118 protein-coding genes and 1 tRNA gene (2 of these 119 only partly in view) are annotated in these 110,958 nt (G+C 66.4%); 52 read left to right on the forward strand and 67 right to left on the reverse strand.

What is annotated here, in order from left to right; translation table 11 throughout:
• Window positions 1–1,212, reverse strand: the 5' portion of a protein-coding gene (mrdA, locus tag F623_RS0107845) for a penicillin-binding protein 2 (RefSeq protein ID WP_018861970.1). The gene continues 669 nt to the left of window position 1, outside the view; only the first 1,212 of its 1,881 coding nucleotides appear in the window; it begins with the start codon at window positions 1,210–1,212; the stop codon falls past the left edge of the window.
• Between the two features lie 101 nt (window positions 1,213–1,313).
• On the reverse strand, window positions 1,314–1,850 hold the full coding sequence (ppa, locus tag F623_RS0107850; protein WP_018861971.1) for an inorganic diphosphatase: 537 nt from the start codon (window positions 1,848–1,850) through the stop codon (window positions 1,314–1,316).
• A 262-nt stretch (window positions 1,851–2,112) separates the two neighbouring features.
• Here ppa and F623_RS0107855 point away from each other — a divergent pair, with 262 nt between their 5' ends.
• The 8 genes from F623_RS0107855 to F623_RS0107890 are packed head-to-tail and all read left to right on the forward strand — an operon-like array spanning window position 2,113 to window position 10,559.
• Entirely contained in the window at window positions 2,113–2,760 is a 648-nt protein-coding gene (locus tag F623_RS0107855; RefSeq protein WP_018861972.1) for an adenylate kinase, read from the forward strand.
• Between the two features lie 36 nt (window positions 2,761–2,796).
• Entirely contained in the window at window positions 2,797–5,052 is a 2,256-nt protein-coding gene (locus F623_RS0107860; protein WP_026278724.1) for an LPS-assembly protein LptD, read from the forward strand.
• Window positions 5,036–6,463, forward strand: a complete 1,428-nt coding sequence (locus tag F623_RS0107865) for a peptidylprolyl isomerase (RefSeq protein ID WP_018868418.1) — start codon at window positions 5,036–5,038, stop codon at window positions 6,461–6,463. Before F623_RS0107860 ends, F623_RS0107865 begins: the two co-directional genes overlap by 17 nt.
• Complete coding sequence (gene pdxA, locus F623_RS0107870) at window positions 6,429–7,493, forward strand: 4-hydroxythreonine-4-phosphate dehydrogenase PdxA (protein WP_018861975.1); 1,065 nt, start codon at window positions 6,429–6,431, stop codon at window positions 7,491–7,493. The genes F623_RS0107865 and pdxA overlap by 35 nt, the downstream gene beginning before the upstream one ends.
• Window positions 7,486–8,277, forward strand: coding sequence for a 16S rRNA (adenine(1518)-N(6)/adenine(1519)-N(6))-dimethyltransferase RsmA (gene rsmA, locus F623_RS0107875; protein WP_018861976.1), 792 nt, complete (start codon window positions 7,486–7,488; stop codon window positions 8,275–8,277). The genes pdxA and rsmA overlap by 8 nt, the downstream gene beginning before the upstream one ends.
• 40 nt (window positions 8,278–8,317) lie before the next feature.
• Entirely contained in the window at window positions 8,318–9,295 is a 978-nt protein-coding gene (locus tag F623_RS0107880) for an ROK family protein (RefSeq protein ID WP_018861977.1), read from the forward strand.
• A 34-nt stretch (window positions 9,296–9,329) separates the two neighbouring features.
• Window positions 9,330–9,722, forward strand: a complete 393-nt coding sequence (gene apaG, locus F623_RS0107885; protein WP_018861978.1) for a Co2+/Mg2+ efflux protein ApaG — start codon at window positions 9,330–9,332, stop codon at window positions 9,720–9,722.
• Between the two features lie 9 nt (window positions 9,723–9,731).
• Entirely contained in the window at window positions 9,732–10,559 is an 828-nt protein-coding gene (locus tag F623_RS0107890) for a symmetrical bis(5'-nucleosyl)-tetraphosphatase (protein WP_018861979.1), read from the forward strand.
• A 4-nt stretch (window positions 10,560–10,563) separates the two neighbouring features.
• Here F623_RS0107890 and pmbA read toward each other — a convergent pair whose 3' ends face one another.
• From pmbA to F623_RS0107940, 10 genes are all read right to left on the reverse strand, one after another.
• On the reverse strand, window positions 10,564–11,937 hold the full coding sequence (gene pmbA, locus F623_RS0107895; protein ID WP_018861980.1) for a metalloprotease PmbA: 1,374 nt from the start codon (window positions 11,935–11,937) through the stop codon (window positions 10,564–10,566).
• Window positions 11,938–12,023: 86 nt separating this feature from the next.
• Window positions 12,024–12,287: a hypothetical protein gene (locus F623_RS0107900; protein ID WP_018861981.1), complete on the reverse strand. Its 264-nt coding sequence runs from the start codon at window positions 12,285–12,287 to the stop codon at window positions 12,024–12,026.
• Window positions 12,288–12,322: 35 nt separating this feature from the next.
• Entirely contained in the window at window positions 12,323–13,765 is a 1,443-nt protein-coding gene (gene tldD, locus F623_RS0107905; RefSeq protein WP_018861982.1) for a metalloprotease TldD, read from the reverse strand.
• A gap of 115 nt (window positions 13,766–13,880) precedes the next feature.
• A complete protein-coding gene (locus F623_RS0107910; RefSeq protein ID WP_026278725.1) occupies window positions 13,881–14,711 on the reverse strand; it encodes a carbon-nitrogen hydrolase family protein in 831 nt (276 codons plus the stop codon).
• Between the two features lie 11 nt (window positions 14,712–14,722).
• Window positions 14,723–18,625: a YhdP family protein gene (locus F623_RS0107915; protein WP_026278726.1), complete on the reverse strand. Its 3,903-nt coding sequence runs from the start codon at window positions 18,623–18,625 to the stop codon at window positions 14,723–14,725.
• A gap of 138 nt (window positions 18,626–18,763) precedes the next feature.
• Window positions 18,764–20,266, reverse strand: coding sequence for a ribonuclease G (rng, locus tag F623_RS0107920; RefSeq protein WP_018861985.1), 1,503 nt, complete (start codon window positions 20,264–20,266; stop codon window positions 18,764–18,766).
• A gap of 81 nt (window positions 20,267–20,347) precedes the next feature.
• Window positions 20,348–21,466, reverse strand: a complete 1,119-nt coding sequence (locus F623_RS0107925; protein ID WP_018861986.1) for an AI-2E family transporter — start codon at window positions 21,464–21,466, stop codon at window positions 20,348–20,350.
• Window positions 21,463–21,939: a hypothetical protein gene (locus tag F623_RS0107930; protein ID WP_026279368.1), complete on the reverse strand. Its 477-nt coding sequence runs from the start codon at window positions 21,937–21,939 to the stop codon at window positions 21,463–21,465. Before F623_RS0107930 ends, F623_RS0107925 begins: the two co-directional genes overlap by 4 nt.
• Window positions 21,940–21,953: 14 nt before the next feature.
• Window positions 21,954–22,697: a type 1 glutamine amidotransferase gene (locus F623_RS0107935; RefSeq protein WP_018861988.1), complete on the reverse strand. Its 744-nt coding sequence runs from the start codon at window positions 22,695–22,697 to the stop codon at window positions 21,954–21,956.
• The gene (locus tag F623_RS0107940; protein WP_019572168.1) at window positions 22,694–23,653 is read right to left on the reverse strand and encodes a LysR family transcriptional regulator; all 960 of its coding nucleotides are present in this window, start codon (window positions 23,651–23,653) and stop codon (window positions 22,694–22,696) included. Before F623_RS0107940 ends, F623_RS0107935 begins: the two co-directional genes overlap by 4 nt.
• 227 nt (window positions 23,654–23,880) lie before the next feature.
• Between F623_RS0107940 and F623_RS0107945 the strand changes: the two genes are divergently transcribed.
• From F623_RS0107945 to rpmG, 3 genes are all read left to right on the forward strand, one after another.
• Window positions 23,881–25,617, forward strand: coding sequence for a bifunctional diguanylate cyclase/phosphodiesterase (locus tag F623_RS0107945; protein ID WP_018861990.1), 1,737 nt, complete (start codon window positions 23,881–23,883; stop codon window positions 25,615–25,617).
• Window positions 25,618–25,691: 74 nt separating this feature from the next.
• Window positions 25,692–25,928 carry a 50S ribosomal protein L28 gene (rpmB, locus tag F623_RS0107950; protein WP_012983361.1) on the forward strand — a complete coding sequence of 79 codons (237 nt, stop codon included), beginning with the start codon at window positions 25,692–25,694 and terminating at the stop codon, window positions 25,926–25,928.
• Window positions 25,929–25,938: 10 nt separating this feature from the next.
• Window positions 25,939–26,109 carry a 50S ribosomal protein L33 gene (gene rpmG, locus F623_RS0107955; protein ID WP_012983362.1) on the forward strand — a complete coding sequence of 57 codons (171 nt, stop codon included), beginning with the start codon at window positions 25,939–25,941 and terminating at the stop codon, window positions 26,107–26,109.
• Window positions 26,110–26,198: 89 nt separating this feature from the next.
• On the opposite strand, the gene F623_RS0107960 is transcribed toward rpmG, so the two are convergent.
• Entirely contained in the window at window positions 26,199–26,432 is a 234-nt protein-coding gene (locus tag F623_RS0107960) for a hypothetical protein (protein WP_018861991.1), read from the reverse strand.
• 74 nt (window positions 26,433–26,506) lie between these two features.
• Between F623_RS0107960 and F623_RS0107965 the strand changes: the two genes are divergently transcribed.
• Genes F623_RS0107965 through mutM form a run of 3 tightly spaced genes read left to right on the forward strand, consistent with a single transcriptional unit; the run spans window position 26,507 to window position 29,477 of the window.
• A complete protein-coding gene (locus F623_RS0107965) occupies window positions 26,507–27,721 on the forward strand; it encodes an EAL and HDOD domain-containing protein (RefSeq protein ID WP_018868415.1) in 1,215 nt (404 codons plus the stop codon).
• 3 nt (window positions 27,722–27,724) lie between these two features.
• Window positions 27,725–28,669 (forward strand): hypothetical protein, encoded by a 945-nt coding sequence (locus F623_RS0107970; RefSeq protein WP_026278728.1) that lies wholly within the window; start codon window positions 27,725–27,727, stop codon window positions 28,667–28,669.
• Window positions 28,662–29,477 carry a bifunctional DNA-formamidopyrimidine glycosylase/DNA-(apurinic or apyrimidinic site) lyase gene (gene mutM, locus F623_RS0107975; RefSeq protein WP_018861994.1) on the forward strand — a complete coding sequence of 272 codons (816 nt, stop codon included), beginning with the start codon at window positions 28,662–28,664 and terminating at the stop codon, window positions 29,475–29,477. Before F623_RS0107970 ends, mutM begins: the two co-directional genes overlap by 8 nt.
• A gap of 11 nt (window positions 29,478–29,488) precedes the next feature.
• Here the strand turns inward: mutM and spoT are convergent, their stop codons facing one another.
• The 5 genes from spoT to ispB all read right to left on the reverse strand — a co-directional run bounded on the left by spoT (window position 29,489) and on the right by ispB (window position 33,848).
• Window positions 29,489–31,660: a bifunctional GTP diphosphokinase/guanosine-3',5'-bis pyrophosphate 3'-pyrophosphohydrolase gene (gene spoT / locus F623_RS0107980; protein WP_018861995.1), complete on the reverse strand. Its 2,172-nt coding sequence runs from the start codon at window positions 31,658–31,660 to the stop codon at window positions 29,489–29,491.
• A 13-nt stretch (window positions 31,661–31,673) separates the two neighbouring features.
• Window positions 31,674–31,949, reverse strand: coding sequence for a DNA-directed RNA polymerase subunit omega (gene rpoZ, locus F623_RS0107985; protein ID WP_018861996.1), 276 nt, complete (start codon window positions 31,947–31,949; stop codon window positions 31,674–31,676).
• A gap of 34 nt (window positions 31,950–31,983) precedes the next feature.
• On the reverse strand, window positions 31,984–32,634 hold the full coding sequence (gene gmk, locus F623_RS0107990) for a guanylate kinase (protein ID WP_012983369.1): 651 nt from the start codon (window positions 32,632–32,634) through the stop codon (window positions 31,984–31,986).
• 85 nt (window positions 32,635–32,719) lie between these two features.
• Window positions 32,720–32,796, reverse strand: a tRNA-Pro gene (locus F623_RS0107995).
• 83 nt (window positions 32,797–32,879) lie between these two features.
• A complete protein-coding gene (gene ispB / locus F623_RS0108000; RefSeq protein WP_018861997.1) occupies window positions 32,880–33,848 on the reverse strand; it encodes an octaprenyl diphosphate synthase in 969 nt (322 codons plus the stop codon).
• 187 nt (window positions 33,849–34,035) lie between these two features.
• Here ispB and rplU point away from each other — a divergent pair, with 187 nt between their 5' ends.
• The 8 genes from rplU to F623_RS0108040 all read left to right on the forward strand — a co-directional run bounded on the left by rplU (window position 34,036) and on the right by F623_RS0108040 (window position 40,017).
• Window positions 34,036–34,347 carry a 50S ribosomal protein L21 gene (gene rplU, locus F623_RS0108005; protein ID WP_012983371.1) on the forward strand — a complete coding sequence of 104 codons (312 nt, stop codon included), beginning with the start codon at window positions 34,036–34,038 and terminating at the stop codon, window positions 34,345–34,347.
• A 33-nt stretch (window positions 34,348–34,380) separates the two neighbouring features.
• Window positions 34,381–34,641 carry a 50S ribosomal protein L27 gene (gene rpmA, locus F623_RS0108010; protein WP_017925741.1) on the forward strand — a complete coding sequence of 87 codons (261 nt, stop codon included), beginning with the start codon at window positions 34,381–34,383 and terminating at the stop codon, window positions 34,639–34,641.
• An 88-nt stretch (window positions 34,642–34,729) separates the two neighbouring features.
• A complete protein-coding gene (gene cgtA, locus F623_RS0108015; RefSeq protein ID WP_018868414.1) occupies window positions 34,730–35,797 on the forward strand; it encodes an Obg family GTPase CgtA in 1,068 nt (355 codons plus the stop codon).
• Window positions 35,794–36,924 carry a glutamate 5-kinase gene (proB, locus tag F623_RS0108020; RefSeq protein ID WP_018868413.1) on the forward strand — a complete coding sequence of 377 codons (1,131 nt, stop codon included), beginning with the start codon at window positions 35,794–35,796 and terminating at the stop codon, window positions 36,922–36,924. The genes cgtA and proB overlap by 4 nt, the downstream gene beginning before the upstream one ends.
• Window positions 36,925–37,010: 86 nt before the next feature.
• Complete coding sequence (locus F623_RS0108025; protein WP_018862000.1) at window positions 37,011–37,400, forward strand: RidA family protein; 390 nt, start codon at window positions 37,011–37,013, stop codon at window positions 37,398–37,400.
• Window position 37,401: 1 nt separating this feature from the next.
• On the forward strand, window positions 37,402–39,483 hold the full coding sequence (gene recG, locus F623_RS0108030; RefSeq protein WP_255349350.1) for an ATP-dependent DNA helicase RecG: 2,082 nt from the start codon (window positions 37,402–37,404) through the stop codon (window positions 39,481–39,483).
• Window positions 39,484–39,546: 63 nt separating this feature from the next.
• Window positions 39,547–39,804 carry a GlsB/YeaQ/YmgE family stress response membrane protein gene (locus F623_RS0108035; protein WP_018862002.1) on the forward strand — a complete coding sequence of 86 codons (258 nt, stop codon included), beginning with the start codon at window positions 39,547–39,549 and terminating at the stop codon, window positions 39,802–39,804.
• A gap of 24 nt (window positions 39,805–39,828) precedes the next feature.
• The gene (locus tag F623_RS0108040) at window positions 39,829–40,017 is read left to right on the forward strand and encodes a DUF3185 family protein (protein WP_018862003.1); all 189 of its coding nucleotides are present in this window, start codon (window positions 39,829–39,831) and stop codon (window positions 40,015–40,017) included.
• Window positions 40,018–40,066: 49 nt separating this feature from the next.
• Here the strand turns inward: F623_RS0108040 and F623_RS0108045 are convergent, their stop codons facing one another.
• Window positions 40,067–41,026, reverse strand: a complete 960-nt coding sequence (locus F623_RS0108045) for a matrixin family metalloprotease (protein WP_018868410.1) — start codon at window positions 41,024–41,026, stop codon at window positions 40,067–40,069.
• 118 nt (window positions 41,027–41,144) lie between these two features.
• On the opposite strand from F623_RS0108045, the gene F623_RS0108050 reads away from it, so the two are divergent.
• On the forward strand, window positions 41,145–41,585 hold the full coding sequence (locus tag F623_RS0108050) for a DUF3617 family protein (protein ID WP_018862005.1): 441 nt from the start codon (window positions 41,145–41,147) through the stop codon (window positions 41,583–41,585).
• A gap of 44 nt (window positions 41,586–41,629) precedes the next feature.
• Here F623_RS0108050 and ruvA read toward each other — a convergent pair whose 3' ends face one another.
• The 6 genes from ruvA to F623_RS0108080 all read right to left on the reverse strand — a co-directional run bounded on the left by ruvA (window position 41,630) and on the right by F623_RS0108080 (window position 46,846).
• Window positions 41,630–42,235 (reverse strand): Holliday junction branch migration protein RuvA, encoded by a 606-nt coding sequence (gene ruvA / locus F623_RS0108055; RefSeq protein WP_018868409.1) that lies wholly within the window; start codon window positions 42,233–42,235, stop codon window positions 41,630–41,632.
• Entirely contained in the window at window positions 42,232–42,747 is a 516-nt protein-coding gene (gene ruvC / locus F623_RS0108060; protein WP_018862007.1) for a crossover junction endodeoxyribonuclease RuvC, read from the reverse strand. The genes ruvA and ruvC overlap by 4 nt, the downstream gene beginning before the upstream one ends.
• Before the next feature lie 20 nt (window positions 42,748–42,767).
• Window positions 42,768–43,505, reverse strand: a complete 738-nt coding sequence (locus F623_RS0108065; RefSeq protein WP_018862008.1) for a YebC/PmpR family DNA-binding transcriptional regulator — start codon at window positions 43,503–43,505, stop codon at window positions 42,768–42,770.
• 146 nt (window positions 43,506–43,651) lie between these two features.
• Window positions 43,652–44,206, reverse strand: a complete 555-nt coding sequence (locus F623_RS0108070) for a DJ-1 family glyoxalase III (protein WP_018868408.1) — start codon at window positions 44,204–44,206, stop codon at window positions 43,652–43,654.
• Between the two features lie 12 nt (window positions 44,207–44,218).
• Window positions 44,219–45,505, reverse strand: coding sequence for a S41 family peptidase (locus tag F623_RS0108075; protein ID WP_018862010.1), 1,287 nt, complete (start codon window positions 45,503–45,505; stop codon window positions 44,219–44,221).
• Window positions 45,506–45,646: 141 nt separating this feature from the next.
• The gene (locus F623_RS0108080; RefSeq protein WP_038040426.1) at window positions 45,647–46,846 is read right to left on the reverse strand and encodes a murein hydrolase activator EnvC; all 1,200 of its coding nucleotides are present in this window, start codon (window positions 46,844–46,846) and stop codon (window positions 45,647–45,649) included.
• Window positions 46,847–46,923: 77 nt separating this feature from the next.
• Between F623_RS0108080 and F623_RS0108085 the strand changes: the two genes are divergently transcribed.
• From F623_RS0108085 to F623_RS0108110, 6 genes are all read left to right on the forward strand, one after another.
• Window positions 46,924–47,259 carry a helix-turn-helix transcriptional regulator gene (locus tag F623_RS0108085; protein ID WP_018862012.1) on the forward strand — a complete coding sequence of 112 codons (336 nt, stop codon included), beginning with the start codon at window positions 46,924–46,926 and terminating at the stop codon, window positions 47,257–47,259.
• Between the two features lie 17 nt (window positions 47,260–47,276).
• Window positions 47,277–47,705, forward strand: a complete 429-nt coding sequence (locus F623_RS0108090) for a rhodanese-like domain-containing protein (RefSeq protein WP_018862013.1) — start codon at window positions 47,277–47,279, stop codon at window positions 47,703–47,705.
• Entirely contained in the window at window positions 47,705–47,983 is a 279-nt protein-coding gene (locus F623_RS0108095; protein ID WP_018862014.1) for a glutaredoxin domain-containing protein, read from the forward strand. Before F623_RS0108090 ends, F623_RS0108095 begins: the two co-directional genes overlap by 1 nt.
• Before the next feature lie 101 nt (window positions 47,984–48,084).
• Window positions 48,085–48,621 carry a protein-export chaperone SecB gene (gene secB / locus F623_RS0108100; RefSeq protein ID WP_018862015.1) on the forward strand — a complete coding sequence of 179 codons (537 nt, stop codon included), beginning with the start codon at window positions 48,085–48,087 and terminating at the stop codon, window positions 48,619–48,621.
• A 16-nt stretch (window positions 48,622–48,637) separates the two neighbouring features.
• Complete coding sequence (locus tag F623_RS0108105) at window positions 48,638–49,636, forward strand: NAD(P)H-dependent glycerol-3-phosphate dehydrogenase (protein ID WP_018862016.1); 999 nt, start codon at window positions 48,638–48,640, stop codon at window positions 49,634–49,636.
• 106 nt (window positions 49,637–49,742) lie between these two features.
• Window positions 49,743–50,321, forward strand: a complete 579-nt coding sequence (locus F623_RS0108110; protein ID WP_018868407.1) for a TM2 domain-containing protein — start codon at window positions 49,743–49,745, stop codon at window positions 50,319–50,321.
• A 40-nt stretch (window positions 50,322–50,361) separates the two neighbouring features.
• On the opposite strand, the gene F623_RS0108115 is transcribed toward F623_RS0108110, so the two are convergent.
• The 7 genes from F623_RS0108115 to rluD all read right to left on the reverse strand — a co-directional run bounded on the left by F623_RS0108115 (window position 50,362) and on the right by rluD (window position 59,897).
• Window positions 50,362–50,652, reverse strand: a complete 291-nt coding sequence (locus F623_RS0108115) for a hypothetical protein (RefSeq protein ID WP_018862018.1) — start codon at window positions 50,650–50,652, stop codon at window positions 50,362–50,364.
• Window positions 50,653–50,765: 113 nt separating this feature from the next.
• Window positions 50,766–52,439 (reverse strand): BCCT family transporter, encoded by a 1,674-nt coding sequence (locus tag F623_RS0108120; protein ID WP_018862019.1) that lies wholly within the window; start codon window positions 52,437–52,439, stop codon window positions 50,766–50,768.
• 27 nt (window positions 52,440–52,466) lie between these two features.
• Complete coding sequence (locus tag F623_RS0108125; RefSeq protein ID WP_018862020.1) at window positions 52,467–53,630, reverse strand: putative zinc-binding metallopeptidase; 1,164 nt, start codon at window positions 53,628–53,630, stop codon at window positions 52,467–52,469.
• A gap of 102 nt (window positions 53,631–53,732) precedes the next feature.
• A complete protein-coding gene (locus F623_RS0108130) occupies window positions 53,733–55,001 on the reverse strand; it encodes a triacylglycerol lipase (RefSeq protein WP_026279367.1) in 1,269 nt (422 codons plus the stop codon).
• Between the two features lie 184 nt (window positions 55,002–55,185).
• Window positions 55,186–57,768 (reverse strand): ATP-dependent chaperone ClpB, encoded by a 2,583-nt coding sequence (gene clpB / locus F623_RS0108135; protein ID WP_018862022.1) that lies wholly within the window; start codon window positions 57,766–57,768, stop codon window positions 55,186–55,188.
• A 394-nt stretch (window positions 57,769–58,162) separates the two neighbouring features.
• On the reverse strand, window positions 58,163–58,948 hold the full coding sequence (gene pgeF, locus F623_RS0108140) for a peptidoglycan editing factor PgeF (RefSeq protein WP_018862023.1): 786 nt from the start codon (window positions 58,946–58,948) through the stop codon (window positions 58,163–58,165).
• Window positions 58,938–59,897, reverse strand: a complete 960-nt coding sequence (gene rluD, locus F623_RS0108145) for a 23S rRNA pseudouridine(1911/1915/1917) synthase RluD (RefSeq protein ID WP_018862024.1) — start codon at window positions 59,895–59,897, stop codon at window positions 58,938–58,940. Before rluD ends, pgeF begins: the two co-directional genes overlap by 11 nt.
• Window positions 59,898–59,995: 98 nt before the next feature.
• Here rluD and F623_RS0108150 point away from each other — a divergent pair, with 98 nt between their 5' ends.
• Window positions 59,996–60,835 (forward strand): outer membrane protein assembly factor BamD, encoded by an 840-nt coding sequence (locus F623_RS0108150; RefSeq protein ID WP_018868405.1) that lies wholly within the window; start codon window positions 59,996–59,998, stop codon window positions 60,833–60,835.
• A gap of 157 nt (window positions 60,836–60,992) precedes the next feature.
• On the opposite strand, the gene F623_RS0108155 is transcribed toward F623_RS0108150, so the two are convergent.
• From F623_RS0108155 to F623_RS0108210, 12 genes are all read right to left on the reverse strand, one after another.
• Entirely contained in the window at window positions 60,993–61,331 is a 339-nt protein-coding gene (locus F623_RS0108155; RefSeq protein ID WP_018862026.1) for a P-II family nitrogen regulator, read from the reverse strand.
• Between the two features lie 134 nt (window positions 61,332–61,465).
• Window positions 61,466–63,160, reverse strand: a complete 1,695-nt coding sequence (locus F623_RS0108160) for an NAD+ synthase (RefSeq protein ID WP_018868404.1) — start codon at window positions 63,158–63,160, stop codon at window positions 61,466–61,468.
• Window positions 63,161–63,169: 9 nt separating this feature from the next.
• Complete coding sequence (sucD, locus tag F623_RS0108165) at window positions 63,170–64,045, reverse strand: succinate--CoA ligase subunit alpha (protein WP_018862028.1); 876 nt, start codon at window positions 64,043–64,045, stop codon at window positions 63,170–63,172.
• Window positions 64,042–65,202, reverse strand: coding sequence for an ADP-forming succinate--CoA ligase subunit beta (gene sucC / locus F623_RS0108170; RefSeq protein ID WP_018868403.1), 1,161 nt, complete (start codon window positions 65,200–65,202; stop codon window positions 64,042–64,044). Before sucC ends, sucD begins: the two co-directional genes overlap by 4 nt.
• Before the next feature lie 259 nt (window positions 65,203–65,461).
• Window positions 65,462–65,842 carry an aspartate 1-decarboxylase gene (gene panD, locus F623_RS0108175; protein WP_018862030.1) on the reverse strand — a complete coding sequence of 127 codons (381 nt, stop codon included), beginning with the start codon at window positions 65,840–65,842 and terminating at the stop codon, window positions 65,462–65,464.
• 92 nt (window positions 65,843–65,934) lie between these two features.
• Complete coding sequence (panC, locus tag F623_RS0108180) at window positions 65,935–66,816, reverse strand: pantoate--beta-alanine ligase (protein WP_018862031.1); 882 nt, start codon at window positions 66,814–66,816, stop codon at window positions 65,935–65,937.
• Between the two features lie 39 nt (window positions 66,817–66,855).
• Window positions 66,856–67,650 (reverse strand): 3-methyl-2-oxobutanoate hydroxymethyltransferase, encoded by a 795-nt coding sequence (gene panB, locus F623_RS0108185; RefSeq protein ID WP_018862032.1) that lies wholly within the window; start codon window positions 67,648–67,650, stop codon window positions 66,856–66,858.
• A gap of 36 nt (window positions 67,651–67,686) precedes the next feature.
• Window positions 67,687–68,337: a deoxynucleoside kinase gene (locus tag F623_RS0108190; RefSeq protein ID WP_026278731.1), complete on the reverse strand. Its 651-nt coding sequence runs from the start codon at window positions 68,335–68,337 to the stop codon at window positions 67,687–67,689.
• The gene (gene folK / locus F623_RS0108195) at window positions 68,334–68,864 is read right to left on the reverse strand and encodes a 2-amino-4-hydroxy-6-hydroxymethyldihydropteridine diphosphokinase (protein ID WP_018862034.1); all 531 of its coding nucleotides are present in this window, start codon (window positions 68,862–68,864) and stop codon (window positions 68,334–68,336) included. Before folK ends, F623_RS0108190 begins: the two co-directional genes overlap by 4 nt.
• Window positions 68,861–70,246 (reverse strand): polynucleotide adenylyltransferase PcnB, encoded by a 1,386-nt coding sequence (gene pcnB, locus F623_RS0108200; protein ID WP_018862035.1) that lies wholly within the window; start codon window positions 70,244–70,246, stop codon window positions 68,861–68,863. The genes folK and pcnB overlap by 4 nt, the downstream gene beginning before the upstream one ends.
• A gap of 76 nt (window positions 70,247–70,322) precedes the next feature.
• A complete protein-coding gene (locus F623_RS0108205) occupies window positions 70,323–70,757 on the reverse strand; it encodes an NUDIX hydrolase (RefSeq protein WP_018862036.1) in 435 nt (144 codons plus the stop codon).
• A gap of 20 nt (window positions 70,758–70,777) precedes the next feature.
• Window positions 70,778–71,203: an RNA-binding S4 domain-containing protein gene (locus F623_RS0108210; protein ID WP_018862037.1), complete on the reverse strand. Its 426-nt coding sequence runs from the start codon at window positions 71,201–71,203 to the stop codon at window positions 70,778–70,780.
• Between the two features lie 109 nt (window positions 71,204–71,312).
• Between F623_RS0108210 and F623_RS0108215 the strand changes: the two genes are divergently transcribed.
• Complete coding sequence (locus F623_RS0108215) at window positions 71,313–72,002, forward strand: glutathione S-transferase family protein (protein WP_018868402.1); 690 nt, start codon at window positions 71,313–71,315, stop codon at window positions 72,000–72,002.
• Between the two features lie 21 nt (window positions 72,003–72,023).
• Here the strand turns inward: F623_RS0108215 and F623_RS0108220 are convergent, their stop codons facing one another.
• From F623_RS0108220 to F623_RS13495, 6 genes are all read right to left on the reverse strand, one after another.
• Window positions 72,024–72,245 carry a hypothetical protein gene (locus F623_RS0108220; RefSeq protein WP_018862039.1) on the reverse strand — a complete coding sequence of 74 codons (222 nt, stop codon included), beginning with the start codon at window positions 72,243–72,245 and terminating at the stop codon, window positions 72,024–72,026.
• A 100-nt stretch (window positions 72,246–72,345) separates the two neighbouring features.
• Window positions 72,346–74,871, reverse strand: a complete 2,526-nt coding sequence (gene hrpB, locus F623_RS0108225) for an ATP-dependent helicase HrpB (protein WP_018868401.1) — start codon at window positions 74,869–74,871, stop codon at window positions 72,346–72,348.
• A gap of 9 nt (window positions 74,872–74,880) precedes the next feature.
• Complete coding sequence (locus F623_RS0108230; RefSeq protein ID WP_018868400.1) at window positions 74,881–76,074, reverse strand: efflux RND transporter periplasmic adaptor subunit; 1,194 nt, start codon at window positions 76,072–76,074, stop codon at window positions 74,881–74,883.
• A gap of 849 nt (window positions 76,075–76,923) precedes the next feature.
• Entirely contained in the window at window positions 76,924–79,284 is a 2,361-nt protein-coding gene (locus F623_RS0108235; RefSeq protein ID WP_018862042.1) for an ABC transporter permease, read from the reverse strand.
• A 15-nt stretch (window positions 79,285–79,299) separates the two neighbouring features.
• A complete protein-coding gene (locus F623_RS0108240; protein ID WP_026278732.1) occupies window positions 79,300–80,034 on the reverse strand; it encodes an ABC transporter ATP-binding protein in 735 nt (244 codons plus the stop codon).
• The gene (locus F623_RS13495) at window positions 80,031–80,189 is read right to left on the reverse strand and encodes a hypothetical protein (protein WP_018862044.1); all 159 of its coding nucleotides are present in this window, start codon (window positions 80,187–80,189) and stop codon (window positions 80,031–80,033) included. The genes F623_RS0108240 and F623_RS13495 overlap by 4 nt, the downstream gene beginning before the upstream one ends.
• A 282-nt stretch (window positions 80,190–80,471) precedes the next feature.
• Between F623_RS13495 and F623_RS0108250 the strand changes: the two genes are divergently transcribed.
• A complete protein-coding gene (locus F623_RS0108250) occupies window positions 80,472–81,404 on the forward strand; it encodes a carbohydrate kinase family protein (RefSeq protein ID WP_018862045.1) in 933 nt (310 codons plus the stop codon).
• Window positions 81,405–81,583: 179 nt separating this feature from the next.
• Here the strand turns inward: F623_RS0108250 and F623_RS0108255 are convergent, their stop codons facing one another.
• Complete coding sequence (locus tag F623_RS0108255) at window positions 81,584–82,060, reverse strand: YbhB/YbcL family Raf kinase inhibitor-like protein (protein ID WP_018862046.1); 477 nt, start codon at window positions 82,058–82,060, stop codon at window positions 81,584–81,586.
• Between the two features lie 100 nt (window positions 82,061–82,160).
• On the opposite strand from F623_RS0108255, the gene F623_RS0108260 reads away from it, so the two are divergent.
• Together F623_RS0108260 and F623_RS0108265 are read left to right on the forward strand one after the other, a co-directional pair.
• Window positions 82,161–82,592 (forward strand): hypothetical protein, encoded by a 432-nt coding sequence (locus F623_RS0108260; RefSeq protein ID WP_018862047.1) that lies wholly within the window; start codon window positions 82,161–82,163, stop codon window positions 82,590–82,592.
• A gap of 10 nt (window positions 82,593–82,602) precedes the next feature.
• On the forward strand, window positions 82,603–83,565 hold the full coding sequence (locus tag F623_RS0108265) for a patatin-like phospholipase family protein (RefSeq protein ID WP_018862048.1): 963 nt from the start codon (window positions 82,603–82,605) through the stop codon (window positions 83,563–83,565).
• Window positions 83,566–83,676: 111 nt separating this feature from the next.
• Here the strand turns inward: F623_RS0108265 and F623_RS0108270 are convergent, their stop codons facing one another.
• Window positions 83,677–83,931 carry a Smr/MutS family protein gene (locus tag F623_RS0108270; RefSeq protein WP_018138049.1) on the reverse strand — a complete coding sequence of 85 codons (255 nt, stop codon included), beginning with the start codon at window positions 83,929–83,931 and terminating at the stop codon, window positions 83,677–83,679.
• Window positions 83,932–84,053: 122 nt separating this feature from the next.
• Between F623_RS0108270 and corA the strand changes: the two genes are divergently transcribed.
• On the forward strand, window positions 84,054–85,127 hold the full coding sequence (gene corA, locus F623_RS0108275; protein ID WP_018862049.1) for a magnesium/cobalt transporter CorA: 1,074 nt from the start codon (window positions 84,054–84,056) through the stop codon (window positions 85,125–85,127).
• A 105-nt stretch (window positions 85,128–85,232) separates the two neighbouring features.
• Here the strand turns inward: corA and F623_RS0108280 are convergent, their stop codons facing one another.
• Entirely contained in the window at window positions 85,233–85,577 is a 345-nt protein-coding gene (locus tag F623_RS0108280; RefSeq protein WP_018862050.1) for a PilZ domain-containing protein, read from the reverse strand.
• Window positions 85,578–85,794: 217 nt separating this feature from the next.
• On the opposite strand from F623_RS0108280, the gene F623_RS0108285 reads away from it, so the two are divergent.
• From F623_RS0108285 to F623_RS0108305, 5 genes are all read left to right on the forward strand, one after another.
• The gene (locus F623_RS0108285; RefSeq protein WP_018862051.1) at window positions 85,795–86,127 is read left to right on the forward strand and encodes a DUF3634 family protein; all 333 of its coding nucleotides are present in this window, start codon (window positions 85,795–85,797) and stop codon (window positions 86,125–86,127) included.
• 137 nt (window positions 86,128–86,264) lie between these two features.
• Window positions 86,265–87,464: an NnrS family protein gene (locus F623_RS0108290; RefSeq protein WP_026279366.1), complete on the forward strand. Its 1,200-nt coding sequence runs from the start codon at window positions 86,265–86,267 to the stop codon at window positions 87,462–87,464.
• A gap of 160 nt (window positions 87,465–87,624) precedes the next feature.
• Window positions 87,625–88,254 (forward strand): MarC family protein, encoded by a 630-nt coding sequence (locus F623_RS0108295; protein ID WP_018862053.1) that lies wholly within the window; start codon window positions 87,625–87,627, stop codon window positions 88,252–88,254.
• A 174-nt stretch (window positions 88,255–88,428) separates the two neighbouring features.
• The gene (locus F623_RS0108300; RefSeq protein ID WP_018862054.1) at window positions 88,429–89,370 is read left to right on the forward strand and encodes a DUF5996 family protein; all 942 of its coding nucleotides are present in this window, start codon (window positions 88,429–88,431) and stop codon (window positions 89,368–89,370) included.
• Between the two features lie 206 nt (window positions 89,371–89,576).
• Window positions 89,577–90,242 (forward strand): DUF3012 domain-containing protein, encoded by a 666-nt coding sequence (locus tag F623_RS0108305; RefSeq protein WP_018862055.1) that lies wholly within the window; start codon window positions 89,577–89,579, stop codon window positions 90,240–90,242.
• A gap of 133 nt (window positions 90,243–90,375) precedes the next feature.
• On the opposite strand, the gene F623_RS0108310 is transcribed toward F623_RS0108305, so the two are convergent.
• From F623_RS0108310 to F623_RS0108320, 3 genes are all read right to left on the reverse strand, one after another.
• A complete protein-coding gene (locus tag F623_RS0108310) occupies window positions 90,376–91,140 on the reverse strand; it encodes an SDR family NAD(P)-dependent oxidoreductase (protein ID WP_018862056.1) in 765 nt (254 codons plus the stop codon).
• 143 nt (window positions 91,141–91,283) lie between these two features.
• The gene (locus tag F623_RS0108315; RefSeq protein WP_019024870.1) at window positions 91,284–91,646 is read right to left on the reverse strand and encodes a nucleotide pyrophosphohydrolase; all 363 of its coding nucleotides are present in this window, start codon (window positions 91,644–91,646) and stop codon (window positions 91,284–91,286) included.
• A gap of 190 nt (window positions 91,647–91,836) precedes the next feature.
• A complete protein-coding gene (locus F623_RS0108320; RefSeq protein WP_018868398.1) occupies window positions 91,837–92,742 on the reverse strand; it encodes a LysR family transcriptional regulator in 906 nt (301 codons plus the stop codon).
• A 121-nt stretch (window positions 92,743–92,863) separates the two neighbouring features.
• Here F623_RS0108320 and F623_RS0108325 point away from each other — a divergent pair, with 121 nt between their 5' ends.
• From F623_RS0108325 to F623_RS0108345, 5 genes are all read left to right on the forward strand, one after another.
• The gene (locus tag F623_RS0108325) at window positions 92,864–93,313 is read left to right on the forward strand and encodes a DoxX family protein (protein WP_018862059.1); all 450 of its coding nucleotides are present in this window, start codon (window positions 92,864–92,866) and stop codon (window positions 93,311–93,313) included.
• A 73-nt stretch (window positions 93,314–93,386) separates the two neighbouring features.
• Window positions 93,387–93,605: a pirin family protein gene (locus F623_RS0108330; protein WP_369771999.1), complete on the forward strand. Its 219-nt coding sequence runs from the start codon at window positions 93,387–93,389 to the stop codon at window positions 93,603–93,605.
• 49 nt (window positions 93,606–93,654) lie between these two features.
• The gene (locus F623_RS13500; protein WP_018862061.1) at window positions 93,655–93,756 is read left to right on the forward strand and encodes a hypothetical protein; all 102 of its coding nucleotides are present in this window, start codon (window positions 93,655–93,657) and stop codon (window positions 93,754–93,756) included.
• 26 nt (window positions 93,757–93,782) lie between these two features.
• Window positions 93,783–94,367 carry an NADPH-dependent FMN reductase gene (locus F623_RS0108340; protein WP_018862062.1) on the forward strand — a complete coding sequence of 195 codons (585 nt, stop codon included), beginning with the start codon at window positions 93,783–93,785 and terminating at the stop codon, window positions 94,365–94,367.
• Window positions 94,367–95,281: a pirin family protein gene (locus F623_RS0108345; protein WP_018862063.1), complete on the forward strand. Its 915-nt coding sequence runs from the start codon at window positions 94,367–94,369 to the stop codon at window positions 95,279–95,281. The genes F623_RS0108340 and F623_RS0108345 overlap by 1 nt, the downstream gene beginning before the upstream one ends.
• A gap of 48 nt (window positions 95,282–95,329) precedes the next feature.
• Here F623_RS0108345 and F623_RS0108350 read toward each other — a convergent pair whose 3' ends face one another.
• Window positions 95,330–96,085, reverse strand: a complete 756-nt coding sequence (locus tag F623_RS0108350; protein WP_038040435.1) for an RES family NAD+ phosphorylase — start codon at window positions 96,083–96,085, stop codon at window positions 95,330–95,332.
• Window positions 96,086–96,090: 5 nt separating this feature from the next.
• On the reverse strand, window positions 96,091–96,450 hold the full coding sequence (locus F623_RS0108355) for an MbcA/ParS/Xre antitoxin family protein (protein ID WP_018862065.1): 360 nt from the start codon (window positions 96,448–96,450) through the stop codon (window positions 96,091–96,093).
• Window positions 96,451–96,682: 232 nt separating this feature from the next.
• Between F623_RS0108355 and F623_RS0108360 the strand changes: the two genes are divergently transcribed.
• Window positions 96,683–97,525, forward strand: a complete 843-nt coding sequence (locus F623_RS0108360) for a M48 family metallopeptidase (protein WP_051074684.1) — start codon at window positions 96,683–96,685, stop codon at window positions 97,523–97,525.
• Between the two features lie 12 nt (window positions 97,526–97,537).
• Window positions 97,538–97,864, forward strand: coding sequence for a DUF3634 family protein (locus F623_RS0108365; protein ID WP_026278733.1), 327 nt, complete (start codon window positions 97,538–97,540; stop codon window positions 97,862–97,864).
• A 50-nt stretch (window positions 97,865–97,914) separates the two neighbouring features.
• Here F623_RS0108365 and parE read toward each other — a convergent pair whose 3' ends face one another.
• Window positions 97,915–99,801, reverse strand: a complete 1,887-nt coding sequence (parE, locus tag F623_RS0108370) for a DNA topoisomerase IV subunit B (protein ID WP_018868397.1) — start codon at window positions 99,799–99,801, stop codon at window positions 97,915–97,917.
• A gap of 131 nt (window positions 99,802–99,932) precedes the next feature.
• Here parE and trxA point away from each other — a divergent pair, with 131 nt between their 5' ends.
• Complete coding sequence (gene trxA, locus F623_RS0108375; RefSeq protein ID WP_018868396.1) at window positions 99,933–100,808, forward strand: thioredoxin; 876 nt, start codon at window positions 99,933–99,935, stop codon at window positions 100,806–100,808.
• Between the two features lie 110 nt (window positions 100,809–100,918).
• On the opposite strand, the gene F623_RS0108380 is transcribed toward trxA, so the two are convergent.
• The 4 genes from F623_RS0108380 to F623_RS0108395 form a co-directional block, all read right to left on the reverse strand.
• Window positions 100,919–101,632 carry a DsbC family protein gene (locus F623_RS0108380; RefSeq protein ID WP_018862070.1) on the reverse strand — a complete coding sequence of 238 codons (714 nt, stop codon included), beginning with the start codon at window positions 101,630–101,632 and terminating at the stop codon, window positions 100,919–100,921.
• Window positions 101,633–101,724: 92 nt separating this feature from the next.
• Window positions 101,725–102,630 (reverse strand): site-specific tyrosine recombinase XerD, encoded by a 906-nt coding sequence (gene xerD / locus F623_RS0108385; protein ID WP_018862071.1) that lies wholly within the window; start codon window positions 102,628–102,630, stop codon window positions 101,725–101,727.
• 14 nt (window positions 102,631–102,644) lie between these two features.
• Window positions 102,645–103,460 (reverse strand): slipin family protein, encoded by an 816-nt coding sequence (locus F623_RS0108390; RefSeq protein WP_018868395.1) that lies wholly within the window; start codon window positions 103,458–103,460, stop codon window positions 102,645–102,647.
• A gap of 319 nt (window positions 103,461–103,779) precedes the next feature.
• Entirely contained in the window at window positions 103,780–105,312 is a 1,533-nt protein-coding gene (locus F623_RS0108395; RefSeq protein ID WP_018868394.1) for a nodulation protein NfeD, read from the reverse strand.
• 110 nt (window positions 105,313–105,422) lie between these two features.
• Between F623_RS0108395 and mobA the strand changes: the two genes are divergently transcribed.
• The 3 genes from mobA (at window position 105,423) to glp (ending at window position 107,893) form a co-directional block, all read left to right on the forward strand.
• Complete coding sequence (mobA, locus tag F623_RS0108400; RefSeq protein ID WP_051079730.1) at window positions 105,423–106,016, forward strand: molybdenum cofactor guanylyltransferase MobA; 594 nt, start codon at window positions 105,423–105,425, stop codon at window positions 106,014–106,016.
• A gap of 76 nt (window positions 106,017–106,092) precedes the next feature.
• A complete protein-coding gene (gene mobB, locus F623_RS0108405) occupies window positions 106,093–106,629 on the forward strand; it encodes a molybdopterin-guanine dinucleotide biosynthesis protein B (RefSeq protein WP_018868392.1) in 537 nt (178 codons plus the stop codon).
• Between the two features lie 13 nt (window positions 106,630–106,642).
• A complete protein-coding gene (gene glp / locus F623_RS0108410) occupies window positions 106,643–107,893 on the forward strand; it encodes a gephyrin-like molybdotransferase Glp (protein WP_018862076.1) in 1,251 nt (416 codons plus the stop codon).
• Window positions 107,894–107,938: 45 nt separating this feature from the next.
• On the opposite strand, the gene F623_RS0108415 is transcribed toward glp, so the two are convergent.
• On the reverse strand, window positions 107,939–108,304 hold the full coding sequence (locus tag F623_RS0108415) for a PilZ domain-containing protein (RefSeq protein ID WP_018862077.1): 366 nt from the start codon (window positions 108,302–108,304) through the stop codon (window positions 107,939–107,941).
• 62 nt (window positions 108,305–108,366) lie between these two features.
• Between F623_RS0108415 and F623_RS0108420 the strand changes: the two genes are divergently transcribed.
• Window positions 108,367–108,903 carry an RDD family protein gene (locus F623_RS0108420; RefSeq protein ID WP_018862078.1) on the forward strand — a complete coding sequence of 179 codons (537 nt, stop codon included), beginning with the start codon at window positions 108,367–108,369 and terminating at the stop codon, window positions 108,901–108,903.
• A gap of 49 nt (window positions 108,904–108,952) precedes the next feature.
• On the opposite strand, the gene F623_RS0108425 is transcribed toward F623_RS0108420, so the two are convergent.
• The 3 genes in view from F623_RS0108425 to lptF are tightly spaced (each overlapping or abutting the next) and all read right to left on the reverse strand, a layout consistent with a single transcriptional unit that may run on beyond the window.
• Entirely contained in the window at window positions 108,953–109,609 is a 657-nt protein-coding gene (locus F623_RS0108425) for a GDSL-type esterase/lipase family protein (protein WP_018862079.1), read from the reverse strand.
• On the reverse strand, window positions 109,606–110,679 hold the full coding sequence (gene lptG, locus F623_RS0108430) for an LPS export ABC transporter permease LptG (protein ID WP_018862080.1): 1,074 nt from the start codon (window positions 110,677–110,679) through the stop codon (window positions 109,606–109,608). Before lptG ends, F623_RS0108425 begins: the two co-directional genes overlap by 4 nt.
• Window positions 110,676–110,958, reverse strand: the final stretch of a protein-coding gene (lptF, locus tag F623_RS0108435; RefSeq protein ID WP_018862081.1) for an LPS export ABC transporter permease LptF. 833 nt of this gene lie beyond the right edge of the window; the window shows 283 of its 1,116 coding nt (coding positions 834–1,116); its start codon lies beyond the right edge, outside the window; its stop codon occupies window positions 110,676–110,678. The genes lptG and lptF overlap by 4 nt, the downstream gene beginning before the upstream one ends.

Below are 110,958 nucleotides of genomic sequence, written 5' to 3' on the forward strand. Positions count from 1 at the left end.
CAGCATCGGCACCATCCGGTCGATCCCCATCGTATGCGCAAGATCGTAAAAATACACGTCGGAGGAGACCGCGATGGCGCGCGACATGTCGACCCAGCCATGCCCTTCCCTGCGCCAGTCGCGGTAGCGGCGCTCGTGGCCGGGGATCTGAAAGTATCCGCGCGCGAACATACGCCGATCAGCGGTGGTGATTCCTTCGTCCAGCGCCGCCAGCCCCACGAGGGGCTTGATCGTGGAGCCCGGCGGGTACTGCCCCGTCAGGGCGCGGTTGAACAACGGGCGCGAAGGATCGGATTGCAGATCGGAAAAATCGGCCTGGGAGATCCCGCGCACGAACATCTCGGGATCGAACCCCGGAGCACTGACCAGCGCCAGGACCTCTCCGTTATTGGGATCCAGCGCGACGATCGCCCCCTCGCGCCCGGCCAGGGAACGATACGCGGCTCGCTGCAGATCCGCGTCGATGGTCAGGGTGAGGTCGGTCCCTGGCTCCGGTGGCGTTACCGACAGCTCGCGGATGACCCGGCCCTGGGCATTGACCTCCACCTGGCGGTACCCCGGACGACCGTGCAGCAGGTCCTCGTAGTAACGCTCGATGCCGATCTTGCCAATGTGCGAGCTGCCGGCGTAGGCACGCGGATCGACCCGTGCCAGATCCTGCTGGTTGATGCGCCCCACATAGCCGACCACATGAGAAAATTCCTTGCCGAGCGGATAGAAGCGCATCGGGCGGGCCTCAATCTCCACGCCCGGCAACTCGTGTCGCGATACCGCGATCCTGGCCACCGTGGTGTCATCGAGACCAGCCTTGAGCAGGACCGGCTGAAAGGGGCGACGCTGACGAACACCGCGACGGAAGCGTTCGACGTCCGCCTCCGACAGCTCGACAAAATCGTGCAGCCGCTCCAGGAGTTCGTCCAGGTCACCGGCCTGCTCGACCGTCACTTCCAGCTGGTAGGAGGCGCGGTTGCCCGCCAGCAACTGACCATTGCGATCCCGGATCACGCCACGGCTGGGCGCAATCGGCTCCACCCGCAGGCGGTTGTTTTCCGACAGCGTGGTGAAATGAGAATGCGCGCCGACCTGGAGCCCCGACAGGCGCCAGCCGATCAGCAGCAGGACTGCGGCAAGCAGAACCAGCGCCAGCAGGATCCGTACGACAAACCGCTGCTGGTCCTGTTGTTCCTGCCCGTAATCATCGCGCCTGGCCATATTAGAGAACCGCCGCCACCCGCGACGCAGACACGGCCGCTGGGCATACCGACAAAAAAGGGGCCATCCGCGCCACGCGCCGCAGCCGGGCCGCTACCGCGTCAAATCTTGCTCTTCTGGTAACGCTTGTAGCTGGCAACAATCTCCGCCTTGGCGGCCTCGGCGTCCGCCCAGCCTTCCACCTTGACCCATTTGCCCTTCTCCAGCTCCTTGTAACGCTCGAAGAAGTGCTTGATCGAATCCAGCAATTCCTTTGGCACATCTTCCGGGCCCTGGAATCGTTCGGATTGCGAGCACAGCTTGCTCACCGGAACCGCCAGGATCTTCGCGTCCACCCCAGCCTCGTCGGTCATCTTCAGCATACCAATCGGGCGCGAGCGCACGACCGATCCCGGCAGCAGCGGCACCGGGGTAATCACCAGCACGTCCACCGGATCGTTGTCTTCCGACTCCGTGTTCGGGATGAATCCGTAGTTGCACGGATAGAACATCGCGACCGCCATGAAGCGATCGACCACCAGAGCCCCGCTGTCCTTGTCCATCTCGTACTTGACGGGCTGGCCCTGGGTGGGGATCTCGATCACCACGTTGATGTCGTGGGGGAGATCCTTGCCGGCTTCGATCTGGTTGAGGTCCATACTTGATTATATTCCGGTTGTTTTGAAGAGCGGGGGATTATACAGGGGAGAGCGCCCGCATTGGCACCCGTCACCGGCAGGCCAGGGACCCACGGGCTGTATCGCGCGGTTGCGGCCGATTACCCTCAGGCGGTATAAGACCGCGCTCGGGAAACGGTTTGTGCAGGGTCTGCGCAAATCTTCTTCGATGGCCATTCACCGTGCCGTCCCGCAACCGGCTTGTGCTGCGGTTCGGCGATGCACCGGGGAGCAGGAGTCAGTCATGCGTATCGTCCTGATGGGCGCGCCGGGGTGCGGCAAGGGTACCCAGGCCAAGAAGATGGTCGCCACCTTCGGCATCCCCCAGATCTCCACCGGCGACCTGCTGCGCGCCGCGATCGCCGCCCGGACCGAGCTGGGCAGGCAGGTCGAAAGCGCGATGGACGCTGGCCAGCTGGTACCAGACGATCTGGTCCTGGGGCTGATCCACGACCGGCTGCAAGAACCCGACGCGCAAGAGGGCTTCATCCTCGACGGCTTCCCGCGCAACGTGGCCCAGGCCGAGGCGCTGGACACCATGCTCGAGGATCTCGGCGCGCCGCTGGACCAGGCCATCCAGATCGACGTGCCCTTCGAGGAGTTGAAACAGCGCCTGACGGGCCGTGTCTCCTGCGGCGACTGCGGGGCCGTGTTCAACACCCGTACCTTTCCCCCCAAGCAGGAAGGCGTGTGCGATCTATGCGGCGGCGAACTCGTACACCGTGCCGATGACACCGAGAAAACGGTCGTCAACCGCCTGAAGGTCTACGAGGAACAGACTCAGCCGCTGATCGAATACTACTCGCGTCGCGATCTGCTCAGGCACGTGAATGGCACCCGCGACATCGCGTTGATCTTTGACGAAATCCGCCAGTTGCTGGGTAAACACTGATCCAGAATGATCAGTGTTTACCCAGGCTGAATCCACATCATGCCCCCGCCTGCCGGCCCTGCAAACCCGCTGTACCGCCGGGCAACCGCGCGGGCCGTGATTGTGTTGGCGATTGGTGCCATCGCCATGACAGCACAGGCCGAATTCGAACGGCTGGAACGTCCTCCTGGCTGCGAGTTCGCGCCCGACATGGAGTGGCCCGAGCGCCGCGAGCTCGCGGCCGAGATCACCGAGATCGACGCCGATCATGTTCGACGCGACGGCGAACATATCAGCGCGTGGGGCAACGTCCAGCTCTATGAAAAAGGCCGGCGCCTGGATACCGAGTTCCTGGAGTATGACCGCGCGACGGGACTGGCCCGCACCGAGGGTGACACCCGCATGTTCGACGGTGACCTGCTGCTGCACACCGACGGCGGCGAATACCGGCTGGACGAGGAAACCGGCGAATTCCGGCGCATCGACTATCTGGTGCAGTCCGTGCCCGCGCGCGGCAGCGCCGGGGTGGGCATCCAGCTCGCGCCGCACCTGCACGAATTCGAGGACGCCGAATACACCACCTGCCCGATCGACAACGACAGCTGGTGGCTGCGCACGCGTGATCTGGAGCTGGACCGCGAACGCGGGATCGGCGTTGCCCGCAACGCACGCATCGATTTCAAGGGCGTGCCCATCGCCTACACGCCGTATATCCACTTCCCGCTGGACGACCGCCGCCAGAGCGGCTTCCTGCTGCCCAGCGCCGGGGTCAGCTCACGCCACGGGGTCGATATCAGCACACCCTGGTACTGGAACATTGCGCCGAACTACGACGCCACCTTCACGCCGCGGGTGATGTCGGATCGCGGGGTCAAGCTCGGCACCGAGTTTCGCTACCTGCAGCCCCGCCACGAGGGCGTAGCCGATATTCGATACCTGCCGAGCGACCGTGAGTTCGGCGACGACCGGCACTACGTACAGTGGTTTCACCAGAGCCGGCTGACCTCGGACCTGCGCTTTCGGCTGGACGCCGCCGATGCCTCCGACAGCGAGTATTTCCGCGACTTCGGTGGCGCGGACCGCTACTCCGGTAGCACCCCCTATCTGCGCCGCCGAGCCGATCTGACCTATAGCCAACCGGCCTACCGTCTGCGCACCCGGATCGAGGACTACCAGATCGTCGATCCCGAATTGCGCGCCCAGCGCGAACCCTACCAGCGACTGCCGCAGATCACCCTGGAGGCAGGCGAGTATCTGGGCCGCGGGCTGGCCTGGGACCTGGACACCGAGCTGGTACGCTTCGAGCGCAGCGAGGGGGACTCGCTGGAGCCCCTGGGGACACGTTTCGACCTGAACCCTACGGCCTCCTGGCGCTACGATACCGGCGGCTTCTTCTTCGAGCCCCGCGCCGGCGTGCGCTATACGCACTACGAGCTGGACCGCCGGGGCGAACCTGGTCCCGAATCGATCAGCCGCACCGTCCCCCGGGCCTCGATCGACACCGGGCTGGTCTTCGAGCGTCCAATCCAGAACGGACGTCGTTTGCAGACCCTGGAGCCCCGCATCTTCTATGGCTATGTCCCGTTCGTCGACCAGACCGATATCCCGGTCTTCGACACCGGCGAGGCGGACTTCAGCTTCGACAACCTGTTCAGTCTGGACCGCTTCGTCGGCGCCGACCGGGTCGGGGATACCCACCAGCTGACCACCGCGCTGACCACCCGCATCTTCGACGAGCAGACCGGCCAGGAACGGATGAGTCTGTCGGCGGGCCAGATCCGTTACTTCGAGGACCGCGAGGTCCGCCGCGACCCGCAGGGCGACCCGTTGACCGAGTCCCGCTCCGATCTCGCCGTGGAGGGCCGCGTACACATCGGCGATGCCTGGAGCGGTCGTGGCTCCATCCTGTACAACCAGGACGAAGGCGAGACCACCCTCACAGCGCTGTCGGTCAGCTACAGCCCGGGCGCGCGCGCCCGCATCAACCTGGGATATCGTCAGCGCGAGGCTGGCGACCGTTCCATCGACCAAACTGATGTCTCGGTGCTTTGGCCGGTCACCCCTCGTATTGATGCGATCGGGCGCTGGAATTACAGCCTGCAGGAGGAGCGTGATCTCGAACTTCTGGCCGGCCTTCAGTATCGTAGTTGCTGCTATGGCATCCGAGTGGTCGCCCGCCGCGCCTACGACTTCGACGAGACCTACGACAACTCGATTTATTTCCAACTCACGCTGGACGGACTCGGACGCTTCGACTCCGGCGTGGATTCGCTTTTGAGCGAGGGTATAGCCGGATATGACGCACTCCCCTGACCAACACCGCCGAGCCTTCTGGCTCCCGCTACTGGGCGCCGTGCTCATGGGCCTCGGCCTGTCTGCGCAGGCGCAGGTCCCCGGCGGCGAACAGCCCGAGGACGCCGTCGAGGCCCCGGTGACCCCGGGTGCCGCCTCCGAGGCCGGCGCGCCCGCCGCGCCCATCACGCCACCGGAGGGGGATCAGTTCACCGACCGCATCCTGGTGGTGGTCGGCGACGACGTGGTGACCCAGCGCGAACTGGTCGAGCGCATGAACCTGGTCGCCCAGCAGATGATGGAGCGCGGAACCCGCCCGCCGGATCGCGACACCCTCGCCCGGCAGGTCATGGAGCGCCTGATCGTCGAACGCGTTCAACTGCAGGAGGCCGAGCGGGTCGGTATCAACATCGACGAGATGACCCTGAACCGGGCGATGGAGAACATCGCGCGCGAGAACCGCATGACCCTGCCGCAGCTGCGCCAGGCCCTGCTGCAGGACGGTGTCGACTTCAACGCCTTCCGTGAGCAGATCCGCAACGAGCTGACGGTCAACCAGTTGCAGCGCCGCCAGGTCGACAACCAGATTCGCGTCAGCGATCAGGAAATCGCGGATCTGATCGCCTCGGAAAGCGGCGCCATTGACCGCGGCGTGCGCTATCGTATCGCGCACATCCAGGTCTCGCTGCCGCGCGGTGCGGACTCCAGCCAGATCGCCACCGCCCGCGAAAAGGCCCGCGAACTGCGCCAGCGGGTCCGCGAGGGCGACGATTTCGCCAGCGTGGCAATCGCCGAATCCGACGCGCCGGATGCCCTGGAGGGCGGCGACCTCGGCTGGCGTACGGCCGGCGAGATCCCCTCCGTATTTGCCCGTGAAATCGCGCTGATGCGGACCGGCGAGATCAGCGACGTGCTGCGCTCGCCAAACGGCTTCCACATCATGAAGCTCGTCGACCGCGAAGGGGGTGACCAGACCCGCGTCCGTCAGACGCAGGTACGCCATATCCTGATCAGCCCGGACCAGGTCCGTACCGCAGAAGAGGCCCGCCGCCAGGCTGAATCGCTGTACAACCGCATCCGCGAGGGCAGTGACTTCGAGGCACTGGCACGCGCGAACTCCGACGACCCCGGCTCCGCCGCCCAGGGCGGCCAGCTCGGCTGGATCAGCCCCGGCGAGCTGGTGCCCGAGTTCGAGGAGGCGATGAACGCCCTGCAACCGGGCGAGATCAGCGAGCCGGTGGAGAGCCAGTTTGGCTGGCACATCATCGAGGTCCTCGACCACCGCGAGGTCGATACCTCGCGCGAGCAGATCCGTGCCCGTGCCCGCGAGATCCTGCAAAACCGCAAGCGCGAGGAAGAGATCGAGCTGTGGATGCGGCGTCTGCGCGACGAGGCCTATGTCGAGTACCGCGTTGACGGCTTCGACTCCTGACGCCCGGGCGCCGGATGTAATCCCGCGTCTGGCACTGACCGCCGGCGAGCCGGCCGGGATCGGGCCGGATCTGCTGATTGCCCTGGCCCACGAGCCTGGCGGTGGCGCCCAGCGCGTTGCCATTGGCGACCCGGATCTGCTCGAGCAACGGGCGCAGCAACTGGGCCAGCCGATCCACTTGACCCCCTTCGACCCCGAACGACCGCGCTCTGCCACGGCGCGCGGCACCCTGGAAATCGTCGCGGTCCCGGCAGGCGGCCCGGTGCAGACCGGCATCCTCGACCCCCGGCACGCCGAGGGCGTGCTGGCGATGCTTGCCGCCGCCGCCGATGGCTGTCTCGATGGCACCTTCGATGCGATGGTCACCGGTCCGGTGCACAAAGGCGTGATCAACCGCGCGGGCATCCCCTTCAGTGGGCATACCGAGTGGCTGGCCGAACGCGCCGGCGCGCCAATGCCCGTGATGATGCTGGCCACCGAATCCCTGAGGGTCGCGCTGGTAACCACGCACCTGTCCCTGCGCGATGTCCCCGATGCGATCACGCCGGAGCGGATCGAGGCGGTCACCCAGGTACTCCACCACGACCTGGTCGAGGATTTCGGGATCGAGCAGCCGCGCATTGGCGTGTGCGGGCTGAACCCCCACGCCGGCGAAGACGGTGTGTTGGGTCACGAGGAGATCGAGGTCATCACCCCGACGCTTGACCGTCTGCGGGGCGAAGGCCTGGACCTGCGCGGGCCACTGCCCGCCGACACTGCATTCACACCGCGCGCACTTGCCGAGGTCGACGCGGTACTGGCGATGTATCACGACCAGGGGCTCCCGGTGCTCAAACATGCGGGTTTCGGACATGCCGTCAACGTGACCCTCGGGCTGCCCTTTGTCCGCACCTCGGTCGATCACGGCACGGCCCTCGACCTGGCCGGCAGTGGTCGCGCCGAGGTTGGCAGCTTCCTCGCGGCCGAGAGCCTGGCGCGCGAACTCGCCCGCCATCGATTGCAGGAACAGGCCGCACACGCCCATGGGTAGCGCGCTGCCGCCGATCCGCAAGCGGTTCGGCCAGAACTTCCTGCATGACCAGGCCGTGCTCGCGCGCATCGTCGGAGCGATCGCCCCGCACCCCGACGACCCGGTGCTCGAGATCGGCCCCGGCCGTGGGGCCCTGACAGGGGCCCTGCTGGAGCGTTTGGACCGTCTGGTCGCGGTGGAGATCGACCGTGACCTGGCGGCCGGCCTGCAGGCCGCATTTGCCCCGGAGCGCCTGGATCTCCATGTGGGCGATGCCCTGGATCTGGACCTGCAAAGCCTCGGCCCGACACCACAGGGTGGCTGGCGCGTCGTGGGCAACCTGCCCTACAACATCTCGACCCCCCTGCTGTTCCATCTGCTCGATCAGATGGATGCCATCCGCGACATGCATTTCCTGCTGCAGCGCGAGGTGGTCGAACGCATGACCGCCGCTCCTGGCAGCAAGACCTATGGCCGACTGACGGTCATGCTCGCAGCACGCGCCCAGGCCCAGTCCCTGTTTGGAGTCCCTCCCGGCGCCTTCCACCCGCCGCCGAAGGTCCACTCCGCGATCGTACGCATCACGCCACTGGAGGCGCCGCTGGTGGACAACGCGCTATACCCGGTGTTTGCAAAGGTCGTCAACCAGGCCTTCTCCAACCGCCGCAAGACGCTTCGACGAGGACTGTCCGGGCTGGCAGACACCTCCACCATCGAGGCCGCACAACTCGACCCGGGTGCCCGCCCGGAAACCGTGGATGTCCACGGCTTCGCGGGCCTGGCGCGACTGATCGCTCCAAACTGATCTGCCACGCCAGCGGACCGTGATCCGCTATGATGGGCCCATGGACTTCATCGTGGCCGACATCGGAGGGACCCGCACCCGGGTCGCACGCGCCCGCCACAACGGCACGCACTGGTCGCTGCATGATATCCACCGCTATCCCAGCCGTGACTTTCCGGACCTTGGTCACATCCTCGAGGCCTGGCGAGCCGAGGTCGCTCCGCGCGAGCCTCTGGCGGCCGCCGGCCTGGCCCTCGCCGGCCCCGTGCAGGGGAGTCGGGCCCGCGCGACCAACCTCGACTGGCCCGAACTGGATGCGCGTGCCCTCGAACAGACCCTGGACATACCCGTAGCCCTGATCAACGATTTCGCCGCGGTCGGCGCCTGCCTGGATGCCCTGGAACCGGGAGACCGAATCACCCTCCAGAACGCGACAGCCGATGCAGACGGAATGCGCCTGGTGGTGGGGGCCGGCACGGGTCTAGGGACCTGCCTGGTCGGCCCGCCCCGGCAGCCTGCCATTCATCCCGGAGAAGGAGGTCACGCGCGCTTTTCACCCGCCGATGCAGAAGAGGCGGCGCTCGCGGCGTTCGTTAGCGCCGAGGAAGGGCTTTGCACCCGCGAACACCTGCTCAGCGGCCGCGGCATTGCGCGCATCGCACGCTTCGAGCTGACACGCCGGGACGATGGCGCGCTGGCACGGGCCTTGACCGCGGCCGACCCGGCCGCCGCAATCAGTGATCTGGCCGATGACGGCCGCGCGGCGGCCCTCGCCGTCGTCCAGCGTTTCGTGACGATCTATGCGGGACAACTGGCCGATATGGCCCTTACCGCGCTGCCCACCGGCGGGTTGTACCTGGCCGGCGGAATCGCCCCGCGCTGGGCCGATTACTTCCAGGACACGACGTTTCTGCGGGCCCTGCATAATCGCCCACCGATGACCCACTTGCTTGAGCGTCTGCCTGTGTCCCTTATCATGCACCCTGAACCCGGCCTGCTGGGCGCTGCCGTCAGCGCCTGGCGGCAGGGGAAACACTGATCTCAGTGTTTCCCCCACAAGGAGCCGCAAACGAATGAATTCGCCCCACACAACCGAAGAGCACGCAATCGAGATCGAGGTCGCCACGGCCTACGTCGAGGACCAGTCGGAACCCGATGACGACCGCTACGTGTTCGCCTATCACATCACGATCCGCAACTCCGGCGCGCTGACCGTGCAACTGCTGAACCGCCACTGGATCATCCGCGATGGCCGCGACCAGACGCAGGAAGTGCGCGGCGAAGGCGTGGTGGGCGAACAGCCGCGCATCGAGCCCGGCGACAGCTTCGAATACACCAGCGGCACGGTGATCGAGACACCCGTCGGCACCATGGAGGGCAGCTACGGCATGCAGGACGAACGCGGCAACACCTTCGAGGCTCCGATCCCGCCCTTCACGCTCTCCGTACCCCGCACGCTTCACTAGGCCGGCCCCATGGCCCTTTACGCCGTCGGTGACCTCCAGGGCTGCCTGGATCCGCTGGAACGCCTGCTGGAGCAGGTTCGTTTTGACCCCGCCACGGATCACCTGTGGCTGGTGGGCGACCTGGTCAACCGGGGACCGGACTCGCTTGGCTGCCTGCACTACGTACGCGCCCTGGGCGATGCTGCAACGGCCGTGCTCGGCAATCACGACCTGCACCTGCTGGCCACTGCCGAGGGCGTGCGCACGCCCGGGAACAAGGACACCCTGCAACCCGTGCTGGATGCCCCGGATGCCGCCGAACTCCTGGAGTGGCTGACACAGCGCCCCCTGCTGCACACGGATTCCGACACTGGCTGGACCCTGGTGCACGCCGGCATCCCGCCGGGCTGGGATCTCGAGACCGCGCAGACCGAGGCCCGGCGGGTGGAGGCCGAACTGCGCGATGACGCGCGACGCCACGCCCTGTTCGAAGTGATGTATGGCGACGAGCCCGCCCATTGGGACCCGGAGCTAGCCGGGTATGATCGCCTTCGTTACACGATCAACTCCTTTACCCGCATGCGCTATCTGATGCCCGATGGCGGTCTGGAATTCGCGGGCAACGGGCCACCGGAAGACGCCCCGGAGACACTGATACCGTGGTTTGCCTGGCCGCGACGCCCGAGTCACGGTTCGCCCCTTGTGTTCGGTCACTGGGCCGCCCTCGGCCACCGCCGGGGAGCCGACTGGCTGTCACTGGACAGTGGCTGCGTCTGGGGCAGGACGATGACGATCGCGCGCCTTGACCAGACCCGCGACCCCTATCAGGTACCAATCTGGCAGGCGGCTTGCGGTTAGGGAGTCAGTCGCCGGCGACGGTCATCGACTCGACCAGGATAGAACCGGTGTGGATGTTGCCCCGGCGGTCCACATCGGTCCCCACCGCGACGATGCGCTGGTAGATGTCTTTCAGATTGCCGGCGATGGTGATCTCTTCCACCGGGTACTGAATCTCGCCATTCTCCACCCAGAAGCCGGCGGCGCCGCGCGAGTAGTCACCAGTTACCGCGTTTACGCCCTGGCCGATCAGTTCGGTCACCAGAAAGCCCGTGTCCATCTTGGCCAGCAAGGCGGCAAAGTCCCGCTCGCCCGGCTTGACGGTCACGTTACGCGCGCCGCCTGCGTTACCGGTGCTCTCCAGCCCCAGGCGCCGGGCGGCATAGCTGTCCAGGGTATAGCTCTGCAGTACGCCATCGGCCACCAGGGGGCGGTTGCGCGTACGCACGCCCTCGCCGTCGAACGGAGCGCTGCCAAGCGCGCGCGGCGTCAGCGGGCGTTCCTCGATCTGCATCCAGTCGGGGAATACGGGCTCCCCGACCGCATTCAGCAGGAACGAGCTGTGGCGATACTGTGCGGGGCCGGAGATCGCGCGGGTAAAGCTGCCGATCAGCGTGCGCGCCATCTCCGGGACAAACAGCACCGGGCAGCTGCGCGTGGAGAGCTTGCGCCCGCCCAGACGCCGGACGGTACGCTCGGCGGCCTGACGCCCGATGGCCTCGCAGGCGTCGAGGTCCGCCGAGTGGCGGGCCACGGTGTAGGCATAGTCACGCTGCATGCCGGCGTCGTCGCGCGCCACCAGGGCACAGGACATCGCGTGACGCGTGCTGCGATACCCGCTCATGAAGCCCTGCGAGTCGCCGAGAAAGGCGATCGCCCGGCGGGTACTGACACTCGCACCCTCGGAGTTCTCGATCCGCGAATCGGCGGCAAAGCCCGCGGCCTCGATCGCGCGCGCGAGTTCGGTCGCCTGCTCCGCATCGCAGTCCCAGGGGTGATCGAGGTCCAGGTCATCCCACTCCCCGGCCTTGAGCGCGGGATCGGGCATCCCGGCATGGGGGTCCGGCTCGGTGTAGCGCGCGATGCGGCAGGCGGCCTCGACCGTATCCAGCAAGGCCTGCTCGCTGAAATCAGTGGTCGAGGCGGCCCCCTTCGACTGGCCGAAGTAGGCAATCAGCGACAGGCTCTGATCGCGTTCGTACTCCAGCGTCTCGATCTCGCCCTTGCGCACGGAGAGCTCCAGCCCGACGCTGTGGCTGACCACCGCCTGCACACCCGAAGCCCCCTGCGCGCGGGCCGCGTCCAGAGTCCGCTGGACGCGATCCTGCAGGGAGTCGGCGGAATGGGACAGGGCCTGGATCTCGCGATCCGGCGCCATGCGTTCGGGGGATGTGCTCATACAGACGTCCGTTTGCAATCAGATCAACAGTATCGGCGAGCCGGGTGCATCCCGGCCCGCCGTGGTGCGTAAAGCCCCGCGGGGCTTCAGGAGGGGCGGCCCGTGTGCTTGTGTACGGCGCCAACGTTACCCCAGCGTTCCAGGTCCTCGACGTGCACGCCGACCCAGTAGAGCTTGCCAACGCTGTCACGGGTCCAGCCACCGACCAGTTCCTGGCCCGCACCCAGCTCGACGTGATCGGCGAAATGCTCGGCCCGTTCGCGGTCGCGGAAGACATGCCACTGCACGATCTTGTCGTGGCCATGTCCCTCGGGCAGGGAATGTTCCTGATCCAGAAAATCCAGCTTCATCTAAGCCTCCTTGTCGCTGCTCGGGCACCCGGCCTTCAGGCGGCCTGGGTGCCACCCACGGTCATGCCGTCGATACGCAGGGTGGGCTGCCCCACTCCCACCGGCACGCCTTGTCCTTCCTTGCCACAGGTCCCCACTCCGGGGTCCAGGCGCATGTCGTTGCCCACCATCGAGACGCGGGTCAGCACGTCCGGGCCGTTGCCGATCAGGGTCGCGCCCTTGACCGGGTAGGTCACCTTGCCCTTCTCGACGCGATAGGCCTCGGAAGCGGAGAAGACAAACTTGCCGGAGGTGATATCCACCTGCCCGCCGCCGAAGTTGACCGCATACAGGCCGTCCTCCACCGAGGCGAGGATCTCCTCCGGGTCGGCCTCGCCGCCCAGCATGTAGGTGTTGGTCATGCGCGGCATCGGCAGGTGGGCGTAGGACTCGCGCCGGCCGTTGCCGGTCGACTGGACGCCCGTCAGCCGTGCGTTCATTTCGTCCTGCATGTAGCCGCGCAGGGTGCCGTCCTCGATCAGTACGGTCTGCTGCGTCGCGGTGCCCTCGTCGTCCACGTTCAGCGAACCGCGGCGCCCTTCCAGGGTGCCGTCGTCGACGATGGTGATGCCCTTTGCAGCCACCTGCTCGCCGATGCGCCCAGAGAAGGCCGAGGTCCCCTTGCGGTTGAAATCGCCCTCCAGGCCGTGGCCAATCGCCTCGTGCAGCAGCACACCGGGCCAGCCGGGGCCCAGCACAACCTTCATCGTACCGGCCGGTGCGTCACGCGCCTCCAGATTCACCAGGGCCTGACGCACCGCCTCGCGGGCATAGCCGGCCGCGCGGTCGTTCTCGAGGAAGTAGCGGTAACCGAAGCGGCCGCCGCCCCCGGAGGTGCCGGACTCGCGGCGATCGCCCTGCTGGGCGATCACCTGAACGCTCAGGCGGACCAGCGGGCGCACATCGGTAGTCAGTTCGCCGCGGGCATTCAGCACAAGGACCACCTCGTGTACCCCGGACAGGGAACACATCACCTGGGTCACGCGCGGGTCGGCAGCGCGCGCCGCGGCGTCCACTTCCTTTAGCAGATCGATCTTGGACTGCTCGTCCAGCGAGTCCATCGGATTCTCCGGGGCGTACAGCGCCGGACGCGAGGGCGCGCGGCTCGCGACCGCGATCCGTCCGCTCTGGCCCGCATCGGCGATGCTGCGCGCGGTCCGGGCCGCATCCAGCAGTGCCGGCATCGCGATGTCGTCGGAATAGGCGAAACCCGTCTGTTCGCCGCGCACCACGCGAATGCCCACCCCGCGCTCGATGTTGAAGCTGGCCGACTTGACGATGCCGTCCTCCAGCGACCAGCCCTCCTGGCAGGCAAACTGGAAGTAGCAGTCGCCCCCGTCCACACCGCGGCCGAAGGTGGTACCGAGCAGGGTGGTCAGCTCGTGGTCACCCAGGCCGGCCGGGTCGAGCAGGGTTTGTTGGGCAAGGCTGTCGATCATGGAATCCTCGTGGTTCGGGAAGACGTTCAGTATGGAGCTTGGGGTCCACGCCGGGCTTTCAAGCCCGTGCGCCACGCGGTTATGCCAGGCAGTCGTGCCTGCCCGGACAGACGTACTAAACGGTCCCCGGGCAAGCCAGACGCCGGTGATCGATGGTCGGAAATACCGTGCGGATACGTTCGACCTGGGCATGATCCAGATCGGCCAGCAGCACACCCGGGTTGCGCTGTAGCTGATTCACAACCCGCCCCCAGGGGTCGACCAGTGCGCTGTGCCCATGGGTCTCGCGACCATTCACGTGAAACCCGCCCTGGGCCGCCGAGAGCATGTAATACTGGTTTTCGATTGCGCGTGCACGCAGCAGGACATCCCAGTGGGCCTGGCCGGTCTGCGCGGTAAACGCCGCCGGCAGCGCAACCCAGTCAGCGCCCTGATCGAGCAGGGCCCGAAACAGCTCCGGGAAGCGCAGGTCATAGCAAATCGCGAGCCCCATACGCCCCACCGGGGTATCCACGACGACCACCTGTTCGCCACGCTCGAACACCTTCGATTCGGTGTAGGCCTCGCTGCTGTCTGGCAGTTGCACATCAAACAGGTGAATCTTGTCGTAGCGCGTCACCTGCTGACCCTGGTCGTCGAACACCAGGCAGGCGGAACGTACGCGCTGGCCTCCTTCGGTTTGCAGAGGCACGGTCCCGCCGACAATCCACAATCCCAGGCGGCGCGCCTGCTCGGCGAGAAAGGCTTGCAGGGGCCCTGCCCCGTCCGCCACCTCGGCGATGCCCAGGATGTCCGGCTCCTGCATCCCCATGAACGCGAAATTCTCCGGCAGCACCGCCAGGCACGCCCCCTTGTCCGCGGCCTCCTGCAGCAGACGCTTGGCCTCCAGCAGATTTGCCTGGGGCTGGGGCCCGGAGGCCATCTGTATTGCCGCTACCTGTGTCATCGGTACATCCGCTAGTCGTCGTTGTCAGTGGCGGGCTGAACCAGGGTCTGCACCTCCGGGTCGTCCCACGGACCGGTCACGCGATATTCCACGCGAGCCGCCTCTTCGATTTGATCCCCAATTCCCAGCACTCGTTCCGCCAACAGTACCACCACCCCGGTTACCGGACCGCCGACCAGGGCTCCGACGATCGGCAATGCCGTACGCAGGCTCGGGACGACCACGATATGGTGGTCATAATCCCGTGCGATCAAACCGGTGCGGCCACTCAGACGCACGCGCGCGGACGGGCCCCGCATCTCCATGTCGGGGACGTGCAGATTGCCATCTTGCAGCGTCGCCGTCGCGTCCAGCCGGTCGAACGAAAGCCCTTCCGTGAACACGTCACGGAAATCGAGACGCAGACGCCGGGGCAGCACATCCAGACTCACCAGCCCCAGCAGGCGCCCCGCTCCCGGCTCCACATCCGCCAGACGGCCATCTTCCAGTTCCAGTTCCATCGTGCCGGCCAGTAACGCCAGGCGCGGTGCATACAGCGGGCCAGCCCAGGACAGGTCCAGTCGACCCTCGCCCTCGCCACCCACCAGTGCGCGGGAAAACCGGGCCGACTCCAGGGCCCCGCCCCAGTCACCCCCCGACAAGCGGACATCCAGACGCGTATCGGGGCGTCCGTCGGCAAGCACATGCCAATGGCCGCTGGCTGTCGCCTGCAGATCTCCATCCGGCCCACGGGCCCGCAGGCTGTCCACCCGCAGGCCCTGGTCCACCGGTTCCAGCGCCAGGTGCACATCGGCCAGGCGGTACTCCCCCACTTGCAGCCGGTCGAGGATCAGGTCCACCCCCGGCCACTCCCGCGGATCGTCCAGCCCCCCTTCCTCTACGGCCTGCACGGTGGTGTCCGTCTGCGGCTCGCCGTCGAAATCCATGTCTTCGAGCACCAGGTGACGCAGACGCGCCTGCCAGCGGTCACGCCCATCAGCCGACGACCGCCAGGCAGCACTGCCCGCCAGCCAGGAAGACCGGGCCTCCAGGTCCCAGCCATCATCACGACGCTGCCCCTGAAGACGCGTCCCCGGGATCTCCCACTCGCCCCAGCGGATACGATCGCGCACGTCCAGCTCGATTCGTTGCAGGCCGAGCCCGCCATTGCCATCCGCGGCTTCCACATCGCCCAGGTCCACGTCTCGCGCCCAGGGTGCCTCGGCCAGAGCCTCCAGCCAGGGCTGAACCTCCAGCTCCGGCAACCGCGCCCGCACCGACAGTCCCTCGCCGGGGAGCGGGAGCAGCGTTGCCTCCGGGATCCCGATCTCCAGCGCCATGGCCTGCACCGCCATGCCCGCAGCGGCGGTGTGCGGATCCACTCCCCTCGCGGCCGGATCGTCCGGCGCCTGGGTTGGGCTCAGGCGCAGGTGGGCCCGCAATGTCTCGCCCAGCCGGACATGCCCGATGCCCGCTCGGCTGTGACCGAACGGGAGCGTCACCTCCAGCGGACGCCGCTCATCAGGGGATTTGCCGATGGGACTGGGCCAGTCGATCCCGACTCCGACCAGATCCGAACTCAAATCAAGGCGCACACCATCGATCGCATCCCCCAGCCGCAGGGTCACGTCCCAGGTCGCGTGCCCGTCCAGGTAGGGCTGCAGAGTGGGTATTTCCTCCAGCCACGGTTCCAGCGGCTGGGGACCATACGCCCGGATACTGGCCTCCTCGCCATTCAACGGCCAGTCGGCACTGAGGTTGATCCACTCCCCATGGACGCGCGCCTGCACGTCGTCAGCCCATACCCGGTCGTGGGTATCAAAATGCACCGAACCTTCCACGGCCTCGAACCCGGTCGGCCAGTCGGCCACCTCGGCCCGCGTGCTCAACAAATCCAGCCGTCCCTGTACACGGACGTCCTGCAGGCGGTCCTCGTCAAGCGGCAGGGTAATACCCAAGGCCAGGCGCGTAGCCCCCTCCAGTGTGGCGGCATCGCGAATCTCGGCGGCATCCTCCATCAGCCCGGCCTGACGCAGATACAGCATGAGGTCCTGTGCGGTGCCGTCGGCCGTGCCTTCGATCTCCAGGACCGGGTTGTCCATCATGTCGTCGATCCGCACTTCCGTCCCGTGGACAGCCGTGTCGAGGATGCGTCCGGAGACATCGGTCGCACGGAAACTTGCATTGTGGAACAGCAACCTCCCACGCAAATCCTCCGCCACCGGCCAGCCGGGCTCATAGTCAAGCAGACCTTCCTCGATGTCCGCCCACAGATCGAACACCCCCTCCTGATCGGTAAACGGAAAGTCACGGCCTCGGCCCCGATAGACCATGCCGCCCCCGCTGGAGACCCCGGTCTGGATGCTCTCGGCCAGCCACTGGTAGGTATTGGACGGTAACAGGTGGACCGGCAGATAACGCTGGGTGTAGTCACCATCGGCACGCAGGATATCCAGCGCCAGGTCCACACGCGGACCCGACTCGTGCCCGTCAAACAACAACCGCATGCGGCCCCGCGCCGCTGCGTGTTCGTTGGCGACATCGAGGCCCTCTCCAGCAATACGCCAGTCACCGGCCTCGTTGCGCTCGGCACGCAGCCGTCCGCGCACCGTCTCGATCCACAGAGGGTCGTCGAACAACGCCGGCATTTCGAAGCGCACATTGCGGCTGTCGAGATCGAGCTCCAGCCCCCCTTCGCGCCAGGCCAGCTCCCCGTCGACCCCCTGCACACCGGGTCCGTAGTTACCCGAATGCCATTGCATATCGCGCAATTCCGCCCGCCCCTCATCCGGCTCCAGGCGCTCCCCGTCGTGACGTGCCCGCACCCAGGCATCAGCGAGCCGACCCCGCGGCCGCACCTCGCGCAGCGGGTCAGCCAGTTCGGGGGCCCGCTGTTCCACCAGGAACAGCAGGGGTGCATACGGTTCCACTTCCAGATCTCGCGCCGCGAGTTCCAGTTCGTCGACAATCAGGGCGTCGGGTTCCCCCTTGAGGGTGTAGCGCAGACGCACGTCACCCGAACCCGGACGGGTGGCGGTCCAGTTGGATTCGTGGGCGGCGCCGCGCACCCGCCAGTCGAAACGATGACCAAAGGCGCCCCCCGGCTCGCCCCCGGCTCCGTCCAGCTGGGTGTCGTGTTCGCCGCGCAGCGCGACCACACGGCCATCGTCAATCTCGCCCCAAAGACGCAGCGCAGTCGTGCCGGGAGGCGGCTCCCAGCCCAGGCGCACCAGCCAGGGAGACCAGGCCCCCAGTGCCACCGGTTCGGTGTCGAGGAAGAAACGCCCGTCGCGCATGGTCGCATCGGGAACCTCCACCCCCAGGATGAAGTCCCCATCGGCCGCGCCCTGCATAGCGCCATCGAGGAACAGTCGCAGCCGACCCCGGGCATCCGACCGTACGGCCAGACGCCGCACATCCAGGACTGACTCCAGGCCCGCCCCGCGGTCCTCCCATGTGATACGCACCTCACTGGCCTCGAGATCCGGCCAGCGCTCCACCGGGATCTCCAGCAAGGCACCATCGCCCAGGCCAACCTCGTACCCGTGTACGTGAATCGCACCATCGGCCTCGCGGACGACCCGGACCTCGGTGCCGGCGACCTCGACCTGCATTGAAGGATAGCGGCTGCGAAGTGATGCGCCGGCACTCAGTGACAGACGCAGGCGTTCGAGGTGTAGCGGCTCCTCGCCAGACAGGTCGACGCTCACCCCCCGCGCGACCAGCGCCGGGGACCAGCCGGACCAGCCCAGATCGATCTCGTCCGTGCGTACGGGATAGCCCAGTTGCTCGCTGGCCGTTGACTCCACCCAATAATCAAGCCCGTCCCAGTGGGCCACGGTCAGGCGCAGGGCCAGCACAGCGAGCGCGGCCAGTGCGACCAGCAGCAGGAGCACGCCTAGAACAATCCGGACTGAGTGTGACAGAACTCTCATTTCAGCCCCGGCCAGTCGCAACCCTGCCGGCCCGGTGTGCCGGGACCCCCGCGTTGTCTGGGCCCGCGCATCGATGTCACGCCGTCCGTATCCTCCTCCGTACCTGGCTGGGCGATCGTTTACCCAGCGTTTCCCTGACTAGACGAAAACCACGTCGAACTGCTCCTGGGTATATAGCGTCTCCACCTGGAAACGGATCGGGATACCGACAAAGCTCTGCAGCTCCGCCAGACTGGCCGATTCCTCGTCCAGTAGCAGGTCGATCACGTTCTGCGAGGCGAGCACGCGCAGTTCGCGCGCGTCGTACTGTCGTACTTCGCGCAGGATCTCGCGAAACAGCTCGTAGCAAACGGTCTCGGCCGACTTCAGATAGCCGCGCCCCGCACAAGTTGGACACGGCTCGCACAGCTGGTGTTCCAGGCTCTCGCGTGTGCGCTTGCGCGTCATCTCGACCAGCCCCAGCGGCGAGACATCGCAGATCTGCGTCTTTACGTGATCGCGCTCCAGCGCCTTCTCCAGCGCACGGATCACCTGACGCTTGTGCTCGTCGTCCTGCATGTCGATGAAATCGATGATGATGATCCCGCCGAGATTGCGCAGACGCAGCTGGCGCCCGATCGACTGGGCCGCCTCGAGATTGGTCTTGAAGATCGTCTCTTCGAGCTTGCGATGGCCAACGAAGCCGCCAGTGTTGATATCCACCGTGGTCATCGCCTCGGTCTGATCGAAGATCAGGTAGCCCCCGGACTTCAGTTCGACCTTGCGCTCCAGAGCCCGCTGGATCTCTTCCTCGACATTGAACAAATCGAAGATCGGACGCTCGCCGGGGTAGTGCTCGATCCGCCCAACCAGCTCCGGCAGGTACTGTGCGACGAACTCGCACACCTTCTGGTAGGTCTCGCGCGAGTCGATGCGGATGCGCTCGATCTCCACCCCGACCATGTCGCGCAGGATGCGCAGCACCAGCGGCAGGTCAGCGTAAACCTCCTCTCCGGCGCCAGCCTCGGAAGCCGCGATCTGGATGCTGTCCCAGACCTTCTTGAGAAAGGCGGTGTCGTTTTCCAGCGCCTCGTCATCCACCAGCTCCGCCGCGGTGCGCACGATAAACCCGTGCTGCGGGGCGATCTCGTCGCGCAGGGCCTCCACCTTCTCGCGCAGGCGGCTGCGCGAACCGTCATCTTCGATACGCGTGGACACACCCACATTGCTCTGATTCGGCATCAGCACGAGGTGGCGCGACGGCACGGTGATGTAGGTCGTCAGCCGGGCGCCCTTGGAGCCCAGCGGGTCCTTGATCACCTGAACCAGCACATCCTGGCCCTCGCGCAGCAGCTCGCGGATGGTCTCCGCACGGCCGGACCCGTTTCCGTTCCCGTTGCCCTGTCCATTGCCATCGAGCTCTTCGCGCTCCACCGGGGCCACGTCCGAGGCGTGCAGAAAGGCCGTACGCTCAAGGCCAATGTCCACGAACGCCGCGTCCATACCCGGCAGCACGCGCACAACACGGCCCTTGTAGATGTTGCCGACGATCCCGCGCCGACGGGCTCGTTCCAGATGCAGTTCGGTCAGAACGCCATTCTCGACCAGGGCCACGCGGCTTTCCTGGGGGGTCACGTTCATCAGGATTTCGGTACCGGTCATGCTGGGTTTTTCTTCTTGTTGTTGTGAATGTGCAAGCCGAGCCAGACTCCCGCGCGAACGCGGAACGCCGGGCTGGCAGGGCTACTTCGGTGCGGCTTCGGTGGGTTCGGCCGTCGCAGTCGGTGGCTCGGCCTCGGGCCTCGTATCGAGCTTGTCGGTGCGCGGCCAGGACTTGATCACCGCGTGCACCAGGGTCGCCAGCGGGATCGCAAAGAACACGCCCCAAAGCCCCCAGATACCCCCGAACACGAACACTGCCGCGATGATTGCGACCGGATGCAGATTGACCACCTCAGAGAACAGCAGTGGCACGAGTACATTGCCGTCCAGGAACTGGATCACCCCGTAGGCGATCAGCAGCCATGCAAACTCGCTGGACAGCCCGAATTGGAAGTAGGCCACCGCGGCGACCGGAATGGTCACCACGGCCGCACCGATGTACGGGATGATCACCGAGATGCCAACCATGAACGACAGCAGCACGGCGTATTCCAGGCCGAACCAGTTGAAGGTCAGAAAGCTCACGGCCCAGACAATCAGGATCTCGATGAACTTGCCGCGCACATAGCTGGCGATCTTCACGTTGACCTCGCGCCACACCTGGCTGGCCAGGTGCGAGTCGCGCGGCATGAAGCTGCGCACCCAGTCGAGAATCAGGTCGCGGTCCTTCAGCATGAAGAACACCATCAGCGGCACCACGATCAGGTAGATCACGACATCCACCAGATGCCGGGCACCGGCCAGCGAGAACGAGACCACGCGTTGTCCGAGCATGGTGGCCTCGGCCTGAATGGCGCCCATCAGGTCGCGCACCTGCTCGTCGGTGATCAGCTGCGGATAGCGCTCGGGCAACTGCAGGAGCAGGGCCTGACCCTCGCGGATCATGCCCGGCAGTTCGCGTACCAGTTGCGTCACCTGGGCCGACATCAACGGCACGACGCTGAACAGCGCGGCCACCGTCAGCGCCAGGAACGCGATCAGCACGATCGTCACGGCCAGCAGGCGCGGAATATGCAGACGTATCAGCTTCTGCACCGCCCCCTCCAGCAGGTAGGCGATGATCAGTGAGGCCAGAAGCGGGGCGAGAATGCGCCCGGCAAAGATAATGATCAGGAACCCCGCCAGCAGCAGGAAGGCCAGGATCACCACCTGGGGATCGGTGAAGTGTCGGCGATACCACTCGCGCAGGACGTCGATCATCGAGGCCCGTCCCCCTCCGCGTCCGTGCTCGCCTCGGCGGACCCGCCCTGGCGCGTCGGGTCTTCGGCCACCACCTTTTCGTAGTGGGCCTGGAACACGACCTCCAGCTCGTCAATCACCTCCACCGCGGGACGCCCCTGCATTACATGCTGGGCCATCAGCGCCGAGGTCTCGTTGAGCAGCCTGGAACGATCCAGCATGTGGTAGGTCGCCGACAGCCGCCGCATGGCCTTGATCACCGATTCGCTCTCCGGGCGCGGGATCGGCGCAGGATCGGGCACCGGTTCCGGCGTCGGGGCCGGCGACTGCTGCTCAAGAAAGCGCGCGAATTTCAGCAGGCTGTCCTGATCCTCGGGCGACAGGCGCGCCGCGATCTCGGCCAACTCCCGCGCCGGGTCGTCCTTTTTCTTCTTGCCACGGGCGGCCAGGGCAGAGGCGACATCGCCCCCGCCCAGTCCACCCGGATTGCCCATCGGCGGGAGCATCGCTAGTCGTTCTCGATGTTCAGGCTGAACACGGGCATCTTGCGACGCTCCTGCATCAAGCCAAGTTCCTTGACCAGGGCGACGATCACGTCCTCGGTGACCTTCTGCATTTCGCCCCACTCCATGCGCGCCTCGCCCAGCAACTCGCCCATGTTCGGCGGCGGGTTGTGCTTGGCCTCCATGATGATGTCTTCCAGCATGCCCGGCTTCATTTCCGGCCGGAACAGCAACCCATAGGTCAGCTTGTCCGGCCGGATCGCCAGCCAGTCACCATCGTCGTCCACCAGAACCGGTTCCACCCCCTCCGGGAGATCCACGCGGCCGTTGACCAGCTGCAGCACACGGCGTCCGTCCAGGGCCTCGGCCAGATCGTCGCCCTCGCCGGCCGCGGTCTTGTGCGCGGTCACGAAACGGGCTCGGTACATCGGGTCCTCATACGCGGTCCCGCCGGCCTGCTCGGCCACCAGCAATCCGCCCATGCCCAGCCCGACGACCGGGCGCTGCGAACGGCGGAAGATATCGATCAGGGCCAGCTCGTCGGGGACCTGCGGGTTCTCCTCGTGGTCCGCGGTCGGCCAGGCGCCCCCCAGCAACCACAGGCCATCAAACTGGGCCGCCGACCCGGGGAGGTCCTGGCCGACAAAGGGCCGGTAGTAGGAAAAGCCGATATCGCGCTTCTCGAGCTGTGACTCGATCAGGCCGAGAAACTCGGAGTAACTGTGCTGCACTACGCAGTAATTCTTCATGTCGCGTCTTCTATTCGCTTGGGTTTGGTATTCGCGGTTTCACCCTCGGCCACGCCGGGCCCCAGGCCCGTGCAGTAGCCGCGCAGGAACTGCATCAACACCTCCAGCGTCGGTACGCGGAACTGCTGGCGTGCATGCACCAGCGAGATTGGGCGCTCCAGCGGCGGGTCCAGCGGGATGGCCGCCAGCTCGCCCAGCGCCAGTTCCTTGGCAACCGCGGCCTCGGACAGCACCGACACGCCCATGCCCGCCGCCACGGCGCCCTTGATGGCCTCCGGGCTGCCCAGTTCCATGCACCCGCGCAGGGTGTTGCGGTCGTAACCGGACCGCCCAAGGTACTCCATGATAACCTCGCGGGTCCCGGAACCCTCCTCGCGGCATATGAATGGCTGCTCGACGAACTCCGCGACCCGCACGCTCTTGCGCCCGGCCAGCGCATGTTCCGGGGGCACGATCAGCCGCAACTGATCCACCGTGCAGGGCTGCACCAGCAGGGTCCGATGGCTCACCGGCGCCTCGACAATGCCCAGATCGACACTGCCCTCCTCGACCATCGCGACGACATTTTCGGTGTTCCCGACACGCAGGCGGATGCCGATATCCGGGTGCGCGCGCCGGAAGGCCCCGAGCAGAGCCGGCAGCATGTATTCGGCCACCGTCATGCTCGCGCCGATCACGATCGCCCCGCCGTCCGCGCCCTTGAGTTCGCGCAGTGCGGCCTCCAGCTCGCCATAGGTATCGAAGATACGCTCGGCATAACGCTGCACCAGGCGCCCGGCCTCGGTCAGGGTCACCCGGTTGTGGTTGCGGTCGAACAGCCGCGTCTCCAGCTGTTCCTCCAGCTGGCGCACCTGGAAGGTGACCGCCGGCTGGGTCATGTGCAGGACCTCGGCCGCCCGCGTGAAGGACAGCAAACGCGCTACCGTTAGAAAGACCTGCAAACGTCGATCGGCCATGCACCACTCCGCAACCCCGTACCCCCTGGCATGCTACCAAGCCGCCAGCAAGCGTGACAGCCGGGCGAAGGCCGGACCCAACCGCTCGGTGACGCTTGACGGACGCACTTTCCGCTCAAGGCTGGCAGCAAAACGGCAGGTGCTGGTAGCAAGAATGCGTAAAGCTACTAGAATGAGTCTATAGACAAGGAAGAACCACGGAACTCATGCCATAAAAAGGAACGCACATGGAGCGGCTATCGGAGTTCGATCGACCGTGGCGTCCCGAATCCTGGCTGGGAGTGACCGGTGCCTGGTGCCTGGCCGGTGTGGGGCTGATCCTGATCCTGATGGCCGGCGTCACGCTGCTGGTCTATCAGACTGGCGGAACCAGTACCTCCTATCTCAACTTCATACTGATCCCGGTACTGCTGGGCGCCGCACTGATGGGCCTGTGGGGCGGGCTGGCGTTCGGGCTGCTGGCCGGATTGCTGCTGGGGCCGTTCATGCCCCTGAATGTCGACGAAGGCATCGCGCAACCGGCCGCCAACTGGATGACTCGAGCGGGAATCTATCTGGTGCTTGGCGGGTTCAGCGGCTGGCTGTTTTCCCAGCTGCGCCGGCACGCGAACCGCCTGATTGACCAAGCCTATCTCAATCCTGTTACGGCACTGCCCAATCGCGAATCGCTGGAACAGAAAATCCACCAGTTGATGGCCCAAGCCCAGAGCGCAGACCAGCCCGCTACCCGGGTATTCGTCGTCAGCCTGCAGATGGACAGCTATCCGGACACGATCGGTGTCCTGGGCTTTGCCGCGGAACGACCGTTGCTGAAGAGTATCGCCGAACGACTGCAGGCGGTTGCCGGGCCTGCGAATGCCCTCGTTTATCACATCCACGACGATCACTTCGCCCTGATGCTGCCTCACAGCAGCCGGCCGGAATGCCTGGCCACCACGCAAAAGGCCGTGGAGGCACTGCAGTCCCCGTTCGAGGTGCTGGGGCTGCAGGTGTACCTGGGGGCGCACGCCGGGGTGTCGTCGTTTCCATTCCACGAACAGGACGACCCGCAACGGCTGCTGACCAAGGCGTGGATCGCCATGCACGAGGCCAGCCAGTCCGGGCGTCGCTACCGCACCTACGACCGACGCAGCAACGATGCCAGCCGCCATAGCGTGGAATTGCTGGGCGAGTTGCAGGACGCCCTGGAGCGGGATCAGCTCCGGCTGCATTACCAGCCCAAGATCAACCTTCTGCGCGGCGAAGTGTGCGGCTTCGAGGCCCTGCTGCGCTGGGAACACCCGCAGCGAGGTCAGGTCCCGCCCGGTCAGTTCATCGCGCAGACCGAACGCACGGGCCTCATCCATCCCGTGACGCTCCAGGTACTGGATCTGGCGATCGCCGACCTTCTTGCCTTTCGCGCGCAGGGAATCCTGGCGCCCGTCAGCATCAATGTCTCGGCACGCAACTTCCTCAATCCCGACTTTGCACAAACCATCATCGATCGGATGGAGACCGCCGGCCTGCCGGCCAGCTCGCTGGAGATCGAGTTTACCGAGACGGCCCTTATGGCCGACCCCGACGAGGTGATCGGTGCATTGCGGCGCCTGAACGGACAGGGGTTGGCGCTTTCCATCGATGATTTCGGCACCGGATATTCGTCCCTTTCCTATCTGAAAAGCCTGCCGGTCACGACCCTGAAGATTGATCAAACCTTCGTGTCCCAAATGGCCACACAGCGAGTGGACGAGCAGATTACCCGCGCGGCAACCGGTCTCGCTCACGACCTCGGTCTGAAGGTGGTGGCCGAGGGCGTGGAGGACGAGCAGACCCTCGCAATGCTGCGCGAGCTGGGCTGCGACGACGCCCAGGGCTTCGGGATCGCCCGCCCCATGCCCTTCGACGAGGCACTGTCCTGGGCGCGCCAGTACTCCCCTGCGCCTGCCCAGGACAGCCCGGTCGCCACAGGCCACCGCGATCGCTGACGATCTTGCACCCGGCGGGCGACTGGGCTATGATCCGCCGTCTTTTGCTAGACCCAATTTCCGGAGTCCCCGAGATGGCCCGAGTATGTCAGGTGACCGGCAAGCGCCCGGCGACCGGTAACAACGTGTCCCACGCCCACCGCAAGACGCGGCGGCGTTTCCTGCCCAATCTGCACACCCACCGCTTCTGGGTGGAGAGCGAGAACCGCTTCGTGCGGCTGCGTGTGAGCAGCAAGGGCATGCGGATCATCGACAAGCTGGGCATCGATGCAGTGCTCGCGGACTGCCGCGCCCGCGGCGAAAAGGTGTAAGGAGCTCTCCATGGCAGCGAAAAGCGCACGCGACAAGATCCGCCTGGTGTCCTCCGCCGGCACCGGCCATTTCTACACTACGTCGAAAAACAAGCGGAACATGCCCGAAAAGATGGAGATCAAGAAGTTCGATCCCGTCATCCGCAAGCACGTGATGTACAAGGAAGCCAAGATCAAGTAGCCATTGCCCGGCGCGAGATCGTCTGAATACAGACAAGAAAAGCCCGGCATTGCCGGGCTTTTTGTTACTGGAAACAACCTGTTGCCCCGTCACGGCCCGGAATCACCCTGGTCCCGTCGCCCCTCCACATCGCCGCTTTCAGCCACGGACTCGGCCCAGCGAACCATCATCCGTCCCCAGCTATGGGCAGTTGACGGGTCCAAGTCAAGCTTGGTATAGCGACCTCCATCACGGATAATAATCCTCAGGAGAGGGATTCCCGAGTCGTGCAGTATCTGCCGCAGCTCCACGACCTCGCCGAACGGCGCCTCAATCGACTCCATGATGTGTTCGCTCTCTCCCGGGCCAGCCACGTGCAGATCATGGCTGCCTACCCCCTCTACTGGCAAACGCAAGCATGCACCCAATTTTTGTCGGTCGGCAACCCATCTTCGACGCCCACGAACAGCTGGTGGGTTTCGAGCTCCTTTTTCGCGCGGGAAACTATAACGAGGCCACCATCACCGATGGCGACCAGGCCACATCAGACCTGCTGCGCAGCGCGTTCGTGGATATCGGGCTTCCCCACCTGGTGGGCCAGCACCTGGCCTTCGTCAACCTGACGCGCTCCTTTCTGGACAACGAGGTCATCACCGCACTCCCCCCCGATCAGGTCGTACTGGAACTCCTGGAGGACATCGAGATCGACGACGAGGTCGTAGCGGCCGTTCAGCGGCTTAAGAGCGCGGGATTTCGCATCGCGCTCGACGACTACCAGTTCCAGGACCACCATTCCGACCTTGTTGAACTGGTCGACATCGTAAAGCTGGATATCCTGACGATGACCCACGAGGCACTGGCCCGGGAGGTCCATGGCCTGAGGCAGTTCGGTGTCGAGCTGCTGGCGGAGAAGGTGGAAACGGCCGAACAGTACCAGTACTGCCAGACGCTGGGCTTTCGCTACTACCAGGGCTACCACCTGTCACACCCGCATGTGATCGAAGGCCAGCGCCTGGAGAGCCTGGAACTGGCGCTATTGCGCCTGTTGCAGACCTTGCAGCAGGTCGACCCGGAACCCCGTGAGCTGGAGCGTCTGATCAGCGCTGAACCCGGCCTCATGGTTCAGATTCTGCGCATTGCCAACAGCCCCAGCTATCGCGGTGCACAGCCCACCGAAGACCTGTATCAGGCGATCCTCCGCCTCGGCCAGGGGCGCATCCGGCGCATGGCCATGTTGATGATCCTCCACGGTGCGACCGGCCCTTCGACCGGAGTTGAACAGGTAATGATCCGTGCCCGCATGGGCATGCTCCTGGCGCGGACCCAGGGCCTGCCCGAGGCGGAGTGCGAACGTTATTTCACCTTGGGGATGCTTTCGGGCCTGGATCGAGTGCTGGGCGTCCCCCTGCGCCGCATCCTGAACGACCTGCACCTGTCACCGGAGATGGAGCAGGCCCTGCTCGAACAGCGCGGACCACTGGCGCCCTGGCTCCAGACGATCGAGGCCTCCGAAGGACCGGCCGCACCCCCGCCCGCGGAACAATCCCCGGTCGCACCACAGGTTGCCAGCCGACTCTATCTGGAAGCGGTACGCTGGACGGAGGACCTACTCGATTCGCTGTCCAGGACGTAATTGATGGCACCCCACCTCCATAGCCGGCTCGGTTCCCCCGTGACGACGCCTCAGGATGGCCTGCATGTACGGCTGGAGGGGCCCGCCAGCGTTTCTGCCGAGGGCGGCCAGCTACGGATCGTTCCGGGGCTCGAGCCCCTCGCCCCGGACCTCTACGTCGAGCGCTGGTGGGGAGAGGGCCCGGCTCGGTCCATGGACGCCAGCCCCCTGCATCTGCTGGAATTTGACGATGTCCTGTTTGCCGCCTGGCAGGGACCGGACCAGCCCCTGCGGGACCAAACGCAGCAGGCCTACGATCAGTTGCTGCGGGCCTGCCGGGAACGCGGCTTCGAACATCCAGCGCGCATCTGGAATTACTTTTCCGACATCCACGGCGACGAGCAGGACCGGGAGCGTTACCAGGCCTTCTGCGTCGGCCGCGCCGAGGCCCTGGAAGCACTTGAGGTCCCGCTGGGCAGCATGCCCGCAGCCACCGCCATCGGAACCCGCAAGTCGGGACTTTTCGTCTATCTCATTGCCACGCGGAGTCCGGCACAAGCGATCGAGAATCCACGCCAGGTCAGCGCCTATCACTACCCCAAGCGCTACAGCCCGAAGAGCCCGACCTTTGCCCGCGCCACTTTGCTGCAGGCCGAGCAGGGGCCCATGCTGATGGTCTCCGGGACGGCCAGCATCGTCGGCCACGAGAGCCGCCACGCGGAGGACGTGGTCGCACAGGCGCGCGAGACGGTACGCAACCTGCATGCCCTGCATGACGCGGCGGGGCGCGAACTACCCGGCCCTGCCTGGTTGCGGGTCTACCTGCGGCATCCGGAGGACCGCGCCGCAGTTGCGGCCGTAATTGCCGAGCAATACAAGGCAATGAATCCAGGCCCTGTCGTTCAATGGGTTCGGGGCGACATCTGCCGGCCGGAACTCCTGCTCGAGATCGAGGGCGTGCATGCCTGAGTTGCCCGAGGTCGAGACCACCCGACGCGGCCTGTCACCCCTTCTTGAAGGACAAACCATCAGCCGGCTCGAGGTACGCGATGGACGCCTGCGCTGGCCGGTGCCACAGGCGCTGCCGGCACAACTGGCCGGCGCCCGCATCATTGAACTGACACGACGCGCCAAGTATCTGCTACTGCGCACCGATCGTGGCGGGATGCTCCTCCATCTCGGGATGTCCGGCTCGCTGCGCCACTGCACCCCCGACGTCCCGCTGCGTGCACACGACCACCTGGTCCTGCACCTGGCGAACGGATCGCAGGTGCGCTTTCATGATCCACGCCGCTTCGGGTGCTGCCTGCCGCTGCCGGAGACCGGCGAGGCACACTCCCTGCTGGCCGGCCTGGGGCCGGAACCCCTGGATGCCAAATTTGACGGCGACTACCTGTTCCGCCGCAGCCGCGGGCGCCGGGGTCCGGTCAAAGCCTTCATCATGGATCAGGATATCGTGGTCGGCGTGGGCAACATCTATGCGACCGAGGCGCTGTTCCTGGCCGGGATCCGTCCGGGGCGGGCCGCCGGGCGCGTGACCCGGGCGGAATATGGACGACTGGCCGGATTCATCCGCACGGTGCTGGGAGCGGCGATCGAACAAGGCGGCACGACCCTGCGCGACTTCCTGCGCGAGGACGGGACCCACGGGTATTTTCGCCAGTCACTGCGGGTCTACGGACGCGCCGGAGAGCCGTGCCTGGAGTGTGCGACGCCGCTGCGCAACCGACGTATCGGGCAGCGAGCCTCGGCGTACTGCCCAACCTGCCAGCGTTAGAGAGGCGCTGGCTAGCCGCGCTGACGCGCGATACGCAGCACATCCGGCAGGCGCCGCAGGCCGCGCATGATCTGGGCCAGGTGCTGGCGATCGCTGACAGTCAGCAGGAAGGTCATCGCGGTGGAGTGGCCGTCCTGCTCGTTGAACGAGATGTGCTCGATATTCGAGCCGTGATCGGCGATCACGGCCGCCATGTCGGCCAGCGCACCGCGCCGGTTGGCGGTGCGAGTGCGCACCGCCGCAGTGAACTGGAGCTCCGGCTCGTGCGACCACTCCAGCGCAATCGTCTTGTCAGCACGATCCCGGCTCTCGTGCAGCACGTTGCGGCAGCTCTCCCGGTGCACGACCAACCCGCGACCCGCACTCAACTGGCCGAGGATCGGGTCACCCGGGATCGGGTGGCAGCAGCGTGCGTAGTTCAGCACCAGTCCCTCGGTGCCCTTGACCGCCAGGGTGGTCTGGGAGGTGCTGTCAGCGTCCGCGTTCTCCTTGCCCACCATCTGACGGGCCACGAGCGAGGCCATGCGGTTGCCCAGGCCAATATCCGCCAGCAGGCCGTCCACATCCTGTAACTGCATCGCGTCGAGTAGCTGATCCAGGCGGGCCGGCGAGATCTGCTTGAGCGAGGTATCCAGCGCGCTCAGGGCCTTCTCCAGCAGTCGCTCGCCGAGGGCGCGGGCCTCGTCCGCCTGCATCGACTTCAGGCAATGGCGGATGCCCGAACGGGCCTTTCCGGTGACGACGAAAGACAGCCAGGCGGGGTTGGGGCGCGCACCGGGGGCGGTGACGATTTCCACCGTCTGGCCGCTTTGCAGACGCACCGAAAGCGGCGCCAGCTGGCGATCGATCTTCGCAGCCACACAGCGGTTGCCGACATCGGAGTGCACCGCGTAGGCAAAGTCGATCGGGGTCGCATCGCGCGGCAGTACCAGGATGTCGCCCTCGGGGGTGAAGGTGTAGACTTCGTCCGGGAACAGATCGACCTTCACGTTCTCCAGGAACTCGATGGAGTTACCGACGCTGTTCTGGATCTCCAGCACATCCTTCAGCCACTCGCGGGCCCGGCTCTGCGCGGTACGCGCGGACTCACCCCCGGCCTTGTACTGCCAGTGCGCGGCGATCCCGCTCTCGGCCACGCGATCCATCTCGGTGGAGCGAATCTGGATCTCGATCGGGATGGCCTGCGGCCCGAACAGGATGGTGTGCAGCGACTGGTAGCCGTTCGACTTGGGAATCGCAATGTAGTCCTTGAAGCGCCCCGGCACCGGCTTGTAGAGATTGTGCACCACGCCCAGCGAACGATAGCAGGTATCGACATCGTCGACGATGATGCGGATGGCGAAGACGTCGAACACCTCCTCGAACGAGTGGTGCTTGTCGCGCATCTTGCGATAGATGCTGTACAGGCTCTTTTCGCGCCCGGAGATGCGTCCGACGATCCCGGCCGCCTCCATGCGCGAGCAGATCGCCTGCTCGATGTTCTTCATCGGCTCGCGCCGGTTGCCCCCGGCCCGCTGCACGGCGCGCTCCAGGACCGCGGCGCGCCAGGGGTGCTTGGCGGAAAACCCGAGCTGCTCCAGCTCGCGGCGGATCGCGTTCATCCCCAGGCGCTGGGCGATCGGCGCATAGATCTCCAGGGTTTCCTTGGCGATGCGGCGGCGCTTGTCCGGGCGCATCACGCCCAGGGTGCGCATGTTGTGCAGGCGGTCGGCTAGCTTGATCAGGATCACCCGGATATCGCGGGTGATCGCCAGCATCATTTTGCGGAAGTTCTCCGCCTGTGCCTCGGCCTTGGACTGGAACTGCAGGTGGGTGAGCTTGGAGACGCCGTCGACCAGCTCGGCCACCTCCTCGCCGAACTCGGCGTGAATACGGTCCTTGCTGGTGGCGGTGTCCTCCATGACATCGTGGAGGATCGCGGCGCAGATGGCCTTGTGGTCCATCCGCATCTCGGCCATGGTCCGGGCCACGGCCAGGGGATGGTAGATGTACGGCTCGCCGGTCTTGCGGGTCTGGCCTTCGTGGGCCTCCGCGCCCAGAAGATAGGCGCGATAGACCTCCTCGACTTCGTCCGGCTCGAGGTAGGCCTCAAGCTCGGAACACAGATCGCTGATCAGGAATCGGGTCGAGTCACCGGGAACCGGCGTTGCGGCCCCGGGCGCGGCTGGCTGCCCAGCGGCCATGAGTTATCGACTCCTAGCGTTCGTCGGCTTCCAGCTGCTCCAGATGGCGGATCGTGCTGAAGTCCAGCATCTGGTTCTGGGGCCGTTCATCGTGCTCGTCGAACACCTCGGTGCCGACCAGCCCGTCGGCAATCTCGCGCAGGGCGATGACCGTGGGCTTGTCGTTGTCCTCGGATACGCGAGGCTCCTTGCCGTGTGCGATATGACGGGCCCGGCGGGCCGCCATCAGCACCAGTTCGAAGCGATTGTCCACTTTTTCGAGGCAGTCCTCGACGGTGACGCGTGCCATGGGTACTCCGGTTATGAGTCGTTAATACTGCATGTTACGCCGTGCCCGGCGTACTCGCCAACAGATTCCGTATTGTTGATGCGGAACGAATCTCCTGCTCGACCGTACGCAGACGGTTGGAGCGGAAGATGCTGGCCAGATCACTGACCGCCCGCTCGAAGTCCGAATTGACGACCGTGTAGTCGTATTCGCGAAAATGCGTGCAATCGGACTCCGCGTCGCGCAGGCGCCGCTGGATGACCTCTTCGCTGTCCTGCCCGCGCCCGCGCAGGCGGCGTTCCAGCTCGTCGCGCGACGGCGGCAGGATGAAGATTGAATGCGCATCCGGCACCGCCGCGCGCACCTGGCGCGCACCCTGCCAGTCAATCTCCAGGATCACGTCCATGCCGGCATCCAGGCGCTCTTCGACGCTGGCGCGTGCGGTGCCATAGAAGTTGTCGAACACCTTCGCGTGTTCCAGCAGCTGGCCGTCCTCGATCATGCCGAGGAATTCCTCGGCCGAGACGAAGTGATAGTGCTCGCCGTTCACCTCGCCGGCGCGCGGCTTGCGCGTCGTATGCGAGACGGAGACCTCGACCTGCTCCACGCGCTCGAGCAAAGCGGCGACCAGGCTGGTCTTGCCTGCGCCCGATGGCGCGGAAACGATATAGAGGGTGCCGCGAACGGCCTGGGAAGTGGCGGTCATGAACGCGTCCGCAGGAGCAGAACAGGAATGGAATCATCGGCTGGCTGCCGGCCAGAAACGACCCGGCATACCAGGGAAATAGAGTTGGTCGGAGTGAAAGGATTCGAACCTTCGACCCCTGCCTCCCGAAGGCAGTGCTCTACCAAGCTGAGCTACACTCCGAACCAAGCCCGCTATTATGCCGAGCCGCCCCGGGCGTGTCCATGCCCCCGAGCGGCCGCGAATGCGCAGACCACCAGACCCGGTCAGTGATCGCGACCCACAGCGAAGCGCGCGAGGTCGATCAGGGCCTGGCGGTGTGGCGACTCCGGGAGCACGGAAACCGCTGCAATCGCCGCTTCGGTCTCCGCGCCTGCGCGCTCGCGGGCATAATCCAGGGCCCCGGTGGCGTAAACGATCTCGAGTACCGCATCCACCTGCTCGCGCCCGCCGTCCTCGATCGCCTGGCGCACCACGGTCTGCTGCGCCGGCGTACCGACCCGGATCGCCTGGATCAGCGGCAGTGTCGGCTTGCCCTCGGCCAGGTCATCACCCATGCGTTTGCCGGTCACCGCATCATCCGACGAATAGTCCAGCACGTCGTCGATCAACTGGAACGCCGTACCGAGATGCATGCCGTAACGCGCGAGGGCCTCCTCTTCGGCCTGCGACCGCTCGCCAAGGACTGCACCCAGCTGGCAGGCGGCCTCGAACAGCTTGGCCGTCTTCGACTGGATCACGTTCATGTAGCGGGCCTCGTCGACATCGGCGTCGTGGCAGTTCATCAACTGCATCACCTCGCCCTCGGCGATCACGTTGGTCGCATGGGCCAGGATCTCCATCACCCGCATCGAGCCAACCTCGACCATCATCTCGAACGCGCGCGAGTAGAGAAAATCGCCGACCAGCACCGCGGCCTCGTTGCCGAAGATGTGGTTTGCGGTCTCGTTGCCCCGACGCATCTCGGAAGCATCCACCACGTCGTCATGCAGCAGGGTTGCGGTATGGATAAACTCCACCACCGCGGCCAGCACCACCGGCTCCTCGCCCTCAACCGCGCAGGCGCGCGCCGACAGGGTCGCCAGCAAGGGCCGCAGGCGTTTGCCCCCGGAGTGGATAATGTAGTGGCCCAGCTGGTTGATCAGCACCACCGGCGAACTGAGCCGGTCACGAATGCACTGGTCAACCGCCTGCATGTCGTCTGCAGCCAGCTCTCGGATTGCGTTGATGGACATGCGGGTAGGCGCGCCGGTATGAGGAAGTTGGTAGGCGCTGGCATGCTAGGAAGGCCCCGGTGGGGTGTCAAGCGCACACCACCGCCGGGCATTGACCCGAAGGCGACTCACTGCTAGCATTTCCGCCCTTTCGCGAGACCGGCTTTGCGCTCGGTCCACACAGGTATCGCAACGGAGTCCCAGGGAAATGTACGCGATCATCGCAACAGGTGGTAAACAGTACCGCGTCGCCGAAGGTGACGTGATCCGCATCGAAAAGCTTGAGGCCGAAGCCGGCTCCGAGGTCGAGTTCGACCAGGTGCTGATGGTCGGTTCGGGCGACGATGTCCGCGTCGGGGCCCCGCTGGTCGACGGCGGCAAGGTGACCGCCAAGGTCGAGGACCATGGGCGCGCCAAGAAGGTCCATATCATGAAATTCCGGCGCCGCAAGCATTCGCAGAAGCAGATGGGGCACCGCCAGCACTACACCACCGTGCGCATCACCGGCATCGCCGGCTGACGCGCAGGCGCACTTTTTCAGGAGAACAAATCCATGGCACATAAAAAGGCAGGCGGGAGTACCCGCAACGGGCGCGATTCCGAGAGCAAACGCCTGGGCGTGAAGCGCTTTGGCGGCCAGGTCGTGCGCGCCGGCAACATCCTCGTCCGTCAGCGCGGGACGCAGTATCATCCCGGCGAGAACGTGGGTTGTGGCAAGGACCACACGCTGTTCGCGAAGGTCGACGGCGAAGTCGTGTTCAAGGTCGGTGGCCCGAACAACCGGCGCTTCGTGAGCGTGCAGCCGCAGCAGTAAGCGGACACGCCACCGGTAGCGCCAAAAGCCCCGTTCCGCGGGGCTTTTTTATTGCGCAAATCACAGACGGGAACCAGGAAGAAGCGGCATGAAGTTCATCGACGAGGCAACCATTACCGTGAAGGCCGGCGACGGCGGGAACGGCTGCGTGAGCTTTCGCCGCGAGAAGTTCATCCCGTTTGGCGGGCCGGACGGCGGTGACGGGGGCGATGGCGGCTCTGTGTGGTTGATCGGCGACGAGGGTCTCAACACCCTGGCCGACTTCCGCTACCAGCACCGCTTTGACGCCCAGCGTGGCGAGAACGGCATGGGGCGCCAGCGCACCGGCGCCTCCGGCGAGGATCTGGAGATTCCCGTCCCGGTTGGCACCCAGGTACGGGACGCCGACACCGACGAGGTCCTGGGCGACATTACCCGCGACGGCGAACGCCTGCTGGTCGCCCAGGGCGGCTTTCACGGGCTCGGCAATACCCGCTACAAGTCCTCCACCAACCAGGCCCCGCGCCAGAGCAAACCCGGCACGCCGGGCGAGCTGCGGAAGCTGGCGCTGGAGCTGATGGTACTGGCCGATGTGGGACTCCTGGGCCTGCCCAATGCCGGCAAGTCCACCCTGCTCGCACGCGCCTCGGCCGCGCGCCCGAAGATCGCGGACTACCCGTTCACCACCCTGATCCCGCAACTGGGCGTGGTGCGCATCGGGCCGACTCAAAGCTTTGTGATGGCCGACATCCCCGGCCTGATTGAGGGCGCGGCCGAGGGCGCCGGGCTGGGCACCCGCTTTCTCAAGCACCTGGCGCGCACCCGTCTGCTCCTGCACGTGGTCGATGTGGCTCCGCCCGACCCCGAGGCCGACCCGATCGCGGACATGCAAACCGCGCTGAACGAGCTCGAACGCCACAGCGACGAACTGGCCAGCCGTACCCGCTGGATCGTACTGAACAAGAAGGAACTGCTGGACGCGGATGCCCTCGAGGCCCTGATCGCGAGGGTGCGCGAGGTGACGGGCGACGAGCGCCCGGTATTCACCATCTCCGCCGCCACCGGCGACGGGGTCGACGCGCTGATGCAGGCCGTCATGCGCCACATCGAAGCGGCGAACCAGGAGCCCGCGACGGCCCCCACGGCGACCGGCGAGGCCGGGGAGGATCGCGCGTGAACACCCGCGCCCTGCGCGAACTCCCGGCCATCCGCCGCGTGGTGGTCAAGATCGGCTCCGCGCTGATCACCGCCGATGGCGCGGGCCTGGATCGCCCGGCGCTCGAGTCCTGGGCCCACCAGATCGCCGCGCTGCGGCGCAAGGGGCTGGAGGTCATTCTGGTCTCCAGTGGCGCCGTGGCCGAGGGCATGCGCCGGCTCGGGATGAGCGAACGCCCGCACCAGCTGCATCGCCTGCAGGCTGCCGCGGCCGTGGGGCAGATGGGTCTGGTGCAGGCCTACGAGCGGGAATTCGCAAGCCACGGCCTGCACGCGGCACAGGTCCTGCTGACGCATGACGACCTCGCCGACCGCTCGCGCTATCTGAACGCCCGCTCGACCATGCAGGCCCTGCTGGAGATGGGGACCATCCCCGTGGTCAACGAGAACGACACGGTCGCCTACGAGGAGATCCGACTGGGGGACAACGATACCCTGGCGGCCCTGGTCGCCAATCTCGTGGTCGCCGACCTGCTGCTGATCCTGACCGACCAGGACGGCCTGTTCGACCGTGACCCGCGCCAGCACGCCGACGCGGAGCTGATCCACGAGGGTCGCGCCACGGATGCCGAACTGCACCGCTTCGTGGCCGCCGATTTCGGGCGCCTGGGGCGCGGCGGCATGGCCACCAAGCTCAAGGCCGCGGAGCGCGCCGCGCGCTCCGGTACGCATACCGTGATCGCCTCCGGACGCGAGGCGCAGGTGATCGGCCGCGTACTCAAGAACGAACGTCTGGGCACCTGGCTCAAGCCCGACCGCGAGCCGCTGGCCGCGCGCAAGCGCTGGCTGGCCGACCAGCTGCATTCGCGCGGCGAGCTCCTGCTGGATGCCGGCGCCGCGCGCGTATTGCGCGAGTCGGGCCGCAGCCTGCTGCCGGTGGGCGTGGTGGGCCTGCGCGGCGACTTTCGCCGCGGCGAGGTCGTGACCTGCGTCGACCCGGACGGCCGCCCGGTCGCACGCGGACTGACCAACTACGCCTCCAGCGAGGTGGAACGCATCCGCGGCCTGCGCGCGGACCATATCGAGGCGGAGCTCGGCTACCTCCTGGAACCCGAGCTCATTCACCGCGACAATCTCGTTCTCTTGTAGGCGCAACGTCCCGGCGATCCCGCCACCCGAACCAATGAGGTAAGGTGCCCGCATCCCGAATCACCGACCCGAGCCAAGGAGCCCGCATGTCGCGCGAAATCATCCAGACCGAAAACGCCCCGGCCGCGATCGGCCCCTACTCCCAGGCCGTGCGTGCCGGCGACACCCTGTACCTGTCCGGCCAGATCCCGCTGGACCCGGCCACGATGGAGCTGGTCGACGGCGGCATCGAAGACCAGATCCGCCGCGTGTTCGACAACCTGAAGGCCGTGCTGGAGGCCGCCGATGCGGATTTCTCCGACATCGCCAAGCTGAACATCTTCCTGATCGACCTGACCCACTTCCCGCTGGTCAACAAGATCATGAGCGAGGTCTTCGCCGAGCCGTACCCGGCGCGCGCCGCGATCGGCGTGGCCGCCCTGCCCAAGGGCGCGCAGGTGGAGATGGACGCCATCGCCTGGTGCCCGCGCGGCTGATCTGCGCGCAGCGACCGCGGTGGACCTGCAGGCACCACTGACGGGGTTCAAGGGCGTCGGCCCCGCGGTGGCCGAGCGCCTGGCACGCCTGGGCCTGGAACAGGCCCGGGACCTCCTCCTGCACCTGCCGCTGCGTTTCGAGGACCGTACCCGGCTGACCCCGATCCGCGCCCTGCGCCCGGGGCTCCCCGCCCTGTTCGAGGGCCGGGTCACCCATGCCGAGGTCGTCCATCGCCGCCGGCGCATGCTGGTCGTCACGCTGGAAGAAGACGGCACGTCCATCCTGCTGCGGTTCTTCCATTTCGGCAGTGGCCAGCAACGCCGCCTGAGCCCGGGCACGCGCATTCGCGCCTTTGGCGAACCGCGAGGCATGCCCGGCGCGATGGAGTGCGTGCACCCGGAACTGCAGGTGGTGGGCACGAAACCGCCTACCCTGGAAACCCACCTGACCCCGATCTACCCGACCACCGAGGGCATCTCGCAGAAGCTCCTGCGCCAACTGGTCACCGAGGTCCTGCCAACGACCGGGCAACTGCCCGACCTGCTCCCGGAACTGAGCGAACGCCAACTACCCGGGCTGCACACGGCCCTGCAGCAGCTGCACCACCCCCCTGCGCGGGCCGAGGCCCTGGATGCACTGGACACCGCCGAGCAGCGCGGGCCCGCACGCACCCGCCTGGCACTGGAGGAGTTGACCGCCCACCAGCTCGCCCGCATGGAACAAAGCCGCACCCCGCAGGATGCGCGCCGCGCGCCGGTCATCCGCCCCGAGGGCGCACTGTGGAGACAGCTGCGCGACCAGCTCCCGTTCAAGCCCACCGGCGCACAGGACCGCGTGATCCGCGAGGTGCGCGAGGACCTGGCTCGCCCGATCCCGATGAATCGGCTGGTGCAGGGCGACGTCGGCTCTGGCAAGACCCTGGTCGCAGTCGCGGCCGCCCTTGCGGCGGTGGAAGCCGGCCATCAGGTCGCATTCATGGCCCCCACCGAGCTGCTCGCCCGCCAGCACGGGCGCAATCTCGCCCAGTGGCTGGAACCGCTGGGCGTGTCGGTGGCGTGGCTGGGCGGGCGCCAGACCGCCAACGAACGGGGCCAGTTGCTTTCCGAGCTGGCCAATGGTCAGCGCCAGGTCGCGATCGGCACCCACGCCCTGTTCCAGGAGGAGGTCCGCTTCCACCGCCTGGGGCTGGCGATCATCGACGAGCAGCACCGCTTTGGCGTGCATCAGCGTATGGCCCTGCGCGACAAGGGTAACGGCCAGATGCCGCATCAGCTGATCATGACCGCAACGCCGATCCCGCGCACCCTGGCCATGGCCCTGTACGCCGACCTGGACAGCTCGGTCATCGACGAGCGCCCACCGGGCCGAACACCCGTGCGCACCGCGCTGATCAGCCACGAGCGCCGCGACGAAGTGATCGAGCGCATCCGCGCGGCCTGCGGCTCCGGCACCCAGGCCTACTGGGTCTGCCCGCTGGTGGAGGAATCGGAACAACTCGAGGCGGAATCCGCCGAGGCCACCGCCGAGCGGCTGTGCGAGGCGCTGCCGGAACTGAGAATCGGGCTGGCCCACGGGCGCATGAAGGGGTCCGAACGCGATACGGTGATGGAACGCTTTCGCGCGGGCGCTCTCGATCTGCTGGTCGCAACCACGGTGATCGAGGTCGGCGTGGATGTCCCCAACGCCAGCCTGATGATCATCGAGAACGCCGAGCGCATGGGCCTGTCGCAACTGCACCAGTTGCGCGGCCGTGTCGGGCGCGGCAACACCGCCTCCGCCTGCGTGCTGCTCTACCGCCCGCCGCTGGGCGAGACCGCCCGCGAGCGCCTCGAGGCGATGCGCCGCACCAACGACGGTTTCGAGATCGCGGAGGTGGACCTCCGGTTGCGGGGCCCTGGCGAGCTGCTGGGCACGCGCCAGACGGGCGACCGCAGCTTCCGCGTGGCCGACTGGTCGCGCGATCAGGACCTGCTGGAGGAGGCCACGGAGCTGGCCCTGCGCGTGCGCGAGGACCCGCCGCGCGCCGCGGCCCTGATCGAGCGCTGGCTGGGCGGCGCCACGCGCTATGCCACCGTCGGCTGAATCAGGGCCGCACGGAACGCCCGCCCCGATCATCCATCAGACAAGAGAGCAAAGGAGTACTCAATGCCCGTTGAATCACTGTTATTGCTGCTGCTGATCGGCGGCATTGCCGGCTGGCTCGCGGGCTTGCTGGTCCACGGCGCAGGCCAGGGCATCCTGCTGAACATCGTGATCGGGGTCATCGGGGCGGTGCTGGGCGGCTGGCTGTTCACCCAGCTGGGGGTGCCGACGGCCGGCCTGGTCGGGACCCTGGTGGCGGCCACGGTGGGGGCGATCCTGCTGCTGGCGCTGCTGCGTCTGATCGCACCACGCAAGTGGTAAACGAATCGCATGGAGGAAGACGCGATGATCCAGATCCTCGGCATTGTCCTGCTGGTCGGCGGCCTGATCGCGGCCATCGTCGGACTGCAGGACAGCTTCGGCCTGCGTGAACGGGCGGCGCGCCTGTTTCTTGGCCGCTTCACCCAGCGCACGCTTGCCCTGCTGATCGGAGGTATCACCTCGGCCGTACTGGGGCTGTTCCTGCTCTTCTGAACACCCGCCACCATCGATTCCAAACACCGCGACACGGTCCACCGGTCTTTCACGGCGTCGCGAGTTCGACCCCACAAGATTCCTCGAGCGCGGCCCGATCGGCCGCCGCCAGATTCTCGCGCCCCGCATTCGCCGGCCCCAGCTCCGCGTGCATGACCGCGGCGGGATCATCGACATGGCCGATCCCCAGCGCATGCCCCAACTCGTGCGCCAGCGTCAGGCGCAGCTCGTCAAAGTCGCTCGCCTTGTAAACCGTAATGCTGCGGCGATTCCCCTGCTGCTGATAAACCGCCATATCGAACCCGGTGCCGGCGGCGGCCGCCCGGTTGAAATCATCAACCTGTTCATTGAAGGCCGCGATCTCGTGCTCCAGTTTACGACCGGCCGCGTTCAGATCTGCCCGGCGATCCTCCAGCCCGCGGCGGCGTTCCTCCAGTCGCTCGTGCTCCTCACGCAGCTCCCGCGCCTCCTGCTCCAGACGCTCGCGGGCCTGCGCACTGCGCTCCCCGCGGCCCGCGTTCCAGTCGGCGACCCGGCCTTCATGCGCGCGGCGGCGCTCGTCGAACCCGCGCACGCGGCGTTCGTACAGTTCGACGTCGGCGTTTAGCGCCGAGCGATGGCGATCCAGGCGTTCCCGAGCACCGTCGATATCCTCCTGTGCCTGATCCAGCTGCGCGCGCGAGCGCTCTCGCGCCATGGCGCCGGCCTGACGTTCGTCGAACACCAGTCGCACGGCCATCCCTTCACCGTCGCGCGCGGTGAACAACCGTTCTTCGGTATGGGTCTCCCACATTGCCACGGCGGCATCGAGTGCGCGGCGCACTTCGTCGGGCTCCAGCTCGAAACGCGGGTCGATCTCGCCCAGATGCATCTCCACCGGAATCTCACAGCCGGGCGCGGCCGGGTGCCCCCCGCCCGCCAGGAAATCGCGCGGATCGCCGTCCAGCAGCACGGCCCCGCCCAGCAGCACGGCACCCGCACCGCCCAACACCCATATCGGTATGGCCATGCATCCCCTCCGAGATCCCCAACCGCAACATGCCACCAATCAGAGACATTCGCCAATTTGCTCCCCTGCAGACGCCGAGGCACCATGAACCACACACATTTCGCAGGGAGAGCCCATCATGATGCCTCGTTCCAGCCTTTACAGCCTGCTGGCCGCCGTCCCGTTCGCGTTCCTGCCACTGGTGGCCCAGGCCGAAAAACCGAACATCCAGCCGGGCGAATGGGAGTACACCAACACCACCACGATGGAAGGTGCCCACCAGATGCCGGAGCAGACCGAAACCTACACCGAGTGCGTAACCGAGGAGGATCTCGCGCGCGGCGAGGAGATGATCGAGGCGCCCGAGGGCTGTAGTGTGGACAGTATGGACATGCGCGCGGACGGCGTGGACTACACCATGACATGCACTGACCCCGACGGCACCAGCATGGACATGGAGGGCTCGATGCAGTTCATGGGGGATCGCGCCGAGGGCGAGATGCGCAGCGAGATCGACTCGCCGATGGGCCCGATGTCCGTGCGCATCACCGTTGACGGCCAGCGCATCGGCGACTGCTAGGGGCCACCTCCCGCCCCCGGCCCGGGTGATACCGGGTCGGGTACTCAGCGCTTCACGGTGGAACGCAGCGCCAGGCGCACGAGGGTCTCCACCGAATCCGCCTGATCGCGAACGGCAGCGACCATCTTCTCCGCATTGGCTCGCGGATAACCCAGCGACTCGAGCGCCGCCATCGCCTCCCCGTCCATCGCGGCGCCGGGGGCATCCGCTGCGCCACCCGCAACACCCGGCGTGGCCGCGAACCCCATCTCGACCAACCGCTCGCCCAGCTCCAGCACCACCCGTTCGGCCGTGCGCTTGCCGATCCCCGGGACCTTGGCCAGCCCGGCGACGTCACCGCCGCTGATCAGGCCAGCCAGCTCGTCACCCGCATAGGTCGAGAGCATCGCCAACGCAAGCTTGGCTCCAATCCCGTTAACCCGGATCAGGCGCCGGAACAGATCGCGGTCGCGCCTGTGCATGAACCCGAATAGCTGGTGTGCATCTTCGCGCACCACGAGGTGCGTGGTCAGGACCACGGTGGCGCCCGGTTCCGGCAGGGCCGCCAGCGTGGAGAGCGGGACCTCGACCTCGTAACCCACGCCCCCTGCATCAATGACCACACCATTCACCTCGCGGCTGACGAGCGTCCCCTCCAGCCGGGCAATCATGGGCGCCCCCCGATCACGGCCGAGGCGGATCCCGCCAGACGCGCCTGGTGCTGGGCGGTATGGGCGTGGCACAGCGCGACGGCGAGGGCATCGGCGGCATCGCTGCTGGCCGGCTCGGTCAGGCGTAACAGTTGCTGCATCATGTGCTGGACCTGCTCCTTGTCCGCGCTGCCCACGCCGACCACGGCCATCTTGATCGCACGCGGGGCATATTCATGTACCGGGAGCCCGGCCTGGGTTGCCGCGCAGATGGCAGCCCCCCGGGCATGCCCCAACTTGATCGCCGACTGCGCATTGCGGGCGACGAACACCGTCTCGATCGCCAGCACGTCGGGTCTGAGCTCGTCGATCACCTCGACCACGCCGGCGAAGATCTCGCCCAGGCGTTCGGGAAACCCCTTGGCACTCGGGCGGATCACGCCATGGCCGCAGGAACGGCCCTTCCCCCTGACGTACTCGATCACCGCAAAGCCGGTGATCCGCGAGCCGGGATCGATACCGAGGATACGCATCCGCTTTTCCGGGGCTCGCGCTACTGCCCCACGCCTTCCGGGAAGTCGGCGTTGGTGTAGACGTTCTGCACGTCATCCAGGTCGTCCAGCATCTCCAGGAGCTTCAGCACGGTCTCGGCGGTGTCCCCATCCAGCGGCGACAGGGTCTCGGGCCGCCAGGTGACCTCCGAGTTCTCCGGCTCCAGCCCCCTGTCCAGCAGGGCCTGGCGCACATCCTGGTAGGTATCGGGTTCAGTGATGACCTCGATCGCGCCGTCCTCCTCAACCTGCACGTCCTCGGCCCCACCCTCGAGCGCGGCCTCCATGACCGTCTCGTCGTCCAGTCCAGGCGCGAAGCGAATCACGCCTTTGTTCTGGAACAGGTAGGCCACCGAGCCGTCGGTCCCCAGGTTGCCGCCCATCTTGGAGAAAGCGTGGCGCACCTCGGCTACCGTCCGGTTGCGATTGTCGGTCATGCAGTCGACCAGGATCGCCGCGCCGCCCGGGCCATAGCCCTCGTAGCGGATCTCCTCCATCGCATCGCCATCGGTCTCGCCCGCACCGCGCTTGGCCGCGCGCTCGATGGTATCCCGCGTCATGTTGGCGGCAAGCGCCTTGTCGATCGCCAGGCGCAGACGCGGATTGGTCTCGGGATCGGACCCGCCCTGACGGGCGGCGACGGTAATCTCGCGAATCAGCTTGGTAAAGAGTTTGCCGCGCTTGGCGTCCTGGGCGTTCTTGCGATGCTGGATATTCGCCCACTTGCTGTGGCCTGCCATTCGGTCCCGACTCCTTGTGCTGGGTTCGTTGGGCGCGGCCAGGCGACCGCGAGACCCGCACAGTCTAATCGACTGAGGCCGCCGGGTTCATGCAAAGGCACGAAAGGATGCTTGATGGGGTAGCGCGGGGGCCGAACTGGCCGACGTCAGGGACGCAGCAACGGTCCCTCGACGGCCTCACGGGCTTCGCGCCCGGCCAGTTGCTCAATCAGGGTCAGCGCAAAATCCATCGCCGCACCGGGACCTCGGCCGGTAATGATGTGACCGTCGACTTCCACGAGGCCCCCGGTCGAACGGATGCCCGATTCGTCCAGCGCTCCGGTGAACGAGGTCACGCGACGCCCTTCCAGCACACCCGCCTGCGCCAGCGCCTTGGGCCCGGCGCAGACCGCGCCCAGCCAGCCGTCGCGCTCCGCCTGGGCCCGCAGCATGGCCTGCACGCGTGGATCGTCGCGCAGGTGATCGGCCCCCGGCAAGCCGCCGGGCAGCACGATCAGGTCGAAGGCCTCGTCCTGAACGGCATCGAGTGTGGTATCCGGCTGGATCACCGTCCCGCGGGAACAACGCACGGGGCCCGGCTCAAGCCCGGCGACCGTTACCTCGAAGCGCGCGCGACGCAACAGATCGATGATGGTGACGGCCTCCAGCTCCTCAGCCCCGGCCGCCAGCGGCACCAGTACGCGGGGATGTTCCTGCGTCATGGCCACCTCCGATCAGCGCTGGCTGTAGATGTTCAGACCCTTGAGCAGATTCAGGGCCTCGCTCAAACCGTAGTCACGCTCGGCCAGACTCTCGCCATTGTCGTCATCGTCTTCCGGCATATCCTCGCCCTGCAGCTCGCGCTGCATACGCGCCTGGGCGTCGCGCTCGTCTTCACCTTCGGCACGCGTGACCGTCAGGTTTTCCAGCCGGATATCGGGTGCTACGCCCTCTTCCTCGATGTTGCGCCCATCCGGCGTGAAATAACGCGCCGTGGTCAACTTGATACCGGTATTTTCGGTCAGCGGCAGGATCGTCTGCACCGAACCCTTGCCAAAGGTGTTCTGGCCCATGACGACCGCTCGATTGTGATCCTGGAGCGCACCGGCCACGATCTCCGAGGCCGAGGCCGAGCCCCGGTTCACCAGCACAACCATCGGGGCACCGCCGAGCACGTCACCCGGGGAGGCCTGATAGCGGAACTGTGAATCCTCCAGTCGGCCCTCGGTATAGACAATCAGCCCGTCCTCAAGGAAGGCATCGGACACACCCACCGCGCCATTCAGGATGCCGCCCGGGTTGTTGCGCAGATCCAGCACGAGCCCGCGCAGATCGCCCTTTTCCTTCAATTCTTCGACCGCCCGCACGACATCGCGCGCGGTGCGCTGCTGGAAATTGCTGATGCGCAGGTAACCGTAACCGTCTTCAAGGATCTCGGAGCGCACGCTCTGGACCTGGATACGGTCGCGCGTCAGGGTGACCTCCTTCGGTTGGTCCTCGCCCTCGCGGACGATGGTCAGGGTAATGTCGGAGCCCTTCTCGCCCCGCATCTTGGAGACGGCATCGGACAGCGTCATGCCCTGCACGGATTCGCCGTCCAGGCGAATGATCAAGTCACCCGCCTGGATGCCGGCCTTGCTCGCCGGGGTGTCATCGATCGGGGCAATGACCTTGACGAAGCCATCCTCCATGCCGACCTCGATCCCCAGGCCGCCGAACTCGCCGGAGGTGCCAACCTGCATGTCCTCGAAGTCCTGTTCGTCCAGGTAGGCCGAATGCGGATCCAGCCCGGACAGCATCCCCTTGATGGCGTTGTCCAGCAGCTCCTTGTCGTCCACCTCGGTGACGTAATTGCGCTTGATGCGCATGTACACCTCGGTGAACCGCTGCAGGTCCTCCACCGGCAAGGCATTCTTCGCGCCATTCTCGCGATCGGCGTACACCGCCACCGAGACGCTGAGCATGACGCCGACCACCAAACCCACCACCAGGGCGTACCCGGTGCGACAAGACTTCTTCATTACCAATCCTCTAGAAACGGAGGTATTCGACGCGACGATGGTAGCACCGCGAATCTGACCCATGCCTGAACGCCCGACTGCGTCTGCTGTTTTCGCCCGACAAATGTTTCAAATCTGCTCACGATTTTTTCGTGACGCTCGTCATTGAGATAGCCACCAGTCCTCAGGGTTCAACGGATCGCCATTTCGCCGAATCTCGAAATACAGGCCCGGGGCGATGGCCTCGCGGCCCGCGCCGGCCAGAGCCATGCGCGTTCCCCCTTCGACCTCCTCACCCTCCGCAACCAGGATTTCCTCAAGATTGCTGTACAGCGTCAGGTAGCCGTCCCCATGGTCGAGGATGACCAGAAAGCCGTACCCCTGCATCCAGTCAGCGTAGACCACGCGCCCGAAGTGGACCGCATGGACAGCCTCGCCGTTATCGACCTCCAGCACGGTCCCGCGCCAGCGTGACTGGAGGCTGCTGCCACGCGGCTCGTTGAAACGTCGAACCACCGAGCCATCCGCAGGCATGGGGAGTTCGCCCTGGAGTTCGGAAAATCCCACGTCCGAGCGTACGGGTGCCCGTTCGGGCGGAGGATCACCCCGAGCCGCACGTTCCTCCCGCTCGGCCGCGTCGCGCTCCACCTCGCGAATCAGTTCCTCCAGCGTCTCTGCGTTGCGCTCCAGCCGCGCCAGTTCCAGCGCCTCGTCCTCGATCGCGCGCTCCAGTTCGTCCATGGCCGCGCGCTGACGATCTTCTTCGCGTTCGAGATCGGCGACCACCGCGCGCAGATCCTCCTCCTGTTCGGCCAGCACCGCCTGTTCACGCTCCAGGTCATCGCGCGCGGCGCGCAACACCGCGAGCTGCTCGCCGAGGGCCGCCAGCGCCTCGGCCCGCGCCTCGCGCAGGCGCGCGGCGATCTCCGGGTGCAATCGACTCAGTTCGCCCTCCCCCCCCGCACCCGGGATGCGTCCGGGGTGCCGGTCGCGCTGCCACTGATCGCGGAGCAGGCGCCCCGCCTGCACCCGCTCCTCGCGCAGGCGCTCCTCTTCCTGCGCGACGCGTGCCTCGTGCTCGGCGATCACCTCGGCCTGCTGCTCGCGCTCGGCCTCCAGCTCGCGCAGTTCGCGCCGCGACTCGCTGCTACCCCGCGCGGCACGCTCGAGTTCCTCCTCCAGACGCTGGAGTGCCGCCTGGCGCTCCTCCTGGCTGCGCTCCAGATCACGGATCGCCTCCAGGGTCTCCTCCAGCTCGGCCTCCGGCTCGAATGCCAGCAGACTGCCCCAGGGAACGATCAAAAACCCCACCAGAACAAGCAGTAAGGGGTATCGGGAAGTCAAGATTGCGCAAATTCGCATATCGGGGTACGTTTAGGTACTTATATTCTCACCCGGTTACGGGCCTGCTGTTTCGCAAAACAATAAAGAGGCATGCCGTGAGCAACGAAGCGGTCGAAGAAGAAAAGATGGTCGAAGACGAACTAATGTCTCAGGACGAGGACATCGAGCGGGCCTCGCGCTCGCTCAAAGCCATGTCCCACCCCCTGCGGCTCAAGATCCTCTGCATTCTCGGCGATCGCGAGATCAGCGTACAGGAAATCGTCGATCAGGTCGGGACCTCGCAGAGCAACATTTCGCAGCATCTGGGCATCCTGCGCGACAAAGGCATCCTGGCCACACGCAAGGATGCGAACCGCGTCTACTACCGGGTGGGGGACTCCCGCACGCTGCGCCTGATCGGTATGATGCAGGACGTTTTCTGCAGCTCCTGACCAACGCGGCGCCCTGAATGCTCGAAAGACTCCCTGAATTCCTGTCCAATCACCCGATCCTGACCGGTGCCCTGCTCGCGGTTGTCGGGATGATCCTGTTCACCGAATTCCGCCGCCTGACGCGCAAGTATCGGACCCTGTCGCCGAACGAAGCGGTGCGCGTGATCAACCAGGACGACAGCCTGGTGCTGGACGTGCGCGAGGACAACGAAATCGCCTCCGGTCGCATAGGCGGCGCCAAGCATATCCCGGCGGGCAGCCTGCAAAAGCGCATGGATGACATCGCCAAGTACAAGGACAAGCCGGTGGTGGTGTACTGCCGCAGCGGCAACCGTTCCGCGATGGCCGCCTCGCAGCTGACCTCTGCGGGCTTTCAGGATGTTGTGAACCTCCAGGGCGGCATCCAGGCCTGGCAGTCCGCGGGCCTGCCGATCAAGAAGAAGTAATGCGCTTCGAGGTCTATGGCACGGTCCGCTGTCCATTCTGTCTGCTGGCCCGCCGGCTGCTGATCCATCGCGGTTATTCCTTTGACGATTTCCCGGTGGATCGCGAACCCGGGGCTCGCGCGGAAATGGAGCAACGGGCCGGACGCCACTCGGTGCCGCAGATCTTCCTTGGCGAGACTCACATCGGCGGGTATGACGAGCTGCAGGCACTGGATCATTCCGGCGACCTGCACCGAATGGCCGAAGCGGCAGGCGTCCAGCGCACCAGCGATGCCTGAGCCCCACACGCGGTAGCGATACCCACCCGCTCCTATCCAGCGCCGCATTCCTTTACGATTCCCCGACACGAACCTCACTTCTCACGACTCGGAACAACACCATGGCTGAAGAAACCTCCAAGAACAGCGGTAACAGTGCCGGCGCACAGGGCGATAGTCAGGACAACCCCGGCTTCTCCATCCAGAAGGTGTTCATCAAGGACATCTCGTTTGAATCGCCGGATGCCCCCGAGGTCTTCCTCAACGAATGGAAGGGCGAGACCAACATTCAGCTGAACACCAACGCCCGCCCGATTCGCGAAGAGGAAGGCGTGTTCGAGGTCGAACTGAAGCTGACCGTGACCACCGAATCCAACGGCAAGACCGCCTATCTGGTCGAGATCAACCAGGCCGGGGTCTTCATCGTGCGGGGCTTCCCGCGCGACCAGCTCAACCAGCTGCTGGGCTCGTACTGCCCGAACCTGCTGTTCCCGTTCGCGCGCGAAACCGTCGCCGACCTGGTACTCAAGGGCGGTTTCCCGCAACTGCTGCTGCAGCCGGTCAACTTCGAAGCGCTGTACCAGCAGCACCTGGAAGACCAGAAGAAGGCGTCCGGCGAATCGCAGACGGCCTCGCCGGAGTCGACCTCACAGGCCTGATCCGGAACTCGCACCCGTGCACATCGCACTCCTTGGTGGCGGCTCCTGGGGCACCGCGCTGGCGATTCATGCAGCGCGACTGCACCAGGACGTCGTGCTCTGGGTCCGCAAGCACGAGACGGCCGACCGGCTGAACCACGAGCGCGAGAATGCCCGTTATCTACCCGGCATCCCGTTCCCGGAGCATCTCTCCATCAGTGCCGACCCCGACGTCGTCGACGCCGCGGATCTGGTGCTGATCGCGGTCCCGTCCGGGGCCTTCCGCGAGACCCTGCGCTGGTTGCAGCCACATCTGCGTGCGGAGCAGACGGTCGCCTGGGCCACCAAGGGGCTTGAGACCTCCAGCGGAGCCTGGCTGCACGAGATCGCCGAGGAAGAACTGGGCACCGGCTTCCCGCCCGCATTGATCTCCGGGCCGTCCTTCGCCGCCGAGGTGGCACGGGGCCAACCGACTGCGCTGACGGCCGCATCACACGACGACCGTTGCATGGACCGACTGGCGGAGGCCCTGCACGGCGAGGCCCTGCGCATCTATCGCAACCCCGACGTGATCGGTGTGGAACTGGGCGGCGCGCTGAAGAATGTTCTCGCCGTCGCGACCGGGATCGCGGACGGAGCGGGCTACGGTGCCAATGCCCGTGCCGCGCTGATGACCCGTGGGCTGGCCGAGATGCAGCGCCTGGGCGCGGCAGTCGGTGCCCACCCGGGCACGCTGACCGGGCTGTCCGGTCTGGGCGACCTGATCCTCACCTGTACCGACGACCAGTCACGCAACCGCCGTCTGGGCCGCCTGCTGGGGCAGGGCTACGACCTGGAGACGGCCCGCGCCCGCATCGGCCAGTCGGTCGAGGGGGTAGAAACCGCGCGACAGATCAACGCCCGCGCCAGGACCCTGTCGGTGGACATGCCCATCTGCGCGGAGGTCCACGCCGTGCTCTATCAGGATCGTCCCGTGCGCGAGGCCGCGCGCCGCCTGCTGGAGCGCGACCCGGCACACGAGAACCCCTCCACCTAAGGGACCCCTGCCGCGCCCGGTAACCCCGAGCCGAACCCGCGCAATCGCACCTGCGCGCATGGTTCGTTACCGTGCACGGACGATTATCCACAGCTGGGAGGCACCCATGCGCAAGGCGTGGAAGGAACTGGATCTCGAGGGCGGCGGCCTGCAGGCAATCAACGCGAAGCTCGCGGCCGAGATGCGCGCGCGCCCACCCGCCTACATCGCCTGGATCCTGTTTCCGCTTGGACTGCACCGTTTTTATCTGCGCGAGCCCCTGGGCGCCACGGGCTATATTGGCCTGAGCGTGGTGACCCTGGTCGTGGCCTGGCTTCTGGCTGGCTGGTGGTGGTTAATCCCGGCGGGTGTCATGGCCGGCTGGGCCGCTATTGATCTGGTCTGGATCGACCGCCGCGTGACGGACTACAACAAGGAACTGCGCAAGCAGGTGTTCCTGCGCAAGGGCCACAAGCCGCCGCAGGACTATCGCGGCCGCTACACCAGCGACGAGGACGCCCAGCGCGAACTGGCCGAATACCAGTCGATCAAGGAAGGCGAACGCGCCGGACACCCAGGTCCTGCCGGAGCGAACGATCGTGACCGCGACGTGGGCGGCAAGCGCCGCATGCCAAGCTTCAACGAGCAGGAAGCGATGCTGCGCCAGATGCGTTCACGCAAGAAGGACGGGGCCGGGGACGACTAGTCCACGGCCTCGCGCCCGCACGCGCGGAGCCCGACGGTTCTCAATTATCGCCGGGGCGCCAGACGCCACTGGCCTCCTGCTGCGGCGGCGGGGCGGCCTGCTTGCGACTCTCCACATCCACGAACACCGACTCGGTGAACTGCGAGAGCTGCTGGAGATACTCCTTGCGTTCGTTCACCGACTCCGGCATCTGCGCCACCAGAAAGCCGGTAATCGCGCTTAGATACTGAACGGCCACGATGGGCTGCTGGGCCTTGGGATCGGTTTCGACCAGCACGTCCTGGATCTTCTGGATCAGGTCGCCGGACAGCTGCAGGGTATCGTCGCTCATGGTGTTCTCTCGGTTATCAAGTTTCCGCATAGGCTAAGGCAAGAGGACCACGCCCAAAAAGTGAACGCAAAGCTGGCGGGACTTTCCACCCCGCCACGCGAGACGCCCAATCATCACCACGGCCTTGACGGGGGCTCGCGGTCTGCTTTGTCATCGTCCGCGCCGGATTCCGGGGCATCGTCCTCCGCGTCGTAGTCCTCGTTCATGCGATCCGGTGGCACCTGCCAGGGCTCGCTGGGCAGGATCGTCCGCTCGCCCGGCCGTGGTGCCCAGCGCTCCTGTTCCAGTCCCCGGATCAACCCCACGATCATCATCAGGATCACCATCGAGAATGGCAGCGCGGCGAGGATCACCGCGCTTTGCAGCACCTCCAGACCGCCAGCCAGCAACAAGACCGCCGTGATTAGGCCGATCAGGGCACCCCAGATGGCCAGGTGCCGCTTGCGATGGACGGTGGAGCCGTGCGCCAGCAGGGTATTGATCACGACAATCCCGGCGTTCGCGGAGGTCAACAAATATGTCGCGATCAGGATGGTGATCAACCCACCTCCGATCTTGGCCACCAGCCACGGCTCCAGCGTATCCATGGTCGCGAAGGTGGCCATGGTCAGGTCCTCCGAAACCTTGTCGGCAATATCCGCGATCCCGTCGACCTCGGCATGCAGTGCAGTACCCCCCAGCATCGCCAGCCAGAAAAAGGTGATCACCGTGGGCACCAGCAACACACCCAGGACAAATTCGCGCAGCGTACGCCCGCGCGAGATACGCGCGATGAACAGCCCCACGAACGGGGCCCAGGCCAGCCACCAGCCCCAGTAGAACACCGTCCAGTCGGAGTGCCAGGGATCCGTCTGGTGGGCATGGGTGTACAGCGAAAGTCCCAGCAGGTTCTGCAAATAGCTGCCGGAGGACTGCACGAACAGCGCCAGCAGGTACTGGGTTGGCCCCCAGATCAGCAGCAGGCCCATCAGGGCCACGCTCAGCCACATGTTGGCCTGAGAAATCCGTTGCACGCCGACCTGGACACCGGTGATCACCGAGACGATGGCGATTGCCGTAAGGAGCGCCGCCAGGAACAGCTGGCCGTGCTCGCCCCCGCCGATACCCAGCGTATGCGCCAGACCGGTATCCAACTGCTGGATACCCAGCCCCAGTGTCGTCGCGATCCCGAATACCGTGGCGAGGATGGCCAGCAGATCGACGATGTCGCCGGGCCAGCCGTGGCTGTACTTTCCGATCAGCGGATGCAACGCGGAGCGCAGCGCCAGCGGCTGTCCCCTGCGAAAGCCGAAATAGGCCAGGATCAGTGCCAGCAACGCGAACACCGCCCAGGCGTTAAGGCCCCAGTGGAAATAGGTCAGCACCATGGACATATCGGCGGCCTCGGCACTCTCGCCGTTGTCCAGCAGGAATGGATTGCCCCCATAGTGGCTGAGCGGCTCGGCCACCGCCCAGAACAGAAGACCCACGCCCATACCAGCGGCAAACAGCATCGCCAGCCACGAGACGGTGGTGAACTCCGGCACTTCGTCGTCGCGCCCGAGGCGCACGTTCTTGTAGCGCCCAACCCCCAGCCAGATCACGATGACCAGAAAAAAGGCCATCGCAACCACGTAATACCACTCGAGAAAGGGTGTCAGGAAGGCACGGGTATCGAAGACGACCTGTTCGAGCTGTTCCGTGCGGTAGATCGCAAACAGCGCGATCAGTACCACCAGCAGCAATGCGACCGGGGCTACGCGCGGGTTCAGTCCCTTGAAGGGCCCTCGGGTCGCGACGTTATACATCCGCCTCCTCCGTGAAGTGCTGGGCCGTCAGACGCGATGGGCATGCAACAGTTCCCGCTCGCCGGCGGAACGATTGCCCGTGCGGAAATCCTGAATGACCCGGTGCACAAAACGCAGCTTCGCGATCGCCTCCGGGGTCAATACAAACGGATAGACATGGGCATGCCCCATGCTGCGGTTCAGGCTGTTCAGGGCCGCCGCCAGGGGTAGCCAGTGCGCGACCAGCGCGTCCGGATCGTCGGTCGCATAGGCGTTGAAATCCGACTGTCCGCCCTGAGGACCCAGCCGCGCGGCGGCGCCGACGCTGGGCGCGACATCCATGCCATAGGCGGCGGCCGTGTCCAGCGCATCCACGATATGCAGGTAGTGCGCCCAGGTCTCGGCCCAGTCCTCCCAGGGATGGGAGCTGGCATAGGCCGATACAAAGTGGTCTTGCCAATTATTCGGCGGCCCCTGCTCATAGTGCTGGCGCAAAGCCGCATCATAATCGGCCCGCTCATCCCCAAAGCATTCGCGAAAGGGCTCGTGCCAGCGCGTGTCGCGGATCAGGCGATCCCAGTAGTAATGCGCCGATTCATGGCGAAAGTGCCCGAGGATCGTGCGATAGGGCTCGGCCATCGCCTCGCGCATGCTCTCGCGCACGGCCGGATCCGCCTCCGCGATGTTCAGCGTAATCACGCCATTCGCATGCCCGGTCACCACGCCGCCGCCCTCGTGGAAATCCGGGTTCGGATCGGCCAGAAAGTTGAATGCCAGGCCAGCGGAATCCGTCTCCTTGGAGACAACCGGAAGCCCCAGACGCAGCAGGCTGTACACCAGGCGCCGTTTCTCCGTCTCCAGCCGCTCCCACAGGCGTGCATTTCCGGGCACCGTCAGATCGGGGATGGTGCGGTTCAACCGGCAGGCGCGGCAGTACGTTTCCGGGTCATCGTGGCGCACCATCCAGTTGCAGACCGCATCCACCGCATAGTGGCGGCACTGGCGATAGATCGGCCCATCCGCATCCCCCGCGACCTGCCACAACCCGCCCGGGATCGGCGCGCCGGAGGCATCCAGCGCATCCCCGGCCATTTCCAGCGCAGACAGCTCCAGACGGTCGGGCAGAAAGCCCAGCCGCCGCCCACAGCCATTGCAGTAGGTGTTGTCGAAGTAAATGACACTACCGCAGCCTTCACACTCGAACAGCTGCATTGCAACCTCCCGGAAAATGCGGTGACGCGATTTGCGGCATGCCTGTCAGCCTACGCCAAAACCACTGCATGCGTCGCGAAGATGCCCCGCCCTGCCCCCCTTTCAGAGGCCTCGCTTGAGCAGCATCTGCACCCGTTCGAGCGCCAGCGGGTCCGTCAGGATTCCCGCATGGGTGGTTTCCACACCATAGACGCTGCTTGCGATCCGCTGCACGGGTGGATACAGCATGGTCGAGAGGGGGACCACACCGTCCGTCCCTGTTCGCCCCCCGCCATCCGGACGGCGAAAACTGAACAGCAGGTGCAACTCGGTCTCCCCCGACAATTCGGACTCGAACAATCGCCGCTGGTACTCGCTACCGGGCGCCATGTCGCGCCAGACCGGGATCACCACCGGCGAGCGATCCACTCCGGACTGCGCGGCGGCGTGACCGCGCCAGGGGGTGGACAGCGCGATCATGTGCGGGATCTGCGCCGGGGCCGCGCGACGCTCGCGCTCGTGCAACAAACCCTTGGCCACCAGACCGCCCATGCTGTGCGCAACAACCGGCATGGACTCTACATCGTGGCGCAGCTCCAGCTCCTCCAGGGTTTGTACCAGATGCGTGGCAACGGTCTGCAGAGGCAGTCCCGACGGGTAGTAGTACAGCCAGGGCTGGTAGCGCTCGCGATCAAGATGGTCAATCAGTTCGGCGAATCCCCGCGGCGAACCGTTCATGCCATGCACGAACAGCACCGGGACCCGGTCCGGATCGTAGGGCTCCAGGAAATAGATCCCGGCATAACCGTCCAGCATGAAGTCCAGCGGCCGCCACTGGCTCCCGCGGGCCACATTCGCGTCGAATCGCGGATCGTCCAGCGTGGTCACCTCCCCAAACACCGTGATACCGCCAACACTGACGGGACTGCCATCCAGGCCACGCTCGCGCTCGGGAGACAACGCGATCGCATGCGCCGCGACCACGTCACCCTCGACCCGGATCTCCAGATCGCCAGCGCGAGTACCTGCTAGACACTCCAGCACGTCACCTTCGTTCGCCAGATACACCGGGGCACCCACCTCGTGCCGCCCGTCGCGCTCGGGATCGGCAAAGGCCAGAACCTTGTAGCGCCCCGGTGCCAGCCCGAAAAACCAATGGCCACCGCCAGCACTCACCACGTGGTCCACCGGTTCCGGCACGGCGCCCTCTTCCACCGGCACTCGGAACACCGCAATCACGTACGGCCCCGGGACCTCGTCATCCGCCACCACCGTCCCGGCAATCGTGCAAGCCTGGTCCATCATCTGGATCTGCCCGCGCGCGTCCCACAACCCGCAACCCGCCAGCAACCAAGCCACCAGCACCAATGCGGCAATCCTCGCTCTGTCCATGCCCGCCTTCCCCACCGGCCCGCTTAATGCCCAGGAGCGGCCCCTGTCCGTCTCCATGTCACTCACAGGATAGCGGCGCGCTCTTCGGACCGCCTCATTTGCCTTGTATGGCAGCGACCGGACGCCCACAAAAAGGCCCGCGCGAGGCGGGCCTTGCCGGTCGTGTGCAGGAGAGCGGGCCGGATCAGGCGGCCGCCGCGGCGCGGGTAAACGCCAGATGCCCGCCGGCCATGTCCACCTCGATGGTATCGCCCGGGCCGAACTCGCCGGCCAGAAGCGACTGGGCCAGCGGATTCTCGAGCTGGGTCTGGATCGCCCGCTTGAGCGGACGCGCCCCGTAGACCGGGTCGAAGCCCGCGGCGCCCAGGTGATCCAGCGCCGCGTCGGTGATGGTCAGTCCGAGGTCGCGCTCTTCCAGACGCTTGCGCAGGTACTGCAGCTGGATGTCGGCGATCGCGCGGATCTGTTCGCGCTCCAGCGGATGGAACACCACCACGTCGTCGACACGGTTGATGAATTCGGGGCGGAAGTGCTGCCCGACGATCTCCATCACCGCAGCCTTCATCGCGCCGTAGTTCTCCTCGCCGGCCATCTCCTGGATCTGCTGCGAACCCAGGTTGGAGGTCATCACGATCACCGTGTTGCGGAAGTCCACGGTGCGGCCGTGCCCGTCGGTCAGGCGCCCGTCATCCAGCACCTGCAGCAGCACGTTGAACACATCCGGGTGCGCCTTCTCGACCTCGTCGAGCAGGATCACGGAGTACGGCTTGCGGCGCACGGCCTCGGTCAGGTAGCCGCCCTCCTCGTAGCCGACGTAGCCCGGGGGCGCCCCGATCAGCCGCGCCACGGAGTGCTTCTCCATGAACTCGGACATGTCGATGCGCACCATCGCCTCTTCGGTGTCGAACAGGAACCCGGCCAGCGCCTTGGTCAGCTCGGTCTTGCCCACGCCGGTCGGGCCGAGGAACAGGAACGAACCGTTCGGGCGATTCGGGTCGGACAGGCCTGCCCGCGAGCGACGAATGGCATTGGCCACGGCATTGACCGCCTCGGACTGACCGACCACGCGGACGCCAATCGCCTCTTCCATGCGCAGCAGCTTGTCCTTCTCGCCCTCCAGCATCTTGGAGACCGGGATGCCGGTCCAGCGCGAGACGACCTCGGCGACCTCTTCGTCGGTCACCTTGGTGCGCAACAGTTTGGTCTCCTGGCTCTCCATTTCGTGGGCCATGGCCAGGGACTTTTCCAGGTCCGGGATCCGACCGTACTGCAGCTCCGACATGCGCGAAAGATCCCCGGCACGGCGGGCCGTTTCCAGCTCCATACGGGCACGCTCCAGTTCTTCCTTCAGTTGCGCGGCGCCGGAGACCGAGGCCTTCTCGGACTTCCACACCTCCTCCAGATCGGAGTACTCGCGTTCCAGGCGCTTGATCTCGTCCTCCAGCGTGTCGAGGCGCTTCTTCGAGGCATCGTCGGATTCCTTCTTCAGTGCCTCGCGCTCGATCTTCAGCTGGATCAGGCGGCGTTCCAGGCGATCCATGGATTCCGGCTTGGAGTCGATCTCCATCTTGATGCGGCTGGCTGCCTCGTCGATCAGGTCGATCGCCTTGTCCGGCAGCTGGCGGTCGGTGATGTAGCGCTGCGAGAGCTGCGCGGCGGCAACAATCGCCGGGTCGGTGATCTCGATCCCGTGATGAACCTCGTAGCGCTCCTTCAGCCCGCGCAGGATGGCGATGGTGTCCTCCTGCGTGGGCTCGTCGACCAGGACCTTCTGGAAGCGGCGCTCCAGTGCGGCGTCCTTTTCGATGTTCTGGCGGTATTCATCCAGCGTGGTCGCGCCGATGCAGTGCAGTTCGCCGCGTGCCAGCGCCGGCTTGAGCATGTTGCCCGCGTCCATCGCGCCCTCGGCTTTGCCGGCGCCCACCAGCGTATGGATCTCGTCGATGAACAGGATCACGCGACCTTCTTCCTGCGAGAGCTCCTTGAGCACGGACTTCAGCCGTTCCTCGAAGTCGCCGCGGTACTTGGCCCCGGCCAGCAGCGCGCCCAGGTCCAGCGCCAGCACGCGCTTGTCCTTGAGCCCCTCGGGCACCTCGCCATTGATAATGCGCTGCGCCAGGCCCTCGACGATCGCGGTCTTGCCGACCCCCGGCTCGCCGATCAGCACCGGGTTGTTCTTGGTGCGACGCTGCAGCACCTGGATCGAGCGGCGGATCTCCTCGTCACGCCCGATCACCGGATCCAGCTTGCCCTGCTCGGCGCGCTCGGTCAGGTCGGTGGTGTATTTCTCCAGCGCCTGGCGGCTCTCCTCGGCGTCCGGGTTGTCCACCTGGTTGCCACCGCGGATGTCGTGGATAGCCTTGTCCAGTGCGTCCTTGTTGGCGCCGGCATGGCGCAGCATCTCGCCCACGCCGCCCTTCTCGTCGACGGCGGCGAGCAGGAACAGCTCGCTGGAGATGTACTGGTCCTTGTTCTGCTGGGCCAGCTTGTCGCAGACGTTCAGCAGCCGGCCCAGGTCATTGGAGACATGGACCTCGCCGGCCGCGCCTTCGACCTTCGGCATGCGGTCCAGCGCCTCTCCAAGCGCCGAGCGCAGCTGGCGCACGTTCACGCCCGCGCGGTCGAGCACGTGGCGCACGGTGCCGCCATCCTGGTCCAGCAAGGCCAGCAGCAGGTGGGATGGTTCGATGAACTGGTGGTCGCGGCCAACGGCAAGTGACTGCGCATCGGCGATCGCGGACTGGAACTTGGTGGTCAGGCGATCCATTCGCATTGGGAAACCCCTCGGTCAAATCTGTATGAACTGACACGAACCATGGGGGCAATGCCCGGCGCTTCAAGGTTAGGGAAACACTGATCAATGTACACGCTCGCGCTCGAGTCGGTTTTGCGTGCGAACAATGCGCGGTGACTGCCGTGCAGTCATTCTGCACAAGGGAGCCGCAATGCCGTTCCCACGCCCGTTTTTGATCAACAACGGGCGGCCGAGCCCCTTCGGGGTTGGCACCCCAGGTTCCCCGATCCTGCGTTGCGGCCCTTGCCGGTAGAACCACTACCGGCTGCGCACCGCGCCTTGTCTCGGAAAACCTGGGGTGCCAACGCGAGCGCGTACATTAATCAGTGTTTCCCTAAACACCGAATTTAGAACAGGTGGCGCGCCGTCATTCCTCGTCCAGATGCCCGATCCAGGCCAGCGTGCCCATGCGTCCGGTCTCGCCGTCCCGGCGGTAGGAGTAGAACCGCCCGGCCTCCGAATAGGTGCAGCGCCCGCCGCCCGCCACATGTACGACATCGACCCGCTCCAGCCGGTGCCGGGCCAACGCGTAGATGTCCGCGTGGAAATGCCCTTTGGGGCCGGGACGGAAGGCGGGCGCGGCCTCGACATCGTGATCGAGGAAGGTATCGCGCACCTCCGGCCCGACCTCGAAGGCCTCCGGCCCGATCGCCGCCCCCATCCAGGCGCGGATCTCCGCCTCGGGGCGCGTGATGCGCAAGGCCTCGACGGCCGCCTCGAGCACCCCGTCGGCCAGCCCGCGCCAGCCGGCATGGGCCACGGCCACCGCCTCGCCATCGTCGGTCGCCAGTACGACGGGCAGGCAGTCCGCCGTCTGCACGGCACAGACCACACCAGGGACGTCGGTGAATACCGCATCGGCCTCGAGCACCTCGTCCTGCTCCCACGCCTCCAGCAGGTCCTCGGCCCGGATGACGCGCGTGCCGTGGACCTGCCGCGGCCAGGCGACGGGCTCCGCGATCCCCAGGCTGTGTTCCAGGCGGTAGCGGTTCTCGGCGACATGTTCGGGGTTATCGCCGGTATGCAGGGCGAGGTTCAGCGAGTACCAGGGGCCCGTGCTCACGCCCCCCTCCCGCGTGCTCTGTACCGCCCAGACACCCGACGGGAGGTCGCCGAAGTCCGGCGCCAACATGGGGATCAGTTCAGCGGTCATTCTGGGCCTCCCGGTCGGTACGCAGGGCGACGAGCAGCGCCTCGAAATCCTCGGGCACGGGGACCTCGAAGGCGAGCACTTCGCCACTGTCAGGATGCTCGAATTCCAGCCGCGCCGCATGCAGGGCCTGGCGGCGAAAGGCCGCGAGCGCCCCCTTCGCCGCCTCGCCCATGCCGCGCACCGGACGCGGTCGCCCCCCATAGGCGGGATCACCCACGATCGGGTGGCGGATATGCGCCATGTGCACGCGGATCTGGTGGGTACGCCCGGTCTCCAAACGCACGTTCAGCAGGGTATGAGCCGGGAAGCGCTCCGCCACCCGGTAGTGGGTCACCGCCGGCTTGCCGCCGCCCGTGACCGCCTGACGCTTGCGATCCACCGGATGGCGGCCGATCGGCTCTTCGATGGTGGCACCGCTGATCACGCGGCCCTGCACCAGTGCCCGGTACTCGCGGTGCACCGTACGTTCCTGCAACTGGCGCACCAGCGCGGTCTGCGCCTGTGGCGTACGCGCAACCACCATCAGCCCGGTAGTGTCCTTGTCCAGCCGGTGCACCACCCCGGCGCGCGGCAGCTGCGAGAGGTTCGGGTCACGGTGCAACAGGGCATTCACCAGGGTGCCGGCCCGATGCCCCGCCGCCGGGTGCACGACCAGCCCGGCCGGCTTGTTGATCACCAGTACGGCGGGGTCCTCATGGACGACATCCAGCGCAATGGGCTCGGGTTCCGCCTCCAGGACCGGGGCCCCCGGGGGCTCCAGCACGACATGCTCGCCGCCCTGCACCGGCGTGCGCGGTTTTGGCTGGCCACCGTTCACGGTCAGGGCCCCTTCCTTCAGCCACTGGGTCAGCTGGCTGCGCGAATACTCCGGGAACAGCCGCGCCAGCGCGGCATCCAGCCGCTGGCCGGCCTCTTCCTCGGGGAGTTCCGCAGATCGCGGTTCGTTCATTGGCGATACTCGTCTCGATTTTCCCGCACCCGCGGACGGCCAGGCACGGCATGATGTTGTAGAATCCGCGAACACCGCTTCATCTGCGAGGCCCCATCGTGATTTCTGCCCCGAACCTGCTGCGCCTGACCGCCGTCCTGCTCCTGGCACTTTTGATTGCCGGTTGCGCCGGGCGCGAGGACCCGACACTGGGCTGGTCCGCCAGTCAGCTCTACGGCGAGGCGAAGAACGCCCTGAACGAAGGGAACTACGATCAGGCCGTTGAATACTACGAAAAGCTCGAGGCGCGCTACCCGTTCGGCCGCTATGCCCAGCAGGCGCAGATCGAGATCCCGTACGCCTACTACAAGGCGCGCGAACCGGAAGCCGCCATCGCCGCGGTGGACCGCTTCATCCAGCTCAATCCGCGCCACCCGAACCTGGATTATGCGTACTACCTGCGCGGGCTGATCAACTTCAACCGCCATCAGGGCTTTCTTACCAATCTGTTCCCGCGTGACCCGGCGGAGATGGATCCGGAGCCCTTCGAGCAGTCCTTCCAGGATTTCGACCGCCTGATCCGCGAGTTCCCGGACAGCCGCTACGCGCAGGACTCCTACCTGCGGATGGTCTACATCCGCAACGCACTGGCCGCCTACGAACTGCGCGTGGCCGAGTTCTACATGGAGCGCACCGCCTGGGTCGCGGGCGCCGAACGCGCGCGTCACCTGCTGGCCACCTACCCCGGTGCCGAGGTCCAGCCGCAGGCCCTGGGCGTACTGTGGCGCGCCTATAGCGAGCTGGGACTCGACGACTACGCCGACGCGACAATGATGGTCCTGGAGCTGAACTACCCGGACGCGGCCGCAGCCGTGCGGGCCGGCGAACCCATCGAAATACGCGAGCCGCGCGGAGGCCTGTGGCGCGTGTTCGACCGCCTGCCCTTCTTCACGAACTGACCGGGGAGCATCCGTACTCCCCGGCACGCGACCAGACCGTCATTGCGGGGCGGCAAACGGTTTCCTGAACCCGCAGCGGCCGGGGCCGGCGCGCGGTTCAACCCGGCCGATTGCTGCGTCCCTGCGCTCCTCGCAATGACGGGGCAAGGCCCGAGGTTTACAGCGCCTCGCTGCCCTCTTCACCGGTACGGATACGCACCACGCGGGTCATGTCGGAGACAAAGATCTTGCCGTCCCCGATCTTGCCGGTGCGCGAGGCCTTCACGATCGCGTCGATGCAAGGGTCCACTCGGTCGTCATCCACGACCAACTCCAGCTTCACCTTGGGCAGAAAGTCGACCACGTATTCCGCACCCCGGTAGAGCTCGGTGTGGCCCTTCTGCCGACCAAAGCCCTGGACCTCGGTCGCGGTCATGCCGGCAATACCCATCTCCGTCAGGGCCTCGCGGACATCCTCCAGCTTGAACGGCTTGATGATCGCCTCGATCTTCTTCATGCGAATCCCTTTGGTTGTGCCCGCCGCGCGGGCGCTCGTCTTGTGCCCGAAAGTGTACCAAACCGCCACCGCGGAGCCGTCATGGCAGGCTGATTCATCTTCCCGTCATAGCGCGCAGGCGATACCGACGGCGATCAACCCGGGCGGTAACCGGAGGTGATCGGATAACGACGGTCGCGCCCGAAGGCCCGTCGGCTGACGCGCACGCCAGGCGGGGCCTGGCGGCGCTTGTACTCGGCCAGAAACACCAGCCGCGCGATACGCTCCACGATGGCCCGGTCAAACCCATCGGCCACGATTTCCTCCACCGAGCGCTCCTGTTCGACGAACGCCTCCAGCACCGCATCCAGCACCTCGTAGGGGGGCAGCGAGTCGGCATCCTTCTGGTCGGGCGCCAGTTCGGCGCTGGGCGGGCGCTCGATCACGCGCTCGGGGATCGCCGCGCTGCGCGTGTTGCGCCAGCGCGCCAGGCGGTAAACCCACTGCTTCGAGACGTCTTTGAGCGGTGCGAAACCACCGTTCATGTCGCCGTACAGCGTGGAGTAGCCCACGGACATCTCGGACTTGTTACCGGTCGCCAACAGCAGCCTGCCACTGCGGTTCGACAGCGCCATCAGCAGCACCCCGCGGGCACGCGACTGCAGGTTCTCCTCGGTCACATCCCCCGCGTGGGCGGGCATGTCGACGAACGCCGATGACAGCCCGCCGAGGAAGTCCTGCACCATCGGTTCGATCGCGATCTCGTGGTACTCAATACCCAGCAACCGGGCCTGTGCCTCGGCGTCCTCGATACTCATCGACGCGGTATAGCGATACGGCATCATCACCGCGGTCACCGCGGCCGGACCCAGCGCATCCACCGCCAACGCGGCCGTCAGTCCCGAGTCGATGCCGCCGGACAGGCCCAGCAACACGCCGGGAAATCCGTTCTTGGAGACGTAATCACGGATGCCGATCATCAGGGCCTGGTAGAGGTCGCGGGCATCCGCCTCGTCCGGCTCCGGGCCGGGGTCAGTCAGCGTCGGGCGAATGCCGCAGGCGGACAAGTGCATGGTCTCGGGCCGCGGCTGCAGCTCGATCCCCGACGGTCCGCGCCGGGCCTGCACCAGGGCATACCCGGTCGCCCAGGCCGGCAGCACCGCGCGCGCCCCGTGCGCAGCGTCGTGCACGAAGGAACGGCCATCGAACACCAGCTCGTCCTGCCCGCCCACCTGGTTCACGTAGACCACCGGGCAGCCGGTCTCGGCGACCCGCGCGCCCACCACCTGCAGGCGCTCCTCGGCCTTGCCGCGATGATAGGGCGAGGCATTCAGGTTCAGAATGAGTTCGGCGCCGGCCGCCTGCGCGGCGGCCGCTGGCGCCGGTTGCCAGATGTCCTCGCAGACGGTGAGGCCGATCCGCCAGCCCGCAAGTTCGACCACGCAGGCCTGATCGCCCGCAACGAAATATCGCTGTTCGTCGAATACCGAATAGTTGGGCAATACCTGCTTGGCATAGCGCGCGATCTCGTGGCCGTCGCGCAGCCACAGCGCGGCGTTCACCAGACCCTGCTCGGTGGTAACCGGCGCGCCGAGGATCACGTCGATGCCCGCTACCGACCGCGTGATCGCGGCCAGGGACTGCTCCACCGCACGCAGGAAGGCCGGGCGCAGCAGCAGGTCCTCCGGGGGGTAGCCGGTCAGGGCGAGTTCGGGGAAGACCACTGCGCGCGCACCGGCGGCGCGGGCCTGTTCGATCGCGTCCTCGATCAGGTGGCGGTTCGTATCCAGCCCGCCCACGATCGGGTTGATCTGGGCCAGGGCCAGCGGCAGGTTATCGGCAGACGCCATCGCGGCGTGTCAGGCGCGATCGAGCGCGGACTGCATGGCCTGGCCGAGCTCGGCCGGGCTCTCGGCCACACTCGCCCCGGCCGCGCGCAGGGCCGCCATCTTCTGTTCGGCCGTGCCCTGGCCGCCGGCGATGATCGCCCCGGCATGGCCCATGCGACGTCCGGGCGGCGCGGTAGCGCCCGCGATATAGGCCGCCACCGGCTTGTCGAATTCATGCTCGATATAGCGCGCGGCGCGTTCCTCGGCATCGCCGCCGATCTCGCCGACCAGCAGCACGCCGTCGGTCTCCGGGTCGTCGCGGAACAGCCGCAGGCAGTCGACGAAGTCGAGCCCCTGGATCGGGTCGCCGCCGATGCCGATGCAGGTGCTCTGGCCCAGCCCCCGGTCCGAGGTCTGCTTGACCGCCTCGTAAGTCAGGGTGCCGGAGCGCGAGATGATGCCGATGCGCCCTCGCTGGTGGATATAGCCGGGCATGATGCCGACCTTGCAGGCATCCGGGGTGATGATGCCGGGGCAGTTCGGGCCGATCAGGCGGGTCGGGCTGCCGGCCAGCACTTGCTTCACGCGGATCATGTCCTGCACCGGGATGCCTTCGGTGATGCACACGGCCAGCTCGATGCCGGCATCCGCCGCCTCGCAGATCGCATCGGCCGCGAACGGGGCCGGGACATAGATCATGCTGACGGTCGCGCCGGTCTGCGCCACCGCATCGACGACGGTATCGAACACCGGACGGTCGAGATGCGTCTGTCCGCCCTTGCCGGGCGTCACACCCCCGACCAGACGGGTGCCGTAGGCGATCGCCTGCTCGGAGTGGAAGCTGCCCTGCTTGCCGGTAAAGCCCTGGCAGATCACCTTCGTATCGCGGTCGACGAGGATACTCATGCCACGGCCTCCACCACCGTGCGCGCCGCGCGGTCGAGGTCCGCGGCCGGGATCACGTCCAGACCGGAGCTGGCCAGCGCCTCGCGGCCCTGCTCCGCGTTGGTGCCTTCCAGCCGCACCACCACCGGAATCTGGACCTGCACCTCGCGGATCGCGGCGATGATGCCCTCGGCGATCAGGTCGCAGCGCACGATGCCGCCGAAGATGTTCACCAGAACCGCCTTGACCGAGGTATCCGACAGGATCAGCTTGAACGCGGCCGTGACCCGCTCCACCGTCGTGCCGCCGCCGACATCCAGGAAGTTGGCCGGCTCGCCGCCGTGGTGCTTGATCAGGTCCATCGTGGCCATCGCCAGGCCCGCGCCGTTCACCATACAGCCGATGGAGCCGTCCAGACGGATGTAGTTGAGGTCGTGCTCGTGCGCCTCTTCCTCGGCCGGGTCGCGCTGGCGCGCGTCACGTTCGGCCATCAGCGCCTTCTGGCGGTAGGCGGCAGAGTCGTCCACGGTCAGCTTGGCGTCGATGGCCAGCAACTGGTCGTCAGCGGTCAGCACCAGCGGGTTGATCTCCAACAGCTGCGCATCCACCTGCTGGAACAGGGCATGGGCGTTGTTCACCAGCTGGGCCATCGCCTTCGCCGGCTCGCCCGAGAGCCCAAGGGCAAAGGCCACGCGCCGACCGTGAAACGGCATCACGCCCGTGGCCGGGTGGATCGGCAGGGTGACCACGGCCTCGGGCCGTTCGGCGGCCAAAGTCTCGATATCCATACCCCCCTCGGCGGAGACCACCAGCGCCAGGCGCTCGCGGGTCCGATCCACCAGCAGTGCAAAGTAGAACTCGCGGGCGATGTCCGCGGCCGGCTCCAGCAGGAGCTGATCCACCGGCAGGCCTTCGGGGCCGCTCTGCCCGGTGACCAGGCGCGAACCCAGCAGCTTTTCCACCGCCTCGCGTGCAGTATCGGGGGAATCCGCCATCACCACACCGCCGACCTTGCCGCGCCCACCGGAATGCACCTGAGCCTTAACCAGCACACGCTCGGCGCCCAGCGCCTGCCAGGCAACGGGGAATTCATCCGTGTGGGTGATCACCTGTCCGTCGGGAACGGGGATGCCGGCGTCGCGAAAGCGCGCCTTGGCCTGAAATTCGTGGAGATTCATGGGTGTGGAGGATAGCGGCGAGGCCGTTGCCCGACAACTGTGGGGCCCGACAACTGCAGGGGCGAATGCGAGGGCGTGTGCTTATGGCAGCGCTGAATAGAGCCATCCTGGCTTTCTCAGGGCACGCTGCGCTGCAACGTTCTTGATGCCCTTGCACGGGCAAAGGGGTTTGCAGCTTGCGCCGGGATCAACCACCTACGGTGGCCAATCCCGGCGGGACACCCCTGTGCCACACGAACGCAGATCAATCAGCGTTTCCTCAGGCGGCCTGCACCGGGATGCCGTGACCAGTACGCACGATCGCGTTGCGGTCGTCGAGATACACGAGATTCGGGGTAAATTCGCGGGCCTCGGCGGCCTCCATCTGCGCATAGGCGCAGATGATCACGCGATGGCCCACTGCCGCTTTGTGCGCAGCCGCGCCATTGACCGAGACGATGCCGGAGCCCGGCTCGCCCTCGATCGCGTAGGTGGTAAAGCGCTCGCCGTTGTCCACGTTGTAGATCTGGATCTGCTCGAACGGCAGGATACCGGCGGCATCCAGCAGCCGCGTATCGATGGCGCACGAGCCCTCGTACTCCAGCTCACAATGAGTGACCTGGGCCTTGTGCAGCTTGCCCTTGAGCATGGTGACGTGCATCGGCGAATTTCCCGGCGATAACCTCTGGGGGCGGAAAATTATCCGCAATTGAGCCGGGCGCGGCAAATGCCCCGCTCCGGCGAAGGCGCGGATCAGCCCGCCGGACGGGTGCGCACGCTGTCGATCAGGCGGACTTCCGCCAGCCACGCGGCGGCCAGCACGACCAGATCCTGGTTGGCCAGCGGCACGCCGTTCTCCGGCTCGGCCAGGTCCTCCGCACGCCGAATGGACAGGTACTCGGGATCGAACCCGACCTCGCGCAGCCGGTCGCAGGCACGCCCCTCGACTTCGGGTATGCGTTCGGCATCGAATACCGTCGCCCCGCGGCAAACCGTGGCCACCTCGTCCAGCACGCGCTTGAGCTCCGGCGCAATCGCGCGCGCCTCCTCGGGCAGCTGGTCATTGCGCGAGCTGCAGGCCAGGCCGTCCTTCTCGCGTACCGTCGGGATCGCCTCGACGCGCACCGGGATATCCAGCCCCTGCACCATGCGCTCGACCAGTTTGAACTGCTGGTAGTCCTTCTCGCCGAACAACGCGAGATCGGGCCGCACCAGATTGAAGAGCTTGGTCACTACCGTGGCCACACCATCGAAATGCCCGGGACGAAAGGCTCCTTCCAGTATCTCCGACAACTGCGGCACGACCACCCGTACAGGAGGCATGCCGTCGTTCGGGTACATGTCCTCTTCCGATGGACAAAACACCGCGTCCACACCGGCCTCGGTCAGCAGACGCGAATCTTCCTCCAGGGTGCGCGGATAGCGCTCCAGGTCCTCGGCACGGTCGAACTGCATCGGATTGACGAAGATCGACACCACCACGCGCTGCGCACGGGCCCGCGCATGCCGGATCAGCGTCATGTGCCCCTCATGAAGGTGGCCCATGGTGGGGACCAGGGCAATGGTTCCGCGGCCCTTGCGGGCCCACTCTCGATGCATGGCCACCAGCTGGGGCCGGTCACGCAGGATTCTCATGGGCCGGATATCCCTCGGGCCGGGGTCCTCATGGACAGTTTAACGATAGGTATGCACACCGGATTCGGGGAACGCGCGCGAGCGCACCGCTTCGCAATAAGCGCGCACGGCGCCCTCCAGCGAGCCGCCCTCGGCCAGGAAGTCGCGGGCGAAGCGCGGCGGCTCGGGGGTCAGGCCAATCACATCCTGGATCACCAGCACCTGACCATCGCACTGCGGACTCGCCCCGATTCCGATGACCGGTATATCCGTCGCGCGCACGATCGCATCCGCCAGCTCCTCCGGGACGCTTTCCAGCAGCAACCCCTGGGCCCCGGCCGCCTCCAGTCGCGCCGCCAGAGATTCCATCTCGGCAGCCGCGTGCGGGTCGCGGCCCTGCACACGGAAGCCTCCCATGCGATGCACGGCTTGTGGTGTCAGCCCCAGATGTGCGCATACAGGAATACCAGCGGCCACCAGCCGCTCGACGATCGGCAGCTCGGCCAGGCCACACTCGACCTTGACCATGTGCGCGCCGGCACGCAGCAGGGCCCCGGACTGCTGCAGCGCGGTCGGGGCATCGGCGTCTCCAAGAAACGGCAGATCCGCCATGATCATTGCGTTATGGGCCACCCGCGCGACACTGGCGACGTGATAGCACATGTCGTCGATCGTCACCGGCAGTGTGGTCGGATGCCCCTGCACCACCATGCCCAGGGAATCCCCGACCAGGATGACGTCCACGCCACAGCGATCCAGCAGCGCGGCAAAGGATGCGTCATACGCCGTCAGACAGGTAATCGGTTCGCCGGCCTGCTTGCGCCTGGCCAGCGTGTTGACCGTGATCGGCCGCATCAGTCTGCCTCCCGGGCGGGGTCGATCTGCCACACGTCAGAGCGTAATTGGCAGCGGATTGAAATAGTGTCGGCCACCCTGGATCGGCTCCAGGAATTGCACCAGCTGTTCAAAATCGGCCGGGTTGTTCACCCAGTCGATCTCGGTGGCGTTCACAATCACCAGCGCCGCCCCTTCGAAATGATAGAAGAATTCCGCATAAGCCGCGTTCAGGCGCTCCAGGTAATGCGCCTCGATGTGACGTTCGTACGGTCGCGCTCGCTGGCGAATGCGATCCATCAGGACCTCCACGGGCGCCTGCAGGTAGATCACCAGATCCGGCCGCGGCAGTCCTTCGCGAAGATGCCGGAACATCTCGCGATAGATCTCCAGCTCGTCGGGGTGCAGGTTGAGCTCGGCAAACAGAGGATCCTTGTCCATCACATAGTCGGCCACGTGGCGCTGCTCGAACAGACCCTTCTGACTGACCGGCGTCAGCTGCCGGACACGCTGAACCAGAAAATGCAGCTGCGTGGCCAGGGCATGCTTGTCCGGCTCCTGGTAGAAGCGCTCGAGGAACGGGTTCTCGTCCGGCGCCTCGAAGATCCCCTCGGCGCGCAAATGCTCCGACAGCAGACGCGCAAGGCTCGACTTGCCCACCCCGATCGGCCCTTCCACGGCAACAAAGTCAAAATCGGTCAGACTCACCATTGCCCCCCGGCACGGGCAATGTCCGGGTCTTCCAGCGCGACAAGCGAAGCGCCATCGAAGCGGCTGGCGAGCCGATCTACCGAGCCCTCGCCCGGAATCTTCAGGTCCGGAGCCAACTCGGCCAGCGGCAGGACCACGAAATCGCGCTCGGTCAGGCCCGGATGGGGTACATGCAGACCAGGCAGATCCAGCACCTGATCGCCGAACAGCAGGATGTCCAGATCGAGCAGGCGCGGGCCCCAGCGTGTGCCATCGCGCTCGCGGCCACAGTCGGCCTCGATCGCCTGCAACGCATGCAGCAGATCCAGGGGTTCGAGCCGGGTGTGCAGCCGGGCCACGGCATTCACGTAATCCGGCTGGTCCTGCGGACCCATCGGCGGATTGCGGTACAACCGCGACTGCCCCGTCAGCCGCGTTTGTGGCACATCACCGGCCAGGCGCCGGAAGGCCTCGCGCACCTGGGCCTCGGGGTCGCCAAGGTTGGCGCCGATGCCCACGAATACCTGCAAGCCGGCATCGGTCATGCCGCGTCACCCCCATCATTCGATCCGCCGGACTCGCCATCGCCCTTGCGTCGGCGCTTGCGACGACGACCACCACGGCGGGCACGCCCCTTAGCCTTGCCGCCGCCCCCGGCCATCTTTTTCTGTTCGCCCTCGTCCTTTTCCTGGAACTCGGTCCACCAACGGCACAGTTCCGGGTCGGCATCGCCCGCGCGGGCGCGCAGGCAGAGGAAATCGTAACCCGCACGGAAACGCGGATGCGTCAGCAGGCGCAGCGCGCGGCCGCCGCGCGCCCGTTCCAGTCGCGCCTGCAGCTCCCATATTTCGCGCACGATCAGGCTGAAGCGCTTGGGGATCGAGACCGTCTTGACCTGGCGATCCAGCACCTCGGCCATCGCCTGCTGCCAGGCCGGGATCTCCTGCTCGTCTTCCTCGATGCGCCGGGCCGCCGCCACCTGCACCGGGGCCCACAGGATAGCGGCATAGAGAAACGCCGGGTTGACCCCGAGCTCCTCGTTGATGCGCTTGTCAGTATTGAGCAGCGACTCGACCAGGAACTGCCGCCGCTCTGCACCCCGATCCGGGTCGGCAAAGCACTCGGCCGCCTCCGGGAACATCGGCGCGAACAAACCGAAGCGCTCCAGCTCGTCCAGACAGGTGACCGCCGCACCGCTGTGGAACAGCTTGATCACCTCGTCGAAAAGCCGCGCCGGCGCCACCGTCTGCATCAGGCTCGCGAGTTCATGGATCCCGGCCTCGACCTCGGGCGCGATGCGCAGCCCCAGCTTCGCGGAGAAGCGCACGGCGCGCAGCATGCGCACCGGGTCCTCGCGCAGCCGCGTCTCGACATCATCTCCGATCAGTCGCAGTACGCCCTCGCGCAGGTCTTCAACCCCGCCGGTGTAATCGAGCACCGAGAAATCGTCGATGTCGTAGTACAGCGCGTTCACGCTGAAGTCCCGCCGTACCGCATCCTGCTCGATCGTGCCGTAGCGGTTATCGCGCAGGATGCGGCCCTCGTCGCTCAGCGCCACCTGCCCGTCGCTGTCGTCGTCCTCGTCGTGCGGCGCACGGAAGGTGGCGACCTCAATCACCTCGCGGCCGAACAGGACATGGGCGAGGCGAAAACGGCGCCCGATCAGGCGGCAGTTGCGGAACAGCCCGCGTACCTGATCCGGCGTGGCATCGGTGGCCACATCGAAGTCCTTGGGCTCGCGCCCCAACAGCAGGTCACGCACACCCCCGCCCACCAGACAGGCGCGATAGCCCGCATCGCGCAGGCGATAGAGCACCTTCAGGGCGTTGTCGTCGATCGCGGCGCGCGAAATGCCGTGCTCCTCGCGTGAGTACACGCGCGGTTCGGGGATCGCGGCAGACGGGGTTGCAGGATCGGCCTGGGTCACTCGGTTCGGGTTCCGTGAACGAAAGCGCAGTATGGTAACAGCAAGCCGGTTCGGTATAGGACCAGACGGGCGGATATCATCTCCCTGCCCTCGGCGACTGCAGGCGTAGCGGCGCGGTCTCTCCGGTCAGGCGATAGCGCAGATAGTCATCAAGGATGCGCCGGTGGTCAAAGGCCAGGGGCTGGCCCTGATCGTCGGGATCCAGCCAGGCACAGTCCGCGGCGTCATCGGCCGCACGGGCCTCGCCCGCGCCGCGCGCCACGAATACGGCGCTGACGGTGTGCCCGCGCGGATCCCGCGCGGGGTCGGAATAGACGCCCAGCAAGGCCTCCAGCGTGACCTCCAGACCGGTTTCCTCCAGGGCCTCGCGCACAGCGGCCCGCTCGACCGACTCGCCGACATCCACGAAGCCTCCGGGGAGGGCCCAGCCATGGGGCGGGTTGCGGCGCTCGATCACCAGCACGCAGCCAGGATGGGCCGGGTGATGGATCACCACATCCGCGGCCAGCAAGGGAGTTTGCGGTGGGCCACTCATTCGTCCTGACCGTCCTGGCGGATGAAACGCCGGATCTGGCGGCGCTGGCGCTTGTCCGGGCGGCGACTGGGGGCGCTGTCGGCCACCGCCCGTTCCGCGCGCCGGCGTTCGGACTCGGCCTCGCGCCGGGCCTCGCTCTCGGGTGTCTCGGCATACAGCTCGCGCGCCTCGGTCGCGGGCCGACGCTGGTCATTCAGCGCCCGCACGTCGATCTCCCAGGTCTGCTGGCCACGATGAATCGTCAGGCGATCGCCCGGGTGCACCCGGCGCGCCGGCTTGCAGCGCTCGCCGTTCACATGGACCTTGCCACCACTGACGGCCTCGGTCGCCATCGCGCGGGTCTTGAAAAAGCGCGCGGCCCAAAGCCACTTGTCGATGCGCAGCCCGTCGGCGGGCGCTGCGCGTGCCTCAGCCCCGGCCAAGGAACCCTCGCACTGGAGACACTGGACTTTCCCGCCGGGTCACAGGCATGGACAATGCGCGGCTTTCCACCATCAGAGGATGGGGCCCCGCATGGGGCTTCGATACGTCATGAAACTCCCGCATCTGCACCTGATCAGCTTTGACCTTTGTCCTTTCGTTCAGCGTAGCGTGATCACGCTGAAATACAAGCAGGCCCCGTTCGAAGTGACCTATATCGATCTCGCGGATCCACCGGACTGGTTTCGCGAGCAGTCCCCGCTCGGCAAGGTGCCGATCCTGAAGGTGGATCACGACACCGTGCTGTTCGAGTCGGCGGTGATCAACGAATACGTCGATGCCATCACCCAGCCCCCGCTAATGCCGGACACACCGCTGCACCAGGCCCGCACGCGCGCCTGGATCGAATATCTGGGGGAGCAAACCATGACCCAGTATCGCTGGATGACGGCGGCGGACGAAGGCGCCTTCGAGATGGAACGCCATGCAGCGTCGCGCGGACTGGAGCGGCTGGAGCGGGAACTGGCGGCCGATCCACTACTCGCAGGGCACGAGTTCACCCTGATCGACGCCACTCTCGCGCCGATCCTGCTGCGCTACAGCCTGATCGATGACATCGACAATCCCTGGGAACCCGGGGCATTTCCGCGCCTGGCCCAACGCTGGGATACGCTGCGCAACATAGAAGCGGTGTCCACGTCGGCCCCCTCCGACTTCGCGGCGCGTCTGGCGGCCTACCTGCGCGCACGGGAAGGCTTTGCACCCTCGCATATTGCCTCGCGACTGACCGTTCCAGCCTGATATCAAGACCGAAGCTGCTGATTAGAACAACTCGGCCCACTCCGTCAGGGCGAACCAGATCACGTACCCCCCATAGAGGATCAGGAACACGATGCTGAGGATGGTGATCGGGCGAAAGCCCTTCACCCGCACCTCATAGGAGACGTCCTCCCCGCGTGCCCGCCGGCGCCGTACCTCCAGCCAGCGCGATACCCGCCACCATATGAACAGCAGGATCAGGACAACGGTCAGGAACTTCAGCATCGTGGTTCGTTTCCTCGCACTCGACCCGGGTCAACTCTGAACGCGACACTACCCGAGAATGCGACCCGCCGCATCGAACGCCCGCCAGAACCGCGCCTGCCTACCCGCGCCGCTTGGTATGCCGCGTGGCTGGGGCATTCCACGGATCCTCCGGCCAGGGGTGTTTCGGATAGCGCCCCTTCAGCTCGCGACGCACCTCCGGGTAGCCATTCTCCCAGAAGCTGGCGAGATCCTGGGTGACCTGCACCGGGCGCCGCGCCGGCGACAGCAGGTGCAGCACCAGTGCCACGCGGCCACCCGCTACCCGGGGTGTCTCGCCCTGGCCGAACAGCTCCTGCAGCTTGACCGCCAGCACCGGCGGGTCCTGCGTGTAATCAATTCGGTGGGCCGATCCGGAGGGCACCTTGATCCGCGCCGGAGCCTCCCGCTCCAGTTGCTGCTGGTGATCCCAATCCAGCCGCGCGCGCAGGATCGCCGCCAGATCCAGCCGCTCCAGATCCCGGCGCCGTGTAATCCCGGCCAGATACGGCCCCAGCCAGTCCTCGAGGGTCATCAGCAGCGCGTCGTCGCGCAGATCCGGAAAGCCGGCCCCTGACATGGTTTCGTGCAACAGCTGGATGCGCGCACGCAACTGGGTCGCGGCGTCATCCCAGGGCAGCAATGCAAGGCCCTCGCGGCGCAGCCGCTCGCACCAACGCGGGATGGTGGCGGCGGGGTCGTCCAGCGCGACCATCTGCCGCTCCACCACCAGCGTGCCGATCCGCCGAACCCGCGCGTTCTCCAGCCGTGCCCCGTCCTCCACCCAATCGCAGCGCGTCTCTCGGTGAAAGAGCTCCGGGGCCTCCTGCTCCAGTGCCGTCAGTTCCAGCGCCACCGCACAGCGGATGCGCGCCTCGCGGTCGGCGTCCGTGCAGTCCACCGCCACCAGGTAGTCGGCATGCGCCAGACGCTCGCGCTCCGGCAGCCACGCGCCACGACCATTCCCCATCACGAAGCGCCCGGCCGCCTCGCCACGGCGGCGCGCGATGCGCTCCGGCCAGGCCAGCGCCGCCAGCACGCCCAGCGCGGTGCCTTCATCCAGCACCGCATCAGTGCCAGCGGGGCGATCCCCGAATCGTGCCAGCGCCTGCTCCAGACGCCGCAACCCGGATTGCCAGACCCGGCCACCCGAGTGCCGAGCGCGCTCCAGGCGCGTGCCCAGCTCCAGCGGGGCCTCCGGCCCGGCCACGCCCGGTTCTTCCACCGCCACCGCCAGTTCGCAGGCCAGGCGCGCAAGCCCCCGCTCCCGGCCCCGCAACAGCATGTGCGCCAACCGCGGGTGGGTCGGCAGCCGCAGCAGGGCCCGCCCGTGCCCGGTCATCCGCCCATCGGCATCCACCGCACCCAGTTCGGCCAGTACCGCCTGCGCGGAGGCCAGCCCCTGAGCGGGCGGCGGCTCCAGCCAGTCGAGCTCGGCCACCGCCTCGCCCCAGCCGGCCAGTTCCAGGGTTAGCGGCAGCAAGTCCACCTGCTGCATCCCCGGGGTTGCGTAGTCCGGGCGCGCGACTTCGTCTGCCCGCGACCACAAGCGGATCGCCACCCCCGGTTCGGTGCGACCGGCGCGCCCGGCACGCTGCTCGGCGGCGGCCTTCGAGGCCGGCAGCGTCACCAGGCGCGAGAGCCCGGTCGCCGCATCGAAGCGCGGCTCGCGGGAGAGCCCTGCGTCGATTACCACGCGCACGCCCTCGATGGTCAGACTGGTCTCGGCGATGTCGGTCGCCAGCACCACCTTGCGCTCGCCCTCGGGCGCCGGGCGCACGGCCCGGGCCTGCTCCTGCGCCGGCAGCCGCCCGAACAGCGGCGAAATGCGCGCGGGGCCGGCGGGTGTGTCCACCCCTTCGCCCACCCCGTTGCACAGGCGCGCTGCCACCTCGCGGATCTCGCGCTCGCCGGGCAGAAAGACCAGAACCGAGCCCATCTCCGCCGCCAGCGCGTCCCGCACCGCCTGCGCCACGCCTTCAGCCAGCGGAGCATCCTTCGCCGTTGGGGCGTAACGGACCTCGACCGGGAACTGCCGCCCGCGCGCTCGCAACACCGGCACAGCATCCGCCCCCGGATCGGCCAGCAGCCTTGCCACGGCCTCGTCATCAAGGGTCGCCGACATCACCACGATGCGCATCTCCGGGCGCAGCAACCGGCGCACCTGCAGCGCAAAGGCCAGCGCCAGCTCCGCCTCCGGCCGGCGCAGGTGGAATTCGTCGAAGACCACGGTGCCAACCCCTTCCAGCAGCGGGTCGCCCTGGATGCGCCGCAGGAACAGGCCATCGGTCACCAGCTCCACCCGGGTGCGATCCGAGACCTTCTGCTCGTCGCGGACGCGATAGCCGACCGTCTGCCCGGGCGCTTCACCGAGCTGCCCGGCCATGTAGGTCGCCGCCATGCGCGCGGCCAGCCGGCGTGGCTGCAGCACGATCACACGATCCTCGGGGCTGGAGGCGGCCAGATGTAGCGGGACGCGGGTGGTCTTGCCGGCACCGGGTTCGGCCACCAGCACGGCGGCACCGCGCGTCTGCAGCGCGGCATCCAGGGGGGTTAGCAGATCGTCCAGCGCCCGGGCCTGCGGCGCCTCATTCAACTCTTTGGCCATCTACAGCGGTCAGTTCTCGACCACGCGCGTGCCGGCCTGCACCCGGTCCCCGGGGCGGGTGACCACACGCTCGCCCGCCTCCAGGCCGCCAAGGATCTGCGTGGCGAAGCCCGAGCGACGCCCCACCTCGACCCGGCGCGGCTCGGCACGGCCGTCCTCGACCACGAACACCGACCACTCGCCGCGGTCGCGGAACAGCGCGCTGGTCGGGACCTGCAGCACGTCGTCGCCTTCCCACAGCAGGAACTCGGCCTCCACCCGGTAGCCCACCGCCAGCCCGGCCATGCGAGCCTCCACCGCGTCGAGGTCGAGGATCACCGGCACGCGCTGCTCGTCCACGCCCAGCGCGGAGATCTTGGTAAAGCCGAACGGCTGCACCCGGCGTACGGTGCCCTCCAGTTCGGCATCGCGGCCCCAGTCGGTCAGGCGCACACGCATACCCGGCACCACGCGCACCGCGTCCATCGACAGCAGATCCACTTGCACCTCGAGGTCATTGAGATCGCCCACGACCAGCACCGCCTCGCCGGCCCCGATCGTGCCCTCGCAGCAGCGGTACCGCTCCAAGATCACGCCTGCGGCTGGCGAACGCACGGTGAGGGTGTCCGCCTCGGACTCCGGCATCTGGCCGCTGGCGATGTCCAGTACCGCGCGCGCGCTCTCCACCTCGCTGCGCGCGACCTCCACCGCGGATTCGCCGGCACGAACCGCCGAGCGCGCCCGATCGCGTGCGGTCTCCATACGCTCCACCTCGGTGGCGGAAACCGCACCCCGATCGAACAGCTCTTGATAACGGCGATATTCCGATTCCGCGAAGCGGGCCTCCGACTGCAGATTCTCCAGATTCGCCTCGGCGCTTCGCAGCCGCGACCGAGCAGCGGCGAGATTCTCGCGCGCCTGCTCACGCGAACGTGCATCCAGCGCCGGGGTCGGCAAAGGCTCCATGCGGAAGAGCGCGTCGCCGAGCTCGACGGCATCGCCCTCTTCGAGCCGGACGCGATGCAGGAAGCCGGCGATCGGCGCCGACACGGTGAAGGTGTCGCGCAGCCGCGTGCGGCCTTCTTCGCGCACGGTCTCCTCGAACGGGCCGGCTTCGACCGTGGTCAGCGATACCGGCACCGGCTGCGGGCGCAGCGCCCACACCAGCGCGGCCAACCCCGCCAGCACGATCAGCCCAACCGTGATTCGTTTTTTCATCGCCATAGGCTCAGTCTCGCAAATCGCGCCATCCGGCGCTCCCCCCTCATCGCCCGGCGTGCCGGGGCGCCGATATACAAGCTGCCACCCTCGGTTATCACCTGAACTGTGGTGGGCGACCAGCCGCTGTGAGGCTAAGCATGGTTCGGCATCCGGTGTTTATGGTGGCTTTGATCCGCCGCCTGCCAAGCGCTGTCTCGGCAGCGCACCCCGCCCGTTTTTGATCAACAACTGGCTTTCTTGCTTGCCCAAGAAAGTACCCGTCGAGGCGCACCCGGATTCCGCCCGGGGACCTTGCTCCAGGGCCCTCGGGCCGGCGGCGCTGAAACTCGCTTCGCTCAGACAGTCAGCGCCCCCGTTTTTATTTTGAATCGTCCGTCCCGAGGACCCTTCCGCAAGGGGCTTCATACGGGGGGAGAAGGTCAAGACAACGGCTGACCCAACGTTCATGCCAATGGATGGAGGCAAGGTGTTCCGACATCCTGGGCACGCGTGGCCTTTGGCCCTGGCGTGCCGCGCCCGCCAGCGGGCGCCAAGGGCCTTGTCTCTACCTAATCGTGTGGATGTCTGGCTCTTCGCCGGAATACCGCCTGTTTTGACCTACCCTCCCGATATGAGCCCCTTGTGGAGGACGTGACAGGCCGGGAGAAGGCGCTGACTGTCTGAGCGAAGCGAGTTTCAGCGCCGCCGGCCTGGCGCGTCCGGAGCAAGGTTCCCGGGCGAATCCCGGGCGTGTTTCTTGGTTACTTCTTTGCACGAGCAAAGAAGCCCGTTTTTGATTAACAACTGGCGGGGCGCGCTGCCGAAACAGCGCTTGGCAGGCGGCCAGCCGAAGCCACCAAAGGCTGCCGAGGCCTACTCCGCCGCCTTCAGGGCCTGTACGCGGTCGAGCTGCTGCAGGCGCCGCCAGGCGAGAAAGGCGGTCAGGCTGGCCGCGACCAGGATGCCGAGGGCGGCGAAGCCGTAGGCCTGCGGCGTAATCACCAGCGGCACGCGGAACAGGTCCATCGCAAAGGCCTGGTTCAGTAGCCATGCGAAGCCCGTGCCCGTCAGCCAGGCGACCGGGATCGCGGCGAGGGTGAGCACCGCGATCTCGCCGAGCAGGATCCAGCTGACCTGACCACGCGAGTAGCCGAGTACCTCCAGCGTGGCCAGGTCGCGAGCGCGCTCGGCATAGGTGATGCGGGCGTTGTTGTAGGTCACCGCAAAGGCGATAGAGACAGCGAGCGCGACGAACACCATTGCGAACACGATGATGGTCTCGCCGATGTATTCGCGGATGTTGCGCTCGGCCTCCGCGATCAGTCCGACACTGGCGACCCGCGGGCGGTCGGACAGGCTACGGAACAGTGCATCTTCTTGTGCGCGGTCGGTCAGCAACCAGGCGCCGGAGACCGCGGGCCCCTCGCCGATCATGCGGTTCAGGGCCGGGCGGTACATATAGGCGCCGACGCCGATGGGCTCTTCCACCACACCGGCCAGCGGCACCGTGACCGTGCGGCGGCGGCCCTCCAGGATCTCCACCTCCACCGGGTCGCCCACGCGCAGCCCGAGCTGTTCCGCCAAGTAGTCGGTCAGCAGGATGCCCTCGTCCGGCAGTCGGCCACGCCCGCCGCCCATCGGCAGTTGCCGCAGGCGCGGTTCGGCGTCCAGCCCCAGCAGGCGCACGCGCTCCTCGCGGTTCACGCCGACCAGCCGCACCGGCACCGCCCGGAAGGTCTCCACCGCCAGCACGCCCGGCTCGTGGCGCAGCTCGCCGGCCGCACGCGCCGGCACGGGATCGGTGAACTGCAGATCGATGTCCATCTGCAGCACCTGCCCGTACTGGGTGTCCAGCATCTGGGTCACCGCGTTCAGCTGGTAGGCGCCCATCAGCAGCAGCCCGCCGGACAGGCCAATACCGATCACCGACAGCACGGACTTGAGCCGGTGGCGCGCAAGGTTGCGCAGGATGATCCGGGTCGGCTGATCGAACGCGCCCCAGGCCGCCGAGCGCTCCAGCCAGCCGCGATGAAAACGTTCCGGGGCCGGCGGGCGCATAGCCTCGGCCGGTTGCATGCGCACCGCCTGCCAGACCGCACGGAAGGTGCCGAGCATGGCCGCGCCCATGGCCACGCCCACCGCCAGCACCATCACCCAGCCCTGCAGACGAAAGCTCATCTCCGGGAAGCGGAAGTACTCCGCGTAGATGCCGGCCAGGCCCTGCGCGGCCCAGGCCCCGAATGCGAGCCCCAGCGCGCAGCCCACCAGCACGATGCCGCCGGTCAACAGGGCATAGTGCCCGGCGATCGCGCCGTTGCCGTAGCCGAAGGCCTTGAGCACGGCGATCGGCTCGCGCTGGGAGCGGATGATGCGGCCGACGACGACGTTCAGCAGAAAGGCCGCGACGGCCAGGAAGATGGTCGGGAGGATCGCCGCCTGCGCCCGCAGCTGGGTCAGCTCCTCGGACAGAAAGCGATGCGAGAACTGGTCATCGCGGCCATAGGCCCCCATGCCGCCGTAGCGCGCGAGCTCCCGGTCCATTGCCTCGATCACGGGGGCCGGGTCCGCACCCGCCTCCAGGCTCACGGCCACCGAGTTGAATGCCCCCTCCATCCCGTAGGCGGCAGCCAGCGCGCGGCGGTTCATCCACAGGATGCCGTAGCGCTCGTAGTCCGGCAGCAGATCGGTGGGGCTGATCTGATAGACAAACTCCGGCGACAGCGCGATGCCGCTGATCTGCAGGTCGGTCAGGCGCCCGTCGATGATCGCGCGCAAAGAATCGCCGGCCCGCAGCTCGTGGGCCTCGGCAAAGGCCTCGCTGACGACCGCCTCGCGCTCGCGGCCGGCCTCCGGCAGCCGCCCCTCGCGCAGGTAGAGCCGGTTCAGCAGCGGCTCACCCCCGTCGGGTATGGAGAGCACGGTGCCACGGATCGGCTCGTCAAAATCGGCGACCTCCAGGCGCACCGGGGCCTGCACCCGGGTCTCGATCTGGTTGATCCCCGGCGTATCGCGAAAGCGCTCCACCGCGCTCTCCGGCGCGCGCGTGATCTCCGCGAATACATCGGCGAACTGGTATTCCGAGTAGAAACGGTCCTTGGTGATCGTGAGGGCATCGAGGCTGGTCACGGCGATCACCAGCGTCATTACGCCGCTGGCGATCACCAGCGCGATCGCCGCCGCCTGTCCCTTCAGGTGACCGAGATCACGCAGGATCTTGCGGTTCAGCGCACGCATGGTCGGCCGCCGTCGCTACCAGTGCAGTTCGGCCGGGGACTGGCGCGTGGCGTTCTCGTGGATCTCGCTCACGCGGCCGTCGCTAAGGTGGATCACCCGGTCGGCCATCTCGCCGATCACCGCGTTGTGGGTGATGATCGCCACCGTCGTGTCCAGACGCTCGTTGATGTGCTGCAGCACCTCCAACACACGGATGCCGGTCTTCGAATCCAACGCGCCCGTTGGCTCATCGCACAGCAGCACGGCCGGCTGCTTGGCGATCGCGCGGGCAATGGCCACCCGCTGCTGCTCGCCGCCGGAGAGCTGCGAGGGGAAGTGGTCCATGCGGTTCTCCAGCCCGACCAGCGCGAGCGCCTCTTCCGGTGGCATCGGGTCGCGCGAGATCTCGGTGACGATGGCCACGTTCTCGCGCGCGGTCAGGCTGGCGATCAGGTTGTAGAACTGGAACACGAAGCCGACATGGTCGCGGCGAAAGGCCGTCAGCGTGCGCTCGGAGGCCTGCGCCAGATCCTGGTCGCGGTAGCGCACCTCGCCCTCGGTCGCGGTGTCCAGCCCACCCATGATGTTCAGGAGCGTCGACTTGCCGGAACCCGAGGCCCCCAGCATCACCACCAGCTCGCCGGTGTAGAGCTCCAGATCCACCCCGCGCAGGGCGTGGATGGTCACCTCGCCCATGCGGTAAACCTTGGTCACCCCCGCCGCGCGAAACATCACCTCCCGCGTGGCCGCAGGAGCCGGGGATGCGCTCATGCGGGAGCGGCCACCACGTGCGTGGTCTGCGGCGCCGCGGCACCCGGCTCGGGCGCGCTTGGCAGGATGCCGCCCTCGCCGTCCAGGCTCATGGACCACAGGCTCAGCAGCAACAGCAGAATAATTAGTATTGGAATCAGTACGCGCGGATTCATCGGACAGGCCCTCGCTCGCGACAGTACCCCAATGCTGCCACAAAGCCCCCGGCACGGCGTCGGGCCAGGCACCGTCGGCCGGGATGACCAGCAACGACAGGCACGCCCGACGCGGCTCGCGATGCGCCCCCGATTTGTTGTTTTGCGCCCAAATATTTACCCTATGCGCACCGTCCGGCCTGCCGCAGACGCGCCGAGCATCCCGAAATCGCGCGCCGCAGAGCCGTTTTGGCACTACAAGCGGTGCCATGCCAACCCGTTTCAACAACGCAAGGAGTCAACATGTCCGCACTCATCTGTGGATCCATCGCGTACGACACCATCATGGTGTTCCCCGACCGCTTCAAGAACCACATCCTGCCGGACAAGGTGCACATGCTGAACGTGTCCTTCCTGGTCCCGGACATGCGTCGCGAGTTCGGCGGTTGCGCCGGCAACATCGCCTACAACATGAAGCTGCTGGGCGGCAACCCGACCATCATGGCCACCGTCGGCGGCGACTTCGCCCCCTATGCCGACTGGATGGACAAGCACGGCATCTCGCGCAAGCACATCAAGGAGCTGAACGACACCTATACCGGTCAGGCGTTCATCACCACCGACCAGGACGACAACCAGATCACCGCCTTCCACCCGGGCGCGATGGGCTTCTCGCACCAGCAGAAGGTCACCGAGGCCGACGGCATCAAGGTCGGCATCGTCTCCCCGGACGGCCGTGACGGCATGATCGAACACGCCCAGCAGTTTGCCGACGCCGGTATCCCGTTCATGTTTGACCCGGGCCAGGGCCTGCCGATGTTCGACGGAGACGACCTGAAGCGCTTCATGGAGAACGCCACCTACGCCGCGTTCAACGACTACGAAGCGCAGCTGACCGCCGACCGCACCGGCCTGAGCCTGGAGCAGATGGCCGAGATGGTCGACGCGATGATCGTCACCCGCGGTGGCGAGGGCTCCGACATCTACACCGGCGGCAAGAAGATCACCATTCCGTCGGTCGAGCCGGCCGCGATCAAGGACCCGACCGGCTGTGGCGACTCCTACCGCGCCGGCATCCTGTTCGGCCTGGAACAGGGCTATGACTGGGAAACCACCGGCCGCATCGCCTCGCTGATCGGCTCGATCAAGATCGCCCACTCCGGCACCCAGAACCACCACTTCACGCCGGAAGCGTTCGCCGACCAGTTCGAAAGGGCCTTCGGGTACCGCTACTGAGCCACCTGACGCCGCCCCGGGCACCCGCCCGGGAACGCAAAAGGCCCGGCCCGAGTTTCCTCGGTCCGGGCCTTTTTTGTTAGCGCTCTGCAGAGGTCTGCTTACGGGCGGAGCCCCTGCCCGCGTCTGACGCCTGACAGGAGCTTTGTCGGACGGCCGGCTCCCACTCCCTCAAGGCGTCAACCGCGTTGGTAAGTGCCCACCAGCCGGTTCATGCCGATCACATGGGGCTCGGCGCGCTCCAGGAACTGCCAGAGCGTGAGGCCGGCGGGGAGCTGCAGGTCGCGGTCCAGCGCCAGCAGCCAGAAGAAGTAATGGTGTTTGCCGTGGCCCTCGGGCGGCATCGGGCCGCCGTAGCCGGTGCCGCCAAAGTCGTTCTCGCCGACATCGCCCAGGCTGGCCGCCTCGGGCAGGCCGTCGGTATCCGGCGGCAGGTTGTACAGCACCCAGTGCACAAAGCCGTAGGTGCCGGACTTGATCAGCGGGGCATCCGGGTCATGGCAGATGACGGCCAGCGAGCGCGTCTCCTGCGGGAGGTTGCTCCACTTGAGCGCTGGCGAGGTGTCCTCGCCCTCGCCCGTATGGCGCTTCGGGATCGGCTGACCGGGGCCGAACGCGGAACTGGACAGCTGCATGTCGGACAGTGCAAAACCCATCGCCAATCTCCTGATCAATACGTACCCGCCACCCTAACGTGCACCCCGGGCCCACACCAACCGGTTGCAGCCGCCCGCCGTCACGCGGATCATCGAGGGCATGCTGAATGCCGTAAAACGCTGGCTGGGCCGAGAAGACCCCCTGAGCGGGGCCGCGCGGGCGATCGACCGCGGCCGCTCGGGGATCGAGACCGTGCTGGGCCTGCCTCACCGGCTCGCCGTGCCACTGTTGCGCCGCCACTTTGGCGAGGCGGTTCACCCCTCCGACGAGGACTTCCGCGAGACAGGCCAGAACGGGTACTGGTCCCTGCCCACTCCCGGTTCGGAGTTCGAAGTCCGCCTGTTCGGCGACGATACCGGGCGCGTCACCGTCGGTACGGTTCGCGGCACGAACGTCTATTCGGGGCTGGTGGTGGTCAGCGAATGGTCGCCGGAAAACCCGGTGGCTGTTTGGCAGGTCCGCCTGGAAGATTCGGCCACCGAGTCTGCGCGAACGCTGCACGACTTCCTGCTAGGCGACGCCTCCTCCTAGCGACCCGGCGATGGACGATCGCGAACAGTCGATTTCGCTGGTACTGGGCAGCGGCGGGGCTCGCGGCTTGGCGCAGATCGGGGTCATCCGCTGGCTGGAGGAGCACTCCGACTATCGCATCCGCTCCATCTCGGGCGCCTCCATGGGCGCGCTGATCGGCGGCATCTACGCAGCAGGCAAGCTGGATATCTACGAGGACTGGGTGAAAACGCTGCGCCGCCAGGATGTCTGGCGGCTGCTGGATTTCTCGTTTCGCGGTGCCGGGCTGATCCGGGGCGATCGCCTGATCGGCAAACTGCGTGACATGCTGGGCGACATCGACATCGAAGAGCTATCGATCTCCTTTACCGCAGTAGCCACCGATATCGAGCGCGAACGCGAGGTCTGGCTGAACACCGGCTCGCTGTTCAACGCCATTCGCGCCTCCATCGCCATCCCCACTGTGTTCACCCCCGTGCACCATCACGGGCGGCTGCTGGTGGATGGCGCCCTGCTGAACCCCGTACCCATCGCACCGACCCTGAACGACCACACCGACATAACCGTGGCCGTCAGCCTGAACGGGCGCATGGGCGACGAACTCACGCGCGTCACCCGCCCCAACGCCTTCGATGACGTCGACGCCGAAAAACTGGGGCGCAGCCGCCTGAATCAGCGACTGCAGGGCGTATTGCCGGACCGGGTCGGCGGCTGGCTCCAGGACTGGCCAGGCAAGCTGGGGCTGGGCTCCACGACCGCCGGCATGAGCCGCGCCCAGGAGGCCCGGGCGCTCAGCATGATCGACGTCGTCTCCCATTCCATCGAGGCCATGCAGGGCTCGATCGCACGCTTTCGCATTGCCGCCTACAACCCCGAGCACCTGATCGAGGTGCCCGTCAACGCCTGCGGCATCTTCGACTTCCACCGCGCCCGCGAGATGATCGAACTCGGCTACCACCTCGCCGAACGCAGCCTGGGCGACCAAAGGCCGTAAGCCCCACCCCCTTCCCCCTGTAGGAGGCCAGCCCCCTGGCCGATGGGGTTCTGCTGGCCCCGGATCGGCCAGAGGGCTGGCCTCCTACAAGGAAAGAGGGAACGGCCTTGCTCAGTGCTTGAAATGCACAAACAGTCGGCCGTGGTTCTTCGAGTCCTTCTCCACCCGGTGGTAGCGCTGCTTGATCTCCGGCTGCTGCAAAAAGCGCAGCACGCGCTTTTTCAGTTGTCCGCTACCCTTGCCGTGGATGATCTCTACCGTCTTGATACGCTTGTCGCAGGCCTCTTCGATCGCGCCATTCAGCGCCGCATCGATCTTGCGCCCGTTACGAAAGCACTCGTGCAGGTCGATGGAAAGCCGCGACATATCCGTCCTCTGTCCAGGGTCACCGCGATGCAGCCTGCCAGACTCGCCGCGCGTGCGCAGCCGCGTGTCGCCCTCACGCATGAACGCCCTATACTCGGAGCAACTCCGCTCCGGAAGACCCCATGACACGACTGTTCGAGAAGACCTATCCGCAACCCGGAACGCCCCCGGGCCACGGGGTACACGCTCACGAACATTCCCACACTTCCGACGCCAGCGTTTCCGCCTGGCACTACCACAACGAACAACTCAATCCCCTGGACCCTGAAACCGTGCTGCACGACGGTGCGCCGGCGGACGGGTTCGTCTGGCTGCACTTCCAGGGCACACCCGGTCCGGGCCAATTACACCGCCTGGGCGAGACGTTCGGGCTGCACCCGCTGGCGCTGGAGGACGTGCGCCATCGCGGCCAGCGCCCCAAGCTCGACTACTTCGGCGAGCACGCAGTGATCATCCTCAACCAGCCGCAGCTGGATGGCGATACCGTGCGACTGGACCAGCTCAACCTGTTTGTACACGCGAAGTTCGTGATCAGCGTACACAGCGGCGATACCGACCCGTTCGAGCCCATCCGCCAGCGCATGCGCGGCAGCAACCGCAACTTCAACCGCCTGGGTGCCCCGTACCTGGCCTATGCCCTGATGGATGTCGTCGTGGATCAGGCCTTCCCGCTGATGGAGCAACTCGGCGACCGTATCGAAGACCTGGAAGAACGCGTACTCTCACAGCCCAACCACGACACCCTGAGCCGCATCCATGTCGTACGCCGCGAACTGCTGGTGCTGCGCCGCCAACTCTGGCCCACGCGCGACGTAGTTACCCGCCTGATGCGCGACAACCAGGACCCGTTCGGCCCAGAGATGATGCCCTGGCTGCGTGACGTCCACGATCACACTATCCAGATCATGGACCTGCTTGAGTCCTACCGCGAAATGGCCTCCAGCCTGATCGAGGCCTACCTCTCGGCCATCAATCAGCGCTCCAACGACGTGATCCGTGTTCTCACCATCATCGCCACCATCTTCATCCCGCTCACCTTCATCGTCGGCATCTACGGCATGAACTTCGACCACCCCGAAAGCCCATGGTCGATGCCCGAGCTCTACACCTACTACGGCTACCCCGTCCTGCTCGGCATCATGCTCGCCGTCGTTCTCGGGATGCTCTACCTGTTCCGCCGACGCCGCTGGCTTTAACCCCACTCCGGCCTCGCCAACGGACCGGCGTCGTGGCGATTTCTGTGGATGACCCCAGCGCCGGGGCGGCGCCCGGAGACAAGGGCACTGCCATCAGGGCGCGGGCTATCTCGAATCGGGCGGGAGCCCGAAACTCTCGCGCATCAGGTCGAGCAGGCCATCGACCCTGGACGGATCCTCGGTCTCGAACATCGCTCCCACTCCATACTCGTCCAGGCGCATAACGATGCAATGCCAGACATGAGCCCGACCATCGGCCGCCTCTTCCGGACTGACGAGCAACCGCAGTCTGGAATTCTCGGAGAGACCCGCAACCGGCAACTCCAGATACAGCCCGCTGAGACTGACATCCCGGATCCGGCCACTGACCCGGTACCCCGGGGCACCGGGTGGATTCTGTATCTCGGCGGTCATGCAGACCGCCCTGCGACGCCCTTCCCGAAGCTCCATTAGCCACCCCCCGGCAGTGCCTCCAGCCACGGCATCTTCGTGTCTCTCCCTGGACTGTAGTGCATACAGAAGGCGTCGGCGCTCGGGCCATGCCGACCCGTCCTCACTTTGAACCGCAGGCAACGGGATGCCCCGGCCCCGCGCAATGTGATAGACCCACGATCGTGTGCGCTACACTGGGCGCCAACCCGCATCACGCCTGGCACCGCAACCGGTCATGCTCCTCACGCTGTTGGTCATGCTCTTCGTACTGGGACTGGGTATCGCCCTGATGATCTGGCATGCCCGGCAGGTGTTTTCCGTGGAGCTGCGTCGTGGTTCGGTCCGTGTCCGGCGCGGCAAGCCGCCGGCTGGATTCGTGCGCGGCTGCGAGGACGTGGCACGACAGTTCGGGCTCAAGCGGGGCCGGATCGCTGCGGTGCGGACCGACGCGGGTGTTCAGCTTCGCTTCTCCCGCGATCTGCCAGCAAAGACCCACCAGGCCTTTCGCAACGTCTGGGCGCCCCCGCCGGGCGGCGGAGGTAGCGGCGGCATGCGCGCGACGGGATAGCAGCCTGGAGCAGCGGATTACTCGCTGTACTCGCACTAAACAGTAATAAAAATGCAAGATATGGGAGCGGACCGATTTTCCGGGAGGTGCCCGCAGCGATAGTGGGTACCGGCACGGCGGAGCCAAAGGGGGCGAACGTGAAGCTGAACATCGAGCAGCCCGGGCAGTACCGCTTTGGCCTGAGCCATCTGGGATTTCGCCCGTTCTTCTTGCTGGCCGGGCTGTACGCCGTGCTGGTCGCGGGTCTGTGGACCTGGCTTTACCACGTCGACATGGCGGCGCTGCCCACGGCCGTCTTTGGCGGGCCCTTTGCCTGGCATGGCCATACACTGATCTTTGGCTACGGCATGGCGGTCGTCGCCGGGTTCCTGCTCACGGCCGTGCGCAACTGGACCGAGATGCAGACGACCCACGGGCCCGCGCTGCTGGTGCTGGCCGGGCTCTGGCTCGGCGGCCGCGTGGCGGCCTTGTTCGGGGACCCCGGGCTGGTCGCGATGGCGCTGTTTGATCTCGGCTTCACCCTCTGGCTGCTGGCCGCCCTGGCCCGCCCGGTGTGGAAGGCGCGCCAGTGGGGCCAGCTGGCAGTGATCGGCAAAGTCGCCTTGCTGGGGGCCAGTAACGGGCTGTTCTACCTGGGCGCCTTCGACCTGCTCGATGGCGGCCAGCGCCTGGGGCTGTACTCCGGGGTCTACCTGCTGCTGTCGCTGATCCTGATGATGGGCCGCCGGGTCATCCCGTTCTTTATCGAGCGCGGCCTGGACGGGGCCTTTACGCCGGTAAACCGGGCCTGGCTGGACCGCCTGGCTCTGGTGCTGTTGCTGGCCTTCTGGCTGGTCGAAGTCTTCCTGCCCTGGTCAACCGTCGCAGCGGCGCTGGCGGCCGGCCTGGCCGTGGCACACGGCGTGCGCTGGGCGGGCTGGCATACGCCGGCGCTGTGGCGCAAGCCACTGCTCTGGGTGTTGATGCTGGCCTACGGCTGGATCGTGATCGGCTTTGCGCTGCGGGCCGCGGCCGAGTTCACGCCCCTCGCGCCGATAGCCGCACTGCACGCCTTTACCTACGGGGGCATCGGCCTGATAACCCTGGGCATGATGACGCGCGTGGCCCTGGGCCATACCGGGCGCAATGTCTTCGATCCACCGCGCATCCTCGGGGTACTCTTCGCCTTGCTGGCCATCGGGACGCTGGCACGGGTGGCCGGACCCCTGCTCTGGCCGGCCCTGACCGCAACTTGGATGGGGGCCTCGCAGTTCCTGTGGATCGCGGCCTTCGCCGGGTTCGTCTGGGTCTACGCGCCGATGCTGATCAAACCTCGCATCGACGGGCGTTACGGATAAGCCGAGGCGACAGGGCGGTAGCACCGACAGCACCGCACGGCCAAGCGCTGGACTGCCCTGCCGCGCGCACCATCTGCAATGATGCAGGGTCTGTGCAGCCCGCAGGCAACGCGCCGGTAGCCAGGAACAGTTCGCAACGCGAAGGGTATCGGGGAGATCAATGCTGGAACTGGGTGTGGTCGCACTGGCGACCTTCTTCGTGACCGTTGGGCCCGTGGACGTGGCGGTCGTCTTTGCCGTGCTGAGCCAGGGCATGACACGGGCCCAGCGACGCCGGATGGCCTGGCGCGCGGCATTGCTGGCGACCGGCATCCTGCTGCTGTTCGCGCTGTTCGGCGAGGCCGTGCTTTCGGTGCTGGGCATCACCATGCCGGCGCTGTACACGGCCGGCGGCATCCTGCTGTTGCTGATCGGGATCGACATGGTCTTCGCGCGCAGTTCCGGTGGGGTGTCGGCGACTCCGGCGGAAACCAGCGAGGCGCGCAGCCGGGGCGACATCTCGGTGTTCCCGTTGGCGACACCCATGCTGGCCGGGCCGGGCGCGATGGGGGCGGCAATCCTGCTGATGAGCCGGGCCGGCGATGACTGGATGGCTCAGGCGGTGGTGCTGGGCGCCCTGGCGGCGATCATGGTGCTGGCCCTGATCTGCCTGCTGGTCGCATCGCGCCTGCAGCACCTGCTGGGGGTCACCGGCGCCCATGTGCTGACCCGTATCCTCGGCGTGCTGCTTTGCGCACTGGCCATGCAGTTCATATTCGACGGCCTCGAGCAAAGCGGCCTGCTGGGCTGAGCACCGGCTTCGTACGCGGCCGGGATCACAAGCGGGATGTTCGACAGCAAGCCCTTCGCGGGGGTCTACACTCCTCAGGATGGCCTAACAGATTCCTCGGGATTGATGGGCGCGCCCTTGTGCTAGCGCTTCCGCTCGATTCGCAATGGCCCCGGATCAGCCCCGGAGGATCGCATGCCCGCCCACTCGCAGAATGGACCCACCCACTGGCCCGAACTCCCACCCCTTGATCAGTGGGAGGATACCTGTACCACGGTCCACATGTGGACGCAGATTGTCGGCAAGATCCGTCTCGAACTGGGGCCCTGGGTGAATCACTCGTGGGGTTCCACGCTGTATGTCACCAGCACCGGGCTGACGACATTGCCGATCCCCTATCAGGGGCAGACCTTCACCATCGACTTCGATTTCGTCGCGCACCAGCTGGTGATCACCACATCGAACGGCCGCAAGGTGCTCTTTACGCTGGAACCGATGAGCGTTGCCGATTTCCACGACAAGATCTTTGACGCACTTGCGTTCCTCGGCATTCGTGTAGCCATCCTCGCGCGCCCGGTGGAGGTACCGGAAGCCACCCCCTTTGCCAGGAACACGCGAAACCGCAGCTACGATCGCCATGCCATCCACGCTTTCTGGCAGGCATTGGTGCAGGCGAACAGGGTGTTCTCGGAGTTCCGCGCGGGCTTTCTGGGAAAGTGCAGCCCCGTGCACTTCTTTTGGGGTGCGTTCGATCTGGCCGTCACGCGCTTTTCCGGCCGCGAGGCGCCGAAGTATCCCGGCGGTGTCCCCAACTGTGCCGACTGGGTGATGGACGAGGCTTATTCCCATGAGCTGGCGAGCTCCGGCTTCTGGCCCGGCACGGGGCTGGGCGAAGCGGCCTTCTATGCGTATGCCTACCCGGAACCCGACCGATATCGCGAGGCCGCCATCCAGCCCGCCGCGGCCCGTTTCCACGAGGGCCTCGGGGAATACATCCTGCCACTCGACGCTGTTCGAACGTCGACGGATCCCGATGCCGCACTGCTGAGCTTTCTGCAGAGCACCTACCAGGCGGCTGCCGACAATGGCCGCTGGGACCGCGGAGCCCTCGAGTTCGTTCCACCCGGCCCGAGATAGCGGCAGGACAGACCCTTCGGAGCCGCCCTGGCTCGCACGCGGGACTCGCAAATGCGCTGCGGCTCCCAAAACCCAGCGCAAACGCGTGCATTTGGTGCTATGAACTATGTAATCGCCGCCTGTTCGCACTCCATTCGCTGTTGGCCGCGGTTCCCGTCCTGTTGTAGTGATTTGTGTTCGGTTAGGGGGAACCGAGGGAGGCAGCCATGAACACCCTACCGAGCTTTACCGTGCCAGCCATCGCGGGGCTGGCGTTCGCATTGATCACGTTTTCCGGTTGCGGCCAGTCGAACGACTCGGCCCAGGCTGCGGAACCGGACACCCTGATCCAGGAAGAGCCAGATGCGCCAGCGATGGAGCGCGCGATCGGCTTCATGGAGTCCTGGATCGAGTTGTTCGACACCATGAGTGCGGAATTGGCCGGGGTCGACAGCCGGGAGGCCGCCAATGAGCACGCCACCTGGCTGACCGAAGAACTGACGCCGCGCCTGGAACAACTGGCAGGCGAGATGATCGTCTTCATGGAGTCGATCGAGGAACACGAGATGGAGGTCATGGAGGCGTCGTTTGATGCCCCGGAAAACCACCAACGCATGCTGGAACTGGAAGGACGCATGGAGCAGTCGCTGGATCGACTGGAAGAAAACATCATGCGTGTCGAGACCACACATGCAACGCCGGCACTGGAGATGGCGTGGCTGAACTTCGCCCGGACCAACGAGCGGCTGGAACGGCAGATGGAAGCCACGTTCGCCGGTGGCGCGCAGACGGTTGGCAGTCCCGCATGGTGTGACGCCATGGCCAACACGCCCCAGGCCCAGTGGTCGATGAACGACGCCTTCGCCTTTGCGAACCACTGCGTGGGGCGCTGATGCGAGGCTCCGGCATAGATTCCGGAGCCTCGCTTGCGGGTTCAATCGACATATTGCCGCGGCCCCTGCGGGGCCTCGCAATGACGTCACCGCCTTGCGCGCCGAACGATGACGAGTGGCGCGCGCCTGCAAACTACTGCGAGCAAAGGCCGCCGTCGACAACAAAGGTATTGCCGGTGCAGCCGGAGGCCGCATCGGACAGCAGGAACACCGCCATCCCGGCGCATTCCTCGTTGTTCACGTAGCGGCCCAGCGGGATGCGCGCCTCGAAGGACTTGTGCACCTCGTCGGCGTGGCCCGGGTCCGCCTGCTCTTCAATGGACTGCATCATGCGGTTCGCGACCGGGCCGGGGTTGAGCGTATTGACGCGGATGTTCTCCGGTCCCAGCTCGGCGGCCAGGCACTTCATCATGCCCACCACCGCGTGCTTGCTGGACACGTACGGCGACAGGCCGGCCGCCCCGCGCAGCCCGGCTACGCTGGAGGTGATCACGATGCTGCCGCCATTGCCGCGACGCAGCGCCGGCAGGGCCGCCTCCGCGCCCAGGCGCACGCCATGCACGTTGACGGCAAAGACCTTCTCCCACGCCGCGTCGGAACGGCTGTCGAACGGGCCGACCTCGCCCTCGATCCCGGCGTTCAGGAACACGCCATCCAGGCGCCCGAAACGTTCCAGTGCCGTCGCGACCATGCGCTCGTTGTCTTCGCGCCGCGTGACGTCCACGGCCAGGCCCACCGCCCGCTCACCCAGGGACTGGGCGATGGCCTCCACCGGCCCGGCCTCGCGGTCGGTAATCACCACACTCGCGCCCTGCTCGTACGCCATGCGCGCCGTGCTCTCGCCGATACCACCGGCGCCACCGGTGATTGCGATCACTTTTCCTTCCAGGGGGCTCATGCTGTGTCTCCTTCGTCATGCAGTCGGGGAATCGCGGCAAGACGCTCGCGGATAAAACCATTATCAGCCGGGCAAAGGCCAGGAATCTTGATCCGGGTCACGACTCTTGCCGCATACACCTCCCGGCGAACCGAACGAGCGAATTACAGGTTCGTGTACTTGCGTGCGAGGCCTCGCGCCTTGTCCACCGGGTATTTTTTCGCGTTGGTTTCCAGCTTGTCGCTCGCGGCCTGCACGAGGTCGATGTTCAGCTTGCGGGCCAACATCAACAGATAGATCTGCACATCCGCGATCTCGGCTCGAACCTCCTCCAGCGCCTCGCCGGACAGGCCGCGCGACTGCTCCTCGGTCAGCCACTGGAAGTGCTCAATCAGCTCGCCGACCTCGCCCGCCAACGCCATCGAAAGATTCTTCGGCGAATGGAACTGCGCCCAGTCGCGCTCTTCGACAAACGCCTCCAGCCGCGCCGCCAGCTCATCCAGCTCCCGCGTGTTGTTCGACCCCATGGCCATCACTCCCGTCGCATCCATTTCTCTGGACTCGTCACCGTAACGAACTCTCGCGGCGCCGTAATCCGCCTGCTAGTGGCCCGCGGAGTAGCAGGAGCGACATCACCGGGATCTTCATATGCCGGAGATCCCGGCTCTTCGCTTCGCGGCGGCCGTGATGACATGCGCCGACCAACCGATGCCAGGCCTACCGCGACGCCAGCTCGTTCGGCGTACCTAGCTGCTCCGCCAGGAAGTCGATCAGGGCGCGGGTCTTGGGCAGGAGGTAGCGGCGACTGGGGTAGACGGCGTAGATGCCGAGCGTGGCGGTTTCCCAGTCGGGGAACAGCGCCTGCAGGGCGCCGGTCTGCAGATGTGGCTGCAGCAGGAACTCCGGCTGGTAGACGATGCCCTGTCCGGCCAGGGCCGCGGCGACGCAGGTCTCGCCGTTGTTGCTGCGCAGCACGGGGCGGGTCGTGACCGCGACCGGCCCGTCCGGGCCCGTGAGGGTCCAGTCGTCGCCGGTCGCGTGGTAGCTGTAGGCGATGGTGGCGTGGTCCGCCAGCTCGCGCGGGTGTTCGGGTCGACCGCTGGCCGCCAGGTAGTCCGGCGCGGCACAGATGCGCATGCGCGTGGTCGCCAGGCGGCGCGCGACCAGGCTGGAGCTGTCGAGCGTGCCAATGCGCACGGCCAGGTCGAAACCTTCGTCGACCAGATCCACCGAGCGGTCGTTCAGGGTGACGTCCAGTTCCATCCGGGGATGCCGCGCCGTGAATGCGCCCCACAGCGGGGCCAGGTGCTGGATGCCGTAGCTCACCGGGACGTTAATCCGCAGCCGCCCGCTGACGGCGGTGCCGCGCTCGCTGATCTCGCCCTCGGCGGCGGCCAGTTCCTCCAGCAGCAGCTTGCTGCGCCCAAAGAAGGTCTCGCCCTCGCTGGTCAGCGACAGGCGCCGGGTCGTGCGGTGCAGCAGCCGCGCGCCCAGCCGTTCCTCCAGGCCGTTCACCGCGCGCGAGACGGCCGCCTTGGACAGGCCCAGCGCCTCCGCCGCATGCACGAAGTGCCCGGCCTCGACCACGGCCACGAAAATCTGCATCTGCTGGAAACGATCCATTGTTTCACTATGCGCAACTATATGTGCCTTTTATAGCTGTTTATTGCTTACCAGGAAATAGACAGACTCTCCCTGACCGGCCAGAACCGCCGGCCTTCGCAAACCATCCAGGAGAGTCCAAATGAATTCGTCCTTCATGCAGCAGCTGTTTGGCACCAACGCCGGCTGGGCGGCCCTCGCCCTGCGCATCCCGGTCGGGATCATTTTCATGGCGCATGGCGCCCAGAAACTGTTCGGCTGGTTTGGCGGTCACGGTCTGGAGGGGACCGGCCAGTGGATGGCCTCGATCGGGCTGGAGCCGGGCTTTCTGATGGCCCTGCTGGCCGGTGGCGCCGAGTTCTTCGGCGGTCTGGCCCTGATCATCGGTTTGCTGGTGCGCCCGGCGGCGGCCGTGCTGGCCTTCACCATGGTCGTGGCGATCTTCGCCGTACACTTCGAACATGGCCTGTTCATGAGCAACAACGGCTACGAGTTCGCGCTGTCGCTGCTGGCCGTCTCCGTCGCACTGGCGATCAGCGGCGCGGGCCGGGCCTCGGTCGACAACCACCTCGCCGGGATGTACCGCGGCTAGTCGAAATACCCCATGCCGGGCCACCTGGCTCGGCATGGGTCGCCTGATGGGTAACACCCGGGAGGAGGACACCATGATCACCCTGCGCCCCAGTGCCGAACGCGACCATGCCTGCCACGGCTGGCTGGAGTCCCGCCATACCTTCTCGTTTGCCAACTATTTTGATCCGGACCATATGGGCGTATCGGACCTGCGCGTCATCAACGAGGACCGGGTCGCCCCGGGTGCCGGCTTCGGCGCCCACCCGCATCGGGACATGGAGATCATCACCTGTGTGCTAGGGAGACGCTGATTGATACGTACAGATCACCCGGGGCGAACTGAGCCTGAACGGCCAGACGATGGCCGCCGGCGACGGCGCCACGGTCCGTCAGGAACACGGGCTCGAATTCACCACCGACGGCAAGGCCGAGGCCCTGCTGTTCGATCTGCGCGGCGGCTGATGCCGCCCACTGACGAGGACACACCAATGTCACTGCAGCTTCAGACGATCATCGCCAGCACTCGCCCGGGCCGTATCGGCCCCTCGGTGGGCGACTGGTTTCATGCCCTGGCCAGCGAACAGGGCGCGTTCCAGAGCGAGCGGGTCGACCTGGCGGACTTCCAGCTGCCGGTCTATGACGAACCCCAGCATCCGCGCACACAGCAGTACGAACACGAACACACCCGGGCCTGGTCGCGCAGCGTCGCGAGCGCCGACGCCTACGTGTTCGTGATCCCCGAGTACAACTACTCGGCTCCACCCGCGCTGATCAACGCCCTCGACTACGTCTATACAGAGTGGAACTACAAGCCCTGCGCGTTCGTGAGCTACGGCGGGGCCTCCGGCGGCCTGCGCTCGGCGCAGATGGCCCGGCAGATGGTGACAGCCCTCAAGATGATGCCGATCCCGGAGGGCGTGATGATCCAGATGCCCTGGAACCACCTGGACGACAAGCGCCGATTCGTCCCCGAACCGATGCACGATGACTCCGCCCGGGGCATGCTGGAGGAACTGGCGAAATGGGCCCGCGCCCTCCAGCCCATGCGCGACACGACACCCGGAGCCCCCTGATGAGCAACACCCTGGAGACCACCGAACAGCCCTGTACCGCCTCGCCTGCCCCCTGCGCGGCGATCGAGACCGTGCTGCAGCCCCGCGAGCGCGACCTGGGCGGCTTCTCCGTGCGCCGGGTGCTGCCCACCGCACAGCGCCGGATGGTCGGGCCGTGGATCTTTTTCGATCACATGGGGCCGGCGCACTTCCCCGCAGACGAGGGGATCAACGTGCGCCCGCACCCGCATATCGGGATCGCAACGGTCACCTACCTGTTCGAGGGCGAAATCCTGCATCGCGATTCGCTGGGTTCACTGCAGGCGATTCGCCCCGGGGATCTCAACCTGATGGTCGCCGGACACAGCATCGTCCATTCCGAACGCGAACGCCCGGAGGTCAGCGCCGAGGCCCACATCCAGCACGGGCTGCAGCTCTGGCTCGCCCTGCCGGAAGCCGACGAGGAAACCGAGCCCGCGTTTCATCACTATCCGGAACAGTCGATCCCGACCGTCACCGTCGACGGGGTCCCCGTGCGCGTGATGATGGGCAGCGCCTACGGCGAGCAGTCGCCGGTGCGGGTGTTCTCCGAGACGCTCTATCTGGAGGCCCGCCTGCAGCCCGGCCAGACCCTGACACTGCCCGATGCCGACGAACGCGCGGTCTACGTGGTATCCGGCGAGCTGCGCGCGCAGGACACTGCGATGCCGACCCATTCGATGACGATCTTCTCGCACCAGTCCGGCATTGCGGTCACCGCCACCACGGCCTCGACCATCGCCCTGGTCGGCGGCGCCCCCGTGGGCGAGCGCCACATCGAATGGAATTTCGTCTCCAGCCGCCGCGAACGCATCGAACAGGCCAAGCAGGACTGGCAGGACGGCCGCTTCCCGAAGGTCCCCGGCGACGAACACGAGTTCATCCCGCTGCCCTGACTACCGGGGCCGGCCTGCTCTGTGCCGATCGACGTACGGGGAAGGTACTCAGGCGGGTAGCGGCAGGCGGCCCTGATAGAGGAACGGACTCAGAGGAAAATCGTACAGGGTCCCGTCGCGGGGCTTGAGGAAGCGGACGTGCTCGGCGCTGAGCTGGCACAGCCAGGGGTCCTGGCGCGTGGGCTTGTTGCGGGTAAACGGCCGCGGGTTGTAGAGCGCGAGGTTGAGGCCGCCCCCGGTATCGCGGGCAGAGGTGTACTCGAACAGGTCGATCCCGGCCTCGCGCAGGACCGCGCCCAGGGCCTGGGTGGCACGGTAGTCGGCAGGGTGGCGCAGCCGTTCTGCGTGCTGCGCGAACGGCGGCTCCTGGAGCTGCAGGCCTTCGGGGCTCAGGTAGCGCGCGGCGAATAACGTGTGCTGGGTGTCGAGCTTGCGCGACGGCGGTGTGGCCATGCCGTACCAGAAGACGAAGCGATAGAAGGCCGCCTCGGCCAGTACGGTGCGCTCGCTCCGGGCGCCATAGAAAAGACTGGGCTCGTGACGGCGGCCAAAGCGCGAGCCGTGGCGCAGCGGGGGGTAGCGAAACGGGGTCGCCAGCAGGTAGTGCAGCCGTTCGGTGCCGGCGCGCCGGGGTGGCTTGGTCGCCTCCAGCATCTCTTCCAGCACGGCCTGGCGGTCCAGCGAGGAAACGATCTGGTTGGTGGCTACCTGTTCCTGGCTCTCCACCAGACGCAGGACCTCGCCACGCAGTGGGACGCGCGGCGCGGCTTTCACCAGCGCATTCCAGTCCGGCGTGGCAGACACTCAGCTCACAGCTTGCCGCGAATCGCGTCGAGATACTCCAGCACGCCCACCAGCCCCTGCACGGTACGGATTTGCTCGGCCGGCACGCCGCCGGTGTGGTGGTTCTGCGTGTGCATCCAGTGCTTCATCGCCGCGGCATCCCCGCCGGTCAGCACATACAAGGCGCGATAGCAGCGGATCAGCAGCAACGCCAACTCCCCCGGCTTGCTGGCCGGGTCGATGTTGCCTCGACTGATATCCGTGCGTCCGCGCCCGACGACCTCGCCCAGATCCGCCTGGGTAAGACCCAGCGCCTTGCCGGCGTTGACCAGTGCCTCGCGCAGGACATCCGCGCGCTCCGGCGCTGCAACTGTTGCGACACTCATGGGCAACCTCCAGGAACCACCATTACGCACATATTTAATTATTATGTGCTTACTGCACACTATAAACCTGTGGAGCCCAAAGCGCCAGACCAGAGAAACCACCGTGGACCCTGCATCACGCAACGGGCGGGATGTCACGAAGCAGGCGTGCACCAGGGTGCCGGGGCTCCCGATCCATGCGAAAACCCTCTATGTTGGGGAAATGGGTCAACACGAATCGAGAGGGACGGGTATGACAGCCATTGGTATGCGAACGGTGTACGGGCGGCTGGCCGCAGTGCTGGCCCTGATCGGTGTATTTGTACTGGCGAGCGCCTGCGCACCACGGGTGTCGGTGCAGGAGGAGCGCCAGCTGGGCGAGGATCTGGCTGCGGACCTGAACGCGGAGCTGCCCATCGTCGAAGAGCCGGCCATCAACGACTACATCAATTCGCTGGGTCGTTCGATTGCGGCGGTGGCCGACGATCGCGAAGAGATCGACTACACCTTCTACGTCGTCAACGGGCCGGACGTAAACGCCTTCGCCGTGCCCGGCGGCCATATCTATGTCTACCGCGGCCTGATCGAGCGGGCGGATGACATGTCCGAGCTGGCCGGCGTGCTGGCACACGAGGTCGGGCATGTGGTGAAGCGCCACGGCATCGACCAGTGGCGCCGCGCGCAACAGGCGGAAATGGGGCTTGCCGTCGTCTACGGCGTGATTCTTGGACGCGATCCTGGCGCGGCGGAGCAAGTCGCCGTGCAGGTCGGTGCGGCGGGTGTATTCGCCGGCTACAGCCGCGAGGCGGAGCGCGAGGCGGACGACGTGGCCATTGGCTATATGGTGGATGCCGGCATCCACCCCATCGGCCTCGTCTCGTTCTTCGAGACCCTGCTGGACGAGCGCGACCGGGATCCCGGCCGGGTTGAGCAGTTCTTCGCCACCCATCCCACCACCCGCGAGCGCGTCGAGAACACCCAGGCTCGGATCGACTCGCTCCCGCAGGAAACACTGGACGGGCTGGCGCGAGACAGCGATGATTTCCAGCGCTTTCGCCGCGAGGTCGAAGCACTACCGGAACCGGAGTCGGATTAGACCAACATGTCCATGCTCACCGCGCTACTGCTGATGATTGCGCTGCTGCTCGCTGCGGCGGCATGGATCATCTGGCAGGCCAGCATCCTGTTCAGCCTCGAGATCGTGGACGGCAAGCCGCGGGCGCGGCGTGGTGACGTGCCCATGCACTTCGAACATACCGCCCGGGATGTCGCCCGGCGCTACGGGATCCAGCGCGGGCGCGTGACCGCGATGCGCACTCGCGAGGGCGCGCGCCTGCGCGCCTCCGGGTCCATCCCCCGCGAGGCTCAGGGCGAGCTGCAAACCGCCCTGAAGCGCATCAAGCTCGGCCGCCGCAAACGCCGCAAGCGCCGCTAAGTTACGGGCTCGATGACGGGCCGCAGCACCTCAAGGAGACTCGGCAATCTTCAAACGGCGACGTCGGCCAGGTGGCCCTTGCCTTCCAGCCAGGCGCGGCGTTCGGCCGCGCGCTTCTTGCCGAGCAGCATATCCATCAACTGCTGGGTATCGTCGGCGGCGTCCAGAGTGAGCTGCACCAGGCGCCGAGTGTCCGGATTCATGGTCGTCTCGCGCAGCTGCAGCGGGTTCATCTCGCCGAGGCCCTTGAAGCGGGTCACGGCGACCTTGCCCTTCAGCTTTTCCGCCTCGATGCGTTCCAGCACGCCGGCCTTCTCGTCGTCGTCCAGGGCGTAGAACGTCTGCTTGCCGACATCCACGCGATAAAGCGGCGGCATTGCGATGTAGATATGCCCGCGCTCGACCAGCGGGCGGAAGTGCCTCAGGAACAGCGCACACAGGAGCGTGGCGATGTGCGCACCGTCGGAGTCGGCATCGGCCAGTATGCAGACCTTGCCGTAGCGCAGCCCGTCCAGGCTGGCCTGGCCCGGGTCCACGCCCAGGGCCACGGAAATGTCGTGGATTTCCTGCGAGCCCAGCACCTGGTCCGGGTCGACCTCCCAGGCGTTCAGAATCTTGCCGCGCAGCGGCATGATCGCCTGAAAATCGCGGTCGCGCGCCTGCTTGGCGGAGCCACCGGCCGAGTCACCCTCGACCAGGAACAGCTCGGTGCGCTCCAGGTCCTGGCTGGCGCAGTCCGCCAGTTTGCCCGGCAGGGTCGGGCCCTGAGTGACCTTCTTGCGCACCACCTTGCGCCCGGCGCGGCTGCGCTTCTGCGCGTTCTGGATCGCCAGTTCGGCGATGCGCTCGCCCTGCTGCGGGTGCTGATTCAGCCACAGGCTGAAGGCGTCCTTGACCACGCCGGAGACAAACGGCGCGGCCTGACGCGAAGACAGACGCTCCTTGGTCTGCCCGGCAAACTGCGGGTCCTGCATCTTGAACGACAGCACGCTGGCGACCCGCTCCCAGACATCCTCCGGCGCCAGCTTGATACCGCGCGGAAGCAGGCTGCGGAACTCGCAGAACTCGCGCACCGCGTCGGTCAGACCGGTGCGCAGGCCGTTCACGTGCGTGCCGCCCTGGGTGGTCGGGATCAGGTTCACGTAGCTCTCACTGACGACCTCGCCGCCCTCCGGCAACCAGGTCACCGCCCAGTCCACCGCCTCGGTGGCGCCGGCCATCGCGCCCATGAAGGGCTCCTCCGGCAGACGCTCCAGGTCGTCCAGCGCCTCCACCAGATAGTCGCGCAGACCCGCCTGGTAGCACCATTCGCAGGCCTCGCCGGTGGTCTCGTCGCGGAAGGTAACGGTCAGGCCCGGGCACAGCACAGCCTTGGCACGCAGGATGTGCTTGAGCCGGGGGACCGAGAACTTTGCGGAGTCGAAGTACTGCGGGTCCGGCCAGAAGTGCAGCGTGGTGCCGGTATTGCGCTTGCCGACCTCGCCGACCGCTTCCAGGTCCTGCGTCTTGTGGCCGCCGGCGAAGGCCATGCGGTACTCGCGGCCGTCGCGCTTGATCTGCACCTCGAGCTGCTGCGACAGCGCATTGACCACCGAGACGCCCACCCCGTGCAGGCCGCCGGAGAACTGGTAGTTCTTGTCCGAGAACTTCCCGCCCGCATGCAGCGTGGACAGAATCACCTCCACCCCCGGGCGGTTCTCGCGCGGGTGCAGATCCACCGGCATGCCGCGGCCGTCATCGGACACGGATACCGAGTCGTCCTTGTGCAGGATCACGTCGATGCGCTTGGCGTGGCCGCTGATCGCCTCGTCCACCGAGTTGTCGATCACCTCCTGGGCGAGGTGGTTCGGGCGGGTGGTGTCGGTGTACATGCCCGGGCGCTTGCGCACCGGGTCCAGCCCCTCGAGGACCTCGATATCGGATGCGGAATAGCTCACGTGATGGTTCCTGTGTCGATCGCGCGCTCGCGGATGCGCGAAGGGTAGCAAATCAGGGCTGCTTGCAATCGCCCCCATGATCCCAACAATTGCATGGCAAATTCCGTATTCAACGTTCCAGGAGGATTCCCATGGCAGAGGCCGCAAGCGTAACCGGCGAGGACATCCTCGACGTCACCCAGGAAAGCTTCCAGCAGGCCGTGCTGGAAGAGTCCCATCAACGCCCGGTGATGGTCGACTTCTGGGCCGCCTGGTGCGGGCCTTGCCAGCAACTGATGCCCCTGCTGCAGCAACTGGCCGCGCAGTACGCCGGCCAGTTCCGCCTGGCCAAGGTCAACAGCGACGAACAGCAGGCCCTGGCCCAGCAGTACGGCGTGCGCAGCCTGCCCACCGTGATGGTGTTCCGCCACGGCAAGCCGGTGGACCAGTTCATGGGCGTACAGCCGGAACCGAATATCCGCGCGATGATCGACCGCTATCTGGAAAAGCCTTCGGACAGGATCATCGAACAGGCTCGTGAACAGGCCAAAACCGGCGACGTGGACGGGGCCCTGGCCACGCTCAAGGCCGCGCTTGAGGAAGACGCCGACAATGGCGACCTGCGCATCGAACTGGCCCGTGCCCTGGCCCAGTCCGGCGATGCGGGCGCCGCCGAGGCGGAGCTGAACAAGCTGCCGATGGACCAGCACGAACAGGACGCGGTGAAGGAACTGCGCGCGCGGCTGGTGTTCGCCAGGACCGCGGCCGGCATCGACCCGCAGGCCGTGGCGAAGGAGATCCAGTCCGGCGACCCCAGCCCCGAGGCTCTGGAGAAAATGGCCGCCTACGCGATGCTTTCCGGACGTGCCGAGGAAGCCCTGGGGCTGTACCTGCAGTTGATGAAACAGCACCGCGCCTACAACGACGGTGCCGGCCAGAAGGGCCTGCTGGCCGCGTTCAAGGTGCTGGGCGATGACCATCCGCTGGTCGGACAGTACCGGCGGCAGATGGCCTCGTTGCTGTATTGATCAGGCAAACACCGACGCCCTCATCCGCGCAGGTGGGGACCTCACAGGCAAGCCGCTCCTGCAGGTGCTGCATCGGCCAGAGGGCTGGCCTCCTACAGGGGGGTGCTGGCTCAGCTACCGCCGACGATCCGCTCGATGACGGCCTCCGGCTCCTGGTAGCCGGACATCTGCTGGCCGTCCTCGGTCACCAGCGCCGGGGTGCCGCGCAGGTTCAGCTGCTGGCCCAGCGCCATGTGCGCGTCCTGCGGGGTGTCGCAGCTGCCATCGATTTCTTCCAGCTTTTCACCGACCTTCGCGCGATCCATCGCGTCCTCGCGATCGTCCGCACACCAGATTCGGTCCATGATCTGCGGGGAATCACGCCCCAGCACCGGGAACATCAAATAACGCACCTTGATGCCGGCCTCCAGGTACTGCGGGATGTCCTGGTGAAGCTCGCGGCAATAGGGGCAGTTGGGATCGGTAAACACGTTCAGCACGCCGCGGGTGTCGCCGTTTGGCGAGTAGACAACCAGTTCCTCGTCGTCGATCGCGGCAAACATGTCGGCGCGCACCCCACGCAGCGACTCCTGAGTGAGATTGTCGCGAGTATCCAGGTCAATCAGGTTGCCCTGCAGCAGGTACTTGCCATCCCCGGATACATAGAAGATCTCGGTGCCGTAACGCACTTCAAAGATCCCCTCCATACCGGTTTCCTGGATGCTGTCGATCTCGGCGTTGGGAATGACCTCCGCCATGCGCTCTTCGATGGCATCGGTCGCGGTGGCGGTAGAGGTGAAGGCGGTCAGCAGGACGGCCAGGGGCAGTGCGCGTATCAAAAACATGGACTCTCTCGTGGCTGTGCAAAAAACGGCGCCAGTCTAGCAGCCCCGACACAGGGTGCCTGTTAAAACCGGCGAGATCGGGGTAGTAGACGTCAACCGCGGGGATGATGTTCCGCATGCAGGCTCTGCAGGCGGGCGCGTGCGACGTGGGTATAAATCTGCGTGGTCGAAAGGCTGGAGTGGCCCAGCAGCATCTGCACCACGCGCAGGTCCGCACCGTGGTCGAGCAGATGGGTCGCGAACGCATGGCGCAGGGTATGCGGCGACAGGGGCGCCTCGATACCGGCCGCCCGCGCATAGTGCTTGATGCGATACCAGAAGGCCTGGCGCGTCAGCCCCCGGCCACGCCGGGTCACGAACACGGTATCCACCGGCGGGTGACCGGCCATCAGCTCGCCCCGCGCCTCGCGCAGATAGCGTGTCAGCCAGTGCACGGCCTCCTCGCCCAGCGGCACCAGGCGTTCCTTGTCGCCCTTGCCGGTCACGCGGACCACGCCCTGGCGGGTGTTCACCTCGGACTGTTCCAGACCGACCAGCTCGGACACGCGCAGGCCGGTCGCGTACATCAGCTCCAGCATCGCGCGGTCGCGCAGGCCGACCGCGGTGTCCAGTTCCGGGGCCGCCAGCAGGGCGTCGACCTGGCCCTCGGACAGGCTGTCCGGCAGCGGCCGCCCGGCGCGCGGGGACTCGATCCCGGCGCTGGGGTCATCCTCGCGCTCGCCCTGGTGCACCAGATAGCGGTAGAACCGCCGCACGCTGGACAGGGCACGCGTAATCGACTTCGGCCGCGCCCCCGCCTGCATGCGGGCGCTGACGAACCCCAGCAGATCGGCACCACTGGCCGCCTCCAGCGCGACCCCGCGCCCGTGCAGCCAGCGCGCCAGGGCCTCGAGGTCGCGGCGATAGGCCGCCAGGGTGTGATCCGACAGGCCCTCGACCGCCCAGAGTTCGTCGAGGAAACGGTCGAGGGTGTCGGACTGGACAGCCGCGACGGTCACTTCCCGTGCTCGGCCTACGAGTTGCCTCCCGGGTTAGCAGGATTGCCCGGGGCTTCCGGGTTCTCCGCGCGGAACTTGCCGGCGAGATTCTCGAACACCTTGGTCAGCTCCAGCGGCAGCGGGAAGAAGATCGAGTTCGCGTTGCCGTTGGTCGACATGTCGGACATCGTCTGCATGTAACGCAGCTGCAGGGCGGCCGGGCTCGCCTCCATCTTCTGGGCCGCCTGTACCAGCTTCTCGGCCGCCTGCAGCTCGCCCTCGGCGTGGATGACCTTGGCACGACGTTCACGCTCGGCCTCGGCCTGGCGCGCGATCGCGCGGATCATCGAGTCGTCCAGGTCAACGTGCTTGATCTCGACGTTGGTGACCTTGATGCCCCAGGCATCGGTCTGCGAGTCGAGGATCTCCTGGATGTCGTTGTTCAGCTTGTCGCGCTCGGAGAGCATCTCGTCCAGATCATGCTTGCCGAGCACCGAGCGCAGCGTGGTCTGCGCAAGCTGGCTAGTTGCTGCGTAGTAGTCCTCGACCTGGATCACCGACTTGGCAGAATCCACCACGCGGAAGTACAGCACCGCGTTCACCCGAACCGTCACGTTATCCTGCGAGATCACGTCCTGGCTGGGCACGTCCAGTGTGATGATGCGCAGGTCGATCCGGACCATCTGCTGGATGCCCGGGATCACGATAATCAGGCCCGGGCCCTTCACCGACTGGAAGCGGCCGAGGAAGAAGATGACGCCACGCTCGTACTCGCGCAGCACCTTGATCGACATCACAATGATGGCGATCAGGATGACTAGCGGGACGACAAAGAAACCGAGATCGTTCATGTCCTGCTCCTTCTATGTTGAGGGTGCCGGGCCGGCGGGGGAAACACTGTTTAATGTACACGCTCGCGCTCGAGTCGCTTTTGCGTGCGAACAAGGCGCGGTGACTGCCGTGCAGTCATTCTGCACAAGGGAGCCGCAACGCCGTTCCCGCGCAAAAGCGGCCGAGCCCCTTCGTTAATTAAGTCGTAGGGTTGGCACCCCAGGTTCCCCGATCCTGCGTTGCGGCCCTTGCCGGTAGAACCACTACCGGCTGCGCACCGCGCCTTGTCTCGGAAAACCTGGGGTACCAACGCGAGTGTGTACATTAATCAGTGTTTCCCTAGCCGGCCGAGGCAGTGCCCGGGGTGTCTTCTTCGGTCACGGGTTCGACCCGAAGCCTGAGTCCTTCAATCGCGGTCACGCGCACCTTCTGTCCTTCGCGGACCGGTGCCGAGGTCTCCGCGTTCCACTGTTCGCTGTGGACCCAGACCCGCCCGCTGTGGTCGAAGTCCTCGCGCGCCTCGCCGATCATGCCGATCATCTCTTCATAGCCGGTGGCGGGCTTCTTGCCGCGCAGACTGAACAGCCGACCCAGCACCCAAACCGACAGGATGCCAATGGCAATGGCGGTGCCGACCACCAGCGGGATCGCCACGTTGAGCTGCGGGTCGTCCCACAGGATGATGGAGCCAACGATGAAGGCCACGATTCCTCCTATGCCCAGCGCCCCGAAACTGGGTACGAAGGCCTCTGCAATCATGAAGATCATGCCCAGCAGCATCAGCGCCAGGCCTGCGTAGTTCACCGGCATCACCTGCAGCGCGAAGAATGCCAGGATCAGCGCGATTGAGCCGATCACCCCGGGATAGATCGCACCCGGATTGGCCAGCTCGAAGATGATGCCGTAGATCCCGATCAGCATCAGGATGTAGGCGATATTCGGGTTGGTGATCAGCGACAGCAGCTGGGTGCGCCAGTCCGGATCCATGCGCACGATCTCCAGCCCCTCGGTGGACAATGTGCGCTCGCCATCATGCATACGCACGGTGTGGCCGTCGATCTGCGCCAGCAGGTCGTCGAGGTTGTCCGCAACGAAGTCGATCACGTTCTGTTCCAGCGCGGCGGTCGCGGTCAGGTTGGAACCCTCGCGCACCGTCTCCTCGGCCCAATCAGCGTTGCGGTCGTAGCGCTCGGCCAGGCCGCGGATGTAGGACACCGCATCTTCCAGCACCTTGCGCTCCATCGCATCACCGCCCCGGCGGGGCGAGGGGGGATCGTCGTCCAGCAGTTCTTCCTCGGTGGCCGGTTCGATCTCGCCGTTGTCGCCGTTGCCGTTACCGTTACCGTTTTCGCCGTTGTCTCCGTCCTCGGTACCGTTATCCCCGTTGCCATTGTCATTGGCCTCGTCGGTGGCTTCCTCTTCCGGCGGGTCCATGCCCGGCAGGCCGCCACCGCCCATCTGCACCGGCGTGGCGGAGCCGAGGTTGGTGGCCGGGGTCATCGCGGCCACATGCGACCCGTAGAGGATGTAGGTCCCCGCGCTGGCTGCGCGGGCACCCGAGGGGTGGACGTAGGTGACCACCGGGACATCCGACTGCAGGATGTTGCGGATGATGCTGCGCATGCTGGAATCCAGCCCACCGGGGGTGTCCAGCATCAGGACCATGATCTCGGCGTCCTCGGTCTCCGCACGCTCGATGCCCCGGCGGATGTAATCGCCAGTAGCCGGCCCAATGGCATCTTCCACGGTCAGCACCAGTGCGTGCCGTTGCCCGGTTTCCGCCAGCGTGGAAGCCGCCAGCCAGCCAGCCCCCAGCAGCAGGAACACCAGCCAGATTGCGGTCCGCCAGAGGCGCATGCCGCCTCGCTTCATGGGCTTCCTCTCCCGTCGATCCTGTTTCGTCGTACACTCCGCGACGGCCATACCGTCACGCACGTACACCCTAAACCATAGGCCATTGCGGCCCCGAACCCCCAGATACGATGCCTGAAATACCTGGAGCCAACACCTCGCATCCGTTGCTCGGTCTGATCCTGGCCGGCGGGCGCGGGCAGCGCATGGGTGGGCGCAACAAGGGCTGGGTGAAGTATCGGGGCCGCCCGCTGGTAGAACAGGTGATCGAACGCATCCAGCCGCAAGTGGACTCCATCGTGATCAGCGCCAACACCGATATCGACCGTTATCGCGCGCTGGGGTTTCCCTGTCGTCCGGATACTCGGCCAGACTATCCCGGACCACTGGCCGGGATCGCCACGGCATGGGCGTACTACCCCGGGCACAGCCTGCTCTGTGTCCCGGTGGATGCCCCGTCTCTGCCGCCCGACCTGGCCGAACGGCTGGACCAGGCGCTGGGTCCTGGCGACGCTCCGGCCGCAATCGCCCATGACGGCGAACGCCTGCAACCGCTGTTCGCCCTGCTCAGACCCGAGCTGGCTACGCGCCTGGAGGCGGACCTCGGGGGTGGGTCACTGGCGGTCGGGCGCTGGTTTCGCGACATCGGCGCCACGGTCGTCGACTTCTCCGACCAGCCCGACAACTTCGTCAACCTGAATACGCCCGAGGATCTCGACGGCTGATGAACAGTTCGCGCACGCCCTTCCGCTCTCCCGGCTTAGCGTTATACTCAGGCGCGCATAACGCGAGCAGACGACCATGAACCCATATCCTCTCAGCCTCCCGCGCATCGGCTTTGCGGCCTGGAGTGGGAGCGGCAAAACCACCCTGCTCAAGGCGCTGATTCCCGCCCTGCGTGCCCGTGGGCAGCGACCCGCCGTCATCAAGCATGCGCACCATGCGTTCGACGTAGATACCCCCGGCAAGGACAGCTTTGAACTGCGCCACGCCGGCTCGGATCAGATGCTGGTTGCCTCCTGCCGCCGCTATGCGCTGATGGTGGAGACCCCGGAGACCGACGATGGCCGTGTCCCGGATCTGGACATGCTCTGCTCGCGCCTGGACCCGGAGCGCGCGGACCTGATCCTGGTCGAGGGTTTCAAGCAGGCCGACCTGCCAAAGATCGAGGTCCACCGGCCGGCCGTCGGCAAGCCCCCGCTCTACCCGGAGATCCCCGGTGTGATCGCGGTCGCGACCGATGCCACCGAGCTGGACTTCGACGGTCCCCTGCTGCCGATTAACGACCCCGATACGATCGCGCGTTTTATCATTGACCACTTCAACCTGAATCCCTGATCCGGAGACCTCCATGGCCCAGGCCGCACCTAGCTGCGACGAGTTCGACCCCAACGCCCTGACCCTGGAACAGGCGCGCGCGGCCATCCTGCAGGCCTGCGATGCGCTGACTGAATTCGAGACCGTACCGCTGGAATCCGCACTGGGGCGCACCCTGGCCGAACCGATCGCCGCTCGTATCGACGTCCCGCCAGCCGCCGTCTCCGCGATGGATGGCTACGCCCTGCGCGCCGACGACGCCGTCGAAGGTCGCGAGCTGATACTAGCCGGGACCTCGGCCGCCGGGCACCCCTGGGACGGCACCGTGGAACCGGGCCAGTGCGTGCGCATCCTGACCGGCGCCGTGGTCCCGGACGGGGCCGATGTCGTGATCATGCAGGAACAGGTCGAGCGCATCGGCGAGTCCGGGATCCGCCTGAACAACGGCGGTCTGGCGCCCGGGCACAACATCCGCGGCCCGGGCAGCGACACCGCCAGAGGGATCGCGCTTTTCGACCAGGGACAAGTCATTGGCGCCGCCGAGATCGGCGTACTGGCCAGCCAGGGGATCGCGGAACTGCGCGTGCTGCGCAAGCCGCGGGTCGCGTTCTTCTCCACCGGCGACGAACTGATGCCGCTGGGACAGACGCTGGGCCCGGGCCAGATCCACGACTCCAACCGCCACACGCTGCGCGCGCTGCTGGCGGCCTACCCGGTCGAGGCACTGGACTACGGCGTGATCCGCGATACCGAGGCGGCCGTGCGCGAAGCACTGGAGCGCGCCGGGCAGGAGGCGGATCTGATCATCACCACCGGCGGGGTCTCGGTCGGCGATGCCGACCATGTGACCCGTGTGCTGCAGGCCTCGGGCCAGGTCGGCTTCTGGAAGATCGCAATCAAGCCTGGTCGCCCACTGGCCTTCGGGCGTTTCGGCAATGCTCATTTCCTGGGCCTGCCCGGCAACCCGGTTGCGGTCATGACGACCTTCGCCCTGCTGGTCCGCCCCGCCCTGCAGATCCTGGCCGGACACGACACCGCGCCGCCGCAGACCATCAGTGCACGCCTGGTGGAGGACCTGCGCAAGACCCCCGGGCGCAAGGACTTCCAGCGGGCCGTGCTCGCGACCGATGATCGTGGGTGGATCGTGCGCTCGGCCGGCGGCCAGAGCTCGCACCAACTGCGCGCGATGAGCGAGGCCAACGCCTACATCGTGCTGCCGCGCGAGTCGGACGGGGCGCGCGTGGGCGAATGGGTGGAGGTGCTCCCGTTCCGGGAAGTCTTCTGATTACCCCATCCGGGGCGCCGCCAATGAACGCTCAATGCAGCCGAGCTACTCGCGAGTCGGGACGGACTCGGCCATGGCGGCGAATTCACGTTCCAGCAGAGCCTCGTCGCCCAGGTTGAGCTCGACCAGCCGGCGCAGGTGCGTCGCCGATTCCAGCGGCATCGCCTCGATCTCGAGCCCCAGCCACAGGCCCTCCTGCCAGCGCGCACGGCCCTCGAACGCGATCCGCGCCTCGTCGGACAACGGGATGTCCAGCGTGACCACGGCACCCGCCTCCAGAGTCGGGATCTGCGACCCCTCGACCAGGACGCCACGCAGCGAGATATCCTCGACGCGCACGGGAGACTCCCCGTTCGCATGGATCAGGGTGGCCGGAAACTCCAGGGGGATACGTTGAAACCGTCGCTCCATACAGGAAGACTACGCGCTCCTTGCACATTCCTCCAACCTGCATACCGATCCCGACCCTGCCCATGAGCCAAGACCCCAAGAATATCGAAGGCCTGCCCGCCGGCCTGCTGCGCCGCTTCGGCGCGATCATCTACGACGCCCTGTTGCTGGTCGCGATCTGGATGGTACTGGGCATGATCGTGGTGGCACTGGGCAATCTGACCGGCCTGTACTCCACCCGCGCGCATTTCATTGCCAACCTGTTCGTGGGCTGGGCGTTCTTTTTCTGGTTCTGGACGCGTACCGGGCAGACCCTGGGCATGCAGACCTGGAACATCCAGCTGCGCACCGAACATGGCCAGCCAGTCAACGCTTGGCAGGCCACGCTGCGCTATATGGTCGCGGCCGCACAGTGGCTGGTGGTTCTGATGGCGATCTGGGCGGTGCGTCAGCACGGTGCCGTGGCGACCGTGGCGGTTACCGCCGCGGCGATCTTCGCTCTGGGTCTGTCGCAGTTCCACCCGCGGCGCTGGATGCTGCACGACTGGCTGTCCGGAACCGAACTGGTGCGCATCCCGGGCCTCGCCAAGCCTCGCTGGAAAAAGGACAAGGCAGTCTGAACCGACGTCGCCTGCGGTCCCGGATCCCGGAGCCCGCAGGGATCTTGCATCACGGGGCAAGCCACAGGCCGAGATCCTCCAGCCCGTCGGCGATTTGCTCCGCCATTTGCCGATAGCCCTCCGCGTTCGGATGGATGCGATCCGCGCGCAGATCGCCGTTCGAGAGCACCCCCGAGAGCACTGAACCGATCAGCGGGACCCCCTCCTCGCGCGCCAGCTCGCCATAGATGCCGTCGTCGCGCAGGCGCCCCGTCGCAGCCGCGAAGGCCGAGGCCGAGGGCACGCCAAGCAGCAGGGGCTGGGCGCCATGCTCACGCACCTCGTGGATCATTGCCCGCAGGTCCTCCTTGACCGACGCCGCTGCGCGCTGGCGCAGGAAGTCATTGCCGCCGAGGCCGATGATCACCAGATCGGGCTCGTGCTCGCGCAGACTGGGGCCCAAACGGTCACGTGCGCTGTCCGCCCGATCCCCCGGCACACCGTCGTTCACCACCCTCCATCCTGTGATTTCGGCCAGCCTCGCCGGAAAATCCTCTCCGCGCGAGGCACCGGTCCCGTGAGTCACGCTGTCCCCGAACGCCAGCACGGTGGCCGAACGCGGCAGCGGCTCCAGGTCACCGGGTCCGCTGCCGCCACAGCCGGCGAGCAGGGCCAGCAGCCCCGCCAGAGCGCCCGCGAGAAATATCCGCCGCGAGGAAGCGATCATGCCCGCACCGCCATGCGTCGCAGCGCCAGCAGCGCGATGGCCAGGAACAGCAGCACCGGCAGGCTGGCCGCCAGCAGCGGTGGCAGGTTGTACACCAGCCCCAGGTGAGTGATCGCGCGCATCACGATCACGAACGAGACGCCGATCGCGATCCCGATAAACAGGCGCTGGCCGGCGCCGCCCTCGCGCTGCGAGCCGAACAGGAACGGGATCGCGAGCAGCAGCATCACGAAGGTGCTGGCGGGCAGGGTAAAGCGCTGCCAGAACGCAACCTCGTACGGGGCGGCGTCCAGCTGATTCTCGCGCAGATAATCGATGTAGCGGGACAGGTCGAGCGCGGCCATCTGGCTGGGCTCGACCACCAGCACGTCGAAATACTCGGGGGCGATCAGCCGGTCGATCGTCTCCTGCTCACGGTGTTCGGCAACCACGCGGTCATGTGACAGCTGCGAGCGTTCCACGTCCTCCAGCCGCCAGTCGCCATCGACAAACTGGGCCCGCGCCGCACGGGTGATCTGGCTCGGCTCGCGATCCCCGGTGAACTCGATGATGCGCACACCCACAAGCTGATTCCCGGCCAGCACCGACTCGGCGTGGATCATACGCTGACCGTCGCGCGCCCACAGCCCCATCGACCCCACACTGATCTCCTCGTCGAAGGCCGAAGCCTTCAGCGCCTGGGCACGCGTCTCCGAGGCCGGGGCGAAGAACTCGCCGACGATCAGCATCACCATCACCACCACCAACCCCGCCTGCAGCACCCAGACGATGAACCGGCCCAGCGTCATGCCGGCGGCCCGCATCGCCGTCAGTTCGCTGTTGGCCGCGAGGTTGCCCAGCCACAACAGCCCGCCGACCAGTGCGGCAGGCGGCAGCATTTCGTACATCCGTCGCGGCAGGGTCATGGCCACGTAGAGCATCGCCTCGGCAACCCCGTAGTTGCCAGTACCGGTGTCGCGCAGTTCGTCGATCATCGCAAACACCGCATCCAGCGCAACCAGCAGCACAACGGCCAGTCCGGTGCCGATCAGCACCTGGCGGATCACATAGCGCCCCAGCACCGTGGTCATGGTGCTCCTCCAGCATCACGCAAGCGAGGGCTGGCCGACCGCAGTCGCAGCAGGCCCTTGTGCCAGGCCAGCACTACCCACAGCACCAGCATCAGGCCATGGGTCCACCACAGCCCCAGGGCCAGCGGCGTGCGGCCGTCGGCCAGCTGTCCCTGCCCGAGGATCAGGAAGTTCGCGTACAGCACGTACACGCCGATCGCAGCCGGGATACGCGCATAGCGCCCAGTGCGTGGCGGCACCTGCGCCAGCGGCAGCGCGAGCAATGCCAGCACCAGGATT

Origin of the sequence: Thioalkalivibrio sp. ALD1 (assembly GCF_000381245.1) — a bacterium.
GTDB lineage: Bacteria > Pseudomonadota > Gammaproteobacteria > Ectothiorhodospirales > Ectothiorhodospiraceae > Thioalkalivibrio.

Bases quoted from the DNA above. Each gene is read 5' to 3' on its own strand.
- ppa (WP_018861971.1), bottom strand. From the start codon at position 1,850: ATGGACCTCAACCAGATCGAAGCCGGCAAGGATCTCCCCCACGACATC.
- F623_RS0107855 (WP_018861972.1), top strand. From the start codon at position 2,113: ATGCGTATCGTCCTGATGGGCGCGCCGGGGTGCGGCAAGGGTACCCAG.
- F623_RS0107865 (WP_018868418.1), top strand. From the start codon at position 5,036: ATGACGCACTCCCCTGACCAACACCGCCGAGCCTTCTGGCTCCCGCTA.
- pdxA (WP_018861975.1), top strand. From the start codon at position 6,429: ATGTCGAGTACCGCGTTGACGGCTTCGACTCCTGACGCCCGGGCGCCG.
- rsmA (WP_018861976.1), top strand. From the start codon at position 7,486: ATGGGTAGCGCGCTGCCGCCGATCCGCAAGCGGTTCGGCCAGAACTTC.
- F623_RS0107880 (WP_018861977.1), top strand. From the start codon at position 8,318: ATGGACTTCATCGTGGCCGACATCGGAGGGACCCGCACCCGGGTCGCA.
- apaG (WP_018861978.1), top strand. From the start codon at position 9,330: ATGAATTCGCCCCACACAACCGAAGAGCACGCAATCGAGATCGAGGTC.
- F623_RS0107890 (WP_018861979.1), top strand. From the start codon at position 9,732: ATGGCCCTTTACGCCGTCGGTGACCTCCAGGGCTGCCTGGATCCGCTG.
- pmbA (WP_018861980.1), bottom strand. From the start codon at position 11,937: ATGAGCACATCCCCCGAACGCATGGCGCCGGATCGCGAGATCCAGGCC.
- F623_RS0107900 (WP_018861981.1), bottom strand. From the start codon at position 12,287: ATGAAGCTGGATTTTCTGGATCAGGAACATTCCCTGCCCGAGGGACAT.
- tldD (WP_018861982.1), bottom strand. From the start codon at position 13,765: ATGATCGACAGCCTTGCCCAACAAACCCTGCTCGACCCGGCCGGCCTG.
- F623_RS0107910 (WP_026278725.1), bottom strand. From the start codon at position 14,711: ATGACACAGGTAGCGGCAATACAGATGGCCTCCGGGCCCCAGCCCCAG.
- F623_RS0107915 (WP_026278726.1), bottom strand. From the start codon at position 18,625: ATGAGAGTTCTGTCACACTCAGTCCGGATTGTTCTAGGCGTGCTCCTG.
- rng (WP_018861985.1), bottom strand. From the start codon at position 20,266: ATGACCGGTACCGAAATCCTGATGAACGTGACCCCCCAGGAAAGCCGC.
- F623_RS0107925 (WP_018861986.1), bottom strand. From the start codon at position 21,466: ATGATCGACGTCCTGCGCGAGTGGTATCGCCGACACTTCACCGATCCC.
- F623_RS0107930 (WP_026279368.1), bottom strand. From the start codon at position 21,939: ATGGGCAATCCGGGTGGACTGGGCGGGGGCGATGTCGCCTCTGCCCTG.
- F623_RS0107935 (WP_018861988.1), bottom strand. From the start codon at position 22,697: ATGAAGAATTACTGCGTAGTGCAGCACAGTTACTCCGAGTTTCTCGGC.
- F623_RS0107940 (WP_019572168.1), bottom strand. From the start codon at position 23,653: ATGGCCGATCGACGTTTGCAGGTCTTTCTAACGGTAGCGCGTTTGCTG.
- F623_RS0107945 (WP_018861990.1), top strand. From the start codon at position 23,881: ATGGAGCGGCTATCGGAGTTCGATCGACCGTGGCGTCCCGAATCCTGG.
- rpmB (WP_012983361.1), top strand. From the start codon at position 25,692: ATGGCCCGAGTATGTCAGGTGACCGGCAAGCGCCCGGCGACCGGTAAC.
- rpmG (WP_012983362.1), top strand. From the start codon at position 25,939: ATGGCAGCGAAAAGCGCACGCGACAAGATCCGCCTGGTGTCCTCCGCC.
- F623_RS0107960 (WP_018861991.1), bottom strand. From the start codon at position 26,432: ATGGAGTCGATTGAGGCGCCGTTCGGCGAGGTCGTGGAGCTGCGGCAG.
- F623_RS0107965 (WP_018868415.1), top strand. From the start codon at position 26,507: ATGCACCCAATTTTTGTCGGTCGGCAACCCATCTTCGACGCCCACGAA.
- F623_RS0107970 (WP_026278728.1), top strand. From the start codon at position 27,725: ATGGCACCCCACCTCCATAGCCGGCTCGGTTCCCCCGTGACGACGCCT.
- mutM (WP_018861994.1), top strand. From the start codon at position 28,662: ATGCCTGAGTTGCCCGAGGTCGAGACCACCCGACGCGGCCTGTCACCC.
- spoT (WP_018861995.1), bottom strand. From the start codon at position 31,660: ATGGCCGCTGGGCAGCCAGCCGCGCCCGGGGCCGCAACGCCGGTTCCC.
- rpoZ (WP_018861996.1), bottom strand. From the start codon at position 31,949: ATGGCACGCGTCACCGTCGAGGACTGCCTCGAAAAAGTGGACAATCGC.
- gmk (WP_012983369.1), bottom strand. From the start codon at position 32,634: ATGACCGCCACTTCCCAGGCCGTTCGCGGCACCCTCTATATCGTTTCC.
- ispB (WP_018861997.1), bottom strand. From the start codon at position 33,848: ATGTCCATCAACGCAATCCGAGAGCTGGCTGCAGACGACATGCAGGCG.
- rplU (WP_012983371.1), top strand. From the start codon at position 34,036: ATGTACGCGATCATCGCAACAGGTGGTAAACAGTACCGCGTCGCCGAA.
- rpmA (WP_017925741.1), top strand. From the start codon at position 34,381: ATGGCACATAAAAAGGCAGGCGGGAGTACCCGCAACGGGCGCGATTCC.
- cgtA (WP_018868414.1), top strand. From the start codon at position 34,730: ATGAAGTTCATCGACGAGGCAACCATTACCGTGAAGGCCGGCGACGGC.
- F623_RS0108025 (WP_018862000.1), top strand. From the start codon at position 37,011: ATGTCGCGCGAAATCATCCAGACCGAAAACGCCCCGGCCGCGATCGGC.
- F623_RS0108035 (WP_018862002.1), top strand. From the start codon at position 39,547: ATGCCCGTTGAATCACTGTTATTGCTGCTGCTGATCGGCGGCATTGCC.
- F623_RS0108040 (WP_018862003.1), top strand. From the start codon at position 39,829: ATGATCCAGATCCTCGGCATTGTCCTGCTGGTCGGCGGCCTGATCGCG.
- F623_RS0108045 (WP_018868410.1), bottom strand. From the start codon at position 41,026: ATGGCCATACCGATATGGGTGTTGGGCGGTGCGGGTGCCGTGCTGCTG.
- F623_RS0108050 (WP_018862005.1), top strand. From the start codon at position 41,145: ATGATGCCTCGTTCCAGCCTTTACAGCCTGCTGGCCGCCGTCCCGTTC.
- ruvA (WP_018868409.1), bottom strand. From the start codon at position 42,235: ATGATTGCCCGGCTGGAGGGGACGCTCGTCAGCCGCGAGGTGAATGGT.
- ruvC (WP_018862007.1), bottom strand. From the start codon at position 42,747: ATGCGTATCCTCGGTATCGATCCCGGCTCGCGGATCACCGGCTTTGCG.
- F623_RS0108065 (WP_018862008.1), bottom strand. From the start codon at position 43,505: ATGGCAGGCCACAGCAAGTGGGCGAATATCCAGCATCGCAAGAACGCC.
- F623_RS0108070 (WP_018868408.1), bottom strand. From the start codon at position 44,206: ATGACGCAGGAACATCCCCGCGTACTGGTGCCGCTGGCGGCCGGGGCT.
- F623_RS0108075 (WP_018862010.1), bottom strand. From the start codon at position 45,505: ATGAAGAAGTCTTGTCGCACCGGGTACGCCCTGGTGGTGGGTTTGGTG.
- F623_RS0108080 (WP_038040426.1), bottom strand. From the start codon at position 46,846: ATGCGAATTTGCGCAATCTTGACTTCCCGATACCCCTTACTGCTTGTT.
- F623_RS0108090 (WP_018862013.1), top strand. From the start codon at position 47,277: ATGCTCGAAAGACTCCCTGAATTCCTGTCCAATCACCCGATCCTGACC.
- F623_RS0108095 (WP_018862014.1), top strand. From the start codon at position 47,705: ATGCGCTTCGAGGTCTATGGCACGGTCCGCTGTCCATTCTGTCTGCTG.
- secB (WP_018862015.1), top strand. From the start codon at position 48,085: ATGGCTGAAGAAACCTCCAAGAACAGCGGTAACAGTGCCGGCGCACAG.
- F623_RS0108110 (WP_018868407.1), top strand. From the start codon at position 49,743: ATGCGCAAGGCGTGGAAGGAACTGGATCTCGAGGGCGGCGGCCTGCAG.
- F623_RS0108115 (WP_018862018.1), bottom strand. From the start codon at position 50,652: ATGAGCGACGATACCCTGCAGCTGTCCGGCGACCTGATCCAGAAGATC.
- F623_RS0108120 (WP_018862019.1), bottom strand. From the start codon at position 52,439: ATGTATAACGTCGCGACCCGAGGGCCCTTCAAGGGACTGAACCCGCGC.
- F623_RS0108125 (WP_018862020.1), bottom strand. From the start codon at position 53,630: ATGCAGCTGTTCGAGTGTGAAGGCTGCGGTAGTGTCATTTACTTCGAC.
- F623_RS0108130 (WP_026279367.1), bottom strand. From the start codon at position 55,001: ATGGACAGAGCGAGGATTGCCGCATTGGTGCTGGTGGCTTGGTTGCTG.
- clpB (WP_018862022.1), bottom strand. From the start codon at position 57,768: ATGGATCGCCTGACCACCAAGTTCCAGTCCGCGATCGCCGATGCGCAG.
- pgeF (WP_018862023.1), bottom strand. From the start codon at position 58,948: ATGACCGCTGAACTGATCCCCATGTTGGCGCCGGACTTCGGCGACCTC.
- rluD (WP_018862024.1), bottom strand. From the start codon at position 59,897: ATGAACGAACCGCGATCTGCGGAACTCCCCGAGGAAGAGGCCGGCCAG.
- F623_RS0108155 (WP_018862026.1), bottom strand. From the start codon at position 61,331: ATGAAGAAGATCGAGGCGATCATCAAGCCGTTCAAGCTGGAGGATGTC.
- F623_RS0108160 (WP_018868404.1), bottom strand. From the start codon at position 63,160: ATGGCGTCTGCCGATAACCTGCCGCTGGCCCTGGCCCAGATCAACCCG.
- sucD (WP_018862028.1), bottom strand. From the start codon at position 64,045: ATGAGTATCCTCGTCGACCGCGATACGAAGGTGATCTGCCAGGGCTTT.
- sucC (WP_018868403.1), bottom strand. From the start codon at position 65,202: ATGAATCTCCACGAATTTCAGGCCAAGGCGCGCTTTCGCGACGCCGGC.
- panD (WP_018862030.1), bottom strand. From the start codon at position 65,842: ATGCACGTCACCATGCTCAAGGGCAAGCTGCACAAGGCCCAGGTCACT.
- panC (WP_018862031.1), bottom strand. From the start codon at position 66,816: ATGAGAATCCTGCGTGACCGGCCCCAGCTGGTGGCCATGCATCGAGAG.
- panB (WP_018862032.1), bottom strand. From the start codon at position 67,650: ATGCGGCCGATCACGGTCAACACGCTGGCCAGGCGCAAGCAGGCCGGC.
- folK (WP_018862034.1), bottom strand. From the start codon at position 68,864: ATGACCGATGCCGGCTTGCAGGTATTCGTGGGCATCGGCGCCAACCTT.
- F623_RS0108215 (WP_018868402.1), top strand. From the start codon at position 71,313: ATGAAACTCCCGCATCTGCACCTGATCAGCTTTGACCTTTGTCCTTTC.
- F623_RS0108220 (WP_018862039.1), bottom strand. From the start codon at position 72,245: ATGCTGAAGTTCCTGACCGTTGTCCTGATCCTGCTGTTCATATGGTGG.
- hrpB (WP_018868401.1), bottom strand. From the start codon at position 74,871: ATGGCCAAAGAGTTGAATGAGGCGCCGCAGGCCCGGGCGCTGGACGAT.
- F623_RS0108230 (WP_018868400.1), bottom strand. From the start codon at position 76,074: ATGGCGATGAAAAAACGAATCACGGTTGGGCTGATCGTGCTGGCGGGG.
- F623_RS0108235 (WP_018862042.1), bottom strand. From the start codon at position 79,284: ATGCGTGCGCTGAACCGCAAGATCCTGCGTGATCTCGGTCACCTGAAG.
- F623_RS0108240 (WP_026278732.1), bottom strand. From the start codon at position 80,034: ATGAGCGCATCCCCGGCTCCTGCGGCCACGCGGGAGGTGATGTTTCGC.
- F623_RS13495 (WP_018862044.1), bottom strand. From the start codon at position 80,189: ATGAATCCGCGCGTACTGATTCCAATACTAATTATTCTGCTGTTGCTG.
- F623_RS0108250 (WP_018862045.1), top strand. From the start codon at position 80,472: ATGTCCGCACTCATCTGTGGATCCATCGCGTACGACACCATCATGGTG.
- F623_RS0108255 (WP_018862046.1), bottom strand. From the start codon at position 82,060: ATGGGTTTTGCACTGTCCGACATGCAGCTGTCCAGTTCCGCGTTCGGC.
- F623_RS0108260 (WP_018862047.1), top strand. From the start codon at position 82,161: ATGCTGAATGCCGTAAAACGCTGGCTGGGCCGAGAAGACCCCCTGAGC.
- F623_RS0108265 (WP_018862048.1), top strand. From the start codon at position 82,603: ATGGACGATCGCGAACAGTCGATTTCGCTGGTACTGGGCAGCGGCGGG.
- F623_RS0108270 (WP_018138049.1), bottom strand. From the start codon at position 83,931: ATGTCGCGGCTTTCCATCGACCTGCACGAGTGCTTTCGTAACGGGCGC.
- corA (WP_018862049.1), top strand. From the start codon at position 84,054: ATGACACGACTGTTCGAGAAGACCTATCCGCAACCCGGAACGCCCCCG.
- F623_RS0108280 (WP_018862050.1), bottom strand. From the start codon at position 85,577: ATGGAGCTTCGGGAAGGGCGTCGCAGGGCGGTCTGCATGACCGCCGAG.
- F623_RS0108285 (WP_018862051.1), top strand. From the start codon at position 85,795: ATGCTCCTCACGCTGTTGGTCATGCTCTTCGTACTGGGACTGGGTATC.
- F623_RS0108295 (WP_018862053.1), top strand. From the start codon at position 87,625: ATGCTGGAACTGGGTGTGGTCGCACTGGCGACCTTCTTCGTGACCGTT.
- F623_RS0108300 (WP_018862054.1), top strand. From the start codon at position 88,429: ATGCCCGCCCACTCGCAGAATGGACCCACCCACTGGCCCGAACTCCCA.
- F623_RS0108305 (WP_018862055.1), top strand. From the start codon at position 89,577: ATGAACACCCTACCGAGCTTTACCGTGCCAGCCATCGCGGGGCTGGCG.
- F623_RS0108310 (WP_018862056.1), bottom strand. From the start codon at position 91,140: ATGAGCCCCCTGGAAGGAAAAGTGATCGCAATCACCGGTGGCGCCGGT.
- F623_RS0108315 (WP_019024870.1), bottom strand. From the start codon at position 91,646: ATGGGGTCGAACAACACGCGGGAGCTGGATGAGCTGGCGGCGCGGCTG.
- F623_RS0108320 (WP_018868398.1), bottom strand. From the start codon at position 92,742: ATGGATCGTTTCCAGCAGATGCAGATTTTCGTGGCCGTGGTCGAGGCC.
- F623_RS0108325 (WP_018862059.1), top strand. From the start codon at position 92,864: ATGAATTCGTCCTTCATGCAGCAGCTGTTTGGCACCAACGCCGGCTGG.
- F623_RS0108330 (WP_369771999.1), top strand. From the start codon at position 93,387: ATGATCACCCTGCGCCCCAGTGCCGAACGCGACCATGCCTGCCACGGC.
- F623_RS13500 (WP_018862061.1), top strand. From the start codon at position 93,655: ATGGCCGCCGGCGACGGCGCCACGGTCCGTCAGGAACACGGGCTCGAA.
- F623_RS0108340 (WP_018862062.1), top strand. From the start codon at position 93,783: ATGTCACTGCAGCTTCAGACGATCATCGCCAGCACTCGCCCGGGCCGT.
- F623_RS0108345 (WP_018862063.1), top strand. From the start codon at position 94,367: ATGAGCAACACCCTGGAGACCACCGAACAGCCCTGTACCGCCTCGCCT.
- F623_RS0108355 (WP_018862065.1), bottom strand. From the start codon at position 96,450: ATGAGTGTCGCAACAGTTGCAGCGCCGGAGCGCGCGGATGTCCTGCGC.
- F623_RS0108360 (WP_051074684.1), top strand. From the start codon at position 96,683: ATGACAGCCATTGGTATGCGAACGGTGTACGGGCGGCTGGCCGCAGTG.
- F623_RS0108365 (WP_026278733.1), top strand. From the start codon at position 97,538: ATGCTCACCGCGCTACTGCTGATGATTGCGCTGCTGCTCGCTGCGGCG.
- trxA (WP_018868396.1), top strand. From the start codon at position 99,933: ATGGCAGAGGCCGCAAGCGTAACCGGCGAGGACATCCTCGACGTCACC.
- F623_RS0108380 (WP_018862070.1), bottom strand. From the start codon at position 101,632: ATGTTTTTGATACGCGCACTGCCCCTGGCCGTCCTGCTGACCGCCTTC.
- F623_RS0108390 (WP_018868395.1), bottom strand. From the start codon at position 103,460: ATGAACGATCTCGGTTTCTTTGTCGTCCCGCTAGTCATCCTGATCGCC.
- F623_RS0108395 (WP_018868394.1), bottom strand. From the start codon at position 105,312: ATGAAGCGAGGCGGCATGCGCCTCTGGCGGACCGCAATCTGGCTGGTG.
- mobA (WP_051079730.1), top strand. From the start codon at position 105,423: ATGCCTGAAATACCTGGAGCCAACACCTCGCATCCGTTGCTCGGTCTG.
- mobB (WP_018868392.1), top strand. From the start codon at position 106,093: ATGAACCCATATCCTCTCAGCCTCCCGCGCATCGGCTTTGCGGCCTGG.
- glp (WP_018862076.1), top strand. From the start codon at position 106,643: ATGGCCCAGGCCGCACCTAGCTGCGACGAGTTCGACCCCAACGCCCTG.
- F623_RS0108415 (WP_018862077.1), bottom strand. From the start codon at position 108,304: ATGGAGCGACGGTTTCAACGTATCCCCCTGGAGTTTCCGGCCACCCTG.
- F623_RS0108420 (WP_018862078.1), top strand. From the start codon at position 108,367: ATGAGCCAAGACCCCAAGAATATCGAAGGCCTGCCCGCCGGCCTGCTG.
- F623_RS0108425 (WP_018862079.1), bottom strand. From the start codon at position 109,609: ATGATCGCTTCCTCGCGGCGGATATTTCTCGCGGGCGCTCTGGCGGGG.
- lptG (WP_018862080.1), bottom strand. From the start codon at position 110,679: ATGACCACGGTGCTGGGGCGCTATGTGATCCGCCAGGTGCTGATCGGC.